The sequence below is a fragment of the Alicyclobacillus sp. CIJ1 genome (genome assembly GCF_057538885.1).
The window spans coordinates 115,343-229,918 of the sequence record NZ_BAAJPH010000063.1 but is presented as its reverse complement, the minus strand read 5'-3'; the positions used below and the strand labels follow the sequence as shown (position 1 = coordinate 229,918).

The window sequence follows — 114,576 nt, the reverse complement described above, 5'->3', positions numbered from 1 at the left end:
CTCGTCTCGGGTGATGCGCCGGTGCATACTCATCTATTCTACAATGTAGGACACTTTCCTCCTATCCGCAAAAAGTTGTCTCTTTCTCGACATGGTTCGACAACCAGGCTTCTCTCGAAGCTTGTGGCGTCCCCGGAAGCGAGCTTTGAGACATGCCTAGTATCGACGCTCCAAGTCAAATTTATCCTCTTCTCCATCCCCGAATCAGTTTATGGTTCCCGTATGGCGCTTATGTGTCGAGATTGCGCCCGTCGTCGGCAGGAGGGTGGGGCAGCGACGCCACAATCTCGTCAAGCACTTGACGCGCCCGCCCTCCCACGCCTGCAAATTCTTGAAGTTGATGTGCGAGAATGCGCGAGAGCGCATCCCGCATGGCGCCAGAAAGATCGACTCGATGAAGTTTTGCGATATCAGCCCGGGCCAACAGGTGGAGGACGGCCGAAATCTTGCGCGGCACGGGCCAGCCTCGAACCGCGGCTGAACCCGTTGCGCTCGCGCAATCGGCGCAGATGAGCCCGCCTTCGAACGGATCGTAGCGAGGCGCCTCGCGGGTTTCGGCCAGCGGCACGCCGCACCGGATGCACACGCGCCAGTCTGGCCCCACGCCGAGCCACGCGCATACCTTCAACTCAAACGCACGAGCCAGCACGTCCACAGGCACGCGGTCCGCCTCCAGCCCGTCCAACACGGCTACAAACTGCCGATAAGCCGCCGGGGGCGCGTCAGGTCGCTCAGGAACAGCACGGGCGGCGAGATCGCACAAATACGCGGCATACGCCGCCTTGACCACGTCCTCGTGCAGGGCGCGGCGCTGACGGGTCACCTCAGCCTGACGCACGTCGCCCATGCCTCGCCCCTGATACAGCACGTAGGTCCCTTGCACACACAGGCGCGCGGCCGCCGACAGCCGCCCGGTCGGCCTGGCCCCCCCGCGCGCCATGGCCGTCACGAGCCCCGTTTCCGTCAGGAGTGTCAGGATGGCGTCACGCTCTCCGTAGCGCACGACGCGCACCACGACGGCCTCTGTCGTCCATATCACCGTCACACTCAGCCCTTCAGCGATGCCTGGAAATGCGAATCCTCTTGGAGCTCCTCTTCCTCCGCCGGTTGTTCGTCGTCCGCGAGTTGTTCTGCCTGCTGACAGGCGCGATACAGGAGGTACGCGTACACATCTCCGGTGAGCTCGAATACCTTCCACGTGATATCACGCATCGGCATCGTCTCCCTTCCGCTCCGCGGACTGCATTTCCATGACTGTAGTCTGCCGTGCCACCCCGCCCGTATACCCGGAATCCCCTGGAGGCTTAGCCCTCGCGGTCAAAGCCGAATTGGTGCAAGAGCGCGGGCTTATTCCGCCAGTCTCGCTTCACCTTGACCCACAGCTCCAGGTAAATTCGGTTGCCCAACAGGGCCTCCAATTCGTGTCGCGCCATCTCGCCCACGCGCTTCAACATCTGGCCCTGTTTTCCAATGAGGATGGCCTTTTGACTCTCGCGCTCCGTGTAAATCACCGCGCTCACGTAAAGCGTGTCCGACGACCGCCGCTCCATGTGTTCCACCGCCACCATCACCGAGTGCGGCACTTCGTCGCGCGTCAACAGGAGCACCTTTTCCCGCACGATCTCGCTGATGATGAACGACTCCGGTTGGTCCGTGATCATGTCGTCCGGATAATACTTCGGCCCTTCGGGCAGCCGCTCTTCAATAATCTCGGCCAAAAGATCCACTTGCTCGCCTCTCAGCGCCGAGATGGGCACGTATTCGTCAAAGGGCCGAAGCGCCTGATACTCCTCGATGCGCTTCAGCACCAGCGCCCGATCCTCCAGCGCGTCCACCTTGTTCAGCGCGAGGATCACAGGCGTCCGCACGCGCTCGAGCTGCTTCGCGATTTCGTGTTCTGTGGGATGAACGGGCGAAGAGGCGTCCACGACCATGACGATCACGTCGACCTCGTTCAGCGTCTTGAGCGCGGCGTCGACCATGTACTCGCCGAGCCGATGCTTTGGTTTGTGAATGCCCGGCGTGTCGATGAAGATCATCTGCGACGTCTCGGTTGTGCGTACGCCGCGGATGCGGTTGCGCGTGGTCTGCGGCCGGTTCGACATAATGGCGACCTTGTGGCCAACGAGGGCGTTGAGAAGCGTCGACTTGCCGACGTTTGGTCGGCCGATGAGCGCCACAAAACCAGACTTGTATGTCATCCCGTTTCCCCCTCCTTTCGAGGCCGTTTGATCTCGATGTCTGCGCGGTAAGGCCACAACCTGAACGCCCAGACTATCGCCAGCCACACCGTGACGAGCGCCATCGCGCCCAGGTTGTGGCGGCTCCAGAGCCAGAAGTGCCAAGGCCAGTTGGAGGCGAGCAGCCACGTCGCGATGGCGAGCGCCCCCAAGGCGACGAATGTCACAGCGCCGCTGGCCACGTCCTTCGCCATGCCGGCAACCGGGTGTTCTCTCCAACCTGAAGCCACGTCCACGGCCAATTCGATGGCCGTATTGAACAACTCGGCTGCAAACACGCACATCGACACAAACACCGTGATGGCGGTCTGCGGCAAGCTGGGCCGCAGGCACCACTCGACGATGGCGAGGCAGGTGAACAGCCAGACGTCCCGCTTCAAATTTTTCTCGGTGTGGAAAGCGTAGACCACACCGCGCAGGCTATATGCCACCGCGCGGAGAAACGGCTGTGCCATCGGATCGGTCATCATCTGCCGGCCCTGCCCCGCGTCCTTCATGGGTTCACCGCCCCGCCGCCTACAATCTCGGAAGCCCGATGCCCTGTAAGATCTCCTCCTGCAGCCCGAACATCTCGCGCTCGCCCGCCTCGTCCTCGTGATCGTATCCATTCAGGTGCAAAAACCCGTGCACCAACAGGAACGCCATTTCCCTTTCCAGGGAATGACCGTAGGCCTCCGCCTGCTCACGGGCGCGATCCACGCTGACCACGATATCCCCTAACATCGGCTCCACTTCGTCGGGATCGGCGAGCGCCTCCCCCTCGTTCATCGGAAAGGATAGCACATCCGTAGGCCTGTCCACTTGCCGGTACGTCCGGTTGAGCTCGTGGATCGCGTCGTCGTCCACAAACAGCACGGAGACCTCGCCCTGCACGCCGATGCGCTCGGCCGCGGCCTCGAGCACGCGCTCCACGAACGCCTGGGCGTCGCCATACGGCGGGGCGAGGGGCCAGTCTACCTCGCAGGTCACGTCGACGGACAAACGGTTCACTTCGCCACTTCCTTCTTCAACTTGTCAATATCCGGATATTCAATGCGGGCGTGATAAATGCCCTTGAGCGTCTTCATGAACGCGCCGACCATGGCGTCGAGGTCCTGCAGCGTCAGGTCGCACTCATCCAGTTGGCCGTCCTGGAGGCGGTCCCGAATGATCTTGCGGATGACGCCCTCCACGCGGTTGGGCGTCGGCCGCGACATGCTGCGGACCGCAGCCTCGACCGCATCGCAAATCATGATGATGGCGCACTCGCGCGTCTTGGGCTTCGGACCCGGATATCGAAAGTCGTCCAAGCGCACGGTTCCGTTCTTATCCTGCTCCTTGGCCTTGTGATAAAAATACCACAGAATGGTCGTGCCGTGATGGGTAGCGCAGATATCCTGAATCGGCTTCGGGATCCCGGCCTTGCGCAGCATCTCGAGTCCGTCCGAGACATGGGACGTGATGATGAGGTGGCTGAGACTTGGCGCCACCTTGTCGTGCGGGTTTTCCTTCGTCATTTGATTCTCCACAAAGAACATGGGCCGCTTCGTCTTGCCAACATCGTGATAATACGCCCCGACGCGGCAAAGAAGCGGATCGGCCCCCACGAGTTCCGCCGCGGCCTCTGCGAGATTGCCGACGATGAGGCTGTGGTGGTACGTTCCAGGCGCCTCCAGTAACACCTTCCGCAGCAGCGGATGGTTGGGGTTCGAAAGCTCGAGAAGCCGGATGGGTGTGAGGAGCCCAAATGCCGCTTCGAAGAAGGGCAGGACACCCATCGTCAAGATGGCCGCGAAAATGCCGTTCAGCGCGGCCAGGCCCACGTGGAGCGACAAGGCGTGAAGATCCGAGCCACGGTTCTCCTCCAGGAGATACAGCGCGATCACAGTACCCATGTTCACCGCGGAGACGATGAACCCCGCGCGCATGAACGTGGCACGGCTCGTGACGCGCGCGACGCTGTACGCGCCGACGAGCGAACCCACGAAGCCGTAGAAAACGAAGTCGTAGTTCATGCCGAACGCCGCCCCGAGCAGAAACGAGAAGAAAAACGCGGCCACCACCGCGAGCGACGAGTCCATCATCACCGTGATGAGCATCGCGCCAAGCGAAATGGGCAGCAGATACGGCGTGGACGTGGGCCCCCCCGCTACCACAATCCACTTGGTCACCGCAATGAGGATGGCCATCAGGACGAACACGAGCCCCAAGATGCCCAGCATCAGATTGTCCAGCCGGCGCCTCGGCGCCCTCCGCTCCACGTAAGCCGCGAGCATCGCGACCGAGAGCGCGATGAATACGGCAAATCCGACCCCCACGCGGACGCTCGGATACGCCGAATACAGGCCCACGTCCTTCAGCTTGCTGATGACGTCCTGGGTGACGACCTGATTTTTCGCGACGATCACGTCGCCTTGGTGGATAAGAACCGGCTGTACGCTCTCCGCCGCCTGCTCGCGCGCCTCCTGAGTCGCCTGCGCCTGATACACCATATTCGGTCGGAGCACACTCACGGAGGTATTCTGGACAATCAAGGCCTCGTCGCGATCCAGCCCGAGATTCAGGTTGACAATCTGGCGATCCACGAGAAGCATCGACTGCTGCATCGAGTCCGCATAAAAGGGCTGGCTCAAGATGGCCTGCACGACTTTCGCGCTGTCTTTCTCCAACGCGTCGAGCCGCGCGGGCGGCTCGCGGAGCATCCGTTCCAACGTCGAGCTGGACAGTCCTTCAGGCGCCACCCGCCTCACCGCCGCCAGCCGCTCGGCGGGCGTCAGGTTTGGATTCGAGGCGGCCGTTTTCGCCGCCTCGAACAGCGTCGCCAGCTGCTGCAGCGCATCCGTGAGCACCTGCGGCGACTGCGCGTACTGCTTCGGGACCTTCGCTTCAGCCGCCCTCCGCTTGGCCGCCGTCGCGGCCGTGTCCACGGCCGTCACCGGTGCCACCACGGTGGTCGGACTTACCTCTCCGACCTTGAAATGGTAGCGAGGCGGCATCATGCTCGACGCGAGAATCGCGAACAAGAAAACGCCAAGACCCGCGTAGATGAATACGCGGATGCGCCGGTTGTGGCGAAAGGCGTCGTCGTCCAACCAGCGGCGAATGGCGTTTCCCCATCCTGTCCACTTCATGACCGACCTGCTCCTTGCGCTCGAGGCAGGGCCTCAGCCCTGCCTCGCCTGATCTTGTGCATATGCGTCGATGATTTTTTGAACCAGATGATGTCTTACGACGTCCGACGGGCTGAACGTGTGGAAGGCGATGCCCGGAATCCCTTTCAACACGCGCTGCGCATGGACTAAGCCGGATAGCCTACCCGCAGGAAGGTCAATCTGCGTCACATCGCCCGTGATCACCATCTTCGAATGGAATCCGAGGCGAGTTAAAAACATCTTCATCTGTTCAATCGTCGTATTCTGAGCCTCGTCGAGGATCACGTAACTGTCCTCGAGCGTGCGCCCGCGCATGTACGCGAGGGGCGCAATTTCGATATTGCCGCGCTCGAGCGCGCGGATGACCTGCTCCTGACCGTAAATGTCGTGCAGCGCGTCGTACAGCGGCCGCAGATACGGGTCCACCTTCTCCTGGAGATCTCCCGGAAGAAAGCCGAGTTTCTCCCCCGCTTCGACAGCCGGGCGCGTCAGCACAATCCGCTTCACTTCTCCGCGCTTCAGCGCCATGACCGCCATTGCAACGGCAAGATACGTTTTTCCCGTACCCGCCGGTCCGACGCCAAACACAATATCGTTGCGGCGGATGGCGTCGACGTACCGCCGCTGCCCCAGGGTCTTGACCCGGATAGCCTTCCCTTTGTACGTCGTGCCAATTTCGGTCGTGTAGACGTCGATGACGTCGTCGAGATCGCCCGCATGCGCCATTTCAATCATATATCGATAATCCGATTCACCGAGTTGCATCCCGCGGCGAACCAAGGTGGTGACCACGCTCAGCAGGTGCTGAAGGCGTGAGACCTCACTTTCGTCACCCACGAACTGGATCTCCGTGCCCCGCACAATCACTTTCGCGGAAAACGACTGACTGAGCAGGTGCAAAAGCAAGTCGTTCGGCCCGAGTGCCTGCACCGCTTCTTCATTCGTCGGAAACACCCACTTCTTCGTCGCCGTCTGCTCAGCCAACGATGCACCATCCCCGTCCTTACGATTGCGCCGCGCCTTGGGACTTGGGCAAGCCTCCAATCTCCGGGATGGGGGCTTTCGCGCCGATGTCCTGCTGGACGCGCGTAAGTATGGTCGCGTATAGAGTACCACGCTCGAGACGCTCCTGTAAAATTGACTGGCCCAAAATGACCATGTCTCCGCCGGCGAGGGACCGGACGTCGGAAGCTGCCATGATGAGGGCCTCGTTCCGGGCCGCGGCAGCGTCCACGTGCCAAACCGAGGGCTTGACCTCGTAGAGCGTGGCGTGCACCCACTGCACGGGCAATCTCCATGTTCCCAAGTGCCAGTCGGTCTCGCGATCACGCTCGTACACCGCCGCAGGTGCTTCTTGAAATCCCCACACGCGCAGCCGCGCGCCACCCACTGCGAGGTACTCGCGCGAGACCGAAGCGCCGGTCAATCCTTGTGACGAAATTTGAAGCGGGATGGACACCTCGGACGTGTACCAAACCTCGGCGAAGACGTGCCCGCTCGCGGGTACGCTGGGGCCGCGATCCGTCAACAGCCCCGAGATGAGCACCTGCCCGGGGTAGACGAGCTGATGAGGCTTGACCATCACGCGCCCCCGCGACGCCTGCACGTCGAGGATCACGCCCGGACGCGTGGCGACAATGTTACACGGCTGTTGGCTTGCCTGGGGCACGCCCGGAATCTTCGGAATCCCGCGCACGACGGCGACCGAGCCCTTGATTTCCACTCCCACCCACACGTAATTTGGCGCGCGGGCCACCATCCGTTCGGCGAGTTCGGCGGGCGGCGCGAGGTGCGACTTCCACTGGCCGACCTGAAGCCCTGCCTCTGCCGCAGCCTGCCTCAACTCTGCCTCTTGGTCCTCGCCTTCCGCGCCCACAATCTCGACGCGCCACACGATGGACGACAGCGCGTAGAGCACGGCCACGAAGGCCACCGCTCCAACCGCAAACGCCTTCCGCTTTGCGAGGCGCCTCCACAGAAAGGGCACACCGTGGCGCTCGACGACGCAAAACCTCACGCCATAAGCCCGCCTCGACGCCATGAGGTGGCGAAGCGCGTCCGTACTCACGCGAAGCATCACGCCGTCCGCCTTGAAACGGACGTCCCGCACCACGACACCCTGACGCTGCAGTCGCGCGACGAGCTGTCCCGCGCCCGGCCCCGTCACCCAGAGCGTCGCGGATCCCTTCAAGAACCACTCTAGCCGGGAGTCGCTCATCGCAGGCCACCTCCGAAGCTCAGGCGGCGAACGCGCCCCACGGCGTGAATTTCCCGCTCCGTCACGAGCTTGATGACAAACGACTCGCCCTCGATCTCGACGACGCGATCGCCGAGATCGCAGGAGATGCGATCCGGCGAAATCTCGAGCAACGCCTTCGCGCCCTCGATGGTGACGTCGTCGCCCACGATGGTTACGCGAGCCACGGATTCGACAGCGTCGGGCGGGAGGCGGAGCAGATCCCCCGCGCGCCGCTTGATTGAAGACGTCCATCCCGGCATGGCCGATTCCTCCCCCTGGATGACTATGCGAGACAGGCTCGCGTTAACACCCGTGGGGATGTGCCGGTGAAATGAACGGAGGAGCCGTCCTCAGCGAACGGCTCCTCGTATTTTCAGATCCTTCATCGACCCTTCAGGCATCGACCCTTCAGGCGAGCAGGCGCTCGACAATTTGCTGGACGCGCCGCCCATCTGCCCGCCCGCGCACCGCCGGCATTAGCTCGCGCATGACTTTGCCCATGTCGGCCTTTCCGGCAGCGCCGACCCGCGCCATCACGTCCTTGGCCAACTGTTCGATCTCGTCGTCACCGAGCTGGGCCGGCAGATAGGACTCGAGCACCGCGATCTCCTGCTCGGCCTGTTCGATGAGATCCGTCCGATTCGCATCCTGAAACGCCTGGAGGGAATCTCGGCGCTGCTTGATCTCCTTCTGAATGACGCCCAACACGTCTTCATCCGTCAGCGCTCGGCCCAATTCGATTTCGCGATTTTTGGCCGCCGATTTCACCATCCGGATGACCGAGAGCCGGACCTTGTCCTTGTCTCGCATCGCCTGTTTCAGGTCCTCATTCAGCTGATCAAGGATGGCCATGATGCTTCCTCCCGATTCGCCTCAGTAGCTGCGGCGGCGCTTGCGCTGGGCTGCCTGGGCCTTCTTCTTTCGCGCGACGCTCGGCTTTTCATAATGCTCGCGCTTGCGAACCTCCGCCAACACGCCATCGCGGGCCATCTGCTTCTTGAAGCGGCGCAGCGCGCTGTCGATGGACTCATTTTTGCGCAGACGGACTTCCGACATGAGATCCCCTCCCCCCGGACACATCAGTTGTGGCCATTATAGTACAGCAGGAAATGCTCGTCAAACACGAATGCGCCCGCGGTGGACAGCATAGGTTGTCCTAGAACGGGAGGGAGGCGTATGATCACCCACATCCTTGCGACGTGCCTATCCCTCGTCGCCTTCCTCGGTGGCTTACGCCTCATGCGGTCCGGCTTCGAGCGCATGGCAGAAGGGCGCCTGGCGCACCTCATTCGGATTGCGGCCTCGACGCCCACGCGCGGGATACTCACCGGGGCCGTGAGCACTGCGCTGCTTCAATCCTCGGGGGCGGTGACCGCCATCACGGTCGGACTGGTTGCGGCCGGAAGTCTGGACTTCGCGAGCGGCTTAGGACTCGTGCTAGGAGCCAACGTAGGCACCACCATCACGCCCCAGTTGCTCAACCTGAATCTCTGGGGCATCGTGCTTCCCGCCCTCGGGGCGGGCCTCATGCTCTCCCTCTCCCCCAGACTCGAGCGCCGGCCGCTCGGCGAAGGGCTGGTGGGATTTGCCTGCCTGTTCATCGCCCTGCAGGCGCTCGCCGCCGCGCTCCGTCCGCTCGCGACGGCGCCCTTCTTTCACGAGGCGCTGGCCACCGCCGGCCGCCACATCCTCTGGGCAGCCCTCGCGGGTTGCGCCCTGAGCGCGCTCGTCCAGTCGTCCACGGCCACCACGGTCATCGCCATGGCTCTGGTCGGCGGACACATGATCCCCCTGGAAGGCGGCATTGCCATCTCACTTGGCGCCAACATCGGCACCTGTCTCACGTCCGTCATCGCGGCCATCGGCACACCGCGCGCCGCCCAGCGCATCGCGCTCGCCCACGTGCTCCTGAACAGCATGGGCGTCGCCGCGTTTCTCCCGGTCCTGCATCCGTTTGCGAGCGCGGTAGCGGCCCTGTCCTTTTCACCGAGCCAGGCGGTGGCGAACGCCAACACCGCGTTCAATATCCTCTGCACGCTCGCGGTCTGGCCTTTCACGCGCCCCTTCGCGCGGTTCCTTACCTGGATGCTGCCCGACGCACGCACGACCTAACGTCCTCACGCCTCGTCCAACAGCTTAAGCGCGGACGATGTGCCGAGCCGATCCGCACCAAACCGCAGCAGGTGGCGCGCGGCAATCGGCGTGCGAATGCCGCCGCTCGCCTTCACCCCTGCGCTGCCCGCGACCGCGACGGCCATCATGGCGACGTCGGCTGGACGCGCGCCCGCCTTGTGGTAACCCGTCGACGTTTTCACAAAGTCGGCGCCCGCCGCCGCCGACACCAAGGCACCCTTAATCACCGCGTCCGGCCCGAGCGCGCTCGTCTCCAGAATGACCTTCAGCGCCACGGACGGAAACCTGAGTCGCGCCACCTCCGCCACCGCGCGCACGGCCTGCGCATACGTCCACACGTCCCCCTCGGCCAGCGCGCCGACAGGCCCCACCATGTCGATCTCGTCCGCCCCCGCGGCAACGGCCTCGAGCGCCTCCTGGCGCATGGCGTTGACCGCCTGCGTCCCGTGCGGAAATCCGATCACGGTGCACACCCGGACGCCGCTAGCCGCCATCGCTTGCTTCGCCAGAGGCACGTGGCGCGGAGAGATGCACACCATCGGAAGGTTGTGTTGGATGGCCTCCAGGCACAGGTTTTGCACGTCGATCTCGCTCGCCTCTGGCTTCAGCAGTGTCGACTCGATGGCCGCCCTCACGGCACCTTGCGTCACCTCGCGAGGCAGCTGAAGGCTCTGTGGTTTCGGCAGAGGCAACTCTGGGAAGGTCACGGCCAACTCCTCGCGGCACGCCTCCACCAGTTTCCGAACGACAGGCTCTGCCTCGCGCCACGCCGCGACCAGATCATCCCACGGCTCGTCCGGCCCGAGCGACCGCCACGCCTCCTCGAGCCGCCCATCTCGCCACGCGAGAAGCGCCTCCGCCTTCTGAAACGCAAACCGCCAGTTCGCGTAGCCGCACTCGTCATGGCGCCGCTTCGCCTCATCCCACGGCAAAAAGTACGCCCCGTTCACTTCCTCGGCCTGGTGCACCGGCTCGGAGCCGTCTTCGGCCACCATGAGAAAGAGCCGCACCTGCTTGCGCACCGGCTCGCCACCGCGCTCGATGCGGTACTCCACGCGACCGATGTCGCCCGCGATGCGCGCGATGACGCCCGTCTCCTCCTGCACCTCGCGCAGCGCCGCCTGCTCCCACGACTCGCCAGGCTCGAGGTGGCCCTTGGGAAAGGAGACCTTGCCGTACTGATCGTCAATGAGGAGCACCTCGCGCGCGCCGTTTCGCTCGCGCACCACGACGCCCCCAGCTGCCCGCTCCACGCGCATCGTCACGACGTCATCCGCCCCCATTCCATCGCCTGCTCTTCGTCGGGGAACGTCACCTGCTCGAGAAACACAGCCCGGTGCACGCCCGGCCCGACGCCCGTCATCCGGACGCGGATGACCTCGCCGACCATCGACTCCAGCGGCACGCCGGAAGGCGCCTCAAACGCCACGCGGAGGTAGTGCCCGTCGTATCCCACGAGCATGCGGGACGCCTCCGGCAGGTTGCTGTACGCGCGGCGCGCCTCGTCGTCCGCCGAGACAAGCGGCGACTCCGCGATGACCTCGAGATCCCGCCCCACGAACGATGCGGCGTACGCCTGGCGCAGCTCATCTCCGAGCGCGATCATCCGCGCGACGCGCGCGCGCTTCACGTCCTCCGGCACCTGATCCTTGAACTTGTACGCCGCAGTGCCCCGCCGCGGGGAGTACGGAAACACGTGCAACTGCGCGTACCCCTGCGCGCGCACAAACGCGTACGTCTCCTCGAACTGCTCGTCCGTCTCGCCCGGAAAGCCGACGATCACGTCCGTCGTCACGGCGAGATCGGGCAAACGGCGGCGAAGCTCCCGGAGCTTGTCGGCGTACTCGGCCGTCGTGTAATGCCGGTGCATCCGCCGAAGCACCGGATCGGAGCCCGCCTGAAGCGGGATGTGCAGATGGGGCACCACCTTCTTGGACGCCGCGAGCACATCCATCAGCCGATCGTCGATCTCGCTCGCCTCAATCGAGCTGATCCGGATGCGGAACGGCAGGTCGATGCGCTCGAGATCCATCAGCAGATCCGCCAGGCGATAATGCTCAAAGTCCTCGCCATAGCCACCCGTGTGGATGCCCGTGAGCACAATCTCGCGATAGCCGGCCCGCGCCAGCTTCGTCGCCTGAAGCACCACGTTCTCCGGCTTGCGGCTGCGGATGAGCCCCCGCGCGCGCGGGATGATGCAAAACGTGCAGAAGTTGTTGCAGCCGTCCTGGATCTTGAGGTTGGCCCGAGACCGCTCCTCGAAGTACGGCACGTCGAGTTCGTCGAACTCGTTCGCCTTCATGATGTTGCCGACCGCGAGATACGGCTTGCGCTCCGCGAGGACGGCCTCGACGTGATCGACAATTTTCGACTTCTGGTCGTTCCCCACGACCAGATCCACGCCCTGAATGCGCGCGATCTCGTCAGGCGCAATCTGCGCGTAACAGCCCGTAACCACCACGACCGCGTCCGGGTTCGTGCGCACGGCGCGCCGGATCATCTGGCGACTCTTCCGATCGCCCGTGTGCGTGACAGTGCACGTGTTGACCACGTACACGTCTGCCACGCTGTCAAACGGCACCTGCGTATAGCCGCGCCGCTTGAACGTCTGCCATATCCCTTCGGTGTCATAGAAGTTCACCTTGCAGCCCAAGGTGTGAAATGCCACCGTCGGCACGTTTTCAACCTCCCATGTCGCCGCATTCGGCGAGCGCAATCGCGAGCGCCACCGCGCCCGCGGTCTCCGTGCGCAGGATGCGCGGACCGAGCGTGACCGTCTGGCAACGCGCGTCCTGCTTTGCATGCCGCCTTTCGCCGCTGGCAAGCCCGCCCTCCGGCCCAACCACCACGGCCGTTCGATTTCCAGCCCCGTGGACCCGCATGGCTGAACGAATGCCGCATTCGCGCTCTTCCTCGTCGAGCACGAGGACGTGATCGACCTCGTGCTCCGCGAGCACGGCAAGGGACGCGGGAAAGTTCGGCGCCCAGACCACAAACGGCACCACGTCGCGCTGGGCCTGCATCGCCGCTTCGCGCACGACCTTGCGCCAGCGCGCGAGCTTCTGCTCCACCTTCGCGGCGCCCGAGAGCTTGACCACCGAACGCTCGGCTTCAAACACGACAAAGCCCCAGGCGCCGATTTCCGTGCACTTCTGCAGGATGGTGTCCATCTTCTCGCCTTTGGCCAGTCCTTGGACCAGGACAAAGCGCCGCTTCGGTTCACTCGAAGGCGCGCGCTCGCGCAAGTGCAGGCAGATCTCGCCCGGGCGCACATCCGCGATCTCGGCCCAGAACGGCCCGTTGACTGCGGACGCCACGAGCACCTCGCCGGGTCGGGCGCGCAGCACGCGCGAAAAGTGATGCCCGTCTTCGCCGCGCACCCACACGCGAGAGCCTTCATCCACGTGGACGTCCAAAAACAGGCGCGGCAACATCAGCGCTTCACCGCCAACACGCTGACCCAGTCGTCCTTGTGCGCCCTGCGCACCACTGAAAACCCGTGATCCGCGAGCGCCTGCTCCACCTGCTCGCGCTGGGACTCGATGTAGCCGGATGTCAACAGGAGTCCGCCAGAAACAAGGCGCGGGCGCACCTGCGGCAGGAGCGCAATGACCACGTCGCGCAGAATGTTGGCCACCGCGAGGTCAAACATCTCGTCGGGGCGAAGCGCGGCCAAAAGGTCGCCTTCGCGCACATCAACGCGATCCTCGACCCTGTTCTTGCGCGCGTTGTCTCTTGCGGCCGATACAGCGACGGGATCGAGGTCGATGGCCACCACACGGCCGGCGCCGACGAGCGCCGCGGCGATGGCGAGCACGCCTGTGCCCGTTCCGACGTCCACCACGCGCATCCCAGGGCGGACCACCTCGGCCAGGATCTCGGCACACATCTGCGTCGTCTGGTGATGGCCCGTGCCAAAAGCCATGCCGGGCTCGATGGCGATGACGCGCCGGTCGCGGTACGGTTCGAGATCCGCCGGCTCGGCCCAGACAGGGGCAATAACCAGCGAATTCCCGACCGGAATGGGATGATATTGTTCCTTCCAGGCGTCCTTCCAGTCGGATTCATCCACGAGTTCCACGCGAACCTCCGAAGCCCGCGGGCCCGGATCCAGCCCCGCCTCTCGGACCCGACGAACCGCATCGCGCACGCGTCGCTCAACCTCGCCTCGGTCATGCGCCTCTGGAACGTACACCGAGACCTCGACGTCCGGCGTCGGCGTCAGCTGCTCGTCAAACCACTCGCCGAACCGCGGCGGCCTCACTTCCGCCGGAGAAATGCCCTCCATTTGTATGCCCTGCACGTCCGGATAACTCTCCAGCACAGCGGACAACGCATCCGCCGCTTCGTGCGCCACGCGCACGCGCACGTGCCACCAACGCAATGCGACGCCTCCTCACGACACCATGTTCATCTCGCCTCGCAGCCATCAGCCGAGAAACGCGTCCTTGACGCGCTCCATAAAGGTCCGCTGCTGCTCGTGCGTCTGCTCGCCGAGCTCCTTGGCAAGCTGGCGGAACAATTCCTTTTGCCGCTCCGTCAGGTTCGTCGGCGTGACCACGTGGACGCGAATGTGCTGATCCCCGCGCACGAGGGGCGATCCGAGCTTCGGAATCCCCTTGCCGCGCAGGCGGAACGTCGTGCCCGTCTGGGTGCCTTCCGGAATCCGCAGCTTCACCTTGCCCTCGAGCGTCGGCACCTCAATCTCGTCTCCCAGCGCCGCCTGCACAAACGAGATTGGCACGTCGACGTAAATGTTCGTGCCTTCGCGCTCGAACACCTCGTGCGGTTGGACGCGGATGACCACAAACAGATCGCCCGGCGGCCCTCCGTTCGGGCTCGGCTCGCCGTAGCCCGCCATGCGCAGACGCGTCCCGGTGTCGACACCCGGCGGAACTTTCACGTCCACACTGCGCCGCACCCGCCGCCTGCCCTGACCGCGGCAGTCCGGACACGGCTGATCGATGACCTGACCTCGCCCGTGACACACGGGACACGGGCGCCGGTTGATCATGCGGCCGAACGGCGTGTTCGTGACGGTCTGCTGCTCACCGGTGCCGTTACACGCTTGACAGACGCGCGGCTTCGTTCCCGGCCTTGCGCCGGCCCCCCCGCACGTCGAGCAGGTCTCGGTGCGGGGCACCTGGATCTCGCGGTTGGTCCCGAAGGCGGCCTCCTCGAACGAGATCTCCATCTCGTACTCAAGATCGTGCCCGCGCACAGGTCCGCGCCGCGTGCCTCCGCCAAAAAACATATCGAAGATGTCGCCAAAGCCGCCCAGGTCGAAATCCGCAAATCCAGCTCCCGCGCCCCCAGCCTGGCCCTGGAACCCGCCGAAGCCCTGCGCGGGATCTTCGTGGCCAAACTGGTCATAGCGCGCCCGTTTCTCCGGATCCGAGAGGACGGCGTACGCCTCCGCGATCTCGGCGAACTTCTGCTGCGCATTCGGGTCGTTCTTGTTGACATCCGGGTGATACTGGCGCGCGAGCTTCCGATACGCTTTTTTGATTTCTTCCTGCGTGGCGGACCGGCTGACACCGAGAACCTCGTAGTAATCTCGCTTGCTCACCGGTATCCCTCCAAACGACCACCGTCACTCCACACCATCTTACAACGAGGGCAGGGCGACGTCACGCGCATCACCCTGCCTGATTCATCCGCTCTTGCATCCTATGCGCTTGCGTTACTTCTTGTCCGGGTCCACTTCGCGGAAGTCCGCGTCCACCACGGTATCGGAAGCCTGCCCCGTGGTGCCCGTGGCACCAGCAGCGCCGGCCTGCTGCCCTGCGCCCGCCGACTGAGCCGCCTGTTCGTAAAGCTTCGTCGACAACTTGTGCAGCGTCTCCTGCAGGGCCTGGGACTTCGACTTGATGGCCTCGATATCCGATCCGGCCATCGCGTCGCGCAGTTCCTTCTGCTTCGATTCCGCCTCGCTCTTGAGAGACGCGTCGACTTTATCGCCGAGATCGCGCAGCAGCTTGTCGGTCTGATACAAGAGTTGGTCTGCCTGGTTGCGCACCTCCGCCTGCTCGCGCCGCTTCTTGTCTTCCTCGGCGTACATCTGCGCTTCCTTCATCATCCGCTCGACCTCTTCCTTGGACAGGCCGCTCGACGCGGTGATGGTAATGCGCTGAGACTTGCCGGTGGCGAGATCCTTCGCCGAGACGTGCACAATGCCGTTCGCGTCGATGTCGAAGGTGACCTCGATCTGCGGGACGCCGCGCGGCGCGGGCGGGATGTCGTTCAGCGTGAAGCGGCCGAGCGTCTTGTTGTCCGCGGCCATCTCGCGCTCGCCCTGCAGCACGTGGATTTCGACCGACGTCTGGTTGTCGGCCGCCGTGGTGAAGATCTGGCTCTTCGACGTCGGAATCGTCGTATTGCGCGGGATGATCCTCGTGAACACGCCGCCCATCGTCTCGATGCCAAGCGAAAGCGGCGTGACGTCGAGCAACACGATGTCCTTGACCTCGCCCGTCAAGACACCCGCCTGAATCGCGGCGCCGATGGCGACGACCTCGTCCGGGTTGACGCCCTTCGACGGCTCCTTGCCAATAAGGCGCTTGACCGCCTCCTGAACGGCTGGAATGCGCGTCGAGCCGCCCACCAGAATGACCTTGTCAATGTCAGCCGGCGTGAGTCCCGCGTCCTGCAGCGCCTGGCGGGTCGGCCCCATCGTCGCCTCGACGAGATCCGCCGTCAACTCCTCGAACTTCGCCCGCGTGAGGTTGACCTCGAGGTGCTTCGGTCCCGTCGCGTCCGCCGAGATGAACGGCAGGGAGATGGTGGTCGTCAAGGTGGACGACAACTCCTTCTTCGCCTTTTCCGCCGCATCCTTCAGGCGCTGCATGGCCATCCGGTCGTTCGACAGATCGATGCCGGTGTCCTTCTTAAAGAGGTCAATCAAGTACTGAATGATGCGGTTATCGAAGTCGTCGCCGCCGAGGTGGTTGTTGCCGCTCGTCGCCTTGACTTCGAACACGCCATCGCCGAGCTCCAGGATGGACACGTCGAACGTGCCACCGCCGAGGTCGAACACCAGGATGGTCTGGTCTTCCTCCTTGTCCAACCCGTACGCGAGCGCGGCCGCCGTCGGCTCGTTGATGATGCGGAGCACCTCAAGGCCTGCGATCCGGCCCGCGTCGCGCGTTGCCTGGCGCTGGCTGTCGCTGAAATACGCAGGGACGGTGATGACCGCCTGTGTGACCGGCTCGCCGAGGAACGCCTCTGCATCTGCCTTCAGTTTCTGCAGAATCATGGCGGAGATCTCCGGCGGCGTGTACGACTTGCCGTCGATGGTCACCTTGTAGTCGGTGCCCATATGGCGCTTGATGGAGATGATGGTCCTGTCCGGGTTCGTGATGGCTTGGCGCTTCGCGACGTCGCCCACGAGGCGCTCTCCGTCTTTCGTGAACGCCACGACCGATGGTGTCGTGCGATTGCCTTCGGCGTTTGGGATGACGACGGGTTCGCCGCCTTCCAACACCGCGACACAAGAGTTGGTGGTACCGAGGTCAATGCCGATGACTTTCCCCACTTCGCGTCCCTCCCCAGATCATAGACGATATTTCGTCTTCCATTGCGGATTCTCGCGGCTCAGACGCTAACCTTCACCATGGCCGGGCGCAGCACCTTTCCGTGCAGCAAATACCCCTTCTGCAGCACCTCGATTACGCGCCCAGGCTCCTGGCCTTCGACCTGCTCCTGCATGACCGCTTCGTGCTGCGACGGATCGAACGGTGCGCCGATGGCGTCCATCTCGGTCACGCCGTATTGATGCATCACTTGAATGAGCTGACGGTGCACCATCTCGATCCCCTGCTTCATCTGAGGCTCATCCACGCCCTCGAGCGCCTGGAGCGCGCGGTCAAAGTTGTCGAGGACGGGCAGCAAGTCGGCGAGCAGCTTCTTGGTCGCAAACTGAACGAGTTCCTCGCGCTCCTGGCGGGTGCGCCGGCGAAAATTGTCAAAATCCGCCCGCGTCCGCAGAAGCTGCTGCGTCAATTCCTCGATCTGCGCATCGCGCGGATCGGGCTCCGGGGCGGACGCGCCCTCCTCCTCGGCTGAATCGCCGGCCTCGTACGAGAGATCTTCCTCCGCCATCTCGGCCGGATCGACGCCCTCCGAAGACCGGGCGTCCCCTTCGGCATCCGCCTCCGCCGACTTCGGCTCCGCCTCTTCTTCGTTTGCGTTCGGATCCTTTACGACATCCTCCGCCACGAGCAACATCCTTTCTCCACTCCATCACCCGCTCGACGCAAATCGAGTCAAAAAGTCCGTAAGCGCCTGCGAGGTGAACGAGAGAATTTGCATGACGCGATTGTAATCCATGCGCGTGGGGCCCAACACTCCAATATGGCCCACCGGCACGCTACCCAAACGGTACGTCGTGGTGATGACCGTGCAGTCCTTGAGCTCCACCACTGCGTTTTCTGCGCCGATGCGCACTTCAATCCCGTCGTCTGCCTTCGGGAACCAGTTGGGGATGGACTCGTTCTGCTCCAGCAGGCTGAGAATGGGCTGCGCCTTGCCGACGTCGTGAAACTCCGGCTGCGCCAGCATGTTCGAGGCGCCGCCGATATAGACGGCCTCTTCGCGCTCCGGCACTTGGCACACCTCATTCAGGACGGCGATGGCATCCTCGAACCGCTCGACGGTCCGGCGCAATTCCCCGGCCAACTCCGCGTACAGCGTGCGCCGAAGCTCGGAGATGGGCACGCCGACCACCTTGTCGTTCAGCACGCGGACGAGCGTCTCGACGTCGTCCGCCTCCATCTCGGACGAAAACCGCACGTGCACGGTCTCCACATGCCCGGAGTTGGTGACCAGGATGGCGATGGCGCGGCCGCCGCCAAGCGGAATGAGCTCAATCTTGCGCAATTTCTCAGTGTCCGTCTTCGGCCCGAGCACGATCACCGTCTGCTTCGTCAGCATGGAGAGCACGTTCGCCACCTCGCGGGCGACCTGCTCCACCTCATCGATGCGCTTGGTGAAGACGGACTTCAAAAACTCGCCCGTCTCGCGATCCATCTGTCCCAGGCGCAACAGGTTATCGACATAGAACCGATAGCCCTTCTGCGATGGAACGCGTCCGGCCGAGGCATGTGGCTGCGTCAAATAGCCCATTTCCTCGAGATCTGCCATCTCATTTCGGATGGTGGCAGGGCTATATTGAATCTCCTCATGTTTGGCGAGTGCCCGCGAACCGATGGGTTCCGCCATCCGGACGTAGTCCTCGATGATCGCGGACAATATCAGTTGCTGTCGGGGCGTCAACATGGTCTCGCCTCCTTGTTAGCACTCCAGGCGCTCGAGTGCTAAACCACTCTCCTTGACAATATCAATCTGGTCGCGCGTTGTCAATGGATGTCGGCCGCCCCAATCCACTGCTCAAAGATGGCGTTCGCGACGGGCCAATAAGCGTCTGGGATGCGGTAGGCCGATCCTCGCTGCTCCAGCAATCCGTCGGCCAACAGTCGCTCGACGACGCCCGGAAACACGTCCTCGATAGTCCGCCCAAATCGGCGCTCGAAGCGTTGCCTGTCCACGCCTTCCGCCAGGCGCAGCCCGAGGATCACCTGGTCTTCCGCGCGCTCGGCAACCGGCACGCGTTGCCGCGCGGACACGGGCCTTCGCCCCTCGCGCACGGCGGCCAGATAGGCGGAGAAGCGGCGGTCCATCGCGTACCGCTCGCCGCGGACGTATCCATGCGCCCCAATCCCACTCGCGCTATACGGCTCGTTTCGCCAATACACCAGGTTGTGCCGGGCCTCTCCGCCGGGCCGAGCGAAGTTCGAAATCTCGTAATGGACAAACCCGGCGTCGCGCAGGACGTCGCGCACGAGCCGGTACATCTCCGCCTCTGCGTCTTCCCCGGGCAGATTGAGCAGGCCCATCTCATGCCACTTGGCAAACGGCGTGCCGGGTTCGATCTTGAGCCAGTAGGCGGAGACGTGATCGACGGGAAGGCGCAGGACCGCTTCGACGCTTTCCGCCACGTCGTGGAGCGTCTGATCCGGAAGCCCAAACATCAGGTCGACATTCACGTGCGGAAAACCAGCGTCGTGTGCGGCCCAGACGGCTTCTTCAATCGCATCGCGCAGATGGGCGCGTCCGATGGCCTGCAGCAGATGGTCCTGGAACGCCTGTGCGCCGAACGAGATGCGGTTGACGCCGTGATGGCGCAGCACGCGGAGCTTTTCCCGGGTGATGGAGTCGGGATTCGATTCGAACGTGATTTCCGCATCGGCGCGGAACTCGAAGCGCCGATGCAGGGCGGTCAACAAACGATCGAGGAGCGAAGCGGAGAGCAGTGTCGGCGTCCCGCCGCCGAAGTACGCTGTGGCGAGCGGGGCCTCCATCGGTTCCATCAGGTCCCACTCTGCCACCAGCGCGTCCACATACGCCTCCATTGCGGAGGGCGACTTCACAAAGGTGGTGAAGTCGCAGTAGAAACAGCGGCTCTTACAAAAAGGAATGTGCACATACAAGGATTGAGGCGCGCGGTGCTCTTCTCGATCTTCCACAGACATCACTCCATTTTCAGCACGGCCATGAACGCCTCCTGAGGCACCTCGACGCGCCCGACCTGCTTCATCCGCTTCTTGCCTTCCTTCTGTTTCTCGAGGAGCTTCCTCTTGCGCGTGATGTCGCCGCCGTAACACTTCGCGAGCACGTTCTTGCGCATGGCGCGAATGGTCTCGCGCGCGATCACGCGGCTGCCGATGGCCGCTTGAATCGGCACCTCGAACAGCTGGCGCGGAATGATCTCCTTCAATTTTTCACAGACGATGCGTCCGCGCTCATAGGCCTTGTCCTTGTGGACGATGAAGGACAGCGCGTCGACCACCTCGCCGTTCAGAAGGATGTCGAGCTTGACAAGGTTTGACGGTCGATACCCAATGAACTCGTAGTCGAAGGACGCGTACCCCTTCGTGGACGATTTCAACCGGTCGAAGAAGTCGTACACGATCTCGGCCAGCGGCAGATCGTACACGATGGTCGTGCGCGTGTCGTCGAGATACTGCATGTCCTGGAACTGCCCGCGCTTTTCCTGGCACAGTTCCATGATGTTGCCCACGTACTCCTTCGGCGCGAAGATGGTGGCGCGCACGAATGGCTCCTCAATCCGCTCGATTCGATCCGGGCTCGGCATCTTGCTTGGATTGTCGATTTCCTCCATCGTTCCATCCGTCCGATACACGCGATACACCACGCTTGGCGCCGTTGTGATGAGCGCCAGTCCGTACTCGCGCTCCAGCCGTTCTTGCACAATCTCCATGTGCAGCATGCCGAGAAATCCGCAGCGAAAGCCGAATCCGAGTGCACTCGACGTCTCCGGCTCATAAGTCAACGCGGCGTCGTTCAGCTCCAGCTTCTCGAGCGCTTCGCGCAGATCCTCATAATCCGCAGAGTCCACAGGATACAAGCCGCAGAACACCATGGGGTTGATCTTGCGGTAACCGGGCAGTGGCTCGGCCGCCGGGCGCAGGGCATCGGTGACCGTGTCGCCGACGCGCGTGTCGCGCACGTTCTTGATGCTCGCCGCAAAGTACCCGACTTCGCCGGCCTCCAGCCGGTCGACCGGCGTCATCTTCGGGCGAAACACGCCCACCTCGTCGACCTCGAACTCCTTGTCCGTCGACATCATCTTGATCCGCATGCCCTTCTCGATGGCGCCATCGAACACGCGGATATACACGATCACGCCGCGATACGAGTCGTAATGGGAGTCGAAGATGAGCGCCTTCAAGGGCGCGTCGGGATCGCCCGACGGAGCCGGGATCCGGGTGACCACCCGCTCCAGCACTTCCTCGATGCCGATGCCCGCCTTCGCCGAAGCCAAGACCGCGTCCGACGCGTCGAGGCCAATGACGTCTTCAATCTGTTGCTTCACCCGCTCCGGGTCGGCGCTCGGCAGATCGATCTTGTTGATGACCGGGATGATTTCCAGGTTGTTGTCGATTGCGAGGTAGACGTTTGCGAGCGTCTGCGCCTCCACACCCTGCGAAGCATCGACGACAAGCAACGCCCCCTCGCACGCCGCGAGCGAACGAGAGACCTCATAGGTGAAGTCGACGTGGCCCGGCGTGTCGATCAGGTTCAGGACGTACTCCTGCCCGTCCTTTGCGCGGTAGTTCAGCCTCACGGCCTGCAGCTTGATGGTGATCCCCCGCTCCCGCTCGAGATCCAACTGGTCAAGCAGCTGATCCTGCATCTCACGCGGGCTGACCGCCCCCGTGAACTCCAAAATGCGATCCGCCAGTGTGGACTTGCCGTGATCGATATGCGCGATGATAGAAAAGTTCCGAATATGTTCCTGACGTTCGCCCTTTGCCACGTTCATCCTCCTCGGTGCGCCACGCGCCCGTCCGCACGATGCAGGCCGCCGTGCACAAAAGAAACCGCGCCCAGTGCGCGGCCTGCCGATATCATATAGATGAGTATAGCACGGGCCGCGGCGACTCGCCACGCCCACTCCGCTCAGGGAATTTCAATGAGAATGAGAGTGTGTGTGTCCGTCCCCGGAGACAAAGACACCGATGGACTCAAAGCCTTCCTTCACCACGAAGTAAAGGATGCCGCAAGCCGCGAGGGGATCGACCCACCACCAGTGAAGCAGGTCGTTCAAAGCCAGTCCTGCGAGGAGGGTCCAGGACATGTAACCGCAGGTGAACGAGCACATGGCGTCTCCGCACAGTGCGGGACTGTCGAGGAGTTGACCGTAGCGAAGCTTCTCGACCGCGAGCCAAGGGGTGACCAAGCTCGAAGCGAGGGCCACGGCGAGCCCCAGCCAGGTGGCGGAAGGACCTTGTTGCAGGCGAATGGCCTGGCCGGACTTCACGGCCACATACGCGGCGAGGGCGAATAGACACAGGGCGACAAATCCGCTTGTCCACCGCTCTACAGGATGTCGCCGATCCACGCTCGCGCCCGTGTGGATCTCCACGTACAATCGAACCACGAGGAGCATCGCGCTTACCAGTTCAATCGCGCTGTCGACGCTGAACGCGGACAGCGCCAAGCTGCCGGCGCGATAGGCCGCGATGGCGGAAAACACGGCTTCGCAGGTGATCCAGCCCACCGAGAACAATTCCAGTTCCAACGCGCCGCGCAGGCGCTTTTCGCGCAGAGATTGCATCGCGACCTCCGGTCAATTCGTATTGAGAAAGAGCGCGTTGAGCACACTCTTGAGCACGGAGCCAAACACATGGCTGACCTTTTCCCCGACGTACACACCCCCGGTGTCCATCGCGGCTGCGAGCGCGCTGTTCGCGGCGTCCTCGGGATCGGGTGACGGCCCATTGCCCGACGCCACCCCGGCAGGCGCGGGATTCGAGTACTCGAGCACGGGCGCCTGGGTCGAACCCACGTTGGGCGATGGGAATGCGCCCGAGTCGACCCCAGCGCCCACCCCGACCGTCCCGGGGGATGTCGAGCCACCCGTCACCTCCACCGAGGGGACACCTGTACCGAGATGGCTCATGAACGAGGACACGACGCTGAATACGGTGCCACTCGTGCCTAGAAGTAGAGTCAGGAAGATGGCGACGGCCAATCCCTGCTTCAGCCGCCGACGCGCGTGCTGCCATGTTGTCTTCATCTGCGCTTCCTTCCTTCGCGTAGAGTTTCTTTTCTCTACAGCCTACGCTCATTTGTCCAAACTTATGACTCGGATAGAGACTTGAGAGCGGCAGGAACCGGAGGCCGGAGTCGCGAATCGTAGGGGTGTGACAAGCAACCCGCGCTTACGCCGAAGCACATCGGCGCCGAAAACAAATTCATGAGGGAAGGGGGCATCTCTCGTGAGCGGAGACCTGGTCATGTGGCCGATGTCCGCAAGCGGCGTTGCCTATGCGGCTACACCCAACCCAGGATCAGGTGGCCCGCCAGACGCGGAAGAGTCGTTCGCCAGTGCCCTCGCGCTGTACACCTACGCGCTGAGCGCCGAATGGCCAAATGCGACCACCACCCAGGCACAGCCGCTGGAGGCAGCAACCCCGCCGGCCGAAGCGCTCGACGGCACATCGTGGCCTAACTGGGTGACGCCACTTTCTCCCGCGCCCATGGAGACCGAGCAGGATGGCTCGCTCGAGGCGCTCATTCGCCAGGCAGCAGACAAATACGGCCTGCCGGCGGCGTTGCTCCAAGCCGTGATCGAGCAGGAGTCGGGGGGTAACCCGAACGCCACGTCGGAGGCTGGCGCGATGGGCCTGATGCAGCTCATGCCCGCTACGGCGGCGGCGTATGGCGCCACGCAGCCCTACAATCCGGCTGAGAACATCGACGCGGGCGCCCACTACCTCGCGGACCTTTTGGCGCGGTACCAGGGCAATGTCGAGCTGGCGCTTGCCGCGTACAACGCGGGCCCGGGCGCGGTGGACGCGTATGGCGGCGTGCCTCCGTATCCCGAGACCCAGGCCTACGTGCGCGACGTCCTCGAGAAGGCCGGCCTGTGACGTCAGTGCGTCACCAGGTCGGCGTCTTCGAACGTCATCGCCGGATGAAGCGCCACGTTCAAGCTCTTGGCGATGAGGTAGGCGACGTTCTCCATGAACTCGTCGACTTCCTTCGGCGCGACGACGAGGTTCTGCTCGACGGGCTCCAGCACTTCTCGCACCAACTGCCACTTCTCCTGGCTTGTCAGCTGATCCAGCAACCGATTGGCGGCGTTGCCCGGCACCTGCCGACCCAGCTCACGAAACACCAGCTCGATCGCGTCACTCGCGATGGTGGCCGCGTCCACGACAGTCGGAACGCCGATGGCAATCACGGGCACGCCCAGCGTCTCCTTGTCGATGGCCTTCCGGTGATTGCCCACGCCGGCCCCAGGCTGAATCCCCACGTCGGAAAGCTGGATGGTGCGGTGCAGACGCTCGAGGGATCGTGCGGCGAGGGCGTCCACAGCCAGCACCACGTCGGGCTTGATGCGTTCCACCACGCCGAGAACGACCTCGCTCGTCTCAATGCCCGTCAGCCCAAGCACCCCGGGGGCGAGCGCTGCGATGGATCGGTAGCCCTCACCGCCGGCGAGCACCTCAGGCATGTAATGGAACAGGTGACGCGTGACAAACAGCCGGTTCACGACCATCGGCCCCAGTGCGTCGGCCGTGACATGCTCGTTCCCGAGGCCAATGACGAGCGCCGTCTTCGCCCGCTCAGGCAAAAGGCGCTTCAATTCGTCTGCCAGAATACGGGTTAGCCTGTCCTCCAGGTCAAAGTCCCGTCGGCGCATGCCGGGCGCTTCGATGGTGACATAGGTGCCCTTCCGCTTCCCGAGGCGCCTCGCGGCGACCTGCGTGGAGACGCGAACTCGCGTGATGACCACGCCTTCATGCTCTTCCCGCTCCTCTTCCACCCCTCGAATGTGACCTTCCCGAAGCGCCAGTTCTCGCGCCTCTACAGCGAGATCCGTGCGAGGAGAGGATCTCGAAATCGGCAAGTGGCACGGCTTCAGGCGCACCTTCCGCGCCGCGTTCCATGAAATGACCATTGGTCGCCCTCCCCGTGTATTGCGGTCGTCCCCCAGGATGTGTTACACTCTCTGTCGTCTGTAGATTGCCGCCCGGCCCGGTTCCCATGCCGATGCGTCGGCGAGTTGTGAGAAGTGAGGTGACATCATGGCCAATATCAAATCCGCGAAGAAGCGGGTGTTGATCACGAAGCGCAACACGTTGCGCAACCGCTCCATCAAGTCGGCGCTGCGCACGCATATCCGCAAGTTCGAAGCAGCATTCGCGGCGCAGGACGTGGAAGAGGCGCAGGCTCGACTCCGCACGGCGCTCCGCGCTTTGGACAAAGCGGTGACCAAGGGCGTGATCCACCGCAACACCGCCGCGCGCAAGAAGTCACGCCTCGCGAAACGCTTCAACACGTTGCTGAAGGAAAAGCAGGCGCAGCAGGCGTAATGATGCGCCCACCTCAAAGGCGACTCTCGGGAGTCGCTTTTTGTTTTTGCATCAGCCGTTCCACATGACCGTGGGCGAGATCGCGCTTTGCCAGCGCCACCAGCTTGGCGACCATGGGACCGCCGAGATGTCCCCCAATCTCCCCGGCCTCCTTGGCCGTGAGGGCGCCATTCTCCCCCTCGTCCGTATAGGACACCCCGAGCCGATCCGCCACGAGCTTGGCGGCGGATGGCTTTTCGGGCACCGTCCACGGCACCTGACGGAGCTTCCCGTCTGGGCCAATCACGTTCACGGTGGGCGCATCCCTGTCGTTCAACCGAATCGCCTCCCTGACTTGCATGCAGGTCTTTTCCGCTACTGTGCCCGGATTCGCGCTGCCGTACTCGCCGCACGCGCGAGTTCCATGAGCACCAGATTCAACGCCACCTCGGGCGCCAGACGCCCGCGTTTCACGTCCCACTCCGCATCCGCAAGCACGCGCACAAGTCTCGCAAGCTTCTGCTCCGGAAACCGCGCGGACTGGCGAGCGGCCATGCGCAGGGCGTACGGATGGACACCAAGCTCCTTCGCTCGCCGCTCCAGGTTGGCAGCTCCTTTCGCGAAGGCCATGAGCCGCACCTGACGGGCCAAGAGGGCGATGAGCGAGAACGCGTCGTATCCTTGGCGCGCAAGCCCATCCAATGCTTCGAAGACGGCGGCGACCTGGCCTTGAACCGCCCAATCGACCCAGGTGAACACGCTGTCTTCGGCTTGCATTGGCACGAGTTCCAAGACGTGATCGCGCGTAATCGCGTCTCCGCCGGCATATGCCCGGAGTTTGTCGAACTCGTTCATGGCGAGTGTCAGCGACCGCGTGCGGCGCCACAGTTCCGCCAGCGCGTCCTTTTCGATGGCAACCGCCTTCGATCGCGCCAAGCGCTCGAGCATGACCACCGCATCGCGATCTCGACTCGGCACAGGACACGCGATCACGGCGTGGCGCTTCGCCAGCTTTGTCACACGGCGCCGCTCGTCCAATTTGTCAGAGGCAACCGAAAGCACAAGCGTCCGACCCGGAACTGGCTGTTCGAGGTAGGTGGCCAACCGATCCGCGTCCGGGCCGGATCGGCCGTCGGGCGTAAACGCGATCGCGTTGCGAACGTAGACGAGGGGCGTGTCTCCGAGAAGAGAGAAGGAACACAACTCCATTTCGGCCGGCTCAAAGCCGTCCTCCTGGTAGTCGAACCGGAGAATGGATGGAAAATGCTGATTTCGAATCAATTCGTCGCAAAACCAGTCAAACAGCCCAATTTCGCTCCCGTACAGGAGGTAGACCGAGGCTGGACCTGCCTGTGTGACGTGATCGATGGCGTCAAAGATCTCCAAACGACATGCGCCTCCCGGATCGAGTATACCCGATCCGAGAGGCGCGACAGCGCGCGGTGATTTCAGATGCGCACGACTTCCTTCGCGTGATTGCCGGCAAGGCGCAAGCCTCCCAGTTCCCAAAGGTACTTGGCCTTGCTCCCTTCCTTCGCCAACGCGCCCATGACGCCCTTGATGGGCACGCCGAGGAAGCTGCCGACGCCCACCTCCGACCCGAGCGAGCAGAGGGTGCCCCAATCGCGCGGTTTGAAGGGCTGCATCTCGCGGCGACGCTCCCGCAACAAGATGTTCTTCGCCGCAAGCGGCCCCATCTGCTCCGCGTTCTGCGCGGTCGGCGCATAGGGCCTGCCGTTTTCGTCCTCCGCCCACGCGCTGTCCCCTGCCACGAAGATCTGTTCGTCGTCGACCGATTGCAGGTACGCGTTCACCTTGGCGCGGCCGCGGCGGTCCACCGTGAACCCGGCCTCGCTCAGGATGGGGTTGGCGCGCACGCCGCCGGTCCACACAATGGTGCCGGCCTCGACCTTTTCCCCTCCGTCCAGGTGAATGACGCCCTCCGTGACCTCGTTGATCTTGGCATTCGTGCGGAGTTTACCGCCGCGCTTTGTGATGGTTTCGACGACATACGGCCGCAGGTGCTCCGCGACCATGGGAAGAATGGTCGGCATCGCCTCAATGCACTGAACGTCGACTTTCTCCCACGGAATGTCCAATTCCCTGCAGAGCTTCGGAAGATATTCCAACAGCTCTCCCATCAGCTCGATGCCCGTAAGCCCCGCGCCGCCGAGCACAATCCGCAAGTGGCGCTCGTCGCCATCCTGTTTATACAGCCTGAACTGCTCATCGATGTGGCGGCGAATCTCCACCGCGGAATCGAGATTCGTGATGCTTAGGCTGTACTCTTTCAGCCCCTTGATCCCGAAGTACTCCGACACCCAACCCAGCGCGTAGATCAGGTAATCGTACCCAATTTCCCCCTCGGTCGTCTTCAGAACGCGCCGCTCCCGATCAATCCCGGTGACGGTCGCCACCACGAGCTCAGACGAGTCATTCCGCAGGACTTCCTTGATGGGGATCTTGTACTTGTCGCCGACGTCCCGCCCGCCAGCTACCTCGTGCAGCAGAATGGTAAGATAATGGTAATCATGGTTGTTCACGAGGGTAAACGGGATCCCCTGCCTGTCCAGATAGGCCGCCGCCATCATGCCTGCGTAACCCGCGCCAGCAATCACAATTTTGCTCATGTGCGTCCTCTCCAGTTCCCAGTTTGCTTCGTCTTTCTTTTCATGTCCGATCGCGCCATGCCGGACCGAACACTTCCATCGCACAATCATAGCACAACGGTGGTCGAAGTCCACTCATCCGCGCCTCTGCGGCAGCCGGACGTGTGCAACAGCGACCAAAGCCAGCACGAGTGCACACGCACCCGCGAACGATACGGGCTCAAGCGAACGCAGACTTCCGTGCCACGAGGCGACAACGTGCACAAACCACATGACGGCGGACATCGCGGCACAACCCAGGCGGCTCAGCCCTTCGGCACACCACAGCATGGGGGGCCACGGCCAAGCGTGCGCGACGCCCGCCATGACACCCCATAGGACGATGACGGGCATGAGCACCTCGACGGTCGGCTCGAGGATGGCGGTGGAAAGCGCCCCGTATGGGGTCCACTGCCGAAACATCCACCACAGGGCGGGCACCATGTAGGCGTCGACGACCGCCGTGACGAGGAACGCGCGGGCGAGCGAAGCACCTGTTCGCCTCACGCGGTGGGCCAGAGACGCGCGCGCTTCGTGCGCGAATGTCCACCGCCGCGAGCAGAGTTGATGCCACAGTGTGCCCGCCTCACAGACCGCGAAGGCGGCGTAGAACGACAGCAACATGCTCGGCGTCAAAAGGTCTCCCGGGTCCAACAGGCCCGCCATCCACGCAGAAGACCATAACACCGTGTAGCCGTGCACCCGGCGCCCGCACACCCCTGCCGCGATGGAATACGAGGCCCCGCACGCGGCGCGAAGGACCGCCAGTTGAAAGCCGCAGACGAGCGCGAATCCCCAGACCACCGAAAGGGCATACACGCCGTACACGAGGCGCCTTTGACGCGAACAAGCGCGTCCAAACCATCGTTGCCATGGAATGGCGGCCATGTCGAGCGCGAAACCGACGTTGGATCCGCTGGCAACGAGCAGGTGCGCCACCCCGGCGGCCAGGAAGTCCGAAGAGACGCCCTGCGGCAGACTGCCCTGCGCGTCTCCAAAGATCATGGACAACGCAACTTGGATGGGCGCGCGTTTGTCGCAAGAGGCCACATCTTGCATACCCGTAGCCATCCAGGAGGTTACGCGTTCGCCGAGGCTTGGCCCGCGAGGGAGCACCCGCACTCGCCCGTCAAACAGCTCCAACGGCGAGAGAATGTCCATCGCTGTTGGCGTCCGATCCGACGCGATGAACACGCCCTGCGCTTCCACCCATTGCCCCGCGTCGACACGCGGCCCGCGTTCGACGAACACGAGCGCCTGATAGTGACACGGGTGCGCGCCCACGCCCTCGCGGCGCACTGCCAGCATGATGGCTGTCCGGTGGTGCGTCACCTTGACGCTTTGCACTTCCCCTGCGATCACGTCTCTCGCACCCGGCGGCGCGGACGGGTGTGCGGGCCGCCACGCAACCCAGAGGGAGCCGACGGCGAGACCCAACGCGAGACTTGCGGCGGTGACCGCGGGCAGACGCCGATCCCGCTGCCAAGCCAAGCAGAATAGCGCCAAGGCCATCGCAACCCCGGCGGCGGTACCCGCGGCGCGCCACCCCCATACGTATCGCGACCACTCGCTGGTGAGAAACGCGATGATGGCGCACGCGTGGAGGCGAGTGCGGTTCACGGCGCCTGGCGGCTGACGCTCGAAGCGCTGTCAGGTGTCCCAAAGGTAATGAGGTCTTTCCACTTGGCCAACGTTTTTTCGCCGATCCCCCTCACGTGGCGAAGACTCGCGAGATCAGGAAAAGGACCATGCGCCTCGCGATAGGCGAGGATAGCCGCCGCGCGCTTGGGTCCGACACCGGGCAATGTCTCAAGCGTCTCCAGATCTGCGGTGTTGATATTGATCTTCTGCCCTGCCGTGAGCGCGTGCTTGCGAGCGCGCTCCCCCGCACCATCTCGGGACACCGGGCTCGCGTCGCGCCCCGAGGAGCTCGCGGCGGCAAGCGCCAGGCCCACGTTCTGCACGCCTGACTGACCGGATTGCGGCTGAGAGGCCGCGTCCCCCGCTGTCGCTGCGGGAATGTCGATTTCTTCGCCGTCCCAGACCAGCGCGGCCTGATTCACGTCCGCGGCATCTGCAGCGTGCAGAAATCCACCCGACGCGCGTATGGCGTCGCGGACTCGGGCGCCCTCTTGGAGCGTCACGAGGCCCGGGTGCCGCACGTCCCCATGGACATCCACCTGCAACGCCGTCGCGTTTGCGCCGTCGGCATCCATCGGTTGCACTACCGCGCTCTGCGTTTCCCCAGGCGTGGAGACCGAATGCGGCGCGGAGCTCGCCGTGGTCACATGCCGCGATGCAAACCACGCCGAGCCTGCGGCCAGGCCAACGAGCAGCACGACTCGCAGATACCCCGCCCAAGCACGCAGCCGAACGAACCACGACTCGCCCACCTCGTGACGCCCGATAGCCTCCGCGTCCATCCCTTCGTCTGTCCAGACGGGCAGAGCGCCGCCACGTTCCGCCATGTACCATCTCGCACCGTCCTCGAACCCAGGCGCTTCCTGAACCGGTTTTGCGCCATCTTGTGCGCGTTCCACACCTATCCTCTCACCCATGCAACTCGCCACAGTGCATCCCTCCAACCGGACCTTCATGCCCCAGAGATTCGATGCACGGGCGGCGAACGCCTGTTTGCCCAAGGATCAGTTTCTTTCGACTTCGGAGAGACCGGTGGAATTTGGGGCGAACGGTGAATATGTTGCCTGAGAAGAGGCGTTGCCGAGCCTTTTCGGGGTCGTGTACAATCGAGGAAACGGTATGGGGAGGTTGAACGCGTTGCTCACACCCAGCATGGAAGACTACCTGGAGAAGATTTATGAACTGATTCACGAGAAGGGGTATGCGCGCGTTTCGGACATCGCCAACTCCCTGGCCGTGCAGCCGAGTTCCGTCACAAAGATGCTGCAGAAGCTCGACGAAAACGAGTACGTGAGTTATGAGAAGTACCGGGGCATTGTGCTCACGGCGAGAGGACATAAAATGGGGCGGCTGATGAAAGAGCGGCACGCCATGTTGGCGGATTTCCTTCGCATGCTCGGCGTACAGGAGGACACGCTGCAGAAAGACGTCGAAGGCATCGAACACCACGTGAGCCCCGCAACCCTGGAGGCGCTGCAGTCGCTCGTGTTGTTCCTGCAGTCCCATCCCGACGTTTTGTCCTCGTTCCTCGCGTTTCGAGAACAGTCGAGCGAGCAATCCTCGCCGTGAATCCACGAGCGGGCGGACCGTCACCGCCGTTTGAGCACCCATACGACGCGATCCGCCTGGTCCACCGGGGATTCTCCGAAGTCCCCTTGGACCTCTACGACCTCCCACCCCGTCCGGTCCAACAGTTCGGCGAGTGTCGCCGCATCCCAGTACCGCTGCACGTGCTCCTCGTCAAACCGGCGATAGAGCGCTCCTTCTTCGTCGATCCCGACAAAACCGCACACGCGATGGACAATTCGTTCCCCTTCGACTTCCGTCTCGTGCACGATGACGAGATGGTCGCGCACGTCGTGCCAAGCGCCGTCGCAAAGCTGCTGCACCCGGCGCGGGCCGAGGGTGTCGAGGGCCCACCTTCCTCCCGGGCGCACGCATGCCCGAACGCGCTGGAGCACCCGCTCCAACTCGTCGCGTGTCAAGATGTAGTTCAACACGTCCGTCGAGGCGAGGGCGAAATCGGCGGCCTCGGGAAGGGCGAGATCGCCCAGATCCGATTCCAACCAATGTACGTTTGCCAGGTGGCCCCAGGTGTCAAACGCGACGGCCAGCATCTCCGGCGATCGGTCCACGGCGTAGACGCGCTCGGCGCGCTCCGCGAGCCATGCGGCCATCCTGCCCGTGCCGCAGCCGAGATCGACCGCCACGCGAACGGAAGAGAGATGGGGGGCGAGCGCCTTCTGCCACGCGTCGTAGAGCGCATTGCCCATCAACTCGTCGTAAAACGCCGCAAGATCTTCGTAAGCCATCGTCAGTTGGCCTCGATAGGTATCCACTCGGCGTCGCCCCACAGGCGCTCGAGGTGATAATACTCCCGCTCCTCAGGCCGAAACACGTGCACCACGACGTCGCCAAAGTCGAGCAAGACCCAGCGCGCCTCGTCCAGCCCTTCGATGCCGCGGCAGGTGACGCCGAGTTCGGCGAGATCGTCCCGCACCGCCCGGGCCACCGCCTCCACCTGCGGGCGCGAGCTCGCGGAACAAATCACAAAGTAGTCCGCCACGGGCGTGAGTTCCTGGACGTTCATCACTACGACGTCGGTGGCCTTCTTATCCAAGCAGGCCGTCGCAGCTCGGCGAGCGATGTGCTCGACGTTTGGATTCATGCACATGCCTCCCTCGGAAAGAGCGAATGTCACGCCTTCCGGCGCACTTCGTTCAACAAGTCGTTTCGCGCGTTCACGGTCGTGAGATCGATGGGGAAGCCGCGATCGAGCGCGTAGCGGACCGTGGATTCGAGGCTCGCCAAGGCAGCGGCCTTGAGATCCCGTTCGGCGAGCGCGCGAAGGTCATCCACCCCGGAATAGTCGCGCGACGGTTCAATGGCGTCCGCCACAAACAGCACCATTTCAAGCGCCCCCATGCCGGGCCTGCCGGTGGTGTGGTAATACACCGCGTTCAGCACGTCGGCATCCTCCACACCGTATTCTACGCGCGCGACGTCCGCGGCAATCGGACCGTGCAGCAGGATAGGTGCCTCGAGCCAAGCCGCGGGCACCTCGAGCTTCCGGTCACGTGCGTAGGCAAGGAGTCGGTCCTGAGGCCATTCCCGCGCGAGATCGTGGAGCCAGGCCGCGAGCTCCGCCGCAAGCACCGGCGCCCCAAACCGCCGGGCCAACGCCACGGACGTCTCCACGACGCCGAGCACGTGCTTGTAGCGCGCGGGCGTCAGCGACGCGGCGAGGCGCTGCCGAAGATGATGGATGACGTTCCCCCGCTCCATCCCGGTCCCATTCCTCCTTCCGGCCCCTGGCGCCAGATCTCGAGCACCGGATCCGGCACAAGGCCACACACGTCGAGACGCCGATCCAGCCGATCTCGCACCCACGTGGACGACACGTCGAGCATAGGCATGTCGATCACGTCCATCCGAATGTGCGGAAGGCGCGCGCGGGCGCTGGCCGCGGCCGTGTCGAAGTCGTAACCCGGTCGGCGCGCGACGACAAAGCGCACCATCTCGCAGAGTTCCTCCGCGCCGTGCCACTCCGGAAGGTGCTGCAGGCTGTCTGCGCCGAGGAGAAACAGAAACTCGACCTCCGGATGCCAACCGGTGAGCGCGCGCAGGGTATCGACGGTGTACGACGGCTTCGGCAGGCGATTCTCCACGTCCGTGACGCGCATGTGCCGCCTCGCCCCAATTAGCGCCTCCACCATGCGAAACCGCCACGCGAAGGTGTCCACGTCGATGCCGGCCTTATGGGGCGGCTTCGCGGCCGGCATCCACCACACCTCGTCGGCGCCCACCTGCTCGTAGGCAATCTGAGCCATCGTCAGGTGACCGACATGCGGCGGATCGAACGTGCCGCCGAACAGCAGAATGCGCCTCTGCGCCCCGTCCGATGTCCGTTCGCCGTTTGCCTCAGTATACCACACGGTCTCTTCACCCACGGCCGTTCGCCTCTTCCCGCTCGAGGGCCTCGTAGACCGCGCGCTGCATAACATCGACGGGCGCCTCGCGATCGAGCCACCACTCGTACGCCTTCACGCCCTGCCAGATGAGCATCGAGGCGCCATCCACCGTCTTCGCCCCGCGCGCCTGCGCTTGGCGAAGAAAGAGCGTGTGAAGCGGCCGATAGACGATGTCCTGCACCACCTGATGCGGCTGGAAACATTCCGGCGACTCGACCGGCGACTCGTCGCTCCGCGGCCACATGCCAATCGGCGTGCACTGGACCACTAAATCCGCCTTCGCGATGGCCTCGTGCCGATCCGGCCAGGCCACGCGATGAACGGAAAGCCCGTCGCCGTATCGCGACGCGAGCGCCTCGGCTTGCTCGGGCCTGCGGCAGCAGACAAGCACCTCGCTCCCCGGACGCTCCTTGGCGAGCGCCGTGAGGATGGCCTGCACGCTGCCGCCCGCGCCGAGAATGGTCACCTTGAGCGAGCCCTCGCCCAAAAACGGCGCCACAGACGCCCACCATCCGCTCACATCCGTGTTGTGCCCCACCGCACCCGTCGGGGTGAAGCGAACGACGTTGACCGCCCGGGCCATCTCGGCCTCGGCGGTGCGCGCCTCCACCCAGTCGTACACGCCGAGCTTGTGGGGAATGGTCACGTTGATCCCCACCGCGCCGATGGCGCGCAGGCCGCGCAGCGCATCGACGAGATCGCCCGGCTCCACCTGAAACGGCAGGTACACCGCATCCACGCCGTGCGCCTGAAACGCGGCGTTCATCATGGCAGGCGATAACGAATGCATGACCGGCTTGCCGATCACGCCAAACAGCTTCACGGCCCGTCACCCCCGCCCTGCGGGTGTTGCACGCGATGCGCGAGAACGCCGACGAGCCTCGGCCGCATGGAAAGGGTCAACCACGCAGGCGCCTCAATCCGCGCGAGCGTCCTCCGGCCCGTCCACGCAATCCAGCCGAGTCCTGGCAGGACGATGTCCCCGCCCCGTTTCCCAAGAGAAAAATCGGCGTCGCGCCTCGGCGGCGCCGCGACGAGCCACGAACGCCGATCCACAAACGCGTCCGCGCACGCCTCGCACGGGACCTTCAGGATGTCGTAGCGGTGCTCCGCAAAAAACGAATCCGCCCGTTCCCGCTTCGTCCGGTGCACCGGCAGCTCGTTGGAGACGTAGAGCACAATGCCCTGGCGCTCGCCCTCCAACGTCTCGAGGCGCACCAGTCCGCCGAGAAACAGCGCTTGCCCCGGGTTCAACTGGTACACGCGCGGGCGCACGCGGGACCGCGGCACCACCCACTTCAAACAGTCGCCGCACAGCCGCTCGATGACGCGCGACGTGTACATGAGCCCCGGCGTGTCGAACAGTTCCACGCGTCCGTAGGGCCCTTCAATCTCGAGCCGAGACATGGCGAGCGTCGTGCCCGGCCTGCGCGACACGGTGAAGGGCTGCTTCCGCTCCGACAGCCGCTCGACCATCGCGTTGAGAAGCGTCGACTTGCCCACATTGGTCATGCCCATCACGTACACCGGTCGCTTCGTTTCCCTCGCGACGCGATCCACGAGCCGGTCGACGCCGCGGCGCTTCTCGGCGCTGATGAACACCACATCGAGCGGCTCCACGCCCGTCGCGCGCACCTCGCCGCGGATCCAGTCCGCAAGCGCCTCGTAGCCCACATCGGCCGGCAGAAGATCCACCTTGTTCACGACGACGATCACGTCGCTCGACGCGACGAACCGCCGCGCGCTCGGAATGAGGCTGCCGGCGAGATCGAACACGTCCACGACGTACAGCACGAGCCCGGGGCGATCGAAGATGGCCGCGACCTGTCGCTGATACGTCTCTTCATCCACGGCGACGGGCGTGAAGTCGCCGTAGTGGCGAATGCGAAAACACCGCCGGCAAAGCACATCATCCCGCTCCAGATGGCTCTCCGGCACGTAGCCTGGCATCCGCTCGTCCGTCGATTGAAGCGGTGCCCCACATCCCACACACACTCGGGTGTCAGTCATCCAAACGCCTCCTGTCCGCGGCGGGCTCGGGGCGCCGGAGCCCTCGCCGTTCCAACCGCCTCAACACCAGCCGCTCGGCCATGCGCGAAATCTTAGTGCCCCACCACTCCACCGGATCCTGTGGAAGCACTAAAATGGCGTAGAGTCCAAGCCGCTTTGCGCCCTGGATATCCGTGAAAAGCTGATCGCCCACCATCGCAGTGGCCTCCGGCGGCATCTGGAAGCGGCGGAGCGCCTCCAAAAACCCGCGCGACTTGGGCTTGCCAGCCGCCGAGACCGCCGGCACGCCGCACAGCTTGGAGAACGATCCGACGCGATCCTCGCCGTTGTTCGAGATGATGCACACGTGAAAGCCTCGCGCATGCACGCCGCGCAACCACGCGGTGAGTTCGGACGGCACGTCGGGGTGGTTCCACGGCACCAGCGTGTTGTCGAGATCCGTCAAAATCAGGCGAATCCCCCGCCGCCAAAGGGCGTCGAGATCAATCTCGTAGATGGACGCCACGTACTCGTCCGGCATGAGCCGCGAGAGCCAGGCCAAGCTTCTCACCCAATTTCGTCGTTCGTTGTCCGCGCGCTTCGATAACAGTTGGATATGATACCATACGCGTAGATACCGACGCCAGGGATGCGCTCCCGCGCGGACCCAACGTTTTCAGGCGGCGGCTTGTCCGCTTCACTCGCGGAGGTGGAGAAGATGTCCACGTGGACCGTGACCTATGCGTTTCCCGCCAATCTGAATTTCATCCTGTATGTATGGCGGCTCCGCGCACATTCCCAGAGCCCTGAATCGAAAGATGCACGCGATGCCCATTCGGATGCGCAAGGGCGATTTGCGCGCGTTTGGCAACAGGAACTCGAGGAGATTCGCCGCCTGGGCGTGGCCGAGGTGGATGGCCGCTGTCTCGCGGGATTGGAAGGTCCGCTGCGCCTTCTGTTCACCGAGTCGCCGATGGGGCATGACGCCCTTGAATCCGCGTGGCCCCTGTTCGCGGAGTGGTGGCAACCGGCGCGCGTGGCGTATGAAGAAGCCATCCAGCCGTATCTAAGCCAATTGACCGAGCGATACCGTGCGGGTGATGAGCATCGCCAGGTGCTCCTCACCTACGCGCAGCACCCGAGTGAATGGGGGTCGCAATACGGTTCGGTCTTCGTCCTCCCGTTTGAGCGCATCTTCGCGGCGCGCGCATGAGGCCCGCCGAAGCTCGGCGGGCCTCCTCTACGCGTCCGCGCCAGAGCCGGCAGGTTTCCGCTGGCGCATGTTTTCGTACAATTTCACAATGGCCTTTTGCTCAATGCGCGAAACATAGCTGCGCGAAATGCCGAGTTCCTTCGCGATTTCCCGCTGCGTCCGCTCCTCCCCGTCCGGCAGCCCAAACCGCTTGCACAGCACCTCCCGCTCGCGCGGGGCGAGAAGCGGCAGGCACTCGAACATCTTCTGCTTCTCCCACGACATATCCACGGCGTCGATCACGTCGTCCGGATCGGACCCCAACAGGTCCGCGAGCGTCATCTCGTTGCCGTCCTTGTCGGTGCCGACGGGATCGGACAACAAGGCGTCGCGCCGATGCTTCTTGCTGCTGCGCAGGTACATGAGAATTTCGTTTTCGATGCAGCGGGCAGCGTAGGTCGCGAGCTTCGTGCCCTTGTCGGGCCGATAGCTCTCGACGGCCTTGATGAGCCCGATGGTGCCGATGGAGATGAGATCGTCCATCTCCTCGCCGGAGGATTCGTACTTCTTGGCCAGGTGCGCGACGAGGCGCAGGTTATGCTCGATGAGGCGATTGCGCGCATCGGCGTCGCCCGCGAGGTAGTCGCGAATCGCGCGCTCTTCCTCCTCGGGGCTCAGCGGGTGAGGAAAAGCGCCCTGCTTGACGTACGAGACGAACAGCGAGACGTCCTTGAACACGAGCGCCAGCAGCGTGAGCAAGCCGGGCACTTGGTCCACCTCCAGCCTGGATGCGTTGCATCTAAGCTTTATGCGGAGGGGACAGGAAAACTGCTATGGCACAGGAAAGGGACATCCGGATTTCCAACGGGGCATCCTGGCAAAGTATGCAGAAATCGCAGGAGAGACGGGATTGCTCAGCACATCTAAATTGTTCTATAATTTGTATAATCGTATCACAGCCTGGGCCAGACGTCCAAGGGAGAGCGCAGCGCAGGCGGAGGTGCGCAGATGCTGTTCAGACAGACCTACGAATATTTCGTGCTCTTTAACAAGGTGGCCTTCAGCAACCGCTTGGGATTCTTGTGGATGCTCGTATTGCCCGCCGCTGTGTTCATCGCGCAGCACGCCTCATGGTTTGCGCACAAGCCGACCATCCCAATGTATGATGCCTCTCTGGCCGGTTGGTGGGGATACGTGGTACTCGGCAGCTCGGTGAACGGCGTCGGATTATCGCTGTTACAGATGCGAGAGTCGGGATTTCTCAAGATGTTCCGCTTTGTCGGAGGGCACGCCTATACGGTCGCAGCAGGACAAATTGCGTCGATGTTGTTCTACACGCTCGTCAACGTCACACTGCTCACCGCGGCGACGTCCCCGATGTCCCCGGTTCCGTTTTTTGCGCTGTGGCCAATTGCCATGCTCGCCTGCACAATATCCTTCATCCCGGTCGCCATCTTTTTCTGCCTGATTCCGTCTCTGCCTGTGAGAGTTCAGTCCATTTCACCGCTGCTCAACGTGCTCATCGCGCCGTTGGTGTACCTGGCGTTTGTTGATGGCTACCGTTCCTTTCCAATCACCAGAGAGATTCTCGACACCTTGAACCCCATCGTGTTCGTCATGCGACTCACCAACGCTTTGTTCACTGTGACAGGGCTCGGCTCATCGAGGCACGCAGACACACTTCCAGTCATCGCGGTAGGCGTGTTCTATTTGATAATAGGTCTCATAGGTCTGCGCTCGATTCGCGTGATATCCACCGTGCTGAGAACATGACGAAGGCACGAACTGCCGTACAGGGAGGACGACGACGTGCGACTTCAGCTGGAGGAAGTCTCGTTTCGCTATCCTCGATCGAAGCGTTGGATTCTAAAGGATCTTTCCGCGACGTTTGAGCCCGGGAAGCTGAACGCAGTCATCGGGTTGAATGGCGCGGGAAAGACCACGCTCTTCGACATCATCGCCGGTGCCTTGCCGCGCCCGGATGGCGTCTTGGGAGCGCCTTCTCCAGAGCGCATTGTGTACCAGTTGCAGAGCGTTCCGCTGCTCAACACGTTGAAGGGGAAGGACCTCGTTCGCCTTCTCATGAACATCGACCACGGCGCCACGCCATCCGTCGGCGGATTTCCTCATCGCTTGGGACTCAACGAAAGAGAGAACGCGCTCTTCGAGCGCCTATGGTCCACTCGCCTTGGAGCCATGTCCGTGGGCGAACGCCGCTGGCTGGTGACGACATGCATTTCCTCGATGGATCGAGACTTGTATCTGTTTGACGAACCGACCGCGAACGTCGACCCTGAAGCGCGTGTCCGGATATTGTTCCGGCTCGGTAAACTTGCGCAGCGAGAAAACACAATCGTCATCATGTCCACTCACCACCTGCACGAGCTGCAGTACGTCGACTCCATGGTCTATCTGCTCTACGAGGGGCGGATTCGCTTCCAGGGGCCGTACGAGGCGTTCGTAAATCAGGTGGATGGCGAACCCCATCAGAATCCGGACCAAATCTTTCACCGGCTCATTGAGGACACGTGAACATCAAAAAGATAGATCCCTTCTCCCAGGCGTTTGGCCGTCCGCCCCCAGCGGCTTTCGGAAAGTCAAGCCGTACAGGTTGCCCCCATCGAGCTCCTGCACGCGAACATCCTCAGCCATCTTCGGCACCGCGTGGATCGGTATCTCCACGAGCGCGCCGCGGTCTCGGAACCAACGCCTCACGAATGGAACTCGCTCGTAAGTGCTTCTCACCTTCCGCTCCGTTTCGTCCACCACCACAACCTTCGTTCCCGGCTTGGCAATGCGCATCATCTCCTGCATGGCACGCGCGGGATCGGTGAAAAAGTTGATTCCCCCCACGTGGAACACGACATCGAAGGTGTTATCTCGGAATGGCAGAGCCTCCGCTAAGCCTTGAAACAACCGGATCTCCGCTCCCTCCCTCCGACACGCGCGCTGACAGACGCGCAACATGCCTAGCGAGAGGTCCAGTCCGTACAGTTCCAATCTTGAATACGAACGATTCAGAAAGAAAAGATTGCGACCCGTGCCACACGAAATTTCGATCACGCGGTCGCCGTCGCGCACCTCGAGCTCGCGCAGGATATCTGCCCGATACCGCTTCTCGCCGCCCGATCGGAGGGTGAAACTGAAGGAGTTGGCGAGATCGTAAACCGGAGCAATGCGATCGTACAGCTTCTGATAGCGGACGTTGGCACCAACGACCGCCGCCTGCGCGGCAAAGATCGGAATCCCGTGCACCAGGGGATACTCGGATCCACCCATGATGGCGCGCAGGGCAGGGTGGGGGCGCGCTACGAACTCGAGCGGCCCGCCGAGCACGGGATCGCGCAGGAGCGCGAGGATTTCTCGCTTCATGAAGCACCACCTTTCGCAGGACTCTCATGGTCCGCCTTCGACGGGATCGCGGCACGGGATACCCATGACCGCGCGCATCGCATCGTCCTCGCTCCCACATCGCAGGCGTTCGCCCCACAAGGTCAACCACTCAAACGCCTCGAGCAGCCGTTCGGGATCTGGGCCGCCACGTTCATAGACGAGGTGGAATTCAAGCCCGCCACCCACACCCCGGATTTCCGTTCGATCCGGCCTTGGCTCCATCGCCAGAGCCGAGCGGCACACGAAGCGCACCACGGCGCGCGTCCGGGCCCAGTCCCGCGCAGAAAGCGCGGGAACATCCCGCACGTGACAGGGGACGCCTGGAAGGATGGATTCCGCCTCTCGCCGCAGCGCGTCCGCGAGCGCGTCGCCGGGCCCCGCCTCTCCCGTATGCTCCGTGCTCTGCTCGAGCGCCTCGACCGCCTGTCGCCAGCTAAGCACCGCGAGCTGTTTCCACGCCTTTTCACGGCGTCGAGATTCGGCGAGCAGGCGCGCGGCGCGCACGCCGAAATACAGCATCACGATGGCGAACCCGGCGATGGCGCCTTCCATCGGCGTCAGCCGCGTGGTCAACACCAACGACAGCCCGAGGATCACGTACAGGACGGTGTTCGCCACGTCGTGCGGGCGCAGCACGGCGGCCACATAGCCCAGGATGGGCCACAACAGATCCGTCGCGTGGTTGGGCGGCGTGTCGCCGGCAAACAGGAGTCCGAGGCACGCCAGCATGGCGGCGATGCTCACGTACGGCGCGAGACGATGGCCCGCGCGCCCGCTGAGCACGAGCACCACCGCAGCCTCCGCGAGCACCATGGCCTCGTAGTACAGGCGAATGATGAAGGGACCGTGCGCAAGCGGTAGGTAGACCACCAAAATCGCCAGCGCCGCAATGGTTCGCGGCACCCAATGCGTCCAATCCGCCCACGTCCGGCGGATGTCCGCCCGGACCTGTCGATACATGCCCAGAAGTTTCTTCCTCTTCATGCGCCCATCATAGCAAACGCGAAAGAGGTCGACCACTGGAATCCCGCGAGCGAGGCGTGCGAAGCGCCACCTCACGCCCTCCGCGCTTCACTTGCTGCTCGACTGCTCCGCCCGCCGCTTCAGGTTCTCTTCGCGCAGCATCTCGTTGTGCAATTGCTGGCTGTACGTCTCGGCGAAGTAGTGTTCGCCGGTTCCGTTCCCCTTGGCCACGTAGTACAGATACTTCGTGTGCGCGGGGTGAAGCACTGCCTCAATGCTCGCAAGGCTCGGACTGCAAATCGGCCCAGGCGGCAATCCTCCGTACAAATAGGTGTTGTAGGGGTTTCGCGCGTCCAGGATGTCCGCGTCCGTGACGACCGTCAGGTGTCGGCCGATGGCATAGTCCACCGTGGCGTCGATCTGCAGGCGCATGTGGAGCTTCAATCGGTTGTCGATCACGCTCGCGATGATCGGCCGCTCGGACGCCACCTGCGCCTCGTTTTCCACCAGCGACGCTTCCGTGATGGCCTCGTTCAGCGTGAGCTTGTCCGCCCGCATCGCCGCTTCGTTCGCGGGCGTGAGCACACGCGCCGCAAAGTCGTTCAGCATTTCATTCACGACGTCCACCGGGTTTTCATTCCGGTAGAACTGATACGTGTCCGGGAACAGGTATCCCTCGAGCCGATAGCGAACATCGCGCCGCCCCGCAAGCTGCTTCAAAAACGCCTGATGGTAGTCGTCGGCTTGCACCGCTTTGAGAAACGCCGCTTCGCTGCACACCCCATCCTGTGCGAGCCGCGCCGCGATGTCCACAATGTCATAGCCCGGCGGGATGGTCACGTTGACGACATCGGGGACGATCTCGCCCGCGGTCATCTGCCGATAGATCTGTGGCGCCGACTCATCCGCGGACAGCGCGTACGTGCCGGCCAAAATCGGCCCGCCCCCGCTGAGACGCCCGTACAGCGCAAACGCGGTGGCGCTGCGGATGAGCCTCATCGCCTTCAATCGCTCGGCGACCGTGGCGACCGTGTCGCCGGCCTTGACCTCGAATCGCTCGAGCGGAGCCTTGGCCGACACGGGCCGCAGCGCCGCGCGAAACCACGCGCCGAAGACGAGTGCGACCACGACCACAAGCGCCAAGGCGACAAGGATCATCCATCGCGCGCGCCGCCTCGCGCTTGCTGGCTGGTTCGACATACATTCACCTTCCAACGTTCAACCTTCGAATTCCGCGCCCTCGCCGCCCGCCCGCTGACGCGATCGCAGGTAGTCTTCGAGCAGGACCTGCGCGGCGGCCGCGTCGACCGTCGCGCGGCGCTCTCTGCGCCGCACGTTCTGCTCGATGAGGAAGCGCTCCGCGCTCACGGTGGTCAACCGCTCATCGTACAGATGGACCGGCAGGCCCGTGCGCGCCGCGAGCATCCGGGCGAACTTCTCCGCGCGCGACGTCATCTCGGACGGCTGGCCCGACATGTGGAGCGGTCGCCCGACGACAATCCGCCCCACCTCTTCTCGCCGCGCCAACTCCGCGACTTCGTCCGCCGCCTGCCGGTCCGACTGGCGCTCGATCACGCCATACGGCTGCGCGATGAGCCCCATGGGATCCGACAAGGCGACACCAATCCGCCGCTCGCCGAAATCAATCGCCATCGTCCGCATCGCCATACAGTGCGGCGTAGGCCCGCACGAGCTCCTCGATGAGATCATCCCGCTCGATGCGCCGGATGGTGTTGCGCGCGTCCATGTGGCTTGTGATGTACGCCGGATCGCCCGAAATCAGGTACCCCGCAATCTGGTACACGGGATTGTACCCCTTTTCCTTCAGGGCGCGGTACGCGATCTGAAACGCGCGCCGAACCTCGGGATTGCCTGACTTCGACGCAAATCGCATCGTGCTGTCAAACTCTTGTCCCAATGCCCGCACCTCGCTCGGGCGTCTGCCGACGCCAAAAAGTCGCTCGTCCCCTTACTTTCGAGTCAGTGCGCGCGATTTCCTGCGGCCTGCTCGAGAATTTCCCCGACCTTTTGGATGGCCTCGGAGAGCTTCGCCGCGTCTCGGCCTCCTGCCTGGGCCAGATCCGGCCTGCCGCCGCCGCCACCGCCGGTCACCGCGGCCACCTGTTTGACAATCTCACCCGCATGGAGGCCCCGCGACTGCCAGTCCTTCGACACGTACGCGACAAACTGCACCTTGCCGCGGTGAGCGGATCCCAGCACCACCACGACGGAGTCCACCCGGGCCTTGATCTCGTCCACCAGCTGGCGCAGCCCGTCCATGTCGAGATCGGACAGCGCAGCGCGAATGACGGGGACACCCGCCACCGTCTCGACGTTTGCGACGAGCTCGTCCACGCGCGCATGCGCCAGACGCGCCTTCGCCGACTCCAGCTCGCGCTCCAGCTCGCGCATTTCCTGGACCACGCGATGCGCGCGCTCCACCACCGTGCTGACATTCGTCTTCAGCGCGTCCGCCACCTGGCGCAGCCGCTCTTCGCGCTCCCGGGCGACGCGATACGCGTGCCGGCCGGTGACCGCTTCAATGCGGCGCGTGCCGCTCGCGATGCCCGTCTCGGACGTGATGAGAAACTGCCCAATGACGCCCGTCCGCGGCACGTGGCAGCCGCCGCAAAGCTCGATGCTCTCGCCCGCCTGGACGACGCGCACCCGCTGGCCGTACTTCTCGCCGAAGAGCGCCATGGCGCCCATGGCCTTGGCCTCGTCCAAGTCCATCTCGCGGATGTGAACGGCGTGATCGCGCCAGATCTCGTCGTTCACGCGCCGCTCCACCTCGGCCAATTCCTCGTCCGTGAGTGGCCCGAAGTGAGAGAAATCAAACCGCAGGCGCTCCGGCTCGACAAGCGATCCCGCCTGCGCCACGTGCGTCCCAAGCACGTCCCGCAGCGCCTTGTGCAAGAGGTGCGTCGCCGTGTGGTTTTTCACGATGTCGCGCCGGAAGTCCTCGTCGACGTGCGCGCGCACGCTGTCGCCCTGAAGCAGCGAGCCGTCGACGACGCGCACTCGCATGACGTGCTGCCCGTGTGGCGCCTTCTGGACGTCGAGCACCTCCGCCTTGCCGTTTGTGCCGACGATTTCGCCGCGATCGCCCACCTGCCCGCCGCTCTCCGCGTAAAACGGCGTCACGTCGAGGATGACCTGGCCTTCCTCGCCGATGGCGAGCCCGTCGACGCGATCGCCATCCTTGAAGATGCCAAGGATGGTCGCGTCCACCGTGAGCTCGTCGTAGCCAACAAACCTCGACGGCTCCGTGAAGGTCTCCAGGGCGCCGCGCTGGCTCTGCATGCCCTCGGCCACCTGACGGGCCTCGCGCGCCCGCGCGCGCTGTTCCTCGAGCTCTCGCTCAAACCCTTCCCGGTCCACCGCGATCTCCTTCTCGCGCGCGATCTCGACGGTGAGATCGATGGGGAAGCCGTACGTGTCGTAGAGGCGAAACGCCGCTTCACCGGACAGGACGGTCTCGCCGCGCGCCTTGACCTCTTCAATGGTCCGATTCAAGAGCTCCTCGCCGGCGGCGAGCGTCTGCAGGAAGCGCTCCTCCTCCGTGCGAACCACGCGCTCGATGAGCGGTCGCTTCTCGCGCACCTCGGGATAGTCGTCGCCCATGATTCTATCCACCACGGCCACGAGTTCGTACAAGAACGGCCGCTCGACGCCGAGCTTCCGGCCGCTGCGCACCGCGCGCCGCAGCAGGCGGCGGATGACGTACCCGCGGCCCTCGTTGGACGGGAGCACGCCGTCGCCAATCGCAAACGTCACCGTGCGGACGTGATCGGCGATGATCTTGAGATGGACGTCGTCCTCAGCCGATTGACCATACGGGCGCCCCGAAAGTTCAGCGGCGCGATCGATGATGGGCCGGAACAGGTCCGTCTCGAAGTTGTTCGGCACGTCCTGCAGGATACTGGCCAGGCGCTCCAGGCCAGACCCCGTGTCGATGTTCTTCTTCGGCAGCGGCGAATACGATCCGTCCGCGTTCTTATTGAATTGCGTGAACACGAGGTTCCAGATCTCGAGGAACCGATCGCAGTCGCAGCCCGGTTTGCAGTCCGGCGAACCGCAGCCGTAGGCCTCGCCGCGATCGTAGAAGATCTCCGAACACGGACCGCAGGGTCCTTCGCCGATCTCCCAGAAGTTGTCTTCCTTGCCGCGGTAGATGCGCGACGCCGGCAGCCCGACTCGGTGATGCCACACCTCGAACGCCTCGTCGTCCTCCTCGTGAATGGTGACGGAGATGCGATCCGGGTCCAGTTCGAGGACCTGCGTCAAAAACTCCCACGCCCAGGTGATGGCCTCGAGCTTGAAGTAGTCGCCGAACGAGAAATTGCCGAGCATTTCAAAGAACGTCTGGTGTCGCGCGGTATGGCCGACTTCCTCGATGTCGTTGGTGCGAATGCACTTCTGCGCGTCCACGATGCGCGGCACTTCGGGGATCTCCCGGCCGTCGAAATACGGCTTCAGGGGCGCCATGCCCGCGTTGATCCAAAGCAGCGTCGGATCGTCCTTCGGCACGAGCGGAAAGCTCGGCAACACCATGTGACCGCGCTCGGCGAAAAATTGCTTGAACGCGCGGCGAATTTCTTGTCCAGTGAGCGATTTCATGCGCAACCTCCTCCTCCGACGCATCGCACTTCGGCTGTGTCCTCCTGCACGAAAAACCCCCGCCCCACATTCAGGGACGGGAGTTTCCCGCGGTACCACCCTGCTTACAGGCTCGTCCGAGCCTGTCGCCTCTGGCGCTGTAACGGGCACACCCGGCGTGCTTTGCCACACGCGCTTGGAAGGGGCTTCGAACCGGTTGCCTTGAGGCAGCTCGCAGCCGAAGGCCGCCCTCTCTGAGCAAGGCGCCCCGATTCTACTTGTCTTCCGCATCGCTTTGTCGTCGATTTTTGATTGTATCGGGCAGGACAGGCCCTGTCAATGCGAGGCATGGGAGCGCGCTTCTCGCCACTGCGTCCACACCACTTTGCACACCGCGAGCGCCGGGACCGCGAGAATGAGGCCCAGGACGCCAGCCGCCTCACCGCCGACAATCAGGGCCGCTACAATCGCCATCGGGTGCAGATGAAGCGTCCGGCCCATGATCTGCGGAGACAGGATGTTCCCCTCGATCTGCTGCACCGCGATGTTGACGATCACGACCTTGACGAGCATCGGCCAGCCGGAGGTGGTGAGCGCGATGATCACGGCCGGCGCGATGCCGATGATGGGCCCCAGATACGGAATGATGTCCGCGAAACCGAGGAAGGCACCCAAGAGGAGCGCATACGGAAGGCGGATGATGAGATAGCCGATGAACGACAACAGCCCGACCGCCAGCATAATAAGAAACTGACCGCGCACGTAGCCGCCGAGCGTATCATCGATGGCCCGGAGGACGAGTCGCACGCGATGCTTGTACTTCGCGGGAGCCATGCGCACCACGCCGCGCCCAATGGCCTTCGCATCTTTCAACATATAAAAGACGAGGAACGGCACGACAAATGCCATGAAGATCGCATTGATGGTGCTCGTCACCACCGAGAACAGCCCCGTCGGCGCCACCTCGACGCGGTGCTCCAGTTGGTTGAGCGCGTTCTCGATCCCCGTCCGCACCGCGTTCGGCAGGTACGTCTTCCGGCTGTTGATCATGTCGATCCAGCGGCTCAATTCCGCCGTGATGGCCGGCAGGCTGCTCGATAGCTGCGCGATTTGCCGTGAGATCACCGGGATGAGGTTCAACACCACCACGGCCAGGATGGCTGCGATCACGGCGTACACAATGAGGATGGCCGCCGAGCGAGGGACGCGCCGCCGATGCAAAACGTCCACCGCCGGCTGTAGGATGTAGGTGATGATGAGCGACGCCAGAAACGTGTAAAAGAGGCTCGACAGCACGCCCCAGATGTCCAGAAACAGGCTGCGCAGGAGCCCGACGAGATAGATACACGTCAGCGTCAGGGCGATGGACATCATGGTGCGGGCGTAACGCCCCATCGGCACGGCGATCTCCTCCCTCTGCGGCGGCGCCGGACAAGGGTCTACCGCAGAGTATATGCAGAATCGCATGCCATTATTTTCATCACACGCACCACAGACCTGCATCGCGCTGTTTCGACAAAAAAAGAGCGGGCCGAGCCGCTCCCGCTCGACAACCGCCCGTACTTTTTAGTGGACAACGCGCTATCTTTGAGCCTCGACCCTCAGGCCCCCGTGCCAAACTCGACGTCCGCGTGATTCGTCTGATCCACGACGATGAGCGATCCGTCCTCGGCCACTTCGTAGATCCGCACCTCATCGCCGGATACGTTGAACTCGGCGAAGCAATTCCAACAATAGTATTGGTTGGCACCAATTTTACCGACGTCTCGGCTTGTGCAACTCGGACACCGCATGACGTTGGTCCTCCCTTCTCGCCCTTGGAAGGCGCACTGCGGCACGCCCCATCTCTCTGGATGAACTTTCGAAACCTGCCAACAGTCTATCCACGGACAATAAAGCCAAAACCAAATTTCAGGTTCCGAAATATCCATCCACCGAGATTCCGTGACCCATGCTACGCCTATCCAACGCGCATTGCAATGCAGAAAAAGGAAAAGAAGCCTTGGCTGACGCGGCAAATGTCACGAATTTGTGAAACGTGATCGCAGGGACCCGACGACTTTCGACAGTACGGCAGCCGATTCACCAATCTCTTCCATGGTGTTTTGCCAGGCGAAACTGAGACGGATCGACTCCCGCGCTTCTCGCGCTCGCCCCATGGCCCTGAGCACGTGGCTTGGCTCCAGGCTTCCCGCGCTGCACGCCGCGCCGGCACTCGCCGCCACCCCCTCGAGGTCCAGCCGCATGAGGAGGATGTCGTTGCGAATCCCCCGAAAACCGACGTTGAGAATCGAAGGCACCGCGTCGGCCGGGCTGTTGCGATACGCGCCGTCGAGCGATTCGATGGCGCGCCACATCGCGTCCCGGAGCGCGGCCAAATGGGCCGCATGCGCGTCGAAGTGCTCCGCAATCTCGGCCATGGCGGCGTGAAAGCCCACGATGCCGGCGACCGGTTCAGTTCCCGCGCGAAGCCTGTGTTGCTGCTCACCCCCGGCGGCAAGCGCCACAAAGGGCGTGCCGGATCGGACGTACAGGAGGCCTACGCCTTTCGGCCCGTGCACCTTGTGCGCGGAGAACGAGGCGAGATCGACGCCCAAGTCCTTGAGGGACAGGCGCATGACGGGCAGCGCCTGCACCATGTCGCTGTGTACCAGAATCCCAGGATCCACGTCTTTGACGCGACGTGCGATCTCGGCGACCGGCTCGACGGTCCCGACCTCGTTGTTGACGAGCATGACGCTCACGAGCGCCGTGTCCGGGCGTAGGGCGCGCACTACATCGTCCGGATCGACGCGCCCTTCCGAGTCCACCGGGACGACCGTCACGTCTGCGCCGAAAAGGCGCAGCCTGTCCACGGCCTCGAGCACCGCGTGATGTTCCACCGCTGTCGTCACGACGTGCATTCGCTTGGAGCGCTGCGCGAGATACGCGCCGTAGAGGGCGAGATTGTTCGACTCGGTGCCGCCGCTTGTGAAGGCGAGATCGCGGGGAGAGACGCCCAGCCAGTCGGCGAAGAAGCGGCGCGCTTCCTCGACGGCTTGCCGGGCCTCGCGCCCCGGCCGGTGCAGACTCGACGGATTGCCGTACGCGTCACCGAGATAACGGTCCATGGCAGCGCGGGCCGCAGGCAGCAGAGGGGTCGTCGCGGCGTTGTCTAGGTAGATCATCGCTGACCCCCCACGGTTCAGATGTAGTACATGTAGCCCTGCGACGACCCCTGGCGCAGCTCGACGAGATCCTGCAGCGTCATGGACGACAACACGTCGTGGATGGCCTCCCTCAGCCTGTCCCACAGCACCTGCAGGCCGTCATCCATCTCCTCGTCCACAATGGTGATGGGCCCCTCGAGCGCGAGAAGCACGTCCTCAATGACAATCTCGCGCGGATGCCTCGCCAGCACGTACCCACCGTAGGCGCCCCGGATGCTCCGCACGAAGCCGCCGTTGCGAAGCGGCGCAATGAGCTGTTCGAGGTAGTGCTCCGATAGGTTGTTTCGCTCCGCAATGGACTTCAGGGAAATGGGCTGGTCACTCTGCTGTTCGGCGAGATCGACCAGGAGCATCAGGCCGTAGCGGCCCTTCGTCGAGATCTTCACGGTCATCGTCTCCTTCCCGGTAGTACACGCGCGGCTCGACGCCGATGGGCCAATAGTTTTGCTCGACGTAATGGCCAGGGTAGTCGTGCGGATACAGGTATCCTTCCCCATGCCCGAGGGCCTTGGCCCCTTTGTACGCCGTGCTCCGCAGATGGAGCGGCACCTCGAGCGGCAGGCCGGACCTGACGTCGTCCAGCGCGCGGTTGATGGCCATGTACGCGTGATTCGATTTCGGCGCTTTCGCGAGGTACGCGGTCACCTCCGCGAGCACAATCCGCGCCTCCGGCATGCCGATGGCCATGGCCGCCTGCCAGCCGCTCACGGCGATGGGCAGCGCGTTCGGATCCGCCATGCCCACATCCTCGGCCGCCAGGATCATCAGCCGGCGCGCGATGAACGCGGGATCTTCGCCGCCCTCGAGCATCTTCGCAAGCCACAGCATCGCCGCGTTCACGTCCGATCCGCGCACCGACTTGATGAACGCCGAGATGGTGTCGTAGTGATCGTCGCCTGCGCGATCGTAGCGAGGCCCACCGCTCGCCTCAAGCGCCGCCTCGACCTCGCGCATGCCAATCTCGGTGGCGCCGTCGGGCCCCACGCGCGCCGCGAAGGCGGCGAGTTCGAGCAAATTGAGCGCGCGCCGGGCGTCACCGCGCGCCTGCAGGGTAAGCACACGCCTTGCGTCCGGATGGAGCCTGACACGCATGCGGCCGAGCCCACGCTCCTCGTCCGCAATGGCCATGTTCACCAGGCGCCCGATGTCGTCCGGCGAAAGCGGCTCGAGGCGAAACACGTGCGATCGCGACAAAAGCGCCGCGTTCACATCGAAGTAGGGATTCTCCGTCGTCGCGCCGACGAGCGAGAGGAGCCCCGCCTCCACGTGCGGCAGCAGCGCGTCCTGTTGGTTCTTGTTGAAGCGGTGAATTTCATCGAGAAAGACCACGGTGCGCCGCCCGTACAGGTCCCGCTCCTCTCGCGCGGTCTCGACGGCCTTTCGCACATCGGCGATGCCCGACGTCACCGCGTTCAGCGGGATGAAGCGGGCCTTGGTCTGGCGCGCAATGACTTCGGCGATGGTCGTTTTGCCCGTGCCGGGCGGCCCATACAAAATGATGGACATCAGGCGATCCCGCTCGATCATCCGGCGCAGAATGCCATCTCGGCCCACGAGATTTTCGTGTCCCACCATCTCGTCGAGCGATCTCGGCCTCATCCGGTAGGCGAGCGGAGCCTCGCGCTCCGCTTCGTGTTCCGAAGCAAGTGAAAAGAGATCCATTCGCGTTCGCCTCACAAGGCTGCGCAATTCCTAGTCGTCCACTCAACTTTTAACGATTATACACGCTTTGCGGGTGGAGGAAAAGGAGGGGGGACCGTGTCACGTTCCCGTATGGGGATTTCACCGCGCTGACACGTCACAGAGCGCTGTCATCGAAGTCCTTCTCCAGCAGGCCTTATAAGCCGCATCACTGAACCACGAGGTTTGTTTGCGGCCAATTCGGCGCGTTTCCCTTTGTATCTTGAATTTTTCCGTGAGAACAAGCCCTGCCCAAACCCAATATGCACGTAGTTCCGCAAGGAACCTCGGCGAGCACGATTTGGGCAGAGCAATAATCCGCTGCATCAGAGGTGACCTCAGGAAGCTCGCTTGGAGTTCCATGGGTCTCGACATGTCCACGCGAAGCTATCACGTACTACACGAGCAACTTTTCCATCCACATGACATCGACCCACTGGCCATCCAATTTCCCTTGCCTTCGAAAGATCCCGACTTCTCGAAACCCCATCTTTCGATATAGACCCTGCCCTGCCTGATTGAAAGGAAACGTTGCCAACACCAGCTTGTGAAAGCCATGTTCCACTGCGTGGCTCTCCAACTGACGCAGCAGGGCCTGTCCCACGCCCTTGCCTCGCCAACTCCGCTCGACATAGACGGAAAGTTCACCTACGCCCGCATAAGCACATCGATGCGAGTACGGATGCAGATCCGCCCAACCGACGACGTTCGAACCCACGGTCGCCACAAAGACCGGATATCGGCTGTTGTGTTGAGAAAACCACGATTCAATGTACGCCATATCCTTGAGATCCTGCTCCAACGTCGCGATTCGATCTTCAATGCCCTGGTTGTAGATCGACAAAATCGCCGCCATATCTTCTCGTGTCGCGATTCGCACATCCACATTCATGACAGTTCCTCCTCGAGAAACTCCCGGATCCGCGCGCCGATGGCGTCGCGAACTTGGCGAAACTGGTTCAGAATCTCTTCCTCCGATCCCGTCGCCTTAGCTGGATCGGGAAATCCCCAGTGGAGGCGTTTCACGTGCGGCGGCGTCACGGGACAACGGTCGTTCGCGTCACCGCACAAGGTGATGACATAATCCGCTTGTTCGAGAAAGTCCGGATCGATGAGTTTCGACCGATGATGCGAAATGTCAATCCCCACCTCGCGCATCACCTGCACGGCGCGGGGATTCAAGCCGTGCGCCTCGACGCCTGCACTCTGAACTTCGATCCGCTCTCCTCCCAGATGGCGCGCCCATCCTTCAGCCATTTGACTTCTGCATGAATTACCAGTGCACAGGAAATAAATTCGCTTGCATGACATGCAGGATTCACTCCTCTCCCATAGTTGCGATGGCGAACACTAGTTCACGATCGCCAGCCACCCATATAACCCCATCAAAGTGAGCAACAACGTCGGAATGGTCAGGATGACACCGGTCCGAATATAGGTGCTCCATGTGATCGTGACACCCTTTTGGCGAAGGACGTGCAACCAAAGAAGCGTCGCCAACGAACCTATGGGTGTCAGTTTCGGACCCAAGTCACACCCTATGACATTGGCATACACCAACGACGTCTTCACGAGATGTGAAACATGGGCACCGTGAATGGCGAGCGCGTCAATCATCACGGTCGGCATATTGTTCATCACACTCGACAACACGGCCGCGAGAAAGCCCATCCCAAGCGTGCCGACTAGCAATCCGTGATCGGCAAGGACTTGAATGAGCCCCCCAAGGAGGCGGGTCAGGCCCACGTTGCGCAGCCCATACACCACGACATACATGCCGACGGAGAAAAACACAATCGCCCACGGCGCGCCCCGAATGACGGACCAGGGCCGAATCACCCGGACGCGACCGCCGTACACCAGTAAGGCAATGGCGATGGTCCCAGCCACAAACGACACAGGTACATGCGCGATCTCCGTCACCATGTAGCCTGCCATGAGCGCAATGAGCAAGACCCAAGAAGCGCGAAACAGTCCTCGGTGCACAATGGCTTCGGCCGGTCGAGGGAGGAAATCCGGATCGTAACGCTCCGGGATGTCCCTTCGGAAATATAGATAGAGTACCCCGGCGCTCGCGAGAAAGGAGACGAGATCGGGCACAATCATGTTTGCAAGATAGGTCAGAAAGCCAATGTGGAAATAGTCCGCCGACACGATATTCACAAGGTTGCTCACTACGAGCGGAAGCGACGTGGTGTCCGCGATGAAGCCGCTGGCGATGACGAATGGAAACATGCGACGGGCATCGAATTGGAGCAGCTTCATCTTCTCCAGAACGATGGGCGTGAGGATCAAGGCTGCGCCATCGTTGGCGCACACAGCAGCCACAAGGGCGCCGAGAAGGATCACGTACAAGAAGACCTTCTTCCCATCTCCACGCGCGGCTTTCGCCATCTTCAAAGCTGCCCACTCGAAAAATCCGACTTGGTCAAGCACCGTGGAAATCACAATGATGGCCACGAAGGCGAGGGTCGCGTCCCACACGATTCGAGTCACAGACCCTACATCGCGCCAAGTGACCACGTGGAACAGAAGGGCGAGCGCCGCCCCCGCCATCGCGCTCCAGCCAATCGACAAGCCTCTCGGTTGCCATATGACGAAGATGAGCGTGACCAAAAACAACGAAATTGCGACGTACGTCATGAGGTCTCTCCTTGTTGTGAACGTGACCAACCAAACCTGACCATGGATTTGGATACTTCATTCCATCGACGAGGAACCCGTCGGACAGGTCGTACAACATGTCTCTGTGGACTTTTCGACCAGAATCCTTGACCCAGCTACACGGTCGTCCTCTTGGTCAAGGATCGCAAAAACTTCCCACCGAACCCCATTTGGATCTGTTACCCAAATCTTGTCCTGCAACGCGTAACAACACGTAGTATTCATCTCATCGAAGGTCGCGAGCCCCGCTTCTTCCAATCGTGTCTTAGCAGCTAGGACTTCCTCCGTAGACGACACTTGCAATCCAAGGTGGTTCAGAGCTCCCACCTCGCCGAATGCACGCTCGTTTAAGGAAAAATTGAGAGGAGGTGTTTCCAGATCAAACTTAGCGTAACCTCGCCGAACGCGAACAGGTTCGACGCCAAATAAGATTTGATAGAACTTCAGCGATTCATGGAAGTTTCGCACGTTGATGGCGACATGGGGCTTCCATGCGAACATGGACAACACCCTCCTTTCTCATTTTGGTGAAAGTCAACCGCCGTGATCAGCTCGGTCGTGAGTGCGTGAACCACCTCCTGTAGCGCTTCAGGATTCGGAAAGTAACAAGTCCAAGGGCCGCGAGATTCTCTGCGAACCAACCCCACCTTCTCGAGAACTTTGAGATGGTGGGAGACAGTTGGTTGTGATAGTCCAGTCACAGCCACCACATCTGCGACGCAGCACCCGTTTTCATACGCCTCGATACGATCGCAGCACGTTGCGATCGCCCCTTTGGCCATCAGTTGAAGAATGTGAAATCGGCTCTTGTCTGCCAAGGCGTGAAGACGATCGAGGAGGTCATCATTTTTCATATCGATCACCATCTATATCGATGTCGGTAAATGTAATGTACAGCAGACTGCGACTCCAGTCAACCGTTCGCCATTTCGCAGCCTCATCGACAGATGCACGTCTCCTTCAATCAATCCACTACCGGTGCAACACCGCCCTGTGATGCCTGATATGAGCATCCTCAACATCATTGTCGCCGCGCTCGTGCCCCATTCGGGCATCGTGCGCGGCGACACGTGTAACAGCCGTTCTTTGGTTTCCACATGGTTATCTGTTACAGCATCGTCAATACCCGCTCCGAACGATGGCCATCGGGTTCGTCGCGCCTTTCGGCAGAACGAATAGCACCCTCCGACAAAATCGTGTAGGAAGCACCACTGTCACCTCGGTGCTCTCTGAGCATCCCCCATCAGGTCGCTTGTCTCCGCTTCGCCGCTTCCTCTTCCGCGAGCACGCGCCGAAGGACTTTCCCGGTGCCCGTGGCCGGCAGCGACTCGCGAAACTCGACGTGGCGAGGACACTTGTAATGCGCTATCTTTTCGCGACTCCACGCGATGATGTCCGCTTCCGTCACTCTGCCGACATACGACGGTTCCAGAACCACAAATGCCTTGACCACCTCGCCCTTCTGCGGGTCTGGCACCCCGATGACCGCCACCTGGCGGATGGCCTCGTGGCGAGACAACCAGTGCTCGACTTCTTCGGGAAAGACGCTGTACCCCGAGCACTTGATCATCTCTTTCTTGCGCCCTCGGAAGATGAGATATCCGTCGTCATCCATGAGCCCGATGTCGCCCGTGCGCAGCCATCCATCCTGAAGCGCCTCACGGGTCGCTTCCTCTCGGTGGAGATAGCCTTTCATGACGCCCGGACTCCGAATCCAAATCTCGCCCTCTTCACCCGGCCCTAGTTCCCCCGTGGGGTCGTCTAGCGGCGCAATGCGGATTTGCGTGCCCGGAATCGGCTTGCCGTGCGTCCCATAGCGGATGGCATCGAGCGGCATCTGCGTGTCCGCAGTGTGTGTCTCCGTAAGGCCATAAGCCGCTTCGTAGAGCGGCACCCCCGTAAGCGCTTTCCATTCGGCCGCGACGCGATCCGTCACGGGCACCCCGAAGCTCGTGCACGGATTCAGCCTCAGGCTGGAGAAATCGGTGTGACCGGATCTGGGGTGCTGCATGATTGCGAGATTCATCGGCGTCACCGTGTACATCACCGTCACGCGATGAAGTTGAATCGCGTCCATAGCTACTTCGGGATCGAACTTGGGGAGTAGCACGAGCGTCGCTCCGGCACGCACGGTCGCACAGGCACCCATCAGGAGGCCCGCGATGTGGCAAACCGGCATGACGCCGAGCACCACGTCGTCCTCAGTTAACCGGGACGCCGTGACGACCGCCTCGGCTTTGTACGCCGCGTTCGCGTACGTCAGCATGGCGCCTTTCGGCATCCCCGTCGATCCCGACGTGTACATGATGAGGCACGTGTCGTCCCCATCCACGGAGCCCTTCGCGGATCGCCCCAGCCGGTCGAGCAGACGAGGCATGAGGAGATCGCCGGGCGCGGGCAGCCCCGATTCCGCTTTCGCCGCAACCGATCTGACTGAAAAGTCAAACAAATAGGCGGACAAGAGATGCGAAATCCCTAATTTCTCGCATACCACGCGTGCGATGTCCAATCGGTCGTCATCACAGATGACGAGCTTCGCCCCAAGGTCCTGAAGCTGATACTCCACTTCCCATTCCTTCGCGAGGGGACTCATGGGCGAGACAGCGACGCCAAGTCGTTCCGCGCCCAACTTTGCGATCAAGAAATGAGGCATGTTCGGCATGTAAAGCGCGATGGCGTCCCCTTTCCGAAGCCCGAGCTCGGCGAGAAGCGCGCTCATGGCGAAGGCATAAGCGTCGAGTTCCCCATACGTGATCGCAGTTCCGAGAAAATACATCGCGGGATGCGCCGGGCGCGCGAGTGCATGAACGTGCAACCACTCATGCAGATAAGGCATACATCATCCACCCTCATTCCATCTCCTCAAAAAGAGGCGAAGGTCCTTTCCGACCCATCCATCCTCTACTCACGATGTATTCCATTCGCCATCCCGCCATCCCTGCCGTCGCGAAAAACAAAGGCGCGTCTCTATGCCGCGCCCTATCATCCTTTGTTCTCCGAACGCGCATGTCCAACACCTCGAGTTGCGCCTCCGAAACCTCGAACGGCGCACCCACCATGAGATCCGTCCCGCTCGCCATCTTCGGGGACGCGAGCACGTCACACATCCAGTTCGCGCCCGTAAGTAAGCAGCATGATGAACGAATCCAGCCCGATCTTGAGCTAAGAGACCTGACTCGGTCGGGCTTGTGTGGCAGGCGCAAGAGGGCGAAAGGGCTCCCTTTTGCATACAAGCCTCATTCACCTATTCCCCTCTCTTTACCGGCTTCGTGAAGAAAAAGGTAAATGTTGCGAGCAAAATCCCCATGAGGTAGACAGCACCAAGAGATGGAACGACCTTCACCCCATGGTTGAACGCGCGTTGTCCGTTTCTCGTCTCCACCGACTGCGCCATCATCCGGCGCCTCCTCCGTCAAAACGGGCGAATGACCGTGGTGACTAAACTGCTAAAGTCTCGCGCGAATTCCCGTGCCGTGGGTGTATATCCTGCCACAGCTTCTGAGCCAAACAGTGGGCCACTCACGACAATCGTAAACCGCCCAGCCGTGAGGTACGTACCAATAACCTGAAGTTCATTGACAATAAGCAAAAGCGCCGTCACAAAATCGATCGCGTCGAGCAGCCGCTTATCCACTTCATTCTTTCCGTCTGCACCCGACCCTGTAAAAAAACCAGACAGTGATAGTGAGATATTCCCGGGCGAAATGAACACCCCGCCAACAGTGATCTGGCGCATGAGAAGCAAAATAGCCGTTCCGATCCCGATAGCCCGATGAATTGGCTTCGCTACATCGAGCTTGGCCTCCTGTCTTCTCACGCCTCACCACCTCGGCATTTTGGCATAGCTATCATAAGCTAAGACCGTGTCACTCGAGTGGGCCATTCGGCAAGATGACCTCTGCACGCGTACACCCACATACCATGAAAGAGAGGATGGAGATCCTCGCGACCCTTGGTGTCCCAACCATCCAGGCTCTTCTCGATTCGCGGTGTCCACTGTTCGATCCTAAAGTCAAGCTACCGCCCATGCCGGGCGCACCCAAAGAAACGGGCGCGGCCCAAAGCCACGCCCATCCTTCAATCCTTCGTCTTTCGCACGCGGAGATGAAGCACTTCGAGCTGCGCCTCCGAAACCTCACTCGGGGCGCCCACCATGAGGTCCGTTCCGCTCGCCGTCTTCGGGAACGCAATGACGTCGCGCAGCGACTTTGCCCCGGTGAGCAACATGATAATGCGGTCCAGCCCGAAGGCAATGCCCCCGTGCGGCGGCGTTCCATACTCGAACGCGTTCAAGAGAAAACCGAACTTCTCCTGCGCCTCTTCCGGCGAAAAGCCGAGCGCCGCAAACATCTTCTCCTGCACGTCGCGGCGATAGATGCGCATCGACCCGCCGCCGATTTCGTACCCGTTCAGCACCATGTCATAGGCCTGCGCGCGCACCCGGCCGGGATCAGTGTCGAGAAGCGGGATATCCTCCTCCCGCGGCATGGTGAACGGATGGTGCTCCGCCACCCAGCGCTGTTCCTCCTCGTCCCACGAGAGGAGCGGGAAATCCGTCACCCACAGGAACCGATACTGCGACTCGTCGACGAGGCCCAGTTCCTGTCCGAGGTGCAAGCGGAGCGCGCCCATGGCCGGCAGCACCGTCTCTCGCGGCCCGGCGCCGATGAGCACCAGATCCCCCACTTTGGCGCCGGCGCGCTCGGCGATTCGACGAAAATCGTCGTCCGTGAAGAACTTCGCAATGGACGATTTGAACCCATTCTCCTGAACCGCGACGTACGCGAGGCCGCCCAGCCCGTACGGCTTGACGAACGCGACGAGATCGTCCGTCTGCTTGCGGCTGTACGAGGCGCAACCGGGCGCCACGAGCGCCTTGATCACGCCGCCTTTCTCCAGGACGTCGGCGAAGACGCGGAAGCTCGTGCCTTCGAAGAGATCGGCGAGATCGGCCATCTCCATGCCGAAGCGGAGATCCGGCTTGTCCGACCCGTACTTGTCCATCGCCTCCTGGTACGGCAGGCGCAGAAAAGGCCGCGGCACCTCGATGCCCGCCACTTCCTTGAAGACGGAGGCCATCATGTCCTCCATCATCGACATGAGCTCGTCCTTCGGGAGAAACGACGTCTCAATGTCGAGCTGCGTGAACTCCGGCTGCCGATCCGCCCGCAGGTCCTCGTCGCGGAAGCAGCGCGCCACCTGATAATACCGCTCAAAGCCCGCGACCATGAGCAACTGCTTGAAGATCTGCGGCGACTGTGGCAGGGCGTAGAACTCGCCGGGCTGCAGGCGGCTCGGCACCAGGTAATCGCGCGCCCCTTCCGGCGTGGACTTGGTCAACATGGGCGTCTCGATCTCGAGAAAGCCGTGATCGTCGAGATACCGGCGAAACGCCCGGATGGCCTGGTGGCGAAGCGCGAAGATGCGCTGCATCTCCGGGCGGCGGAGATCGAGGTATCGGTAGCGGAGCCGCACGGGTTCCTCGACCTGGATGCCGTCCTCGATGTAAAACGGCGGCGTCTTGGCCGCGCCCTCGATGCGCGCACGTTTCACCACGACCTCAATCTCGCCCGTCTCGATCTTCGGATTGACGGTATCGGGATCGCGCTTCTCCACGGTGCCATCCACGACGATCACGTACTCGCTTCGCAGCCGGTCCGCGACCTCCATCGCCTCATCGGACGTGCCGCGGGCGCGATCGAACACGAGCTGCACGATGCCGGTGCGATCGCGCAGATCGACGAACACGACGCTGCCGAGATCGCGCCGGCGCTGCACCCAGCCGGCGAGGCGCACCTCGGATTTGGGTTCTACGCGCACCGTGTCGGCCACCCAGTGGGTCCGCCAACGCGACGCCACGACTTGCTTCTCCTCCACCACTTATGTCCATCCTCCTTCGCGAATCCGATCCGCCAACTGCCCGAACGGCACGTCGCGCTGCTCACCGGTCGCCAGGTGCTTGACGGTGGCAGCCCCCTTGGCGAGCTCGCTCTCGCCGATCACGACGGCGAATTTCGCACCGAGGCGATCGGCCTGCTTGAACTGCGACTTGAGGCTGCGCCCTTGGTAGTCGCGATCGCAGCGAACGCCGAGCCGCCTGAGCGACGTGAGCACCGCCATGGCGGTGTGTTCGGCCGTCTCATCCGCCACGCAGATGAACGCGTCGAGCGGCTGTCTCTCGCCCAGCGACACGCCCTGCGCCTCGAGCACAGCAAGGACGCGGTCCATCCCCGCGGCGAAGCCGATGCCTGGCACGTCGGGTCCGCCGAGCTCCGCGACCAGCCGATTGTAGCGCCCCCCGCCGAGCACGGTCGAGAAGTTGGGAACGGTGATCTCCCACGCGGTCCGCGTGTAGTAATCCAGGCCGCGGACGAGCGACTTCTCGAGGCGATAGGGCACGTCCATCGCGCGGAGGTACCCTTCCACCGCGTCGAGGTGCTTGCGGCAGTCGTCGCAAAGTTCGTCGACGATGTACGGCACGTTCGCTTCGCGCAAGACCTGTTGGCACGACTCGTTCTTGCAGTCGAACAGGCGAAGCGGGTTCTTCTCGAGGCGCACCTGGCAATCCCCGCAGAGTTCCTCCTTGTGCGGTAACAGGCGCTCGATCATCTTTTCGCGGTGACGAGGCCGGCAGACGCTGCAGCCGACCGAATTGAGTTCCACGGTCATGTCGCGCATGCCGACCTTTTTCAGAAGCGAATACCCGAGTTCGATGACCTCGGCGTCGATGGCCGGCAGTTCGGAGCCGAGCACCTCCACACCCACCTGATGCAGCTGGCGAAGGCGTCCCCGCTGAGGCTTCTCGTAGCGGAACATGGGCCCGAGGTAGTACACCTTGGTCAGGCTGCCTTGGCCGTATAGCTTGTTTTCCACGTAAGCTCGCACGACGCCGGCCGTTCCTTCCGGGCGCAGGGTCACGCTCCGTCCGCCGCGATCCAAAAAGGTGTACATCTCCTTGGACACGATGTCCGTCGTCTCCCCCACGCCGCGCTCGAACAACTCCGTGTGCTCAAAGATGGGCGTGCGGATCTCCTCGTAGTTCGCCCGTTCGAACACGTCCCGCACGACTGCCTCAAGCGCCTGCCACGCCTCCACGGCGCCCGGCAAAATATCCTGCATGCCTCTCGGCCGCCGAATCTCCACGCGCGCTCCCTCCTTCTCTTCTCCGCCGCACCAAGGGGAACCGCGAACGCGGCTCCGCCTGTCTGCGCGAAAAAGCGCCCTTTCGTCGATGCCGATCCACATCGGCAGGGACGAAAGAGCGCTTCCGCGGTGCCACCCTGCTTGAACCTGTACAGGTTCCCCTCTTCGGCTTAACGCGCCGTCCACGCGCGCCCACCGCGTGAAACGGCAAGCGCGATATCCGAAGCCGTCTTTCCAAACGCAGGCTGGAGTCGCTTGCAGCCACGGCGCACTCTCTCTGGAACAGCCCAAACCGCTTGTACTCTGCTTCTTCATCTACGATGGCGATATCCAACGTGTCGCATGGTGCTATCGCGAATTATAAGGAAGGCGCAAAGCCTGTGTCAAATCGAACGGGGGCATCGAACCCAAGCATCCGTCAGCGATGATACGGCTTGTCTGGCGAGGATTTCCCTGTGGGGATGCCGCGTTCCAAACCGAGAATGCGCACCTCCTGCGCGTTGCCAACCGCCGAGTGCGTCTGCTGCATCGATCTTCGCGCCATGTCAAGGGGCGACATCCGCATGATCCATCTCCTCCGCACGCCTTTTCCCTACGATGCCCCGTGAGCGCCCCGATGATGCCATCGCCGTTTCCCTTGACTGCGCCTTGTGCAGTTGAAACAATGGTGCGCGAAGGAGGGGCATGGCATGGAACGACCGCAATCCGAAGTCTGGTTTCAACGAGCTCAACAGGTCATCTTGGGAGGCGTGAACAGCCCGTCGCGATCGTACAAGTCGGTCGGCGGGGGCACGCCCGTGGTCATGGTCCGCGGAGAAGGGCCTTACCTGTACGACGTGGACGGCAACCGGTACATCGACTACCTCGCCGGCTACGGCCCGTCCATCCTCGGCCACGCACATCCGGCCATCACGCGCGCGATTCAGAAGGCGGCGGAGGACGGTGTGCTCTACGGCACGCCCACGCCGTACGAGGTGGAGTTTGCGGAGATGCTGCGCGCCGCCATCCCGGACCTCGAGCGAATTCGATTTGTCAACTCCGGGACAGAAGCCGTGATGACCACGGTCCGCGTCGCGCGCGCCTACACGGGGCGCACGAAGGTGCTGAAGTTCGCCGGGTGTTACCACGGCCACTCGGACGCCATGCTTGTGGCGGCAGGCAGCGGCCCCTCGTCCATCGGCGTGCCGGACAGCGCGGGCGTCACGCGCAACGTCGCGAGCGAGATCGTCACCGTACCCTTCAACCATCGCGACGCCTTGAAGCAGGCGCTCGCCGCGCACGGACCGGAGCTCGCGGCCGTGTTGGTCGAACCCATCGTGGGCAATTTTGGCATCGTCCCGCCCGTCGACGATCGCTACTTGGCCGACGTGATCGATCTCGCCCATGAGGTCGGGGCGCTCGTCATCTTTGACGAGGTGATCACGGCGTTTCGCTTTCACTACGGAAGCGCGGCGCAGCTGTACGGCGTGCATCCAGACCTGTATGCGCTCGGCAAGATCATCGGCGGAGGATTGCCCATCGGCGCCTACGGCGGGCGGCGGGACATCATGGAGCAGGTGGCGCCGCTCGGGCCGGCGTATCAGGCCGGCACGATGGCCGGCAACCCGCTCTCGATGCGCACAGGCATGGCATGTCTGCGCGTGCTGTCCGATCCTCGGCTGTACGACGAGATGGCGCGCCGCGCGGCATTCCTCGTGGACGCGGCCGAGTCGGCGGCGCGGGCGAACGGGGTGGACATCGTCGTCAACCGCGTCGGCGGCGCGTTCACCATCTATTTTGGCCGCGAACCTGTGCGCGATTACGACGCGGCCACGAGAACGGACAGCCAGCGCTTCGCCCGCTTCTTTCACCTGCTGTCCGATCGCGGCATCCTCATCGCGCCGTCCAAGTACGAGGCCTGGTTCGTCTCGGCGGTGCACAGCGACGCCGACATCGAGGAGACAGCGGAAGCGCTCGAGGCGGTGTTTCGCGATCTCGCGCGGGAAGCGTAGGAGCTAGCGGCGAGTTGGCAGGGTGCGCCGCCGCACGAGCAGGAAGGCGCCGAGCGCCGACGCGGCCGAGATGGCCGCCGCAAGCGCGAAGCGCACAGACGGCGGCAGCGCGTTCGGCTGGAAAGCGGCGAGGGGAAACGCAAAGTACGCGATGGAGGCGAAGGCGAGCGCCCACGGTTCGACGCGCGACGTCAGGCGCACCACAACCAGCAGAAACAGGGCGGCGGCGACCGTGAGCCCGGCGGCCCACCAAGCGGCGCGCGTGAACGCCCAGTCCGTGAAGAGCATGCCGATGGCGGGCACGAGCGTCCCCTGAAACACCATGGCGCCCGTGATGTTGCCGACCGCGAGGCCGTCCTTTCGGCCTCGCATCCAGACGACGCTGTTCAGCGTCTCGGGCAATTCGGTCGCAATGGGAACGATGAGTGCGGAAAGCAGAAACGTGGGCATCTGCATCTGCGCCGCGAGGGCCTCGACGCCCTTCGTGAGAAGATGTGCGCCGCCCACCACGAGCGCGAGCGCGAAGGCGAGCTGCAGGAGGACGGTGGCCGCGGCCGGATGGCCGCCGCGAAGGTTCAGGTAAAGCGGCCGCAGGTCGGCCGCCGAGCCTGTCGTTGCGCGATCTCGCAAGTGCGCGCGGACGAACGCGGCGTACCAGCCGACGAGGAGGCACGCGACCGGCACTTTGAACGCCGGCGCCGGCCACGCCGCGGGCGCGAGGGAGAGCGAAAACCCGACCAGGAAAAAGGCGAGATCGCGCAGAAAGGCCCGGCTGGTGACCGCCATTCCGTACGGAGGATGCCCCGCGCGAAACAGCGTGGCGGCCAGCGCGAGGACCAGCCCACCCAGCGTGACCAAGAGAAAAGGCGCTCCCAGGATCCCCCCCATCCCAACCTGCTCCGCCTCGTGCCCGCCGCCGAGCACAATCGCCGTCATGGGAACCGCCGTCTCGGGCAGCGCCGTTCCGAGCGCCGCCAGCACGCTCCCCACTGCCCCCTCGCCAAGGCCGAGCTTCGCGCCGAGCCACTCCACGGCGTTGGTGAAGAGCTCCGCGCCAAACAGGACCATGCAGAGCCCGAAGGCCATCTGGACGGCCATCACCTCGTCCACCCCCACGCGCACAGGTCCTTACACCTGTACGCGCCGCTCGCCCTCGCTATGACAAGCGTCAGGCGACAAGCCCCGCCCTCACTGATATTGCTTCTCGGTGCCACTCACGAAGGGCAGCCACGAGAACCACTGCGGCCTGAGCCGCCAAAGGCTCGGGACCAACAGGATGGCGATCACGACCGCGTAAAACTCCACAAAAGGCACCCACACGTGCGGCCTGGCAGACACCACACCCAAGAACGCGGCCTCGACGTACAGCGGATCCAGCGCGTAGAAAAAGTGAGACCACACGAGCGCCGAGTAGTCGATGGGATTCTGCTCGTACAGCGATTTCAGCCCGTAGCCGAGCGCCCCGAAAATCACCGTCATGAGTCCCACGCTGCCGTACGCGAAGACCGTGCTCCACGTGGACCGCAGCGCGATGGTCGAAAACAGCACACAGACCGCTGAAATGACCACAATCGTCACCAGTTGAAACCCGAGCACGGACGCGACCTGCGCCGGGACAGCGCCGCCATACAGGAACACGAGGCTGTACACGGGCAGGGTCAGTACCACAAGCAGGACCAACAGCGCGCTTGAAGAGACGACCTTCCCGAACAGAATGCCAAAGGGGCCGACCGGTGTGGTCAGAAGGACCGCCAGCGTCTTTCGTTCGCGTTCGCCGCTCACCGAGCCGGACGCGAAAGCCGGCGCCAAAAACGCCACCACCACCATCTGCAAGAGGCTGACCAAGGCAAACACCTGCTGGCTCTTCGTGGGCTGGACCAAATACAACTGCCCCTGCACGTTTTCGTACAGAAGAAACACCGTGAGCGCGCTCATGGCAAACAGATACGCCGTGATGACGAGCGGCGCCCGAATGGTGCGCATGCGCTGGCGGAACTCCTTCAGGAGCAGGGGATTCAGGTGCAGGTTCACGAGATCACCCCCTCCTGAATCGCGGCGAGGCGCAGGAACAGCTGCTCGATGTCCGTGGGTTGCTCGCGGAACTGCGTGATGGAAAACCCTTCCGCGACGAGCCGGCTCAAAAGCTCGGCCTGCTGCGCCAGCGTGCCCGCGTAGAGCACCTCCCACCCAGGCGCGAGCGGGCGGACCTCGGCGACGTGCGGATCGGCAAAGAGCGCCTTGACGAAGCGATCGCCGAGATCCCGGCCGTCGATCACAATCGTGCGGTAGGCGCTCGAATGCTGGACCATCACCTGAACCGCGGCCACGGCCACGAGTTCGCCCCGCAGCAGGATGCCCACCTCGTCGGCCACCTCGGCGAGCTCGTTCAGAATGTGCGTGCTGATGATCACGGTCTTGCCCAACTCGCGAAGCCCTGCGAGCACCGACCGCATCTCGAGCCGCGACTTCGGATCGAGGCCGCTCGACGGTTCGTCCAAAATGAGCACGTCCGGATCGTGCATCAGGCAGCGCGCGACCTCGAGGCGCTGCTGCATGCCGCGCGACAGGTGGTTGACGTAGATGTCCCGCTTGTCCGCGAGGCGAACCCGTTCCAAGAGTTCCTCCGCGCGGCGCGAGATGGTCCGCCTATCCACGCCGTAGCACTGGGCGAAGAAACGCAGGTATTCCATCACGGTGAGGTCGTCGTAGACGCCGAACGAGTCCGGCATGTAGCCGATGGCCCGGCGGACCGCCTGCGGTTCCCTCGTCACCTCGTGGCCGCAGACGTAAGCCCGCCCAGACGACGGCAACGTCAGCGTCGCGAGCATCGACAGCGCCGTGGTTTTGCCAGCCCCGTTCTCGCCCACCAGCCCGAAGATGACCCCACGCTCGATGTTGAGGTTGAGGTTGTTCACCGCCAGCGTCTTTCCGTACCGCTTGGTGAGATTCTGCGTGAGAATCACGATCCCGCCTCCACCACCGGCATCACCGGTGCGTACTCGCGCACGAGCACCAGCGTCTTCTCGCTCGCCACGGCGCGTTGATTTGATGGCCCCGCCAACTCGGGAAGGCCGCGATCGGCCGTGGCGAGGACGAGCGCCGCCGCAGAGCCCTGGCGCCATCCCGCAGCCAGGCCGGACAAATACGCGCCAAGCGTTCGGCCAATTCCGTGCGTGAGCTGGCGATTGTAGACCCCATAATCGGAGATCCAGGACGAGGTCGGCACCTCCTGGCTCGCGTTGAGCGACCTCGTCTGGCCTGGCGCGAGCGTACCCACCTTGACCAGCGTCCCGTTGTACACCACGGCCACATCGGCTAGCGTCATCTGTGTCTCGTTCGTCACCGTGCCGAACAAAAGCCCATAGGCTTCCTTGAAATTGCACTGGATCCGTCCTGCACCTTCGTCGAATCCCGACGCAAACACGTAGCGCACGTGCCAGCGCGGCACGTCGGTCAGCGATACCAGGGTGGCGTCGCCGCCGTGCTCGATCCGGGCGTTTGCCACAGGCTGATTGTCGCTCTGCAGGGTCAAGACATTGTCCGCAGGAGGCAACCGAAGCACGTCGTTGCCGCTGTCCGGCGACATGATGGCGAGCGCGCCGTACTCAAACGCGCGCCCGTCCCCGAGCAGATCCATTACGCCGACGCCATTCATCAGGAGTCCCGCGGGCCGCGACGAGCCGCCAAGCGCAAAGATGCCCACCGTGGTGAGGCCGCTCAGGGCGGGCAGGATCACCCAGGCGAGCGCCGCCCGGCGAACGCGCCGGAGCACATAAAACGTCACCGGCCCCGCCGCCACAAGGTAGCCGAGTAGCACCAACGCGAACGTGGAGAGCCCCGGCATGCGCAGCGGCTCGAGCGCGTCGCCCACGCTCGTCAGGCTGAGGCCACCCGTTGGGCGAAGCATACCCGAGACAGCCGCATCCGCTGTCTGCGCAATGCCGGCGTCGTGAAACAGGGCCGTCCACATCTGCGCATTTCCCGGCCAAGCTAACAGATCCGGATCCAGCGGGGAAAAGGATGTCTGCCAGATCTGCCCCCGGCCGAACGATTCGCTGGCGACCAGCGGTTCCGCGTTCGATCCCGCCCAGAGCCGGGCCTCGGCCGCGACCTGCCCCGCGGTGGACTCGATTTGACCGGGCCCGCCGCTCGTGCCTGCGAAGCTCGCGAGCGGATCTCCGTCCACCACCTGGAACGCGCCAGGAGCAATCGGAAGCGTGCCGAGCGCTGAAGGTAAGGTGCCCGTGCCCGTCACGACGAGCAGCCCGCCTTCATCCACCCATGTGGCGAGCGATTCCGCCTGCGCCTTGGACAGCGCCTCCAGCTCGTCCACGTTGGCCACAAGCGCGCTCAGATCGCAGAGCGCCTGCGCGGACGTCGGCAGGTCCTGCGGTCTGAGCGCAACCGGCAACACGGGAGTGCCGTCTGCACTCGCGCCCGCGAGGAACTGCGTGGCCTGCGAACTGTCGCTCACGACGCCAACGAGATCGACATGAGAGACGCTGTTGCCTCCGAGCCACGAAGTGGAGACAACCCGTCCATCCAAGACAAGATTCAACTCGGCGCCCTGCGACAGCGCAAATCCCGGCACGTCGATAAAGGTGGACGTCGTCCCTCCCTTCGTGAGCCAAAGCGGCCACGTCAACGCGCCCGCAACGTGACGATCCCCGATGGATGGCCCGCTCACGCGAAGCACCAGCTTCGCCATGACGGCAGAGCCGTCGTTACGGACCCACACGTGCACAGGCACCCACTCGTCCGCCACGTAGTATCCGCCGTATCCCACAGCCGTCGCCATGGACACAGACGCGCTCGCGAAGGTTTTGGGCGCCGGAACGGTCCAAAATCCCAGACACACCGCGGCGATGGCGGCGAACGCCACCATCGGCTTGCAATCGAGTGCCCGAAGGCAGCGCGAGACGAACCTCATGCCACCGTCCCTTTCGAAAGGCATCCATATCACGCCTCGTGAGATGGCCATGCGGTTCCATTGTACCGCCATCCGAATCTCGCTGCGAATGTCACGCGCTGGCCTTGCGGGCGAGATCGTCGTATCCTCAAATGGTGAACTTGGCTTCGAGGAAGAGGGTTTGTCTCGTGCTCCCATCGCGTTCACCTGGAGATCATGGCTATATCGCGCGAGGCACGTCGGTCTATCGGCGCGTAAGCATCGCCTTTTTGGCTGCAGGACTTGTGATCTTCGCCAATCTGTACGCCGTGCAGCCGCTTATCCCTGCGTTCAGTTTGGCGTTCGCGCGCTCGCCGGCGGCCGCGAGTCTCGCGCTCTCCGCGTCGACCTTCACGCTCGCCCTTTCCCTGCCCATCTTTGCATCGTTGTCCGACCGATTCGGCCGCAAGCCCATCATGCTGTTCTCCCTGTTCTCGTCGTCCGTCCTTCAATTCGCGGTGGGTATGGTGCCGACGTTCTGGGAGATCGTCGCCGCGCGGGCCTTGGAGGGATTGACGCTGGCGGGACTGCCCGCCGTGGCCATGACGTACTTGAGCGAAGAAGTGGAGGCATCGAGCCTCGGCTTGGCCATGGGCCTCTACATCAGCGGGAACACGCTCGGAGGCCTACTGGGGCGCGTGCTCATGAGCGTCGCAGCCGGTCACGCCTCGTGGCGGATGGGCATGCTCATCTTCGGAGGCGTCAGCTTGGCACTCAGCGCCTACGTGGCGTGGTCGTTGCCCGCCTCGCGTCACTTTGTCCCAAGAAGGGACGGCGTCTCGGACATCGTGTCCCGCTTCGCGCACGCGGTGAAGCGTCCGGAACTGGACGCCTTGTATCTCCTAGGCGGGCTGCTCATGGGCGGATTCGTGTCCCTCTACACCTACATGGGGTTTCGCCTCGCTCGCGCGCCTTATCACCTCTCGACTTCCGTCATCGGCCTTCTCTTCTTTGCCTATCTAGCAGGCACGTTCAGCTCATCGTTCATGGGGAGCCTGGCGGATCGAATCGGACGTCATCGCGTGCTGCCGCTGAACATCGCGATCATGGCGGCAGGCGCGATCATCACGTGCGCGCGGGGTCTCGCCGAGGTGATCATCGGTATGGTGATTTTTACCTTCGGATTCTTTGGGGCGCACTCCATCGCCTCGTCGAGCGTCGGGAGGCTCGGCGGCGCGCAGCGAGCGCAGGCATCGGCTTTGTACCTCTTTTGCTATTACACCGGATCCAGCGTCATCGGTTCCTTGGGCGGCTTGTTCTGGACGGACATGGGCTGGCGCGGCGTGATTGGCATGATCCTGGGCGCCCAAGGATTCGCAAGCGCTGCTTTCCTTTTCGCAAGACGAAAATTGCGCGCGGCGTGATGGGCCAGGTGAGTGAATCACCTGGCCCGCCCTCTACGCGCGGGTTGCCACGGACGCAGCGGCGAGAAGATCCGACAGCGTGTATTCCACGCGCTCCTCGGGCAGAACGCGCGGGATGCCCTCCGCCACCACGCACTCCGGATGAAACGAGTGAATCGGCAGGTAGACGCGTGGTCGGATTTCCTCGACAGCCTGTTCGATCTCGGAGAGCGAAGCGTGGCCGCTCGTGCCCAGCGCACGGAAGCTCACGCCGAAGTGAGCCAACCACCGCTGGAGATTGTCCCAGGCCGGATCGAACGGGCCAAGGGGAGCGCCGTTGGAGTGGATGTACAGGCCGTTGGCGGCGGAGCCGAGATCGATCAGGCGCCACAGTTTGTCGTACGCGAGTTCCGCAGCGAACCCGCACGGCGCGTCTCGGAGGTCCTCCGGGCGAACGAGCGGAAGTTTCAAAGAGGCCAGCCATTCCCTTACAGGGTCTGTGAGTGAATCGTCCGCCCAGACATGCACGCTCTCTGGCACTCCGCCCGCGAAATGGGAGGCCACGTAGAGCGTTCTCGCCTCGAACACGGGCGTGCGTCCCGCCTCCTGGGCAGCACGAGCAAACGCGAGAACGCGCTCGGGGTGGCGCGGGTACGCGTTGAAGTACACCATTCGCTCCTCGCCCGCCATGGCTTCCACCATGTGACGGACGAGCTCCTGCTCCGTCACTTGCGGGCGCCCCTCGTCCCCGGCTCGCGTTCCCTCCACCAGCAGCACGTCTGGCTCGAACGTGCGCGCCTTTTCGACAAACGCGCGCGATACCTCGGGCCGCCATCCGTGAAACCTGAGATCCCCGCTGTATACGAGCCGCAGATCGGGCGCAGCGATGAAGATGGCAGCCGCGCCAGGCGTGTCGTGATCGACAGGAACGAACTGAAATCGCAGGTCGCCGACGCTGTGCCACGTCTCGGCGTCGACGCCGGTCAACTGGAGTGGAGGTTGATCTTCGATTCCGGCTTCCGAGATAAGCTTCAAGATCTTACAGGTCTCTTTCGTCGAAAAAACCGAGATTTCATTTGCCATATACGGCAAAAGCGCGGTATGATCCAAGTGGTTATGACTTATGCAGATCGCCATAGACTCCGGCTTCTCGATTTGATAAAGCTCAGGAATATCCGGAAGAATGCCGACGGCTCGCAGGTCAGCCGTCGAGCGCGGGCGCAACGAGCCGGAAAACATCGGCGATTCTGGGCGAACCACGTGCCCCATGTCGAACACGATTTGGCTGGAGGACGTCTTCACGCGACAGATGGTTCCACCGATCGTGCGCGTCCCCCCGAAGAATGTGATGCGCGTCGACTTGTCCACACTCATCGCTCCCTTATGTAAGCTCGGTCGCGGCCGAGCATTACAGAATACCACACGAAAGGAGCTGAGAACATACTTCGATTTTGAATTTATGTGAAGTTCCCTTTACTCAATCTTCACTTGATCTGTCTGACCGATGCTGTGACAATGTCGGTGGAGTGGAAGCCAAGGCACGACATGCTTCTTTTGAGAGGGATTCCGCAATGACGTTGAAGGCCCGAAGAACCATCACGGCCTATATGATGCTGCTGCCAACACTCATCCTCTTGGCCGTGTTCACCCTGTATCCCATCTTTGAGTCCTTCGTGATCAGCTTTTTTCATTGGGACATGATTAGCCCCCACAAGCAATTCGTAGGCTTGCAAAACTACGTCCAAATTTTTGAGGATCCCCTGTTTCACCGAGCAGTCATCAACACGCTCCTCTTCGTCGTCTTGTATGTGCCCATCGTGATGGCCTTGGGGCTGGCCGTGGCGCTTCTGCTGAACGCGAGGATTCGCTTCAGGGCGTTTTTCAGAACCGCCATCTTCCTTCCCTACGTGACGTCCATCGCAGCGACCGGGATTGTATGGCAGTGGATCTTTAACGGCCAATACGGCCTGTTGAACGATCTCCTGCGCCAAATCGGGATTCAAGGTCCGGACTGGCTCAACACGCCCCAGGACACCATGATCTGCCTGGTGACGCTCAGCGTGTGGCAAAGCTTGGGCTATATATCGGTCCTCTTTCTGGCAGGCTTGCAGAACATCAGCCGCGAATACTACGAAGCCGCACGCGTCGACGGTGCGCACGGCTGGCACCTCTTTCGTCACGTCACATGGCCACTTCTTTCCCCGACGACGTTCTTCGTCCTTCTGATGAGCACCATCGAGGCCTTCAAGGTGTTTCTACCCGTCTACGTCCTGTACGGCGCGACCGACGGGCCGAACGACAGCGGTCTAACCATGCTGTACTACATGTTTACCGAAGGCTTTAGTGACTATCGGATGGGCTACGCAAGCGCATCCGCCTACATTCTGTTTGTCATCATTCTCGCGTGCACGCTTCTGCAGATGACGCTGCAGCGACGCGTCCATTACGAGTCCTGATGGAGGAGCAAGCATGCGAAAGCTATTCATTTATGCGGCGCTGATTGTGGTCACGCTGTTCGTCCTTGGGCCGTTCATCTGGATGATATCGACGTCGCTCAAACCGGCCGGCGAAGTGCTCACGGCGACGCCTTCCCTGTGGCCACACCCGTTTGAGTGGAACAATTACTCGACCGCGTGGAAATCCGCGCCCTTCGGTCGCTATTTTTTGAACAGCCTCTTCATTTCTGGCGTGGAAACTGCGTTTGACCTGACGCTTGGGGCGATGGCTGCGTACGCATTTGCGCGGCTTGATTTTGCTGGTAAGCGGACGCTCTTCGTCGCGCTCCTGGCGACGTTGATGGTGCCTGGCGAGCTGCTGCTCATACCGAATTACATCACGGTGGCCAAGCTCCATTGGATGAGCACCTACCAGGGCATCATCGTGCCGTGGCTCGTGAGCGTGTTCACCATCTTTCTCATGCGCCAATTCTTTCTGTCCATGCCAAGCGAGATTTTCGAGGCAGCCGAGTTGGACGGTCTGCATCCCGTACGCACACTTTTTCAAATCGTCATGCCACTCACGAAGCCCGTCTGGATCACGGCAGGGCTCATTAAGTTCATTGGCAGTTGGAACTCGTTCCTCTGGGTGGTCGTCGTATCGAACTCCCAGTCCTTGGACACGGTACCCGTAGGTCTGATGAACTTCACGTCGGACGTCGGGACCGAGTACAACCAGCTAATGGCCGCTGCGACTTTCTGCATGGTTCCACTGGCCATCGTGTTCCTCGTAGGACAGCGGTACTTTGTGGAGGGCATTGCGCGCAGCGGCATTAGATAAAATTTTGTTCATCGAAAGGAGAGGTCAGTGTGAATTCCAAAAAGAGGGCTCTCATGGCGACGGCGACTGCGGTGGTGATGTGCACCTTCATGGCCACCGGCTGTGGCGATGAGGAGACAGGAGGCGGAGGAGGCATCCCCATGACGAAGTCCGCCAATTCCGCTGGACAAGCCCCAAGTACCGCGCAACCCGTGACCATCACCTTTGAGGAATCCATGCCAGGAAAGCTTGGTGTAGAGCTTCAGAAGCTGACCAATGCATTTGAGAAGCAAAATCCGAACATCCATGTCCAGCTCATCTTCAATGGCTCGTATAGCACATTGGAGCAGAAGTTGACGGCCGCCATTGCGTCCAACACCGAGCCGACTGTGGCCCAGGTCGAAGAGACGTGGGAGACGAACTACGTGCAGAATGGGCTGATTGAGCCCTTGGACTCCGTCATTCCCAAGTCCACGCAGAACGACCTGATCCCGATTTGGCGACAGGACTCCACGTACAACGGCAAGTTGATGTCCGTACCCTTCAACAAATCTGCCTACGTGCTTTACTACAACGTGGATGACTTGAAGAAAGCCGGAATCTCTTCGCCCCCAAAAACGTGGAGTGAACTCGAACAGGATGCCATCAAAATTCAAAAAAAGGAAGGTATCCCTGGCCTTGGCCTGCAGGGCAACTATTACACCTTTGAGATGCTTTTAAAACAGGCAGGAGGCCAGATCCTCAATGCTTCGAACACCAAGGCGGCCTTCAACAGCTCAGCGGGTCTCACAGCACTCAATTTCATGAAACGCCTGGTGGATGAACATGCGGCGAAGGTCATCGGCGCGAACGAATACCTCTCCGACGGCTTCAACACGAACGCGTACGCGATGGATCTCGATACCGTGGCCGCGATGTCGTTCATCAACAACCCGAACATCCATTGGAAGGTTGCGCCGCTTCCGAAGGGCGTGACCTACGCCGTCCCCACGGCTGGTTTGAATCTGGTGATCTTTAACGCAGCGACACCCGCTCAGAAAGCCGCGGCGGCGAAGTATTTGAACTTCCTCATTTCTGTGCCATCCACCATCGAGTGGGCAGAACAGACGGGCTATCTCCCGGTCCGGCAGAGCGCGCTCACCAACCCGGAATGGACGAGCTACATCAAGACACACCCGAATCAGGGAGTTGCTCCGAACGAGTTGAAGTACGCCTACTTCTCTCCGCGACTCGCTTCGCTCTACTCCGCGGAGCAAGAGATGACCACGCAGATTGGCAACATGCTTGCGGGTCGTCAGACGCCACAAGTCACCCTGCAGAATATGGCGAACATCACGAATAACGCTCTCGCGCAGGGAAACTCGGGCCAGTGACCCGACTTTCGAGAAGCAGGCGGCCGATTGTGGGCCGCCTGCTGTCCTATTGGGCACCTTGCGCCATGAGCGATGCGACCGGTGCTCTTCCGTGATTTGAATGAGGCTTGCATAATAAATCAACTGGTATATATAATTTGTATCATGCCCTTTACGGAGAAGTGGAGGTGCTGTCCAGTGGCAGACCGCATAAGTCCGGCTCCGAGCGAAGATGGCGTATTCCCTGCGACGTGGTACGCGGTCTGTTTCTCCGCCCAGATCACGCGCCGCAGACCGCTTGCCGCGCGCGTCGCCGGGCGCGATCTCGTCCTGTTTCGCGATGCATCCGGGCGTGTTCACGCGCTCAGCCGCTACTGCACGCACCGGGGCGCGGATCTCGCGCTCGGCCGCGTGGAAGGCGCGCACCTCGCGTGTGCCTACCACGGATGGCAGTTCTGCGGCGACGGCCGCTGCACCCGAATTCCCGCCCATCCGGATCGACCCATTCCCGACTTCGCCCACACGCGCGCCTATGCCACGTGCGAGTTGGCTGGCATGACCTGGGTCTACCTCGGCGGCGAAGCGCGTCCGCCGGAGCTGCGCGTGTTCTCGGAACTCACGGACGGGTTCTATCGGCTGGTGCCGTATGAAGATGTGTGGCAGGCACACCTCACCCGCGTCGTGGAGAGCGTGCTCGACGTCGCCCACCTGGCGTTCGTTCACCGCAAAACCATCGGGCGCCGCACGCCGGCCGCCATCCCACGCCTGTCGTTTGAAACGGACGGCGGTGATCGCATCCTCATTCGCAACGGCGGCGGCATGCTGGAATATTGGTTTCCGCAGATGTGGATTCTGCGGCCAACCGAAGGAAAGGGTGGTTTCCTCAACTTCGTCACCTTCACGCCCGTCGACGAGGAGACCACGCGCATCCTCGGTTACGCCGGCCGCACCTTCGCGCGATCCGTCCCTGGCATGGACGCCCTATTTCGGCGCTACAGCCTGCGCGTGCTCCGCGAGGATCAGCGCGTGGTCGAAAGCCAACACCCAAGACCTATTCCTGAAGCGCTTCGGATGGAGGCGCACGTACCGGCCGATGCGCCGCAGGTCCGCTTCCGCCACCGCTGGTATCGGTTTCTGACGGGGGATGAGCCCCGCGTCACGGTCGAGCATTCCGATTCCTAAGGCCGTCGTGTTCTGGACGGTGACTCGGGTTCGACCTCAGGGCGCCGGGCAGCCCCTCCCGCGCGTGCGCAATGCGATGGCCCGGCACCCACGCCGCCTATTCTCCGCGGAATTGTGGCTTGCGCTTTTCCGCGAACGCCGCGAGCGCCTCCAGGCGATCCGCCGTCGGCAGAACGCCCTCATACGCCGCATCCTCGATGGCAAGCCCCGTCGACAGATCGACGTCCAGGCCGCGATCGATGGCCCACTTCGCCTGGCGCACCGCGACCGGCCCGTTTTCGGCGATGGCGCGGGCCAGCGCTCGCGCGGCGTCCATCGCGGCCTCGCGCGTATCCGCCACCTCGAGCAGGATGCCAAGCTCTCTCGCGCGCTCCGCGTCGATGCGCGCGGCCGTGAAGATCATCCACTTGGCCCACGTCGGCCCGATGAGCCGCGCAAGCCGCTGCGTCCCGCCCGCCCCAGGGACGATGGCGAGCGACGTCTCCGTCAGACCGAGCCGAAGGTCGCGGCTGCCGATGCGAAAGTCGCACGCCAGCGCCAGCTCCAGCCCGCCTCCGAACGCGAATCCGTGCAGGACCGCGATGGTCGGCTGCGGCAGGCGCGCGACGCGATCGAACGCCTCGCGCGTCAGGCGCACGTTGCGCCGCACCTCGTCGGGCCCCAGGCCGCGCCGCTCCTTCAGGTCCGCTCCCGCGCAGAATCCCTTGCCTTCCCCGCGCACGATCACGACACGCACGCCGCGGTCGTCCGCGATTTCGCGCACGGCATCTTCCAGCGCGCGGAGCAGCGCATAATTGAGCGCGTTCATCGCGTCCGGCCGGTTCAGGACGAGCTCCGCGATCCCGTCCTCCGCCTTCTGCCACACAATCGGCTGTTCCACGCCCGTCTCCCCTCTCAAACCGGATATACCGGATGCTTCCGGTGCCCGAACGCGACCGACTTCCCTTCGTACATTGCAAATCGGCGGATGAGTTCGTCCCGGAGTTCGTCGGCGTCCACGATGTGGTCCACCACAAGCTCGGACGCCAGGCGGTAAAGGTCGATGTCGCGCCGGTACTCCTCCCGCTTCTCCTTCACGAACGCCGACCGCTCGGGCTCCTCCAGTTCCGCAATCTTGTTGGCGTAGACCGCGTTCACGGCCGCCTCCGGCCCCATCACGGCGATCTCGGCCGTGGGCAGCGCAATGCAGGCGTCCGGCTCAAACGCAGGCCCCGCCATCGCGTACAGCCCCGCGCCGTACGCCTTGCGCACGATCACGGAGATCTTCGGCACGGTGGCCTCCGACATCGCGGCGATGAGCTTCGCGCCGTGGCGAATGATGCCCTGGCGCTCCACCTTCGTCCCAATCATGAACCCGGGCACGTCCGCCAGGAAGAGGAGGGGGATATGGAAGGCGTCGCACAGCGCAATGAAACGCGCCGCTTTGTCCGCGGAGTCGACGAACAGCACGCCCCCCTTGACGCGCGGCTGATTCGCGATGATGCCGACGGGCCGCCCTGCGATGCGCGCGAGCCCTGTGATGATCTCCTGCGCGAACAGCGCCTTCACCTCAAACCACGAGCCCTCGTCGATCAGCCGATCGATGAGGTCGTACATGTTGAACGGCACGTTCGGGTTCTTCGGGACAATCTCCGAGGCCCTGCGCGTTGCCGGCGCCGGATCGCGCGGATCTTCCATGGGCGGGCGCCCGAGATACGAATCCGGCATGTAGCGCAGATACCGCCTGCAGGCCTCGATGGCGCTCGGCTCGTCTTGCACGAGCACGTCCCCGCAACCGCTCACGGTGCAGTGCATGCGCGCGCCGCCCATCTCTTCGAGCGTCACCTTTTCCCCGATGACCATCTCCGCCATGCGCGGCGAGCCCAGGTACATGCTCGCGTTGCCTTCGACCATGATGACGAGATCGCAGAAGGCGGGAATGTAGGCGCCACCAGCCGCAGACGGGCCGAAAAGCAGGCAGATCTGCGGGATGTGGCCGCTCAGGCGAACTTCGTTGTAAAAAATTCTCCCTGCGCCTCGCCTGCCGGGAAACATCTCGACCTGATCCGTGATCCGCGCGCCGGCCGAATCCACGAGATAGATCAAAGGGATGTGCAGCTTCTCCGCGGTCTCCTGGATGCGGAGGATCTTTTCCACCGTCCGCGCGCCCCAGCTTCCCGCCTTGACCGTGCTGTCGTTGGCCATGATCGCGACCTTCCGCCCGTGGATGCGCCCGATGCCGGTCACCACGCCGTCGGCCGGCAGATCGTCCGCCGCGCAGTTCGCATACAGGCCGTCCTCGACCTCCAGGCCGTCATCCAAGAGCAGCCTGAGTCGATCGCGGACAAACAGCTTGCCCTGCTCTCGGTTTTTCTCGTGATACTTCGCCGCGCCGCCAGCCATTGCGCGCGCTCGCATCTGTTCCAAACGCTCGTCCGCCACGGCGTCAACCCTCCCTCACGTTGCCTGACACGCGCTTCTCGCCACTTGGCGCGCGTGGCTCGACAGGGGCTTCCCAAGCTTCCCCTCCAACCAGGCGACGACGTCTAGATACCGCTCGGCGTCGACGCCCGTCTCCGCGCCCATGCCATGCAAGAGGTACAGCACGTCCTCCATGGCCACGTTTCCAGACGCGCCGGGCGCGTAGGGACAACCGCCGAGCCCCCCGATGGATCCGTCAAACCGCCGCACCCCGGCAACGAAGCCCGCGTAGAGGTTAGCGATGGCCATCCCGCGCGTGTCGTGGAAGTGGAGCGAAACGCGATCCAGAGGCACGATGCGCTCCACCTCGCGCACGACCTCCGCCACCTGCGTGGGTACCGCCACGCCAATGGTGTCGCCGAGCGCCACCTCATCGACGCCAAGCTCCAGCAGGCGCTCGACCACGGAGAGGACCTGCGACACCGGCACTTTGCCTTCGTACGGACAGCCGAAGACGGTGGACACGTACCCACGCACCACGAGCCCCTCCGCCTTGGCCCCCTCGATCACGGGGCGCAACACGGGATACGTCTCCGCGATGGTCTTGTTGATGTTCTTCAGATTGTGTGACTCGCTCGCCGACATGAACACGTGCACGGCGTCCACCTTCGCCGCGAGCGCCCTTGCGAGCCCGCGCTCGTTCGGCACGAGCGCCGACAACTCCACGCCGGGCCTGCGCCGAATCCGCGCGAACACCTCGTCGGCGTCCGCCAGCTGCGGGATCCACTTCGGATGCACGAACGAAGAGACTTCGATGGACTTGAGTCCTGCGTCCATGAGCCGCTCGACGAGCTCCACCTTGACCGCCGTGTCGATCACGCCCGGTTCGTTCTGCAGCCCGTCCCGCGGCCCGACCTCGCGCAGCCACACGCGCTCCCCCATGTGATCGCCCTCTTTTGCGTCAGCTTTCCAGCCGGACGAGATCGTCCCCTTCGTTGACGAAGTCGCCCTCGTTCACCAACACTTCGGCCACCACGCCGGCCTGTTCGGCCGGAATGGGGATCTCCATCTTCATCGACTCGAGCACGACGACGTCCTGCCCCGCCTCGACGCGTTGGCCCGGCTGAGCCAGCACGCGGAGCACGATGCCCGCCATCGTGGCCTGCACAGTTGCCATGACGCACCCTCCTCAGCGCTTCCCCCAGGATTCCAGAAAGTCGGTCGTGGTGTCCCCCGCGGCGAACCGCTCCGAGGCGATGATGGCCCGGAGCAGCGGCAGGTTCGTGCGAATGCCTTCGATGACATACGCGTCAAGCGCCTGCTTCATGCGCGCGATGGCCTCGGCCCGATCCCGGCCGTGGGCGATGAGTTTGCCAATCATCGGATCGTAAAACGGCGTGATGTCCGAGCCCGCTTCCACGCCGACATCGTTTCGGATGCCCTCGCCTTCGGGCAACACCATGCGCGCAATGGTGCCGGGCGACGGCAGCATCTTCTCGGGATCTTCGGCGTACACCCGGCACTCGATGGCGTGGCCGTCCCGCCGGATGTCGTCCTGCCCAAAACCGAGCGGCTCACCGGCGGCGATGCGCAGCTGCCATTCGACGAGATCGAGCCCGGTGATCATCTCCGTCACGGGGTGTTCGACCTGCAGGCGCGTGTTCATCTCGAGGAAATAGAAATGCTTCTCCTCATCGACGAGAAATTCGAGCGTGCCCGCATTCTCGTAGCCGATGGCCCGGCAGATGGCGAGCGCCGCCTCGCCCATCCTCCGCCGAAGCGCCTCGTCGACAAACGGGGACGGCGCTTCCTCGATGACCTTCTGATGGCGCCGCTGGATGGAGCACTCGCGCTCCCACAGATACACGCCGTGGCCCTGTCCGTCGCACAAGACCTGGATCTCCACGTGTCGCGGCCTTGGCACGCGCTTCTCCAAAAACATCTCGCCGTTGCCGAAATAGGCCTTGGCGCGCGCGGAGTTTGACGCGAACGCCTTGCGCAGCTCCTCCTCTGAGTTCACCACCTGCATGCCGATCCCGCCGCCACCGTACGACGCCTTGAGCATCACCGGATAGCCGATCTCGGCCGCAATGCGAGCCGCCTCGTCGGCGCTCGCCACCGCGCCCTCGCTCCCCGGCACGACGGGGGCTCCCGCCCGTTTCACCGTCTCCCGCGCCGCCACTTTGCTTCCCATGGCTGCGATGGCCTCGGGCGAAGGCCCGATGAAGCGGATGCCCCGCTCCATCGCGGCTCGCGCAAAGTCGGCGTTTTCACTCAGCAGCCCGTAGCCCGGGTGAATCGCCTCCGCGCCGGTCTGCTCGGCCGCCTGCAGGATGGCCTCGATGTTCAGGTAGCTCTTCGCCACCGGCGCCTCGCCGATGCGCACGGCCTCGTCTGCCTCGCGGACGTGAAGCGCTTTCTCGTCCGCGTCGGAATAGACGGCGACGGTCGCGATGCCGAGGCGCCTGCAGGTGCGAATGATGCGCCTTGCGATTTCGCCCCGGTTGGCAATCAACACCTTGGCGAACATGCCGCCCCCTCCTAACAGCCCAACTGGCGCGCGATGACCAGACGCTGAATCTCCGACGTGCCCTCGCCAATCTCAATCAGCTTCGCGTCGCGATAGTGGCGCTCCACCGGGTATTCGCGCATGTAGCCGTATCCACCCAGGATCTGAATCGCCTGCTCGCAGGTCCGCGTGCACATCTCGGACGCAAACAGCTTGGCGTACGACGCCTCCAGCGTGTACGGCCGGCCCTGATCCTTCAGCCACGCCGCCTTCATCACTGCGTTCCGGGCGAGATCGATGTGCATGGCCATGTCGGCAAGCTTGTGCTGAATCGCCTGGAACTTGCTGATGGCCTGCCCGAACTGCACCCGCGTCTTGGCGTACGCGAGCGCCGTCTCGAACGCCGCCCTCGCAATCCCGACCGCCAGCGCCGCGATGGCGACGCGCCCGCCGTCCAGCGTCGAGAGGAACTGCTTGAACCCGGCGTTCAGCGGGCCGAGCAGGTTCTCCTTCGGGACGCGGACGTGATCGAGAATCAGTTCCACCGTGTTGGACGCCCGCATGCCCAGTTTCTCATACGGCTTGCTCACGGAGAAGCCCTCGGCATCCGTCGGCACGATGAACGCGCTGATGCCGCGCGACGCCGGATCCGTCACCGCGGTGAGCACGACGTACTTCGCATAGCCGCCGTTCGTGTTGAAGATCTTGTTGCCCGTGATGACCCATTCGTCGCCTTCCAGGACAGCCGTCGTCCGCGTCCCTCCGGCGTCCGATCCGGCGCCAGGCTCCGTCAGGCCGAACGCGCCGAGCGCCTCGCCGCGCGCCATGGGGACGAGGTACTTCTGCTTCTGCTCCTCCGTCCCGTAGAGCAGAATGGGCGTGCACGCGAGCGACACGTGTGCCTCGTAGCTGAGCCCTGTTCCGCCGCACGCGCGCCCGATTTCCTCCACGGCCAGGCAGTACGAGATCATGTCGGCGCCCGCGCCGCCGTACTTCTCCGGGATGGGCAGGCCGAGGAAGCCCAGCTCGCCCATTTTCCGAAACACCTCGATGGGGAAGTGCTCGGTCTTATCCCACTCCGCGGCGTGCGGCGCGATCTCGGCCTCCGCAAACTCGCGCACCGTATCCCGAATCATCCTTTGTTCCGAGGTGAGATCAAAGTCCACGCGGTCCCTCTCCCTTCGCTCTCACCTTTCACTGTAGCCGAATAAGCAAGCGCTTGCAATCAATTTTGAAATGCACAGTTTGCCACAATCGCTAGGGATGCCGCCATTCGTTTCCTACCGATTCGGTCATTCACCGCCCGGCGCCCGCTCGCGCAGATCGTGCAAAAGCCGTTCCACGACCTCCCAGTCCTCCAGGCCGGTGACGTCTCCCTTCACTTCGCCGGTCTGCAAAATCTCGCGCAGCATCCGCCGCAGGATTTTGCCCGATCGCGTCTTCGGCATCGCTTCCACGAAATACACGCGCGCCGGCCGCGCAAACGAACCGATGTCCGCCACCACGCGCGCCTTCAGTTCCTCCTCCAGGTCGCTCTTTGGTTGCCACCCGCGCTCGAGGGTCACGAACGCCACCGGGACCTGTCCCTTCACGTCATCAGGCTCGCCCACGACCGCCGCCTCCACCACGGCCGGATGCTGGATGAGCGAACTCTCCATTTCCATGGTGCTGATGCGGTGGCCCGACACGTTGATCACGTCGTCGACCCGGCCGAGCACCCAGAAGTGGCCGTCTGCATCCCGCACCGCGCTGTCACCGGTGAAGTAAAGGCCTGGCATGCGCGAGAAGTACGCGTTCAGATAGAGGCTCCGATCGCCGTACACGTCGCGCGCGAGCGACGGGAACGGACGGCGGATGACAAGGTATCCAGGCACACCGTCCGGCACCTCTCGGCCCTGTTCGTCCACCACGGCGAGATCATGCCCAAAGAACGGCACGCCGCACGAACCGGGCTTCATCGGCACCGCGCCGGGCAACAGCGCGAGCGGCGTCCCGCCCGTCTCCGTCTGACCCCAGGTGTTGTTGATGACGGCGACGTCACCGCCGACGACGCGCCGCACCCAGTGCCACGCCTCCGGGTTGAACGGCTCGCCGACCGAGACCAAGAGTTCGAGCGACGACAGATCGTAGGGCCGCGCGACGTCCTCGCCGTGTTTCATCATCATGCGGTACGCGGTGGGTGCCGAGAACAGTTTGTTGACGCGGTATCGCTCGATCATCTCGTATAGCCTGCCCGGTTTCGGCCAATCGAGCGCGCCCTCGTACAGGAGGGTCGTGGTGCCTAAGGCGAGGCCGCCGACCAGGACGAAGATGTGGGATGTCAGCCAGCCGATGTCCGCCGTGTTCCAGTACACGTCTTCGGGCCGTAGGTCGAGCTGATACTTCGTGTACGCATACGTCCCGAGCAGAAATCCGCCGCCGGAGTGGACGATGCCTTTGGGGCGGCCTGTGGTCCCACTCGTGAAGATGAGGAAGGCGGGCTCGTTCGCCTCCAGCAGGGCCGGCGGGCAGTCCCGGGATGCGCGCTCGACGAGCGACTCAAAGTCGAGATCGCGCCCGGGCGTCATCGGCGTGTCGAGATCGGGCAGACGCCGGTAGACGATGACGTGCTCCACCGTCTCGACGCCTTCAAGCGCCCGGTCGACGGTTTCCTTCAGCCGCAGCACCTTGCCGCGCCTGAGGCTGCCGTTGGCGCAGATGACAGCCTTGGCGCCGCACCGCACAATCCGCTCGCGCAGCGCCTCGGCGGAGAACCCCGCAAACACCGTGTTGTAGAGCACGCCGATGCGCAAACACGCCAAGAGCGCGACGTAGGTCTCGATGAGATTCTGCATGTACACGCAGACCACGTCGCCCTGGCGCAGCCCGAGATCTTGGAGCGCGTTCGCAAACCGGGACACGGCGTCCTGCAACTGGAGGTAGGTGACGCTGCGGCGCTCGCCGTCCTCCCCTTCGAAGAAGAGCGCCACCTTGTTGCGGTACATCGGGTGCTTCGCGTGCCGATCCACGCAGTTCTCGCAGACGTTGATGTAGCTGCCGGGAAAGAACTGAAAATCGGGAAGCTCGCCCGCGATGACCGTCTTCCCGCGCTGCTGCCAGACCAACTCGTCGGCGATCTCGTCCCAGAATGCCGCCGGATCGTCGATGGACGCCTGATATCTCGCCCGGTACTCGTCGTAGCTCGAGAGATACGACCGAGCCGCGTAGGCCTCCGGTGGCGGGATGAGCCGTGCGCTCGCGATCATGCTCAACACTTCGTCTGCCACGAGGATCCCTCCTCAAAGGTGATGGCCGCGTCCGTGCGTCAATGCGAAAGGCGCTCCACGACCATGGCGACGCCCTGTCCGCCGCCGATGCACAGCGTGGCGAGGCCGAAACGGCCGCCTCGGCGCTCGAGCTCGTAAAGCAGCGTGACCAGGATGCGCGCCCCGCTCGCCCCGATGGGGTGGCCAAGCGCGATGGCGCCGCCGTTCACGTTCAACTTGTCGTCCGGGAGCGACAGCTCGCGAGCCACCGCGAGCGCCTGTGCCGCAAACGCCTCGTTCGCCTCGATGAGGTCGAGATCGTCCACGGCAAGCCCGGCCCGGTTGAGCGCCCGGCGCGTCGCCTCGATGGGGCCGAGGCCCATTACGCTTGGGTCAAGACCGACGCTCGCGTAGCTGACAATGCGCGCCATCGGCTTCACGCCAAGCTCCTCGGCGCGATCCCGGGCGAGCACCAGCATGGCCGCCGCGCCGTCGTTGATGCCGGAACTGTTGCCCGCTGTCACCGTGCCGTCTGCCTGAAACGCGGGCCGCAGTTTCGCCAACGCCTCATACGTCGTGTCGGGGCGCGGATGTTCGTCGCGGTCGACCAAGGCTGGATCGCCCTTCCGCCGCGGCACGGAGACGGGCACTATCTCTTCTTTGAAGCGGCCTTCCTCCATCGCTTCCTTGGCGCGCATCTGGCTCCTGAGGGCGAAACGGTCCTGATCCTCCCGGCTGATGCCGTGGCGGTTCGCCACGTTTTCGGCGGTGACGCCCATGTGGATGTCGCAAAACGCGCACCAGAGGCCGTCCCGGATCATGCTGTCGACGACTTCGCGATGGCCCATGCGGTAGCCGTCGCGCGCCCCTGGAAGCAGGTACGGCGCGTTCGACATCGACTCCATGCCGCCCGCCACCAGGACGCCCGCGTCCCCAGCGCGGATGGCTTGCGCCGCGAGCATGACCGACTTCAGGCCGGATCCGCACACCATGTTCACCGTCGTCGCCGGGATGTCTTCGGGGATCCCCGCCCGCATCGCGGCTTGCCGCGCGGGATTCTGGCCGACGCCCGCCTGGAGCACGTTGCCCATCACGACTTCGTCCACCGCTTTCGACTCAACCCCTGCGCGCCGCAGCGATTCCCGGATCACGGCCGCGCCGAGATCCGGCGCCGAAAGCGGCGAGAGACTGCCCTGGAACGTTCCGATGGGCGTCCGCACGGCCCCTGCAATCACTACGTCTTGCACATGCCATCCCTCCTGATGTAGCCAGTGGTCACTCGACGTCCATCACTCGAACACCCTCGGGCGGGATGTGGAGTTCGGGTTCGGTGATGCGCTGCACCTCTTCCACGGTGTGGCCGGGCGCCACCTCGCGCAAGAGAAGCCCTTGCTCCGTCACGTCGATCACGGCGTAGTCCGTGATGATTCGGTGCACCACCCTCCGGCCCGTGAGCGGCAGGCGACAGGTCTTCAGGATCTTCGGCTCGCCATTCTTGTTCACGTGCTCCATCGTGACCACGACGCGCTTCGCGCCGTGAACGAGATCCATCGCGCCGCCCATCCCTTTGACCATCTTGCCAGGGATCATCCAGTTGGCGAGATCGCCAAACTCCGAGACCTCCATGGCGCCGAGGATGGCGATGTCGATGTGGCCGCCGCGCACCATGGCGAACGACTCCGCGCTGTCCATAAACGCCGCGCCCGGCACGGCGGTGACCGTCTCCTTGCCGGCGTTGATGAGATCCGGATCTTCCTCGCCCTCGTAGGGATAGGGGCCGATGCCGAGCAGCCCGTTTTCGGAATGAAGCATCACTCCGCGGCTGGGATCGAGGTAGTTGGCCGCGAGGGTCGGCATGCCGATACCGAGGTTGACGTAGTCGCCGTCGCGAATTTCCTGGACGGCCCGCCGGACGATTTGATCGCGCGTGAGCGGCATTGACCTTCACCCTTTCTTTGGCGCACTCAAACCTGCGGACGCGGGCGCACCGTTCTCCGCTCAATCCGCTTGATGGGGTTCGAATTCACCACAATCCGGTCGACGTAGATGCTTGGGGTGTGAATGAAATTGGGATCCAGCTCACCGGGCTCCACAAGTTCCTCCACCTCGACGATGGTCACCTTGGCGGCCGTCGCCATCACCGGGTTGAAGTTGCGTTCCGTCTCGTGATAGATGACGTTGCCGAGCTTGTCGGCCTTCCAGCCCTTGACGAGCGCAAAATCCCCCGTGATGGCCCGTTCCAGCACGTACTCGCGCCCGTCGAACGCCCGCACCTCCTTGCCCTCGGCGACGGTCGTCCCAACGCCGGTGGCCGTGTAGAACGCCGGGATGCCCGCGCCGCCCGCGCGAATGCGCTCGGCGAGCGTCCCCTGCGGAACGAGTTCCACCTCGAGCTCGCCGTTCAAAAACTGGCGCTCGAACGTCTTGTTCTCGCCGACGTACGAGGAGATCATCTTGCGGATCTGCCGCGTCTGAAGCAAGATGCCAAGCCCCCAGTCGTCCACGCCGCAGTTGTTGCTGACACACACGAGATCGGACACGCCCCGATCTCGCAGGGCCTGAATGAGTGCCATCGGAATGCCACACAGCCCGAAGCCGCCGACAAGTAGCGTCGCGCCATTGGGAATGTCTGCGACTGCCGCCTCTGCCGACTCATACACCTTGTTGGAACCCATGAACCTCACTCCTCTTCGACCAAGGCGCGAGTGCCGTGGTGCCTCCAGAACGAGTAAGCGTTTTCATTCTAACAGAAGCGCGAGGAGGCGCGCTAGACCGAAGGAGGCAGCATTCCGCGCCCCGAAGTGACGTCCCGGCAAGCTCGAGTCCGCGGCGCGGCTCTCGCGGAGAGCCGCACCTGGCTTTGGCACCTCAGCGCCTCACACGAGCCGCACCGCATCGAGGAAGTTGCCGCGGAACAGCCTTTCGACCACGCCTTCGATCTCGTCGCGCGTCACGCGCCACCCTTCCTCGGCCAATTTCGTATACTTGTGTACCAATACGTCCACTGCGAGCGCTCGGGCGTTCTTCCACTTGTACACCAGGTGTTCCAAGACGCGCGCATCCGAGTGCTGCAGGACGAACGTGGGGCCCAGGAGTTCCAGGCGCATCGCGGAAATCTCGCGCGTCAGCGTGTCCGTGTTCACGAACCACCAGCAGCCGAACGGAATGACGTTCGCAAACTTGCGGGCCAACACGACCAGCTCGTGCTGATCCTCGCGCGACAACACCGTGACAAAGAAGCGCACATCGGGGTTCGAGGCGGCGAGGCGCTCGACGGCTGCGAGGTTCGCCCGTCCGCTGGCGTCGCCTGCCTCCCTGAGCCTTGGGTTCACCTGCCTGCGCACCCCTATCATGAGCGCAAGGGGCAGGCCATTCGCGCGACAAGCCGGCAGGATGCACGCGTCGAGCACGCGCCCGGAGGTCTCTTCGCTCGGGTAGGTGAATTCGGGCGGCGCCGAGAATGCCAGATACACAGGCCGCATTCGGCCAATCCAGTCCTCGAGAAAGCGGCGCACCTCGGCGAGATCGGGCGCGTCTGCGGCCGGAGACACGAAGACGCCCGCATTTGCGAGACGAGTCCGAAGGGCGCCCCAGTCCCCGAGAAAGGAGTCCAGGCGCAGCGCAGCAAGAAAGCGCGGATGAACGGGATCTCCCGCCAGCCAGTGCGCGCGTTCGGCGGGATCGAGTGGATCGTTCGTCATGACCACCTGATCCACTCCCGCGAGTTGAAACACGCGTTCGGCGTAAGGCTCGCTCGGCTCGTGCTGCAGCGCTTCCCGAAGCCCTTCGATCCCGTCCTGTTGCAGATCCACGCCGAACGCCTGGGCGATGGCCACCACGCCCATCGCCGCCTCAGACAGGGGACTCGTGCGGGCAAAGATCTGCTCGTACACCCACGCCGCCTGTTCCCGAAGGGGCAGTCCGTAGAACCACTCCGGTGAGCGGCCGCCCGCGCGGATGGCTTCCGCGATCAGGTAATGATAGGTCAGGACGTGATCGGCACCGGAGCGCCAGAGCGAGGAGAACGAGGGCGGAAACAGGTGCGTGTGCATGTCGACAACCCGGACTCGATCGACAGCTTCCCGCACCCAAGTCGAGATGGATGGTTCCATGGGCACACCTCCTGGCCCGATTGTATCACGCTGCCTTCGTGAGGGAGGTGGGCGCTTCCACATGAGTTTCAGCGCCGTGTCAGCCAGCGGGCAAAGCCCGCCTGGCAGGCGGCCAGCTTTTCCAACATCGGCCGATCCAGAAGCGAACGAGCGGGTTTGGGGTTCATCTCAATCATCCGGACGCTTCCGTCCTCCTCGACGGCCATGTCGAAGCCGACGAGACCGAGCGTCGGATACCGCCGGGACAGCGCTTCGGCAATCGTTTGGGCCGCGCGGACGAGTGACTCCACGGGTACTTCCTTGCCTTCCCGCTTGGCCGCGGATACAAGCCGTTCAAGCGTCCACCGCTCTCCGCCCGCGATGATGTTGGTCACCACGCCGTCCGGCGCGGCGAGCTTCGGCACGACGCCAATGAGCTGCCATTCGCCCTGGTGGTCCCTGTGCAGCACCACCCGAAAGTCGACCTTGCGCCCACCTACGCGCAGGAGGCGAAGCCCCCGCTGCACCAGATACCTGCCTCGGAGCGAGCGCACAAAGGTGGCGAGGTGCGACCGGTCCATCACGCGCTCCCAGTGCCGCACGCGGCCGCCTCGCCGGTCCGCGCGGGCACGGACGCCGCCGCTCGCGAGCAGTTCAAGGCGATGCACGTTGACGCCGCCATAGCCGCCACTCGGCTTGACGTACACGGTTCGCCAGCGCTCCAGCGCTCGCCACAGCGCCTCGGCTGTGGTCAACGCCTCCGTCTCGGGTACAAAGTGGTCCAACCGAGCCCGGCGTAAGAAGCGTATCATCTGCCACTTCCCAGGTAACATTGGGTTAAAGAGCGGCACGCCGCGGCGATGCGCCTCCGCCCTGAGCGGCGCGCTGTAACCCTTGACCGCGAGATGCACATAGACGTTTTCGTACACGACGTCGGGAAATCGCAGCGAGACGGGTTCCCACGCCCCGTCTGGCCGGTCGGGATCGACAGGAGCGAAGGCCGAGAGGCGCGACCAGTCCGCCTGCCGGCCGGGATCGAACACGCACACCCGCAGGCCGTGACGCCTGGCGGCACGCGCGATGCGCCGGTAATGGACGCCAGGACTCCACCTACGACGACCGCCGTGCGGAACGGCCGTCGTGGCGATGCCAAGCCATAATCCTTCATGATGATCCGCCACGCGAATCCCCTCGCATTCGATTCATGGTATGCGAGAGGTGCGGGTTCGCGCGAAAACGCGATCGCCCACCCGCGATCGCGTTTTCCCGTCATTTGCGGTATTCTACGGTCACCTTGGTGTGAATTCCGCCGCGAATCGTGAAGTCGCCCACGACCTTGGCGTAGTGCGGCTCTGCGGCGGCCACGAAGTCGTTCAGAATGCGGTTCACGCAGTCCTCGTGGTAGCTCGCCTCGTTGCGATAGCTCCACAGGTACAGTTTCAACGACTTGAGCTCCACCAGCTTCTGATCCGGCTCGTATTGAATGTAAATGGTCGCGAAGTCCGGCTGGCCCGTCATCGGGCACAGTGTCGTGAATTCCTGCGTCTCCATCTCCACCGTGTACCGGCGATCCGGATGGGGATTCGGCACGGTCACGAGCGTCTTCGACGGCTGGTTCAACATGGAGAATCTCACCCCTTTGGCATTCTAACGTTCGAGTTGCGCGCGGACAAGCGAGGAGGATCGACCGATGCGCAATCCACCCGACATTCCGACAGCCTTCGTGCAACGGATGGAGCATTGGCTGGGCGCCGAGGCCCGAGATCTCGTCGCCGCCCTCTCCGGGAAGCCCTGGCGCGGGCTTCGCTACGCGGCGGTCGCGCGGCCTGATGGAGGTCTGCCGAACAGCCTCGCGCCGTTCTTGGCAGACGTCGTCCCGTGGGCGCAAGACGGTTTCTACCTCGCCCCCGGCCCGTCGCTCGGCTACACGGTGCTGCACCAGGCGGGCGCCTTTTACCTTCAGGATCCGTCGGCGATGGCCGTCGCCGTGGCGCTCGATCCCCAGGCAGGCGAGCGAATCCTCGACCTGTGCGCCGCGCCAGGCGGCAAGACGACACACGCCGCACTTTTGGCGGCGCGGCGCGGCGGCGCGCAGCTCGTCGCCAACGACATCCATCGCGATCGCGTCCTCGTCCTCGCCGAAAACGTCGAGCGCGTGGGCGCCCCGTGCGCCATCACGAACGAACCGCCCGAAGCGCTTGCCGCGGCGTGGCCGCAGGCGTTTGACGCCATCGTGGTGGACGCCCCATGCTCTGGCGAAGGCATGTTTCGCAAGGATCCGGCCGTGCGCGCGGAATGGCGCCCCGATGCGCCAGAACGGTTCCAGGCGCTGCAAAAAGAGATTCTCCGCCACGCGCTCACGATGCTCAAGCCGGGCGGGCGGCTGGTGTATTCGACGTGCACGCTGAATCCGCTGGAAAACGAACAAGTGGTGCTGTGGCTGCTCGAGCACTATCCTGTGGAGTTGGAGCCGCTGCCGGACTGGCCCGAGTGGCGCCCTGCCCGGAGCGACTGGGCGGCCGACCGCGAGGAGGTTCGCCTCGCCAAGCGCCTCTGGCCTCACGTCGGGCGAGGCGAGGGGCACTTCGTGGCGCGCTTCCGCCTGTGCGAGCCGGTGGTTGACAAGCCCCGAAGGCGCTCCAGAACTACGGCGGCCTCAACCGACAAAACGTGGGACGCGTGGCTGGCGTCGCTGGTGACGGAGGTGCCTCCCGCGTGGCGGCGAACCTGCACCCACAAGACGGTCGTGTTCGCCGACCTGCTCGGCGATCTCGCCGTGCCCTCCCTCCGCGTCCTGCGGCCAGGGCCACCGCTCGCGGAGCGCAAGGGACAGGTGTTCGTCCCGCATCACGCGGCGTCGCGCCTCATTCCGCTCGGCGGCTTTCGGGAGACGGTCGAGATCGACGAGGAGACGGCCATCCGGTACCTTGCCGGCGAGCCGCTGGCGGCACCGGACGGGCGCCATCCCGAGGCCCCCTTCTGCGCTGTGGCCCACGAAGGATTCCCTCTGGGCTTTGCCAAGCGAGCGCCGGGACGCCTCAATAACCTCTATCCAAGAGGCCTGCGCTCCACGCGCATTGAATCGCTCGCCGCGCTCGCCGGAGCCGTCGCGTCGTCCTCGTAGACGTAAAACCCCTCTCCGCTCTTCCGCCCGAGCTTGCCCGCCCGCACCATCTGGCGCAACAGGCGCGGCGGAAGGTAGCGGCTGTCCCCGGTCTCCCGGGCGAGCTTCTCGCTGATGGCGAGGACGTGATCCAGCCCCATGCGATCCGCCAGTTGCAGGGGGCCTACGGGGTGCTGCAGCGCGAGCCGCATGGCTTCATCGATGTCGCTCGCGCTGGCGACGCCCTCTTGCAGCGCGCGGATGCCCTCGTGGATAAACGGAATGAGGAGGCGCTGCACCAGAAACGGCGGTACGTCGATGGTCTGAATGGGCGTGAGCCCCGCGCGCTTGCAGAATCGCAGCGCGAGATGATGCGCCTCCTCGCATGTGACATATCCGCGCACCACCTCGACCACGCGCGACGACGTAGGCGGCTGTGGAAAATGAAGACCCAGGAACCACTCCGGCCGGGAGGTGGCGCCGGAGAGCTCCGTGATGGAGAATGTCGAGGTGGTGGTGGCCAATACGGCCCGACCCGGGGCGAACCCATCAATCTCGCGCCACACGGCCAGCTTGGCCTCGAAGTCCTCCGGAATCGATTCGACGACGAGATCGGCCTCGCAGGCGGACTCGAGCCGAGTCACGGTGCGGATGCGCCGAAGGACTTCCTCCATCTCGCCGGGCGTCAGGCCGTAGTGGCGCGAACGCGCCGCCAACCGCTGCCCCATGTGAAGCAGCGAGCGCTCGAGCACGTCTTCATTGATGTCGTACAGATGCACCCGCATGCCGCCCAGCGCGGCCGCCATCGCAACGCCACGGCCGATGAAGCCCGCCCCGATGACTCCGACGGATTGAACGTCCACCGACCTTCCTCCTTCCGCCCAAGGCCCAGGCGGTTCCCTTTGGCCGAATTGATGGTATAGGAAGCTCGAATCCTTCGAAACCTGTGAAATGCTGACGCAGAATCCGTTCACCAGATGAGAGGAGGCCCCCGGGATGCGCGAAAGCACGGCGTATCTCATCGCCGCGGCCTGTTTCGCCGCGTACCTGATCTGGCGTCTTTCAGACGGCCTCAGGCGCTCGTTGAAACAGCGCGACGGCGGCGACGAGGAACCCAAGTCCTAGGGTTCGGGCCTGCGCGGGAAGGAGTCCTTCGCCACGATTTCGCGGGCGCCGGTGACCTCGAGTACGGTTCCATTCACTTCCTGGCTATCTTCGCGCAAGAACCACTCCACCGCGCGGGCTACGTCTTCTCCGACCGGCGGCCGCAATCCTTCTTCCGTCCGCACATCTTTCACGTCTTCAATCATCCGCATCTTGTCCTCGCCGCGGATGTCCCCCGGGCACACCATGTTGGCCGTGATGCCGTACATGCGCTCCTCCCGCGCGATGGAACGCGTGAGGGCCGCAAGTCCGGATTTCGCCGCTGCGTACGCGGCCCGATAACGCCATCCTCGGGCTTCGCCCGCGCCGTCATACCCGATCGTGACGAAGCGGCCAAACCGCCGAGCGCGCATGTCGTGCACGGTGGCTCGGTACAACCAGAAGAAATTCGTCAGATTGCCGTCCATCATCTGGCGCCACATGTCGTCGTCGTAGTCCGCGAGCGGCCTGCGCTCAAACACAAAAGGCCCAAAGTTGTGGACGACCGCGTCGATCCCGCCCAACGCACCCTTGGCAGCCGACACCGCGGCCTGAATCGAGTCGGAGCTGAACAGATCGCAGTGGAGGGGCAGGGCGCGGCGGCCCGCGTTCTCCACGCGTCTCGCGAGCGCCACCGCTTCCTGCTGGCTGTTCCCGTATGTAAACGCCACGTCCCAGCCGGACTTCGCCAGCGTGAGCACCATGCTGTGGCCGAGCCCCTTCGCGCCGGACGTGATGAACACCACTTTCGCCACAGCTTGTCCCCCTTTCGAGCGTGCGGTGGGAGGGGGCCCTCACCACCACCAGGGTCCCCACCACCAAGGTGCGAGTGCTAAAGCCACAGCCCATGGAATGAAGATGAGCGGCCAGAGCCACCACGCCGTCTCGGCGTCGAGCGATTGCGGCGCTTGATCGAGTGTGCGAATGTCGGGCTCGCCGTCGAAGCCCATCACGCGCGCGCCTGGACGGTACACGCGCAGGTACATGCCGCGATCGTCCACGTGGTGCAGGATGCCGCGGTGTACGCCGTTGTGCGTGTGCACAACAACGGGCCGGCCGATATAATTTCGCGCGACCGCGCGCAGATCCGCCACGATCCATCCCTCCTTTGCCGCGTTTGTTGTACGGTACGCAGCAAACGAGCGAAAGGGATGGACGGAACGGAAGGGTTGCCGCGCAGAAGGGCATAGGCCTCGACCCAATTTCCACTCATTGTACGGGTTTTACAGGTGCGAAGCCAGCCCCAAACGCGACGAGCGCGGGTCGGGCCGCCGCCCAGCCTACGACACCGCACCGCTTTGCACGCGGTGGTAGATCCGCATGCACAGGAACGCGCCTGCGAGAAACAGCGCCGGAACGAGGCCAAGCAAGAGGCGAAATCCTTCCACCGCGCTCGGCGGTTGCACGTTCGCGCCCGCGCGATACCCTGAGACGGCGAAAAAGATGGCCATGACGGCGTACTGCAGGGACAGGCCGAGGCGCACGATGCACCCGTTCACGCCCAAATACATCCCTTCTCGTCGGCGGCCTGTCCGGCTCGCGTCGAGATCGATCACTTCGGCCAAAAGCATGTTCAACAGGACCATGAACCCCGCCACGGGGACGCCGAGGCAAAGGCCGGTCGCGAGCACGGAAGCAGGCGATCGGTCAACGAGGAGAAGCGCCTCGATGCACGCGTACAGCGCAATGGCGACCATGGCCGAGCGCGCCGCGCCGTAACGGATGGCTGCCCGAGCCCACACAAAGGCGACCGGCATCGCAACGACGAAGATGCCGCCGAGAAAAAGCGAGTTCTGCAAGGGGCTCAGGCGCACCACGTACGATGTGTAGAACGAAGACGCCGTGGTGAAGAGCGTGGTGGTGAACTGAACGAGGAAGCTCGCGACGACATACCAGATGAACGCTCGATTTCGAAACGTCTCCCAGAGCGCCTCGCGCCAGCGAAAGGGTTCGACGGGATCGCCCGTTTCAAAGCTGCCCCAGAGCGACACGTACATGGAGGCGATGGCCACCGCGGCGAAGATCCACGCCATGCGAGACCAGCCCAGGGACTGACCGAGCGATTTGGACAAAGCGACGCCGGCGATGAGCCCGACGATGCCAAAGACCTGCTGGAGCGCCGACACGTACGCGCGGTCCCGAGGATCGGGATACATCTCCGGGTACAGCGCGTTCGCGTTGAGGGCGGCGAACGTAAAGGCGAGGTCGAACAAAAACGTCATGGCGAGAAAGTACACGACGAGACCTGTCTGCGTGAGGTGGGGCGGAGAGAACAAGAGCGCGAAGCACACGGCGTACGGGATGGATGCAATGGCGACATACGGAATGCGCCGCCCGAAGCGCGTCCTGGTGCGATCGCTCACGTGGCCCGCCACGAGATTGAACATGGCGTTCAGCACGCCATAGACGATGAGGCCGCTCGACAGTCGGACCGCAGACACGCCGTGATACGCCACGTAGTCATACACGGCCACGGCGTTGAACGCCTGCCACAGCATGTTGACGGCAATCTGATTGGCGGCGTACGCGGTCTTCTTCGCAACCGTCGGGCGCGGCCGGGCGGAAGGATGGAGGCCGACCTGGGCCATGATTTCGCCCCCGTTTCAGCTCGTCATGGCATCGGGAAAGAAGTGGAGCTGGCGAGGCGACAGGAGCTTGAACGTCTCCGCGAATCGCCCGTCTCCCGAGCCTTCAAGGAATCGCTGTGCCGCGACTCGCGCCTGAAACTCCAGGTAAGCCCTCAATGCGGGCCATTCAGGCGTGGCAAACTGACTCTCGTGCGCCTCAATAGCCTGGATCTTCCTCTCCCAGAAATCCGTCACATCCACAGCGGCATTCGGATACGCGCTCGCGTAGAACGCAAACATCGGCGGAACGTACGCGGGCGAGGTTTGCGACACCGTGAGACTCGCGAGTCGGATGGCGCACTCCGCCACGGCCCGCCCGGTCTTGACGTGATCGGGATGCGCCTCGTACGGCGTCCAAGGGTCCACGGTGACCACGACCTCCGGCCGGATGTCGAGGAGCACCGGCACGAGCTTGTTGACGACGTCCCTCTCGGTGTACGAACCGAGATCTTCGAAACCGAATTCGATATGCTCCTGAATGCCGAGCGCCGTGCAGGCCGCCACGAGTTCCTCCTGCCTGCGGCGGGCGAGCTGGGCTGGATGAACCTCGCCCACGGCGCCGTAGCGCCCATCGGTGACGGTCACGGCGACCACTCGACAGCCTTTTGCGGCGAGCTTCGCCATCGTGCCGCCGGCGCCCACCTCGTTGTCATCGGGATGGGGCTGGACAAACAGCGCTGACTGCACGTCGTCAAGCGCTTTCAAACCAAGCAACGCGCGTACATCCATAAGGCGTCCTCCCTGCCGACGCGGTGGTATCGTACCAAGGATTCGACGCCCATTGGCAAAGTCCTGTGTACTCGTGAAATCGTGTGCGGCAGAAAGCGGTTTGGCCTCCGCAGAAAAAGCCAGTACAATGGGAGCGGAGGTGTCCGCGCCATGAAATACCGCAGACTCGGAAAGAGCGGACTCAAGGTGTCTGAGATTGCGCTCGGCAGCTGGTTGACATATGGGACCGTGACCGAGCGGGAGCAGGCCATTGCCTGCGTGCGCAGGGCGTACGAGCTTGGGATCAACCACTTTGACTGCGCAAACGTGTACGGTGCGAAGCCCCACGCCGCGGAGGAGGTCATGCGCGAGGCACTCGCCCCCTTCCCGCGCGAAAGCTACGTCATCACGACGAAAGCGTTTTGGCCGGTGGGACAGGGGCCGAATGACCGCGGGCTGAGCCGGAAACACATCGTCGAACAGGTCCACCAGAGCCTCAAGGCGCTCGGCGTCGAGTACATCGACATCTTTTACTTCCACCGCTACGACGCGGAGACGGATCTCGAGGAGAGCCTGCGCGCGGTGGACGACCTCATCACGCAGGGGAAGATCCTATACGCGGGCTTCAGCGAGTGGCCTGCGGACAAGATTGCGGAAGGTGTGCGCCTGCAGCGGGAACTTGGGCTGCATAAGTTCGTGGCAAGCCAGCCCATCTACAACATGTTCGAACGGTATATCGAAGCCGCCGTCGTGCCCATCTGCGAGACGGCCGGCATTGGCCAGGTGGTGTTCTCTCCGCTCGCGCAAGGCGTGCTGACGGGCAAGTACCGCAAGGGCCAACCCGCTCCGGTGGGATCGCGCCTCGCGACGCCGGGCGTCAACCAGTTCATGAAGGTGACCGACGAGATCCTCGACAAGGTCGAGCGGCTCGAAGTCGTGGCAAAGGAGGCGGGCCTCTCCCTGGCGCAACTGGCCCTCGCCTGGACGCTGCGCCTGCCCAACGTAGCAAGCGCGCTCGTCGGGGCGAGCCGACCCGAACAAGTTGAGGAGAACGCCAAGGCTTCGGGCGTGGCGCTGAGCGAAGACGTCCTGGCGCGCATCGAGCAGGTGCTGAAAAGCTGAGGGCGAGTCCGATGGAACTTGTCACATTCGATGAAGCGTGGACGCGCCTCGAGCGACATCTGCCGGTGCGCCCCACCGTCTCCGTCAGCTCATGGGTTCACGCCGAGCCGCGCTGGCTGGCTCAGGATGTGGCGGCGGCAGTTGATCTGCCGCCGTTTTCTCGCTCGATGATGGACGGATACGCCATCCACGCCGAAGACCTTGGTGCCGACGACACCTGGCTCCGAGTGGTGGCCGACGTGCGTGCGGGCGATGCGGCCGCGGGTGTCGCCGTGGCACCAGGACAAGCTGTGCGCGTGCGCACGGGGGCGCCCGTCCCACCCGGGACGGCCGCGGTGGTCCGGGAGGAATGGGTCGACGTCGAAGGCGACGCCATTCGGTTGCTTAGGTCCGTGCCTGCGGGCGAGTCCGTGCAGCCTCAGGGCGATGACGCACGGCGCGGCGACGTGATCGCCCGAGCCGGCCAGGTATGGGATGGGCAGACACAGGCCGTCCTCCGCGCAGCGGGCGTTCACGAATGCAGATGCTTCCGTCCGCTCACCGCGGCGATTCTGTCGACGGGATCCGAGTTAGTGATGGGGCCTCACCTCGAGGGGGGCCCGCTGCCCGGACAGGTGTTTGCTGCGACGGACGCCTTCCTTCAATCGGCGCTGGACCAGCTCGGCGTCTCGGTCATCGCGACGGAGCATGTGGCGGACCATCGCGACGTTATCACGTGCGCGGCGCAGCGCCTCGCCCAAGCGGCGGATCTGCTGATTCTGACGGGCGGCGCTTCCGTGGGAGACGCGGATTACGCCCGGGACGCCCTCCATTCCATCGAGGGAGATGGCCCGCTTCTCTTTGAACGCATCTGGATGCGGCCGGGCGCGCCCTTCCTTGCGCGCCCCACGCCGAACGGATTCGCGTTTGGCTTATCGGGAAATCCGGCGGCCGCCTACGTGCAGTTCCACGCCCTCGTGGTGCCGTTCGTGTTGCGATGGCTAGGTGCAGAAGAGGCGCGCCCGTTTCCCCTCACGGCGCTCGTCGAAGGCGAGGTGCGCGCGAAGCCGGTCAAGCATACGCGCGTGCTCCGCGGTCACCTGCGCCTCCGCGGCGCCACGCTCGTGTTTCGCGCGGAGGACAGGCAGTCTTCAGGAAGCCTGACGGGCCTCGTGTCCACGAACGCCATTGCGCGGATGGACGGCGACCGCCTTTCCGAAGGCGAGACGGTTTCCGTCGCCTGGACGCGAGGATGGCTGCCGTCGCTCGGCTTGACCGGATTTCCAGATACAGGCGTGGCGCGCGCGTTGCAGGATGGCTAAAATATGGAGGACAGGCCGATTTGTGCGAAACATCGCAGAGGTGAAGCATATGAAGGTCAGAAAGGCGGTCATCCCGGCCGCGGGATTTGGCACGCGGATGCTTCCGGCCACCAAGGCCGTGCCCAAAGAAATGCTGCCCATCCTCAACAAGCCTTGCATTCAATACATCGTGGAAGAAGCGGTGTACTCGGGCATTGAGGAGATTCTCATCATCACCGGCCGCGCGAAAAAGGCCATCGAGGACCATTTCGACCGGTCGCCGGAGTTGGAATTGCACCTGGAGCAAAGCCGCAAGTCCAACATGCTCACCGAAGTGCAGGCCATTTCCGATCTCGTCAACATCCACTACGTGCGCCAGAAGACGCCGCTTGGGCTCGGGCACGCGATTCTGTGCGCGCGATCCTTCGTGGGTGGAGAGCCGTTCGCCGTGCTGCTCGGTGACGATATCATTCAGTCGGATGAGCCCGTGGTGCGCCAGCTCATGAAGCAATACACGGATCCAGAGCGCGCCCTGCTCGGGGTGCAGCCCGTCCCGGCGGCCGACGTGTCGAAGTACGGGATCATTGAGCCCGCTCGCCTTGTCGTCGGATCGGAACCATTCCCCGTGAAACGGCTCATTGAGAAACCGAACGAAGCCGAGGCGCCTTCGAATTTCGCCGTGCTTGGACGATACATACTGCCTCCATCCATCTTTGATGCGCTGGAGCAGACGCCCATTGGGCACGGCGGCGAACTGCAGCTGACCGATGCCCTTCAAAAGCTCGCCGCGATGGGCCTCGTCGACGCGTACCAATTCGAGGGCGTGCGACACGACATTGGCAACCTCGAGGGCTGGCTCAAGGCGAACCTGGCTTTCGGTTTGGAAGATCCGAAGCTGGCCGCGTCCATGCGCAAGTGGCTCATGGACGATCGCGTCCAGAGCCGCCTGGCGAACTACTGAGTTCTGGATACCTGGCGCCGGGATCACGAGAGACCGGCGCATGGGTTCTGGGATAAATTGCGATGGATGCTTTTTCTCTGGTTTGATTTACATAAAGGAGTCTTCGCGTCCGCCTCGAAATCGAAATTTGTCTAAAACCTTCGATTTCGAGAGGATGGAGAGACCGAATGAGACGACCGAGCGCCTGGATGTTCACCACCCTGACGCTCAGCTTCACCGCGCTTGGCTACGCCACAGTTTTCGCGGCCACCGAAAGCCAGCCCGCCACGTACACGGTTCGCCAAGGTGATACGCTGTATCGTATCGCTGAAGCCCACCACCTACCGCTCACGGCTTTGGAACTCGCCAATCCCCAGTTGTCCAATCCGAACGAGATTGCCGCAGGGCAGAAAGTTGCGCTGCCCACAACCTACACGGTCCAGCCTGGCGACACCGTCTATCTCATCGCCAAGGCGCACCACCTCACGCCATCGGCCATCCTCAAAGCGAACCCGGGGATTCAGCCGTTGGATCTCCTCGTCGGCCAGACGCTGTATCTGCCCATTTCCGCGACCAGCAGCACCGCACCACCTCCTCCGGCGAGCGGCACCGTGACTGCAGGCGGAACCTCAGCCAGTGCAGGTCAACCCGCCTCCACACAGACCCAAGGTAACCGAGCACAGCTTCGCCAGGAGATTCTGACGTATGCGAAATCGTTCCTTGGCACGCCGTACTGCTGGGGCGGTGACTCGCCGAAGACAGGCTTTGACTGCTCCGGTTTCGTCGAATATGTCTTCGGACACTTCGGAATCCAACTGCCGAGAGAGTCGCACGATCAGGCGACGGTCGGGACGCCCGTCAGCCCATCCAACCTCCAGCCTGGTGATCTCCTCTTCTTCACCGACACAGACAGTTACGCCACGCTGTATCCCAACCACGTGACGCACGTGGGCATTTACATGGGTAACGGTGCGATGATTGAGTCCTCGTCTGCCCACAACGGCGAAGGCGTCGTCATTGTGCAAAACGTGTTTCAAAATCCGTACTATGCCGCCCACTACTACGGGGCGCGAGACGTGATTGGCCCCTGAAGCCAACCGGGCGGCCGGGGCACTTGGCCTCAGCCGCCCTTCGCGTCCCCGCATGCGAGGAAAGGGCGCTGGCACCCTTTCGTCACCGCACGCCCCACCACACCACGTCCTTCCGGAAAGCGATGAGGGAAAGGCCCACAAAGACGACGATGATGCAGAGGATGTTCAGGACGGGAATGCCGACGCCCGCGTAAAAGTACGCGTAGACGGGGCTCATCCCAAATCCGCGAAACAGCTTGGCGAACCACACCGCCAAAATGACGCCCGAAAGGGTCGACGCGATGATGGTCACCCACGTGAACGTGTGGCCTGGCCCCGGACGTGAGACGGCCAATCCGACGAGCGAGATGGCAGTCGGAAGCAAGATCCACCACCCGCGCATGCCGATGGCGTTCAGCATCTTGATGCTGTTGTAGAACGGTATCCAGGCCGCCCAAGGCTTGCTGACGCCCGTCTTCTTCAACACCCGATAAAAGACGATGGACGCGTAGACGTAGATTGGCACGCCGACGACAACCAAGGAAATCAGGATGATGCCGAGAGCCAAAGCCATCGTCTGGGGCGAAGCCGCCATGCATATCCCCCTATCCCCGACTGGATTGAGAGCTGTTGCTCTCTCCTGACTATATCGGAGGCAGGAAAAAGGATCAATGTGTGGTGCTACACCCTCTTCATGCCTAAGTCAGGTGAAAGAGGGAATCCGCTCGCCGTGCGCTGCGCCCATTGCTCCAACCTGGTCCCCAGCGGACTTGGCACGGTCGCACGAGCTTCTCTCGCGTGAACGAAGTACAGATACACCTCCGGCTCCGCCCCAACCGCCTCCCGGACCGCCGCCGCGTATGTCGCGACCTGCGGCTCATATGCCCGCACCAACCGGTCGAGATCGGACGCATCCCGCACCTGATCCGTCTTGTAGTCGATCACAGCATATCCACCCGCATCCCGAATCAAGCAGTCGATCACGCCCTGGACGACCACCGGCGACTGCGTTGCGCCTACGCGCACGTCCAGGCGGTAGAAGAACGGCTGCTCGCGGTACACCTCACCCGCCGCGAGGACGCGTCGCCCCAATGGAGAGGCGAAAAAGGCAAGGACGTCGTCAGGATCAAGTGCGGACGCCGTGCGCTCGTCCAGAAGCCCCTGCTCCAGAAGCGCCTGCGCGGCGCGCCTCACGTCCCCCGGATTCGCATAAGGCTCAATAGGTGCTCGCTGCATGAACGCGTGAAACGCTACGCCTCGCTCGCGGGGCGACGCGCCGTTCTGACGGATGAAAGCCGGATCTTCCAACACTGCCCCCGCGTGGTGGCCGCGCGCGCGAAGCTCTCGCTCAGCAAACAACCGCCGAATGTCGGTGGCGGTGAGCTTGCTCGGCAGCGAGACGCGAGACACCTGCTTCTCCGATGTAATCCGCACGGCGCGATACCGCCACGCTGGGCCTTGCCACAGGCGGCGAAGCTCGCGCTCCACTTCCTCTACAGGCGGAAGCGGCCCTTTCAACGCGGACGAGCGCGGTTCGCCGCTGTCCGGTTCCTGCGGCCTGCCGTCCACCTCGACCTCGAGCTCGAAGCGAACGCCGGTCGCATCCAACAGGCCGGCGCGCGCGTCTCCCGCCTCTTTCCTGAGCCACGCGCCATCTGGATGGCGCATGAGCGCAGGCAGGAGCCAGGAGGCATAGGAGTTCCCTTTGAGGAAGGCCTCCGGGGTCAGGCGTCCCTCATCGTCATGGCTTTCGGCCACATCCGCGAGCTTTGCTACTTTGCCCGCGTGACCCACGAGCACGAGGCGCTCCTTCGCCCGCGTGAGCGCGACGTACAGGACCCTGGCCTCCTCCGCGCGCGAAGCCTCGAGATTGGCCTGGTCCACGGCAATGGAAGGAACGGTTCGCCAATGAACGCCCGTCTGAACGTCGCACATCATCGCACCGATGCCCAGGCGGCGATGCAGTGCGAGCGTGCGCTTGTTGTTCGGAAACTGGCGGCCGAGGCAGAGCATGTACACGTGCGGGAACTCGAGCCCTTTGGAGCCGTGAATCGTCATGACCGCTACGCTGTCCGCACTGGCCCCGTGCGCGTGGCCGAGATCGACGTCCGCTTCTTCGAGCCCCCGGACCAGGGCGAGAAAACGGTAGAGATCGCCCGCGTGAGGCGCATGCGTGTGCGCTAGGCGAATCAGTTGCTCAAGGTTCGCCGCGCGGATCCGTCCCCGGGGCATGGCGCGGAGATACAAGTCGATCTCCACCTCGCGGGCGATCTCGCGCAGGAGATCCCCCGGCGAGAGCGTGTGCGCGAGGGCCCGCCACCGCTCCATCCGCTCCACGGCCCGGCGCAATGTGTCGCGTGCGCCCTCCGATTCGCGCGCAGCATGACGCACTGCATGCCACAAGGGTCCACTCGGGCGCTCGATCCTCGCGGCGGCGAGGTCCTCGTCGCTCAAGCCCACAAATGGCGACTTGAGCGCCGTGGCGAGCGCCAGGCTGTCCAGCGGGTTGTCGAGCGCCGCCAGCAGGGACATGGCCCAGCGGATCTCCATCGCGCGAAAAAATCCGCTCGACGAGCGCGCCACTGCGGGGATTCCGCGGGAAGCAAGCACCTGCACCACGGTGTTGAGATGCTCGCCGCCCGCGCGAAGCAGAATGGCCACGTCCTGGTACCGCAGCGGTCGATACGCGTTCGCCGCGCGATCGTACACCTTCTCTTGGCGCTCCATCGCTTGGGCAATCTGTTGGGCGACCCACAGGGCCTCGACCTCGAGTTTTTCGCGGGCCGCCTGTTCGTCCTCCTCCTCACTCTTCCCTTCGGAGCGTTCACGCTCCTCGGCCTCTTCCTTCCTCTCTTCGTCCCCAGAAAAGAACAGCTTGACTCTGACGGGACACGGACCGCTATCATCGTCTGGATAGGCCGCCTCGGGTTTCATCTCATGCCCGTCCGCGTAGTCGAACCCCGCGACGTCCGCGCGAAACAGTTGGGCAAACAGATAGTTGACAAAGCGGACGATGCCGGATCGACTTCGGTAGTTAGCCGAAAGGTCGATGGCCTCGCCGCCGTCCTTCGCGGCGTACCTGCGGTATCGGGCCAGAAACAGCGCAGGCTCCGCCATGCGAAAACCGTAGATGCTCTGCTTCACATCGCCCACGAGGAACAGTCCGCCAGAGGTCGCGACGGCGTCGACGATGGCGTCCTGAATCGGGCTGGTATCCTGGTACTCGTCCACGAACACGTACCGGTATCTCGCGTGAAGCGCGGCGCGAACACCTTGGTCTTTGGTCAGAAGCTCGTGCGTCAGATGCTCGAGGTCTGAAAACGACAGGCGGTTTTCCTCGAATCTTCGCGACTTGGCGCGATCCAGCGCGTCCCGCGCGACCGCTGTCAACACCTCGATGTGCGGCTGCATGGCCCGCACGTCGGCCTCAAGCGCAGATCGACCGCGTCCGAGCACCTTGCGCACGAGCTTCACGGCATCCTTTGCCTTTTCTCTCCATTTCTTAAATGACTCGTACTCCTTCGACAGCCGCGCCGATTCCCAGTGGACGAGGGGCGCGAGGCGGTCGGGATCGAGCGGAGCACCAGGCGTCGAAAGGAGTACAAGCGCTTCTTTCAGTTGGCTGAGGATGGAGAGCGCGCCCGCCACGACCTTCTCCGGCGCCCGCATGCGCTCGAGCTCCCCCAGTCCTTTCCGCATGTGCTCGAACGCCTGTGCAATCTGGATGCGCGTCCAGCGGGCGAACACCTCGCCGAATGGTCCCGCCCACAGCTGGTCCGCATCGTAGTGCCGGGCGATCTCGGCGAGCCATCCGCCGGGATCGACCTGGCTCAGCGCCACGCGGCACAGTTCGAGCACCGCGTTCACAGCCTGCTGCTGCCGGTGAAGCCGGAGGGCCGCGAGCGCGGTGCCGAGTTGCAGCCCGCGCTCAGGATGGTGCGCCCACTCGTCAAGCGCCGCTTGGGCCTCATCTCGAAGCAACACGGCGTCTTCCTCGCCCGACAGCACGCGGAAGCCTGGAACGAGCCCTGCCTCCACGGCGTGATTCCGCAAGAGAGCGAGGCAGAAGCTATGAATCGTCGAGATTTGGGCATCATTCGCGCGATGCGCCAATCTGCGGAATCGGCGCGCCTTCGCGGATTCGCCCGCCTGCTCCGCCTCGGCGGCGCGTTCGGCCAGCCTTCGCACGATGCGCGCGCGCATCTCTTCCGCCGCCGCCTCCGTGAACGTCATCACGAGCAGTTGGTCCATCCGGAACTTCGGGTCCTCCTCCGCGAGGCTCGCGACGCGCTCCGCAAGCACCGCCGTCTTGCCCGATCCGGCCCCCGCCGACACCACGAGATTCGTTCCCCGGGCCCGGATGGCTCGCGCTTGTTCCTTCGACCAATGCACGCTCATCAGTTCGCATCCCCTCCGGCGATCACGTCGTCGAATTTCAGCTTCGGCACAGGGCGGTACAGGTCGAAGTGATCCGCGCGCTCGAAGTGGCACAAGGCGTTGTAGGGGCAATTCGTACAGCCGCTGTCCACGTGGCTCAGATGGTACGGCGAAACGCGCACCTCACCCTCCGCTATGGCTTTGGCAGCTTCCTCGGCCCGCCGTTCAACGTGACGGAGCACCACCTGCCACTCGTCGTCGCGCCAGGCGGTCGCATCCGCCGCCCAGGCTCCGTCTGCGCGAAACTGCCTGCCGTACAACGCGGAACCTCGGCCAGGCGCGAGGTCCTCGTTCACGCGCAAAACCGCTGCCTCCTCCCGCAAGAAGAACCCCTTCGCCCGATACGCGCCGAGGTGCGCAGAGCCCTCGCGCTCTTCAGGCGGGACATCAAGCGCGTCCCGCTTCGCCACGAGTGGCATGTAAAACGCGCCATACAGTCTCACAGGCGCGCCTTCGACAGCCTCCGCCTCTCGCATGGCCATGGCTGCGTAAATCAGGAGTTGCAGTTGCAGCCCCTGATACACCTTGGACGGATGAAGCGCTGTCTCCGACGACTTGTAGTCATACACGCATAGCGCCACCTCGCCCGCCTGGAGCCGATCGACGCGGTCAATCCGTCCATCGAGCACCACGCGCGCCCCATTCCACTCGCCCACGTCGACATCGCGAAATTCTTTCTCGAGCCAGAAGGGACGCATTTGGCCCCGCGAGAGCTGCATCCAGATGGCCCGCACGACGAATTCGAAGTGGCGCCGCCGCTCCCCTACGTAGACGGCCAGATCCGGCCGTTCGAGCGTAGCTTGCAACTTCGTCGCTTGCGCAGCCTGTTCCAGCGCCTGGCGAGCTATCTCGAGAAGGGCAGCCTCCAACTCCGCGTGGCCAAGTTCGGAAAGGCGCGGGTAGTCCTCCGCCAATCGCTGCGTCGCCAGCTGAACCGCGGCGTGGATCCAGGTGCCGGCGCTCCGCTCCGCTTCCGGCTGAAGCGCGAGCGGCTCGAGCCGGAGCGCATACTGAGCGAAATGCCGATAGGAACACTTGGCGTACGTCTCCAGTCGACTCACGCTCACGCGGATGGGGTCGCCGTACAGATCCCGAATCCATTCGGCAGGCAGTCGCCACGGCCGCGGGCGATGGCAGAGCCCCGCGAGAACGCGCTGAAACCGGTCGACGTCAGCCGCGCCGGTCCACACGTGCGTCAGCACGTCTTGCACGACCGGATCCTGCATCACCTGCTCGAACGGCGCCCCAGCATGCACCCGGCTCAGCGCATCGGCGAGAAGCCGCATCGCTTGTACCGGATGAACCGGAACCGCTCCTTCCCCACACGCCGCGTCGACCGCCAGATGGCCGCGCTCGACGAGCGAGGCCAAAGTCGGCGTCAGGTGGCGCTCGATCCCGTCGTCGGTCCCCGCGTACGTCACCACAAGCGCCTCGGACGCGCGCGTCATCACCCGGTACGGCAGGCACTCGAGGGCGCGCCGCTCATCCTCCGAAGTGCGCCCGAGGGGGCGGAGAAAGACCTCCGCAAAAGCGAGGCGTTCGTCGTCGCGCAGGATGCCCCCTTCATCCGGGCGCGGGGGCAGCGAGGCGTCGTCCGCGGACACGACGAACACCCGCGGGCGGGACCAGTTGTCGGCGCGCGCGAAATCGCACACGAACACCGCGTCTGCATCGCTCGGGATGCGCGTGAGGCGCAGACTGGCCATGGACTCGAGGACGAGATCGGCCACCTCATAGGTCGGGAGCGCGACCTCGGGCTGGAGAGTGGCGAGATCGTCGAGGAGCGCCGTGATCCCGGTCCACGCCTGCTCGTGGATCACGCCAGCCATGGGGTCCTCCCCCACCTGGACTACGGATTGCGCGAGGGTGTCCTTGACGTGAAACGCCTCAAGCAACTCCCAGAGCGCTCGCGCCGCTTCCACGGGGCGAAGCACCGGCTCTGCAAACACCTGGATGATGGGCCGGAGCGCGTCGGCCACGTGTCGCCTGATCTCGTCGGCCTCCTCGTCGCAAAGACCGGATGCCGTGCGCGGGGCGCGAGCGGCAAAGTCCCATCGCTCTGGTGCCAGCCATGCCGAGAAGCCGCTGACGTCGTGCTCGCGGAGATACAGATCGAACGCTTCCCGCCGCTTCACGGGCACGAGTGGGCAGCGGAGCAGTGCGGCGATGGCGTCGAGACTGAACCCGGTGCGCACCACGGCGATGGCGGCGCGCAGCAGTTGACCGACAGGGTGGTCCGCCAGGGTTGAGAACGAGTCGATGGCGACCGGAACCCCGCGCAGCTCCAGCTCGTCGGCGAGACGGCGCCCGATGCCGTCGAGCGTCGGGACGCACACCGCGATGTCGCGCGGTCTCACCCGCTCGTGCTGCACGAGGTGCGCAATCTCGTCGGCAACCGCACACAGTTCCTCCTCGCGATGGCCAAACGCGCTCACACGGATGCCCGTCAAGGGCTGAACCGTCGGGTATCCCGCGAGCGCCCGCTCGAGGTGAATGAGCGGCGAGGTGCCGAACCGGCCCTCGGCGGCACCGAGGGGCATGCGGCAAAACACCTGATCCAGCGAATCTCGCGCGAAATCGCGTGCGCACGCGAGGAGGTGGTACGCGGCGACGGCCTGCACTTCGCCGACGAATCGATCTTCGTGTTTGTCGAGCCAAACGGAAAGATGCGGCCACGCGGGAAGCGACGACGCCTCCTCGAGAAGCGCCTCCCACCGCTCTCCCTCAAGGCCGGTGTCCTCCCAGGTGATGACCAGCCGCTTCACGCGCCGCGCAAGCGCAGAGATGAACTGCCGCTCTGCAGGCGAAAAGGCGTGAAAACCGTCGAGATACAGCGACGCGCCTTCAAGCCACGAGACGTGTGGCGCCGCGTAGACCGCATCGAGGAACAGGAGGGCCGGATCCGCGAAGCCCGCGGCTTCGGCGCGTTGTCGGTACCTCACGTACAGCTTCAGCACGTCGCCCAGCTTGCCGACGAGAGAGCGATGCACCGCCCTCTGCTCCTTCTCCACTTCATCGCAGCGGGCCGCGGACATCTCCAACAAGGCCGCGAGCTGTTCCGGGGACACCCCATGCGCGGTAAGCTCGTCGAATGCGGACAAAAGGTGATGATACAGGGACGAATTGCGCACGGCACGGCGCAGTGGGCCAAGTGAAGGCTCGAGTTCATCGTACGCCGCGCGCAAGAGAAGCTGCCGCCCCACTTGCGTCAGGCGGGGTCGCGCCATCCCGCCGTGCGCGCACACGCGGTCGGCAAGTCGTTTCATCGTCACGACTTCGACGCGAAAGGCCGCGCGAACGCGTTCCATCAGCAGCGTCTCGGCCGCAAACGCCGTCGACTCGGGCACCACCCAAAACACGGGCGGCCCAAATGGCTGGGCTTCCGCGGCGCGGCGCATCTCCTCCGCCACACGGGACGATTTGCCACTCCCCGCAGCTCCAATCCACCATTCCACCCGGTTGCCCATGGGCTTTCATCCCTTCCGTCGTTCTTGAGCCCACAGCGACGCCGGCTTGGGCGGCTGTCACCGTTCGCACATGCGGCACATATACCGTGGGTAAACGCACATGTGAGGTGAGCGCAGTGGTCGATCCCGTGTCTATCCCAGTCAAGCGCGTATCCGCGGCTCGAATCCTTGTCTCTTCCGGCCTTGGCCTCCTGTTTGATGCGTTTGACGTGGGCATTCTGTCGTACGTCCTTGTGGTCCTTGCCAAACAGTGGCACCTGACGCACACGGTGACCGGCCTCGTCGGAAGCGTGAGTTCCCTCGGCATGGCCGTGGGCTCTGCCCTCGCGGGCCTTTGCGCCGATCGATTCGGCAGGCGTTCGCTGTTTATGGTGACCATCCTGATTTACAGCCTCGCGACGGGCCTTTCCGCGTTCGCGGCTGGTATCGTCATCTTCTTCGTGTTGCGCTTTTTCGTCGGCCTCGGGCTTGGGGGCGAGTTGCCTGTGGCGACGACGTACGTGCTCGAATCCTCGCCAGACGAGGTTCGCGCGCGCCGCGTGGTGTTCCTCGAATCGTTCTGGGCCGTGGGATCCCTCGCCGCCGCGCTCGTATCGTACTTCGTCATCCCCTCCGCCGGCTGGCGCGTGGTCTTCCTTATCGGTGCCATCCCAGCCTTGTACACCCTCGTGCTGCGATTTGCGCTGCCAGAGGCCGCGCGCTACGCTCGGCTCCAGCGCCGAAGCACGTTTGGCGAGTCCGTGCGCAATATCTGGTCGCGAAAGCTGGGCCGCCGATCGCTCGTGGCATCCGTCGTCTGGTTCGTGATGAACTATAGTTACTATGGCATGTTTCTCTGGCTTCCGTCTGTCTTGTACGACAAAGGATACTCGCTGGTACACAGCCTGGGCTACTCGCTCATCATGACACTCGCTCAAATTCCAGGATACATGACGGCCGCGTGGCTTGTCGAACGTTGGGGACGCAAGCGCACGCTGGTTACCGCGATGATCTTGACGGCGCTATCCGCGCTCGCGTTCGGATTTGCCTGGAACACGGCTTCGCTCATCGTGTTTGGGCTTTTGCTTTCGTTCTTCACACTCGCGGCCTTCGCGGCGACGTACGCATTCACCGTGGAGCAGTTCCCGACGATGTTTCGGGCGACTGGCATGGGATGGGCGGCCGGATTTGGCCGCTTCGGCAGCGCCATCGCCCCGTTTGCCACGGGCTGGCTGCTTGGAGCGCACCTCGGGTACGAGTGGGTGTTCGGCGTCTTCTTCGCCGTGTTGTTCGTGGGGTTCGTCATTGTGACGGCGCTTGGAAAGGAGACCAAGGGGATCGCACTGGAGTAAACCGTTCGAGGGCCCCATACGACGTGTGGCCGCCGATCGTCGGACATAGACGAACGGCGGCCTTCCATGGTCCTCGTCCTCGAACAACACGAGCATGATAATCAAGCCGTCTTTCGGCGCAGCACCCATTCGCAGTAGTCGCGCAACACGGCCTCCATGCCCGCCATCGTCGTCTGCTGATTGATGAGCGTCCGCACCTCCGCGGCACCGGGCAGGCCCTTCACATACCAGGCCGCGTGCTTGCGCATCTCCCGCACGCCGATGTCCTCGCCTTTGAACTCCACCAGCATGCGCATGTGCCGCAAGGTCACCTCGAGCCGCTCCTCCACAGAAGGCGGAGGAAGGAGTTCGCCCGTGTCCAGATAATGCGCGATCTCGCGAAAGATCCATGGGTTTCCGAGCGCCGCCCGGCCGACCATGACTGCGTCACACCCGGTTTCCTCCATGAGCCGCTTGGCGGATATTGGATCGACCACGTCCCCATTGCCGATGACGGGAATGCGCACGGCCTCCTTTACCCGGCGGATGATATCCCAATCGGCCTTCCCGCTGTACATCTGCTTCGCCGTCCGCCCGTGAACCGCCACCGCCTGCGCCCCCGCCTCTTGGACCGCAAGCGCCACCTCGACCGCGTTGACGTGATCGTCGTCCCAGCCTTTTCGGAACTTCACGGTCACCGGCTTGTTCACGCGGCTCACGACCGCCCGCACGATTTTCGCCGCGTAATTGGGATCCCGCGCGAGCGCCGCGCCGCTTCCGGTCTTGCAGATTTTCAACACGGGACAACCCATGTTGATGTCGATGAGATCCGCGTTGGTCTCACCCACCATCTCGGCGGCCTGTTCCATGGAGGCGAGATCATACCCGACGAGCTGGAGGCTCACGGGATGCTCGTCCGGCAAAATGGTCGTCATCTTTTTCGACTTCTCGTTTCCGCTCACAAGCCCTTTGTCACTGACCATCTCCGCGCAGACCATGCCCGCGCCGAGCTCCTTCGCGAGCCGGCGGAACGGGGGATTGCACACGCCCGCCATCGGCGCGAGGATGACCGGGTTGTCGAGCGTCACGCCAGCGATGGTGACCTTCACACGAACCTCTCCTTCGACCGTTCCGGATTGCATGTCCGATATTATAAAGCGAGCCGCGGCTGGGGTTCAACCGCGGTAGCCCGCCATGCGAGCCGTCAGGACGAGATCGAAGAGCCACCAGATGCCGACCGCAAAGAGAAGGATATGGCCAATGACAGTGGACGCCACGAGTCCGCCGACCACGGTGCACGCGGCCATCAGGAGCCCTGTGCCGACGTGGCCGAGATACACGCGATGCACGCCGAGGTACCCGAGAAAGAACCACAGTACGTACGCGAGCGCGACACTTCTGCGCATGCCGTACCCCCCATAACCCGACGTAGTAAAGGTTATGAGGTGCCCGCTTGTCAACTTGCTGGGTCTTCCGGAGACGTGAGGCGGTTGGCCCAGGTGAGCAGGCGAACCGTCTCGCGGTACATGAGGCTCTTGCGCGGCGCACCGAAGACCACGCTCACCAAGATGTGGCCGTCGGACGGACGCCGCACCGCGGTCGCGAGGCAGTACATCGCGCGCGACGTGAATCCCGTCTTGCCGCCGATGAACTCGCCAATCGAAGCGGGAGGGCTGTACAACAGGCGGTTTCCGTTTCGAATGGTCTTCCCCGCGATGGTCGCCTGCGGGGTCTGCATCGCGCGAACGATGCGCGGATACGTGATAGCCTTGGCCGTGATGAGGGCAATGTCCTTCGCGGACGTGGTGTGGGCGTCTGCATGAAGTCCATTGGGCGTCACGAACTGCGTGTGGGTACAGCCGATGAGGCGCGCCTCGACATTCATCATCCGCGCGAAACCTTCCTGCGATCCGCCGACGGTCTCCGCGATCCCGTACGCGACGTCGTTCGCACTTTTCATGATGAGGGCGAGCAGAGCCTGTTCCGCCGTGAGCTCGGTTCCAGGCCGCAGGCCCAGGCGCACGCGCGGCTGACGGCTCGCGGTCTCGCTGATGTACACCGGATCGTCCGGCTGAAGGTGTTGCACGAGGAGGATGGCCGTCATCAGCTTCGTCGTGCTGGCCGGGTACATCGGCTCGTCCCCGCGCTTGTTGTAGAGGACCTTTCGATCGGTGGCGTCGTACACCACCGCCGCCTTCGCGTTGACCACGGGAGGGCGCGCGACTTCCGCCTGGGCACTCGGAACGGCAAGGGCACCTACCGCCCATGCCACGGCGATCGCGGCCGCAAATATTGCTCGCCACCACACGCGATGCTGTCGAGCAGAAAACAAAACGACCACCTCTCTCGCGTGTCGTCGCGGTTTAAGGTGGACGTTTTTCACTCGTTCTATGCCTTCCTGCCGCCTGTCACCGAGGAACAAGCGTCAGGCCGTCTGACTCATCGGTTTCGGGCGCACCTGTACGCGATGGGCGACGGCGGGATCGAGCGACAAGGTCTGCCCTCGCACGGTCACGGTCACCCCGGCAGCATACGGCTCCGGCTCGTGAACCTGGACGGTCTCCCCCGGAACCAGGCCCGTTCGATGGAAAAACCGCAGCAGTTCGAGATCCTCCTCAGCCACTTCGACGATGCGTATCACTTCGAGCGGTGTGTTGGGTGGCGCCTCGTCCAGCCCCACGCCCTTGGGCACCGCGTGGCCATTTCCCGGGATGACGTTCCCGTGCGGGCATGTGGCCGGGTGGTTCAGCATCTCGTTCAACTTCGATTCCACGAGTGGAGAAATGCTGCCTTCCAGCCGCGCGGCTTCCACGTGCGCGTCCGCCCAGTCCAGACCCAGAACATCAGTAAGCCAACGCTCGAGCAGCCGGTGTTTTCGAATAATGGCCTCGGCGCGCTTCCGGCCCTCTTCCGTCAGGACCAACTCGCGGGTATCGCTCACCTCGACGTAGCCCTGTCCGACCAACCGCTGCAGCGTCTGTGAAACGGTGGGTCTGGACACACCCAGATAATCCGCGACGCGCGAAGACAGAACCTGTTCGCCTTCCGAATGAAGCACGTAGATGGCTTCGAGGTAGGTGTCGAGGGCACTTCCGCTCACGGCGATCCCCCCTCGTGTGCGGAGAATCGAAACGTTGCCCATGGCTCGCCGTTCATGAAGAGCGTGAGCTCATCCCCGGGACGCACAGGTCCGACGCCGCTCGGCGTTCCGGTGAACAGGATGTCGCCTGCGGCAAGGCCATACACGTCCAAGCAGTGGAGCATGAGATCCGAGAATGAAAATACCATCTCGGAGGGCACACCCTCCTGAACCACGCGCCCGTTCTTCTGCAGGGCAAACCGCGCGTTCTCGACGTCCGCGGCGAAGTCGTCAAATTCGTAGAGATCCGTCACAATGGCGGAATGGCGAAAGCTCTTTGCGGCCTCCCATGGGTATCCCTTCTGCTTGAGCGCTGACTGGAGTTCGCGATCCGTCAAATCGATGCCAAGCGCAACCGCGCCCACGGCCTCGAGCGGCCTCTCTCGGCTCGGGGTGTCCTTGAGAACCAGCACGATCTCGAGCTCGTGATGGACGTCTGACCTGCCACTTGGATAGGGCACCTCGCCAGATGCCGGAACGAGCGCGTGCGTGAATTTACCGAAGATCATCGGAGAATCGGGCACCTGATTGCCCAATTCGGAAGCGTGATCGCGAAAATTCCGTCCCACGCAAAAAATGTTTCGAACCTCTGGTATCCAAGCCTCGGCATGCTTCTGTTTGCGAAACCCCATCGCGCCGCCCAACCTCCGATCGTTCGATTGCACTTAGCATACCACAGTCGCGCAGAGGGGCACACGGCGCTGCCGCGACGACCGAGCCGCGCAGGCGGCGCAGCACCAGTTGACGCAACCCTTTCAGCTTGTCCATCCGCGAAACGGGCGGCGGAACCGGAGTCCCGCCGCCCGCTCGCGCGCAGTCGAAGCGCGTGCAGTCCCATCAGTTTGTCTTCGGCTCGCAGTATTCGTTGAACAGCGCAACCAACTTCTCCGCGACGCGCTCGGGCGTCGAGCCCTCGATGTCGCTGCGGTGAAGCACGCCGACAAGCTTGCCGTCTTTGAACAGGAAGAACGACGGCGACGAAGGCGGTTGGCCGACGAAATATTCGCGGGCGCGCGCCGTGGCTTCCTTGTCCTGGCCCGCGAACACCGTCACGAGCCGATCCGGCCTGCGGTCATTCCTGAGCGCCATGGCGACGGCCGGACGGGCGATGCCACCCGCACAACCGCACACCGAGTTGACCACAACGAACGTGGTCCCGGTCTTCTCGGCCATCACGGCGTCCACGTCTTCCGGCGTGCGCAGTTCCTGAAACCCGATGCTCGTGAGTTCGTCGCGCATCGGTTGGATCATCATCTGATAAAAGTCGAGCTCGAGGCTCACTCGGCCCACCTCCTGACTGTGCAAATCCAAACCTTATTATACTCTTTCGGCAGCGCCAATGACAGTTTTGTAAACCCGCACACGGGCGACCCGAACGCCCGGCCGCGTCGGTTTGCAACCGCAGACGCGCGTTGGGTATAACAAGGGAGGTACAAATGTTCGAAGGACAGGCATGAGGAATGGGGACTTTGCCGTGAACAATCGCTTTCTTCGCGCTTGCCGCCGCGAACCGGTGGATCGCGTACCCGTGTGGTTCATGCGCCAGGCAGGTCGATACGATCCCGAGTACCGCCACATTCGCGAGACGTACACGTTGCTCGACATCTGCCGAGAGCCGGAGCTGTGTGCCCGCGTGACGCGCATGCCGGTGGACAAGCTCGGCGTCGATGCCGCCATTCTGTTCTCCGACATCATGGTCCCCGTGGGCGCAATGGGGATGTCGTTTTCGTTACAGGAGCATGTGGGACCTGTGATGGAACGCCCGTTGCGCACCGAGGAAGACATCGCAAGCCTGCGCGTGTTTGAGCCGGAAGAAGAACTCCCTTTTGTGCTTGAGAGCATCCGTCACCTCGCGAACACCCTTCCGGTTCCGCTCATCGGCTTTGCAGGCGGCCCATTTACGCTCGCCAGCTACATGGTGGAGGGCGGACCCTCCCGCGACTACGTCCACACCAAGACCTTGATGCTCGCGCGCCCGGACCTCTGGGACAGGCTCATGAGCAAGCTGTCGCAGGCCATGGCGCGCTACCTGCGCGCCCAGGTTCAGGCTGGCGCGAGCGCCGTGCAGATCTTCGATTCTTGGGTGGGCAGCCTGTCCGTTCACGCGTTCCGCGCGCACGTGAAACCGTATATCCAGGCGATGCTTGCGGATCTCGCCCGACTCGGCGTTCCGCTGATCTATTTCGGTGTTCACACCGGTGAACTGCTCGCCGATTTCGCCGAGGCAGGCGCCTCCGTCGTCGGCGTCGACTGGCGCACGCCGCTCGACCGCGCGCGCCAGCGCGTCGGGACGTCGGTCGCGCTGCAGGGCAACCTCGATCCCGTGAGCCTCTTCGCCCCTCCCGACGTCCTCCGGCGCGAAGTCGAGACCGTGCTCTGGCTCGGCACGGCGAGCCCCGGCTACATTTTCAACCTCGGCCACGGTGTCAAACCCACCACGGATCTCGCCCAGCTCCAGCGCGTTGTCGAATGGGTGCACACGTTCGAGCCAAAGGCACAAGCCGCGCACTGCACAAAGGAGGAACGCGCATGACGACCCTCGGTGTTCTCATGATGGCCTACGGAACGCCTCGAAGCCTGGACGAAGTGGAGGCGTACTATACGGACATCCGGCGCGGCCGCAAACCCTCTCCGACCGAACTCGCCGATCTCGTCCACCGATATGAAGCCATCGGCGGAACCTCACCGCTTCGGGAGATCACCGAGCGGCAGGCGAAGGCAGTCGAACACGCGTTGAACGCGCAAGGCGAAACCGCTTTTCGCGTGTACCTGGGGATGAAACACGCCGAGCCGCGCATCGCGGGCGCGGTGGCGGACATGCGCAGGGACGGGATCGAGCGGGCCATCGCCGTCGTGCTCGCGCCCCACTATTCGGCGATGAGCGTCGAGACCTATCACGAGCAGGCGCGGGAGGCCGCGCGCGACGGAGGGCCAACGCTTTACTGTGTGAACCAGTGGCACCTCGAGCCTCGCTTCCTCGACGCGCTTGCCGCGCGCGTCGCGGAGGCGCTTCACCAGTGCCGTCACCCCGAGGAGGCCATGGTCATCTTCACGGCTCACTCCCTCCCCGCGCGCATCCTGGACATGGGCGATCCGTACGTCAACCAGTTGCGCGAATCCGGCGAAGCGGTGGCCAAGCGCCTCGGCCTTGCACACTATACCTTCGGCTGGCAGAGCGCCGGCCGCACGCAAGAA

Annotated in this window: 113 protein-coding genes and 1 other annotated feature (1 of these 114 running past the window's edge); of the genes, 22 read left to right on the top strand and 91 right to left on the bottom strand. The window is 63.4% G+C overall.

What is annotated here, in order from left to right:
* Positions 1-229: 229 nt before the first annotated feature.
* The 11 genes from recO to rpsU form a co-directional block, all read right to left on the bottom strand.
* Positions 230-1,045 carry a DNA repair protein RecO gene (gene recO, locus AC27E8_RS02550; RefSeq protein ID WP_487099391.1) on the bottom strand — a complete coding sequence of 272 codons (816 nt, stop codon included), beginning with the start codon at positions 1,043-1,045 and terminating at the stop codon, positions 230-232.
* 2 nt (positions 1,046-1,047) lie between these two features.
* The gene (locus AC27E8_RS02545; RefSeq protein WP_487099392.1) at positions 1,048-1,212 is read right to left on the bottom strand and encodes a YqzL family protein; all 165 of its coding nucleotides are present in this window, start codon (positions 1,210-1,212) and stop codon (positions 1,048-1,050) included.
* A gap of 92 nt (positions 1,213-1,304) precedes the next feature.
* Positions 1,305-2,201, bottom strand: a complete 897-nt coding sequence (gene era / locus AC27E8_RS02540; RefSeq protein ID WP_487099393.1) for a GTPase Era — start codon at positions 2,199-2,201, stop codon at positions 1,305-1,307.
* Positions 2,198-2,737 carry a diacylglycerol kinase gene (locus AC27E8_RS02535; protein WP_487099394.1) on the bottom strand — a complete coding sequence of 180 codons (540 nt, stop codon included), beginning with the start codon at positions 2,735-2,737 and terminating at the stop codon, positions 2,198-2,200. Before AC27E8_RS02535 ends, era begins: the two co-directional genes overlap by 4 nt.
* 19 nt (positions 2,738-2,756) lie before the next feature.
* Positions 2,757-3,230: an rRNA maturation RNase YbeY gene (gene ybeY / locus AC27E8_RS02530; RefSeq protein WP_487099395.1), complete on the bottom strand. Its 474-nt coding sequence runs from the start codon at positions 3,228-3,230 to the stop codon at positions 2,757-2,759.
* On the bottom strand, positions 3,227-5,350 hold the full coding sequence (locus tag AC27E8_RS02525) for an HD family phosphohydrolase (protein ID WP_487099396.1): 2,124 nt from the start codon (positions 5,348-5,350) through the stop codon (positions 3,227-3,229). Before AC27E8_RS02525 ends, ybeY begins: the two co-directional genes overlap by 4 nt.
* 33 nt (positions 5,351-5,383) lie before the next feature.
* Positions 5,384-6,355, bottom strand: coding sequence for a PhoH family protein (locus AC27E8_RS02520; protein WP_014464853.1), 972 nt, complete (start codon positions 6,353-6,355; stop codon positions 5,384-5,386).
* Positions 6,356-6,374: 19 nt separating this feature from the next.
* Positions 6,375-7,589: a sporulation protein YqfD gene (locus AC27E8_RS02515; RefSeq protein WP_487099397.1), complete on the bottom strand. Its 1,215-nt coding sequence runs from the start codon at positions 7,587-7,589 to the stop codon at positions 6,375-6,377.
* A complete protein-coding gene (locus AC27E8_RS02510; RefSeq protein WP_014464855.1) occupies positions 7,586-7,870 on the bottom strand; it encodes a YabP/YqfC family sporulation protein in 285 nt (94 codons plus the stop codon). The genes AC27E8_RS02515 and AC27E8_RS02510 overlap by 4 nt, the downstream gene beginning before the upstream one ends.
* 148 nt (positions 7,871-8,018) lie before the next feature.
* The gene (locus tag AC27E8_RS02505) at positions 8,019-8,462 is read right to left on the bottom strand and encodes a GatB/YqeY domain-containing protein (protein ID WP_014464856.1); all 444 of its coding nucleotides are present in this window, start codon (positions 8,460-8,462) and stop codon (positions 8,019-8,021) included.
* A 21-nt stretch (positions 8,463-8,483) separates the two neighbouring features.
* Positions 8,484-8,666: a 30S ribosomal protein S21 gene (rpsU, locus tag AC27E8_RS02500; protein WP_008337132.1), complete on the bottom strand. Its 183-nt coding sequence runs from the start codon at positions 8,664-8,666 to the stop codon at positions 8,484-8,486.
* 120 nt (positions 8,667-8,786) lie between these two features.
* Between rpsU and AC27E8_RS02495 the strand changes: the two genes are divergently transcribed.
* A complete protein-coding gene (locus AC27E8_RS02495) occupies positions 8,787-9,722 on the top strand; it encodes a Na/Pi cotransporter family protein (RefSeq protein WP_487099398.1) in 936 nt (311 codons plus the stop codon).
* A gap of 5 nt (positions 9,723-9,727) precedes the next feature.
* On the opposite strand, the gene deoC is transcribed toward AC27E8_RS02495, so the two are convergent.
* The 12 genes from deoC to AC27E8_RS02435 form a co-directional block, all read right to left on the bottom strand.
* On the bottom strand, positions 9,728-11,026 hold the full coding sequence (deoC, locus tag AC27E8_RS02490; RefSeq protein WP_487099399.1) for a deoxyribose-phosphate aldolase: 1,299 nt from the start codon (positions 11,024-11,026) through the stop codon (positions 9,728-9,730).
* Entirely contained in the window at positions 11,005-12,420 is a 1,416-nt protein-coding gene (gene mtaB, locus AC27E8_RS02485) for a tRNA (N(6)-L-threonylcarbamoyladenosine(37)-C(2))-methylthiotransferase MtaB (RefSeq protein WP_487099400.1), read from the bottom strand. Before mtaB ends, deoC begins: the two co-directional genes overlap by 22 nt.
* Before the next feature lie 4 nt (positions 12,421-12,424).
* A complete protein-coding gene (locus AC27E8_RS02480) occupies positions 12,425-13,177 on the bottom strand; it encodes an RsmE family RNA methyltransferase (RefSeq protein WP_487099401.1) in 753 nt (250 codons plus the stop codon).
* A complete protein-coding gene (prmA, locus tag AC27E8_RS02475; RefSeq protein ID WP_487099402.1) occupies positions 13,177-14,127 on the bottom strand; it encodes a 50S ribosomal protein L11 methyltransferase in 951 nt (316 codons plus the stop codon). Before prmA ends, AC27E8_RS02480 begins: the two co-directional genes overlap by 1 nt.
* A gap of 45 nt (positions 14,128-14,172) precedes the next feature.
* Positions 14,173-15,312, bottom strand: coding sequence for a molecular chaperone DnaJ (dnaJ, locus tag AC27E8_RS02470; RefSeq protein WP_487099403.1), 1,140 nt, complete (start codon positions 15,310-15,312; stop codon positions 14,173-14,175).
* Positions 15,313-15,426: 114 nt separating this feature from the next.
* Complete coding sequence (gene dnaK / locus AC27E8_RS02465) at positions 15,427-17,277, bottom strand: molecular chaperone DnaK (protein WP_487099404.1); 1,851 nt, start codon at positions 17,275-17,277, stop codon at positions 15,427-15,429.
* A 59-nt stretch (positions 17,278-17,336) separates the two neighbouring features.
* Positions 17,337-17,969: a nucleotide exchange factor GrpE gene (grpE, locus tag AC27E8_RS02460; RefSeq protein WP_487099405.1), complete on the bottom strand. Its 633-nt coding sequence runs from the start codon at positions 17,967-17,969 to the stop codon at positions 17,337-17,339.
* A gap of 15 nt (positions 17,970-17,984) precedes the next feature.
* Positions 17,985-19,019 (bottom strand): heat-inducible transcriptional repressor HrcA, encoded by a 1,035-nt coding sequence (gene hrcA / locus AC27E8_RS02455; RefSeq protein WP_487099406.1) that lies wholly within the window; start codon positions 19,017-19,019, stop codon positions 17,985-17,987.
* A gap of 80 nt (positions 19,020-19,099) precedes the next feature.
* On the bottom strand, positions 19,100-20,272 hold the full coding sequence (hemW, locus tag AC27E8_RS02450) for a radical SAM family heme chaperone HemW (RefSeq protein ID WP_487099407.1): 1,173 nt from the start codon (positions 20,270-20,272) through the stop codon (positions 19,100-19,102).
* The gene (gene lepA / locus AC27E8_RS02445) at positions 20,272-22,086 is read right to left on the bottom strand and encodes a translation elongation factor 4 (RefSeq protein ID WP_487099408.1); all 1,815 of its coding nucleotides are present in this window, start codon (positions 22,084-22,086) and stop codon (positions 20,272-20,274) included. The genes hemW and lepA overlap by 1 nt, the downstream gene beginning before the upstream one ends.
* 147 nt (positions 22,087-22,233) lie before the next feature.
* The gene (locus AC27E8_RS02440; RefSeq protein ID WP_487099409.1) at positions 22,234-22,881 is read right to left on the bottom strand and encodes a cation efflux transmembrane domain-containing protein; all 648 of its coding nucleotides are present in this window, start codon (positions 22,879-22,881) and stop codon (positions 22,234-22,236) included.
* 12 nt (positions 22,882-22,893) lie between these two features.
* Entirely contained in the window at positions 22,894-23,343 is a 450-nt protein-coding gene (locus AC27E8_RS02435; RefSeq protein ID WP_487099410.1) for a hypothetical protein, read from the bottom strand.
* A gap of 202 nt (positions 23,344-23,545) precedes the next feature.
* Between AC27E8_RS02435 and AC27E8_RS02430 the strand changes: the two genes are divergently transcribed.
* The gene (locus AC27E8_RS02430) at positions 23,546-24,199 is read left to right on the top strand and encodes a lytic transglycosylase domain-containing protein (RefSeq protein WP_487099411.1); all 654 of its coding nucleotides are present in this window, start codon (positions 23,546-23,548) and stop codon (positions 24,197-24,199) included.
* Positions 24,200-24,201: 2 nt separating this feature from the next.
* Here AC27E8_RS02430 and gpr read toward each other — a convergent pair whose 3' ends face one another.
* Positions 24,202-25,233 (bottom strand): GPR endopeptidase, encoded by a 1,032-nt coding sequence (gene gpr / locus AC27E8_RS02425; protein WP_487099412.1) that lies wholly within the window; start codon positions 25,231-25,233, stop codon positions 24,202-24,204.
* Between the two features lie 127 nt (positions 25,234-25,360).
* On the opposite strand from gpr, the gene rpsT reads away from it, so the two are divergent.
* Entirely contained in the window at positions 25,361-25,648 is a 288-nt protein-coding gene (rpsT, locus tag AC27E8_RS02420) for a 30S ribosomal protein S20 (RefSeq protein WP_014464873.1), read from the top strand.
* 13 nt (positions 25,649-25,661) lie between these two features.
* On the opposite strand, the gene AC27E8_RS02415 is transcribed toward rpsT, so the two are convergent.
* The 5 genes from AC27E8_RS02415 to AC27E8_RS02395 all read right to left on the bottom strand — a co-directional run bounded on the left by AC27E8_RS02415 (position 25,662) and on the right by AC27E8_RS02395 (position 30,815).
* Positions 25,662-25,964, bottom strand: coding sequence for a small, acid-soluble spore protein, alpha/beta type (locus tag AC27E8_RS02415; RefSeq protein ID WP_041695298.1), 303 nt, complete (start codon positions 25,962-25,964; stop codon positions 25,662-25,664).
* 38 nt (positions 25,965-26,002) lie between these two features.
* Positions 26,003-27,013: a DNA polymerase III subunit delta gene (gene holA / locus AC27E8_RS02410; protein ID WP_487099413.1), complete on the bottom strand. Its 1,011-nt coding sequence runs from the start codon at positions 27,011-27,013 to the stop codon at positions 26,003-26,005.
* Positions 27,014-27,075: 62 nt separating this feature from the next.
* Positions 27,076-28,257, bottom strand: coding sequence for an NAD(P)/FAD-dependent oxidoreductase (locus AC27E8_RS02405; protein ID WP_487099414.1), 1,182 nt, complete (start codon positions 28,255-28,257; stop codon positions 27,076-27,078).
* Between the two features lie 114 nt (positions 28,258-28,371).
* Entirely contained in the window at positions 28,372-29,895 is a 1,524-nt protein-coding gene (locus AC27E8_RS02400; protein ID WP_487099415.1) for a ComEC/Rec2 family competence protein, read from the bottom strand.
* Positions 29,892-30,815 carry a ComEA family DNA-binding protein gene (locus tag AC27E8_RS02395; protein WP_487099416.1) on the bottom strand — a complete coding sequence of 308 codons (924 nt, stop codon included), beginning with the start codon at positions 30,813-30,815 and terminating at the stop codon, positions 29,892-29,894. The genes AC27E8_RS02400 and AC27E8_RS02395 overlap by 4 nt, the downstream gene beginning before the upstream one ends.
* A gap of 220 nt (positions 30,816-31,035) precedes the next feature.
* Here AC27E8_RS02395 and mntR point away from each other — a divergent pair, with 220 nt between their 5' ends.
* Positions 31,036-31,485 carry a transcriptional regulator MntR gene (gene mntR, locus AC27E8_RS02390; protein ID WP_148260175.1) on the top strand — a complete coding sequence of 150 codons (450 nt, stop codon included), beginning with the start codon at positions 31,036-31,038 and terminating at the stop codon, positions 31,483-31,485.
* 20 nt (positions 31,486-31,505) lie between these two features.
* Here the strand turns inward: mntR and AC27E8_RS02385 are convergent, their stop codons facing one another.
* The 7 genes from AC27E8_RS02385 to AC27E8_RS02355 are packed head-to-tail and all read right to left on the bottom strand — an operon-like array spanning position 31,506 to position 36,447.
* Positions 31,506-32,228 carry a class I SAM-dependent DNA methyltransferase gene (locus AC27E8_RS02385; RefSeq protein ID WP_487099417.1) on the bottom strand — a complete coding sequence of 241 codons (723 nt, stop codon included), beginning with the start codon at positions 32,226-32,228 and terminating at the stop codon, positions 31,506-31,508.
* A gap of 2 nt (positions 32,229-32,230) precedes the next feature.
* Positions 32,231-32,584: a ribosome silencing factor gene (gene rsfS, locus AC27E8_RS02380; protein ID WP_014464881.1), complete on the bottom strand. Its 354-nt coding sequence runs from the start codon at positions 32,582-32,584 to the stop codon at positions 32,231-32,233.
* Positions 32,585-32,613: 29 nt separating this feature from the next.
* Positions 32,614-33,201, bottom strand: a complete 588-nt coding sequence (gene yqeK / locus AC27E8_RS02375) for a bis(5'-nucleosyl)-tetraphosphatase (symmetrical) YqeK (RefSeq protein ID WP_487099418.1) — start codon at positions 33,199-33,201, stop codon at positions 32,614-32,616.
* Positions 33,147-33,866 (bottom strand): nicotinate (nicotinamide) nucleotide adenylyltransferase, encoded by a 720-nt coding sequence (gene nadD, locus AC27E8_RS02370; protein ID WP_487099419.1) that lies wholly within the window; start codon positions 33,864-33,866, stop codon positions 33,147-33,149. Before nadD ends, yqeK begins: the two co-directional genes overlap by 55 nt.
* A complete protein-coding gene (gene aroE, locus AC27E8_RS02365; protein ID WP_487099420.1) occupies positions 33,859-34,710 on the bottom strand; it encodes a shikimate dehydrogenase in 852 nt (283 codons plus the stop codon). Before aroE ends, nadD begins: the two co-directional genes overlap by 8 nt.
* Complete coding sequence (yqeH, locus tag AC27E8_RS02360; RefSeq protein WP_487099421.1) at positions 34,707-35,897, bottom strand: ribosome biogenesis GTPase YqeH; 1,191 nt, start codon at positions 35,895-35,897, stop codon at positions 34,707-34,709. The genes aroE and yqeH overlap by 4 nt, the downstream gene beginning before the upstream one ends.
* Positions 35,890-36,447, bottom strand: coding sequence for a YqeG family HAD IIIA-type phosphatase (locus AC27E8_RS02355; RefSeq protein WP_487099422.1), 558 nt, complete (start codon positions 36,445-36,447; stop codon positions 35,890-35,892). The genes yqeH and AC27E8_RS02355 overlap by 8 nt, the downstream gene beginning before the upstream one ends.
* A 147-nt stretch (positions 36,448-36,594) precedes the next feature.
* On the opposite strand from AC27E8_RS02355, the gene AC27E8_RS02350 reads away from it, so the two are divergent.
* Complete coding sequence (locus AC27E8_RS02350) at positions 36,595-37,089, top strand: hypothetical protein (RefSeq protein ID WP_487099423.1); 495 nt, start codon at positions 36,595-36,597, stop codon at positions 37,087-37,089.
* A gap of 27 nt (positions 37,090-37,116) precedes the next feature.
* Here the strand turns inward: AC27E8_RS02350 and sigK are convergent, their stop codons facing one another.
* Positions 37,117-37,836 (bottom strand): RNA polymerase sporulation sigma factor SigK, encoded by a 720-nt coding sequence (gene sigK / locus AC27E8_RS02345; protein ID WP_041695304.1) that lies wholly within the window; start codon positions 37,834-37,836, stop codon positions 37,117-37,119.
* A gap of 240 nt (positions 37,837-38,076) precedes the next feature.
* Between sigK and AC27E8_RS02340 the strand changes: the two genes are divergently transcribed.
* Positions 38,077-38,841, top strand: a complete 765-nt coding sequence (locus tag AC27E8_RS02340) for a hypothetical protein (RefSeq protein ID WP_487099424.1) — start codon at positions 38,077-38,079, stop codon at positions 38,839-38,841.
* Positions 38,842-38,877: 36 nt separating this feature from the next.
* On the top strand, positions 38,878-39,600 hold the full coding sequence (locus AC27E8_RS02335; RefSeq protein ID WP_487099425.1) for an AAA family ATPase: 723 nt from the start codon (positions 38,878-38,880) through the stop codon (positions 39,598-39,600).
* Between the two features lie 3 nt (positions 39,601-39,603).
* On the opposite strand, the gene AC27E8_RS02330 is transcribed toward AC27E8_RS02335, so the two are convergent.
* The 22 genes from AC27E8_RS02330 to AC27E8_RS02225 form a co-directional block, all read right to left on the bottom strand.
* Positions 39,604-40,440 (bottom strand): class I SAM-dependent methyltransferase, encoded by an 837-nt coding sequence (locus tag AC27E8_RS02330; RefSeq protein ID WP_487099426.1) that lies wholly within the window; start codon positions 40,438-40,440, stop codon positions 39,604-39,606.
* A gap of 24 nt (positions 40,441-40,464) precedes the next feature.
* A complete protein-coding gene (locus AC27E8_RS02325; protein ID WP_487099427.1) occupies positions 40,465-41,445 on the bottom strand; it encodes a hypothetical protein in 981 nt (326 codons plus the stop codon).
* An 87-nt stretch (positions 41,446-41,532) separates the two neighbouring features.
* The gene (gene mltG / locus AC27E8_RS02320) at positions 41,533-42,624 is read right to left on the bottom strand and encodes an endolytic transglycosylase MltG (RefSeq protein WP_487099428.1); all 1,092 of its coding nucleotides are present in this window, start codon (positions 42,622-42,624) and stop codon (positions 41,533-41,535) included.
* An 18-nt stretch (positions 42,625-42,642) separates the two neighbouring features.
* Positions 42,643-43,077, bottom strand: a complete 435-nt coding sequence (ruvX, locus tag AC27E8_RS02315; RefSeq protein WP_487099429.1) for a Holliday junction resolvase RuvX — start codon at positions 43,075-43,077, stop codon at positions 42,643-42,645.
* Positions 43,067-43,351, bottom strand: a complete 285-nt coding sequence (locus tag AC27E8_RS02310; protein ID WP_394295637.1) for an IreB family regulatory phosphoprotein — start codon at positions 43,349-43,351, stop codon at positions 43,067-43,069. The genes ruvX and AC27E8_RS02310 overlap by 11 nt, the downstream gene beginning before the upstream one ends.
* 53 nt (positions 43,352-43,404) lie before the next feature.
* Positions 43,405-46,044 carry an alanine--tRNA ligase gene (gene alaS / locus AC27E8_RS02305; RefSeq protein WP_487099430.1) on the bottom strand — a complete coding sequence of 880 codons (2,640 nt, stop codon included), beginning with the start codon at positions 46,042-46,044 and terminating at the stop codon, positions 43,405-43,407.
* 69 nt (positions 46,045-46,113) lie between these two features.
* Positions 46,114-46,323 (bottom strand) — a binding site (T-box leader).
* A gap of 36 nt (positions 46,324-46,359) precedes the next feature.
* Positions 46,360-47,418: an AI-2E family transporter gene (locus AC27E8_RS02300; RefSeq protein WP_487099580.1), complete on the bottom strand. Its 1,059-nt coding sequence runs from the start codon at positions 47,416-47,418 to the stop codon at positions 46,360-46,362.
* Positions 47,419-47,624: 206 nt separating this feature from the next.
* Positions 47,625-47,816: a hypothetical protein gene (locus AC27E8_RS02295; RefSeq protein WP_008341386.1), complete on the bottom strand. Its 192-nt coding sequence runs from the start codon at positions 47,814-47,816 to the stop codon at positions 47,625-47,627.
* Between the two features lie 228 nt (positions 47,817-48,044).
* Entirely contained in the window at positions 48,045-49,190 is a 1,146-nt protein-coding gene (locus AC27E8_RS02290) for a cysteine desulfurase family protein (protein ID WP_487099431.1), read from the bottom strand.
* 17 nt (positions 49,191-49,207) lie between these two features.
* Positions 49,208-49,618 carry a cysteine metabolism transcriptional regulator CymR gene (cymR, locus tag AC27E8_RS02285; protein ID WP_041695306.1) on the bottom strand — a complete coding sequence of 137 codons (411 nt, stop codon included), beginning with the start codon at positions 49,616-49,618 and terminating at the stop codon, positions 49,208-49,210.
* A complete protein-coding gene (locus AC27E8_RS02280; protein ID WP_487099432.1) occupies positions 49,551-50,894 on the bottom strand; it encodes a replication-associated recombination protein A in 1,344 nt (447 codons plus the stop codon). The genes cymR and AC27E8_RS02280 overlap by 68 nt, the downstream gene beginning before the upstream one ends.
* Positions 50,895-51,309: 415 nt before the next feature.
* Positions 51,310-51,804, bottom strand: a complete 495-nt coding sequence (locus AC27E8_RS02275; protein ID WP_487099433.1) for an arsinothricin resistance N-acetyltransferase ArsN1 family A — start codon at positions 51,802-51,804, stop codon at positions 51,310-51,312.
* Positions 51,801-52,223, bottom strand: coding sequence for an arsenate reductase (thioredoxin) (arsC, locus tag AC27E8_RS02270; RefSeq protein WP_487099434.1), 423 nt, complete (start codon positions 52,221-52,223; stop codon positions 51,801-51,803). Before arsC ends, AC27E8_RS02275 begins: the two co-directional genes overlap by 4 nt.
* Positions 52,224-52,262: 39 nt before the next feature.
* Positions 52,263-53,555, bottom strand: coding sequence for an arsenic transporter (locus AC27E8_RS02265; RefSeq protein WP_487099435.1), 1,293 nt, complete (start codon positions 53,553-53,555; stop codon positions 52,263-52,265).
* Positions 53,556-53,612: 57 nt separating this feature from the next.
* Positions 53,613-54,077 carry an ArsI/CadI family heavy metal resistance metalloenzyme gene (locus AC27E8_RS02260; protein WP_487099436.1) on the bottom strand — a complete coding sequence of 155 codons (465 nt, stop codon included), beginning with the start codon at positions 54,075-54,077 and terminating at the stop codon, positions 53,613-53,615.
* Complete coding sequence (locus tag AC27E8_RS02255) at positions 54,020-54,430, bottom strand: ArsR/SmtB family transcription factor (RefSeq protein ID WP_487111325.1); 411 nt, start codon at positions 54,428-54,430, stop codon at positions 54,020-54,022. Before AC27E8_RS02255 ends, AC27E8_RS02260 begins: the two co-directional genes overlap by 58 nt.
* A 389-nt stretch (positions 54,431-54,819) precedes the next feature.
* Positions 54,820-56,412, bottom strand: coding sequence for a class I adenylate-forming enzyme family protein (locus AC27E8_RS02250; RefSeq protein WP_487099438.1), 1,593 nt, complete (start codon positions 56,410-56,412; stop codon positions 54,820-54,822).
* 408 nt (positions 56,413-56,820) lie between these two features.
* The gene (locus AC27E8_RS02245; RefSeq protein ID WP_487111324.1) at positions 56,821-56,970 is read right to left on the bottom strand and encodes a hypothetical protein; all 150 of its coding nucleotides are present in this window, start codon (positions 56,968-56,970) and stop codon (positions 56,821-56,823) included.
* 18 nt (positions 56,971-56,988) lie between these two features.
* Positions 56,989-57,393, bottom strand: coding sequence for a hypothetical protein (locus AC27E8_RS02240; protein WP_487099440.1), 405 nt, complete (start codon positions 57,391-57,393; stop codon positions 56,989-56,991).
* Positions 57,394-57,653: 260 nt separating this feature from the next.
* Entirely contained in the window at positions 57,654-59,456 is a 1,803-nt protein-coding gene (gene aspS, locus AC27E8_RS02235; protein WP_487099441.1) for an aspartate--tRNA ligase, read from the bottom strand.
* A complete protein-coding gene (hisS, locus tag AC27E8_RS02230) occupies positions 59,457-60,719 on the bottom strand; it encodes a histidine--tRNA ligase (protein WP_487099442.1) in 1,263 nt (420 codons plus the stop codon).
* 418 nt (positions 60,720-61,137) lie between these two features.
* A complete protein-coding gene (locus tag AC27E8_RS02225) occupies positions 61,138-61,284 on the bottom strand; it encodes a hypothetical protein (RefSeq protein ID WP_367306969.1) in 147 nt (48 codons plus the stop codon).
* A 124-nt stretch (positions 61,285-61,408) separates the two neighbouring features.
* Between AC27E8_RS02225 and AC27E8_RS02220 the strand changes: the two genes are divergently transcribed.
* A complete protein-coding gene (locus AC27E8_RS02220; protein ID WP_487099443.1) occupies positions 61,409-62,710 on the top strand; it encodes a glutamate-1-semialdehyde 2,1-aminomutase in 1,302 nt (433 codons plus the stop codon).
* Between the two features lie 3 nt (positions 62,711-62,713).
* Here the strand turns inward: AC27E8_RS02220 and AC27E8_RS02215 are convergent, their stop codons facing one another.
* From AC27E8_RS02215 to AC27E8_RS02200, 4 genes are all read right to left on the bottom strand, one after another.
* Positions 62,714-63,832, bottom strand: a complete 1,119-nt coding sequence (locus AC27E8_RS02215; protein ID WP_487099444.1) for a sodium:calcium antiporter — start codon at positions 63,830-63,832, stop codon at positions 62,714-62,716.
* A gap of 66 nt (positions 63,833-63,898) precedes the next feature.
* Entirely contained in the window at positions 63,899-64,741 is an 843-nt protein-coding gene (locus AC27E8_RS02210; RefSeq protein ID WP_487099445.1) for an ABC transporter permease, read from the bottom strand.
* Positions 64,738-65,673 (bottom strand): ABC transporter ATP-binding protein, encoded by a 936-nt coding sequence (locus AC27E8_RS02205; RefSeq protein ID WP_487099446.1) that lies wholly within the window; start codon positions 65,671-65,673, stop codon positions 64,738-64,740. Before AC27E8_RS02205 ends, AC27E8_RS02210 begins: the two co-directional genes overlap by 4 nt.
* Positions 65,670-67,640 (bottom strand): hypothetical protein, encoded by a 1,971-nt coding sequence (locus tag AC27E8_RS02200; RefSeq protein ID WP_487099447.1) that lies wholly within the window; start codon positions 67,638-67,640, stop codon positions 65,670-65,672. Before AC27E8_RS02200 ends, AC27E8_RS02205 begins: the two co-directional genes overlap by 4 nt.
* Before the next feature lie 167 nt (positions 67,641-67,807).
* Between AC27E8_RS02200 and AC27E8_RS02195 the strand changes: the two genes are divergently transcribed.
* A complete protein-coding gene (locus AC27E8_RS02195; protein WP_487099448.1) occupies positions 67,808-69,022 on the top strand; it encodes an MFS transporter in 1,215 nt (404 codons plus the stop codon).
* 33 nt (positions 69,023-69,055) lie between these two features.
* Here AC27E8_RS02195 and AC27E8_RS02190 read toward each other — a convergent pair whose 3' ends face one another.
* Positions 69,056-70,375, bottom strand: coding sequence for an MBL fold metallo-hydrolase (locus AC27E8_RS02190; protein WP_487099449.1), 1,320 nt, complete (start codon positions 70,373-70,375; stop codon positions 69,056-69,058).
* A gap of 197 nt (positions 70,376-70,572) precedes the next feature.
* Here AC27E8_RS02190 and AC27E8_RS02185 point away from each other — a divergent pair, with 197 nt between their 5' ends.
* The 4 genes from AC27E8_RS02185 to AC27E8_RS02170 all read left to right on the top strand — a co-directional run bounded on the left by AC27E8_RS02185 (position 70,573) and on the right by AC27E8_RS02170 (position 74,790).
* The gene (locus AC27E8_RS02185; RefSeq protein WP_487099450.1) at positions 70,573-71,457 is read left to right on the top strand and encodes a carbohydrate ABC transporter permease; all 885 of its coding nucleotides are present in this window, start codon (positions 70,573-70,575) and stop codon (positions 71,455-71,457) included.
* A 13-nt stretch (positions 71,458-71,470) separates the two neighbouring features.
* Positions 71,471-72,277, top strand: coding sequence for a carbohydrate ABC transporter permease (locus AC27E8_RS02180; protein WP_487099451.1), 807 nt, complete (start codon positions 71,471-71,473; stop codon positions 72,275-72,277).
* Between the two features lie 53 nt (positions 72,278-72,330).
* Positions 72,331-73,629 (top strand): ABC transporter substrate-binding protein, encoded by a 1,299-nt coding sequence (locus tag AC27E8_RS02175; RefSeq protein WP_487099452.1) that lies wholly within the window; start codon positions 72,331-72,333, stop codon positions 73,627-73,629.
* A 177-nt stretch (positions 73,630-73,806) separates the two neighbouring features.
* Positions 73,807-74,790: a Rieske 2Fe-2S domain-containing protein gene (locus AC27E8_RS02170; RefSeq protein WP_487099453.1), complete on the top strand. Its 984-nt coding sequence runs from the start codon at positions 73,807-73,809 to the stop codon at positions 74,788-74,790.
* Positions 74,791-74,887: 97 nt separating this feature from the next.
* Here AC27E8_RS02170 and AC27E8_RS02165 read toward each other — a convergent pair whose 3' ends face one another.
* From AC27E8_RS02165 to queF, 13 genes are all read right to left on the bottom strand, one after another.
* Positions 74,888-75,670 carry an enoyl-CoA hydratase-related protein gene (locus AC27E8_RS02165; RefSeq protein WP_487099454.1) on the bottom strand — a complete coding sequence of 261 codons (783 nt, stop codon included), beginning with the start codon at positions 75,668-75,670 and terminating at the stop codon, positions 74,888-74,890.
* Positions 75,671-75,684: 14 nt separating this feature from the next.
* A complete protein-coding gene (locus AC27E8_RS02160) occupies positions 75,685-77,187 on the bottom strand; it encodes an acyl-CoA carboxylase subunit beta (RefSeq protein ID WP_487099581.1) in 1,503 nt (500 codons plus the stop codon).
* A 39-nt stretch (positions 77,188-77,226) separates the two neighbouring features.
* Entirely contained in the window at positions 77,227-78,132 is a 906-nt protein-coding gene (locus AC27E8_RS02155; RefSeq protein ID WP_487099455.1) for a hydroxymethylglutaryl-CoA lyase, read from the bottom strand.
* Between the two features lie 19 nt (positions 78,133-78,151).
* The gene (locus AC27E8_RS02150; protein WP_067846035.1) at positions 78,152-78,367 is read right to left on the bottom strand and encodes an acetyl-CoA carboxylase biotin carboxyl carrier protein subunit; all 216 of its coding nucleotides are present in this window, start codon (positions 78,365-78,367) and stop codon (positions 78,152-78,154) included.
* 12 nt (positions 78,368-78,379) lie between these two features.
* Entirely contained in the window at positions 78,380-79,720 is a 1,341-nt protein-coding gene (locus tag AC27E8_RS02145; protein ID WP_487099456.1) for an acetyl-CoA carboxylase biotin carboxylase subunit, read from the bottom strand.
* Positions 79,721-79,731: 11 nt separating this feature from the next.
* A complete protein-coding gene (locus tag AC27E8_RS02140; RefSeq protein ID WP_487099457.1) occupies positions 79,732-80,865 on the bottom strand; it encodes an acyl-CoA dehydrogenase in 1,134 nt (377 codons plus the stop codon).
* A 126-nt stretch (positions 80,866-80,991) separates the two neighbouring features.
* A complete protein-coding gene (gene acs / locus AC27E8_RS02135) occupies positions 80,992-82,965 on the bottom strand; it encodes an acetate--CoA ligase (RefSeq protein ID WP_487099458.1) in 1,974 nt (657 codons plus the stop codon).
* A gap of 38 nt (positions 82,966-83,003) precedes the next feature.
* On the bottom strand, positions 83,004-84,191 hold the full coding sequence (locus tag AC27E8_RS02130; RefSeq protein ID WP_487099459.1) for an acetyl-CoA C-acetyltransferase: 1,188 nt from the start codon (positions 84,189-84,191) through the stop codon (positions 83,004-83,006).
* 28 nt (positions 84,192-84,219) lie between these two features.
* Positions 84,220-84,882 (bottom strand): CoA transferase subunit B, encoded by a 663-nt coding sequence (locus tag AC27E8_RS02125; RefSeq protein WP_487099460.1) that lies wholly within the window; start codon positions 84,880-84,882, stop codon positions 84,220-84,222.
* 26 nt (positions 84,883-84,908) lie between these two features.
* Complete coding sequence (locus AC27E8_RS02120) at positions 84,909-85,619, bottom strand: CoA transferase subunit A (RefSeq protein WP_487099461.1); 711 nt, start codon at positions 85,617-85,619, stop codon at positions 84,909-84,911.
* 201 nt (positions 85,620-85,820) lie between these two features.
* The gene (locus AC27E8_RS02115) at positions 85,821-87,056 is read right to left on the bottom strand and encodes a glucuronate isomerase (RefSeq protein ID WP_487099462.1); all 1,236 of its coding nucleotides are present in this window, start codon (positions 87,054-87,056) and stop codon (positions 85,821-85,823) included.
* A gap of 68 nt (positions 87,057-87,124) precedes the next feature.
* Positions 87,125-88,216, bottom strand: coding sequence for a YheC/YheD family endospore coat-associated protein (locus tag AC27E8_RS02110; protein ID WP_487099463.1), 1,092 nt, complete (start codon positions 88,214-88,216; stop codon positions 87,125-87,127).
* 88 nt (positions 88,217-88,304) lie between these two features.
* Positions 88,305-88,658, bottom strand: coding sequence for a preQ(1) synthase (gene queF, locus AC27E8_RS02105; protein WP_008341475.1), 354 nt, complete (start codon positions 88,656-88,658; stop codon positions 88,305-88,307).
* Positions 88,659-88,725: 67 nt separating this feature from the next.
* Between queF and AC27E8_RS02100 the strand changes: the two genes are divergently transcribed.
* Positions 88,726-90,159 carry a methyltransferase RsmF C-terminal domain-like protein gene (locus AC27E8_RS02100; protein ID WP_487099464.1) on the top strand — a complete coding sequence of 478 codons (1,434 nt, stop codon included), beginning with the start codon at positions 88,726-88,728 and terminating at the stop codon, positions 90,157-90,159.
* Here the strand turns inward: AC27E8_RS02100 and AC27E8_RS02095 are convergent.
* Entirely contained in the window at positions 90,084-91,001 is a 918-nt protein-coding gene (locus AC27E8_RS02095) for a 3-hydroxyacyl-CoA dehydrogenase family protein (protein WP_487099465.1), read from the bottom strand. The genes AC27E8_RS02100 and AC27E8_RS02095 overlap by 76 nt on opposite strands.
* A 133-nt stretch (positions 91,002-91,134) precedes the next feature.
* Here AC27E8_RS02095 and AC27E8_RS02090 point away from each other — a divergent pair, with 133 nt between their 5' ends.
* Positions 91,135-91,263, top strand: coding sequence for a hypothetical protein (locus AC27E8_RS02090; protein WP_487099466.1), 129 nt, complete (start codon positions 91,135-91,137; stop codon positions 91,261-91,263).
* Here the strand turns inward: AC27E8_RS02090 and AC27E8_RS02085 are convergent.
* From AC27E8_RS02085 to AC27E8_RS02070, 4 genes are all read right to left on the bottom strand, one after another.
* Positions 91,260-92,036: an SDR family oxidoreductase gene (locus tag AC27E8_RS02085; protein WP_014464937.1), complete on the bottom strand. Its 777-nt coding sequence runs from the start codon at positions 92,034-92,036 to the stop codon at positions 91,260-91,262. The genes AC27E8_RS02090 and AC27E8_RS02085 overlap by 4 nt on opposite strands.
* 39 nt (positions 92,037-92,075) lie before the next feature.
* Positions 92,076-92,375 carry a hypothetical protein gene (locus tag AC27E8_RS02080; protein ID WP_487099467.1) on the bottom strand — a complete coding sequence of 100 codons (300 nt, stop codon included), beginning with the start codon at positions 92,373-92,375 and terminating at the stop codon, positions 92,076-92,078.
* A 186-nt stretch (positions 92,376-92,561) separates the two neighbouring features.
* Positions 92,562-93,869, bottom strand: a complete 1,308-nt coding sequence (locus AC27E8_RS02075; protein ID WP_487099468.1) for an MFS transporter — start codon at positions 93,867-93,869, stop codon at positions 92,562-92,564.
* Positions 93,870-93,884: 15 nt separating this feature from the next.
* Entirely contained in the window at positions 93,885-94,637 is a 753-nt protein-coding gene (locus AC27E8_RS02070; protein ID WP_487099469.1) for a PIG-L deacetylase family protein, read from the bottom strand.
* Positions 94,638-94,787: 150 nt separating this feature from the next.
* Here AC27E8_RS02070 and AC27E8_RS02065 point away from each other — a divergent pair, with 150 nt between their 5' ends.
* From AC27E8_RS02065 to AC27E8_RS02050, 4 genes are all read left to right on the top strand, one after another.
* Positions 94,788-95,738, top strand: a complete 951-nt coding sequence (locus AC27E8_RS02065; RefSeq protein ID WP_487099470.1) for an aldo/keto reductase family protein — start codon at positions 94,788-94,790, stop codon at positions 95,736-95,738.
* An 11-nt stretch (positions 95,739-95,749) separates the two neighbouring features.
* The gene (locus AC27E8_RS02060) at positions 95,750-97,039 is read left to right on the top strand and encodes a molybdopterin molybdotransferase MoeA (protein ID WP_487099471.1); all 1,290 of its coding nucleotides are present in this window, start codon (positions 95,750-95,752) and stop codon (positions 97,037-97,039) included.
* 49 nt (positions 97,040-97,088) lie between these two features.
* Positions 97,089-97,979 (top strand): UTP--glucose-1-phosphate uridylyltransferase GalU, encoded by an 891-nt coding sequence (galU, locus tag AC27E8_RS02055; RefSeq protein ID WP_041695836.1) that lies wholly within the window; start codon positions 97,089-97,091, stop codon positions 97,977-97,979.
* A 167-nt stretch (positions 97,980-98,146) separates the two neighbouring features.
* Positions 98,147-99,049 (top strand): C40 family peptidase, encoded by a 903-nt coding sequence (locus AC27E8_RS02050; RefSeq protein ID WP_487099472.1) that lies wholly within the window; start codon positions 98,147-98,149, stop codon positions 99,047-99,049.
* An 82-nt stretch (positions 99,050-99,131) separates the two neighbouring features.
* On the opposite strand, the gene AC27E8_RS02045 is transcribed toward AC27E8_RS02050, so the two are convergent.
* The 3 genes from AC27E8_RS02045 to AC27E8_RS02035 all read right to left on the bottom strand — a co-directional run bounded on the left by AC27E8_RS02045 (position 99,132) and on the right by AC27E8_RS02035 (position 106,932).
* Complete coding sequence (locus tag AC27E8_RS02045) at positions 99,132-99,623, bottom strand: hypothetical protein (protein WP_487099473.1); 492 nt, start codon at positions 99,621-99,623, stop codon at positions 99,132-99,134.
* A gap of 86 nt (positions 99,624-99,709) precedes the next feature.
* Complete coding sequence (gene addA, locus AC27E8_RS02040; protein ID WP_487099475.1) at positions 99,710-103,426, bottom strand: helicase-exonuclease AddAB subunit AddA; 3,717 nt, start codon at positions 103,424-103,426, stop codon at positions 99,710-99,712.
* Positions 103,426-106,932 carry a PD-(D/E)XK nuclease family protein gene (locus tag AC27E8_RS02035; RefSeq protein ID WP_487099476.1) on the bottom strand — a complete coding sequence of 1,169 codons (3,507 nt, stop codon included), beginning with the start codon at positions 106,930-106,932 and terminating at the stop codon, positions 103,426-103,428. The genes addA and AC27E8_RS02035 overlap by 1 nt, the downstream gene beginning before the upstream one ends.
* 116 nt (positions 106,933-107,048) lie before the next feature.
* On the opposite strand from AC27E8_RS02035, the gene AC27E8_RS02030 reads away from it, so the two are divergent.
* On the top strand, positions 107,049-108,263 hold the full coding sequence (locus tag AC27E8_RS02030; protein ID WP_487099477.1) for an MFS transporter: 1,215 nt from the start codon (positions 107,049-107,051) through the stop codon (positions 108,261-108,263).
* Between the two features lie 101 nt (positions 108,264-108,364).
* Here AC27E8_RS02030 and dusB read toward each other — a convergent pair whose 3' ends face one another.
* From dusB to AC27E8_RS02000, 6 genes are all read right to left on the bottom strand, one after another.
* Positions 108,365-109,351, bottom strand: a complete 987-nt coding sequence (gene dusB, locus AC27E8_RS02025) for a tRNA dihydrouridine synthase DusB (protein WP_487099479.1) — start codon at positions 109,349-109,351, stop codon at positions 108,365-108,367.
* 66 nt (positions 109,352-109,417) lie between these two features.
* The gene (locus tag AC27E8_RS02020) at positions 109,418-109,648 is read right to left on the bottom strand and encodes a TM2 domain-containing protein (RefSeq protein ID WP_067845964.1); all 231 of its coding nucleotides are present in this window, start codon (positions 109,646-109,648) and stop codon (positions 109,418-109,420) included.
* A gap of 50 nt (positions 109,649-109,698) precedes the next feature.
* A complete protein-coding gene (locus tag AC27E8_RS02015; RefSeq protein ID WP_487099480.1) occupies positions 109,699-110,583 on the bottom strand; it encodes a D-alanyl-D-alanine carboxypeptidase family protein in 885 nt (294 codons plus the stop codon).
* An 84-nt stretch (positions 110,584-110,667) separates the two neighbouring features.
* On the bottom strand, positions 110,668-111,342 hold the full coding sequence (locus AC27E8_RS02010; RefSeq protein WP_487099481.1) for a metal-dependent transcriptional regulator: 675 nt from the start codon (positions 111,340-111,342) through the stop codon (positions 110,668-110,670).
* Positions 111,339-112,013, bottom strand: a complete 675-nt coding sequence (locus AC27E8_RS02005) for a fumarylacetoacetate hydrolase family protein (protein WP_487099482.1) — start codon at positions 112,011-112,013, stop codon at positions 111,339-111,341. The genes AC27E8_RS02010 and AC27E8_RS02005 overlap by 4 nt, the downstream gene beginning before the upstream one ends.
* Before the next feature lie 205 nt (positions 112,014-112,218).
* Positions 112,219-112,635 (bottom strand): BrxA/BrxB family bacilliredoxin, encoded by a 417-nt coding sequence (locus AC27E8_RS02000; RefSeq protein ID WP_041695838.1) that lies wholly within the window; start codon positions 112,633-112,635, stop codon positions 112,219-112,221.
* Positions 112,636-112,834: 199 nt separating this feature from the next.
* Between AC27E8_RS02000 and hemE the strand changes: the two genes are divergently transcribed.
* Positions 112,835-113,914, top strand: a complete 1,080-nt coding sequence (hemE, locus tag AC27E8_RS01995; protein ID WP_487099484.1) for a uroporphyrinogen decarboxylase — start codon at positions 112,835-112,837, stop codon at positions 113,912-113,914.
* Positions 113,911-114,576, top strand: partial view of a ferrochelatase gene (hemH, locus tag AC27E8_RS01990; RefSeq protein WP_487099485.1) — the 5' portion only. The gene runs 255 nt beyond the window's last position; 666 of the gene's 921 nt are visible here — the first part of the coding sequence; the start codon lies at positions 113,911-113,913; its stop codon lies beyond the right edge, outside the window. Before hemE ends, hemH begins: the two co-directional genes overlap by 4 nt.

Excerpts from the sequence above, each read along its gene's own strand:
- AC27E8_RS02545 (WP_487099392.1), bottom strand. The coding sequence starts at position 1,212 with ATGCGTGATATCACGTGGAAGGTATTCGAGCTCACCGGAGATGTGTAC.
- era (WP_487099393.1), bottom strand. The coding sequence starts at position 2,201 with ATGACATACAAGTCTGGTTTTGTGGCGCTCATCGGCCGACCAAACGTC.
- AC27E8_RS02535 (WP_487099394.1), bottom strand. The coding sequence starts at position 2,737 with ATGAAGGACGCGGGGCAGGGCCGGCAGATGATGACCGATCCGATGGCA.
- AC27E8_RS02525 (WP_487099396.1), bottom strand. The coding sequence starts at position 5,350 with ATGAAGTGGACAGGATGGGGAAACGCCATTCGCCGCTGGTTGGACGAC.
- AC27E8_RS02515 (WP_487099397.1), bottom strand. The coding sequence starts at position 7,589 with ATGAGCGACTCCCGGCTAGAGTGGTTCTTGAAGGGATCCGCGACGCTC.
- AC27E8_RS02510 (WP_014464855.1), bottom strand. The coding sequence starts at position 7,870 with ATGCCGGGATGGACGTCTTCAATCAAGCGGCGCGCGGGGGATCTGCTC.
- AC27E8_RS02505 (WP_014464856.1), bottom strand. The coding sequence starts at position 8,462 with ATGGCCATCCTTGATCAGCTGAATGAGGACCTGAAACAGGCGATGCGA.
- rpsU (WP_008337132.1), bottom strand. The coding sequence starts at position 8,666 with ATGTCGGAAGTCCGTCTGCGCAAAAATGAGTCCATCGACAGCGCGCTG.
- AC27E8_RS02495 (WP_487099398.1), top strand. The coding sequence starts at position 8,787 with ATGATCACCCACATCCTTGCGACGTGCCTATCCCTCGTCGCCTTCCTC.
- deoC (WP_487099399.1), bottom strand. The coding sequence starts at position 11,026 with ATGGGGGCGGATGACGTCGTGACGATGCGCGTGGAGCGGGCAGCTGGG.
- AC27E8_RS02480 (WP_487099401.1), bottom strand. The coding sequence starts at position 13,177 with ATGTTGCCGCGCCTGTTTTTGGACGTCCACGTGGATGAAGGCTCTCGC.
- grpE (WP_487099405.1), bottom strand. The coding sequence starts at position 17,969 with ATGTTGCTCGTGGCGGAGGATGTCGTAAAGGATCCGAACGCAAACGAA.
- hrcA (WP_487099406.1), bottom strand. The coding sequence starts at position 19,019 with ATGTTGACGCCCCGACAGCAACTGATATTGTCCGCGATCATCGAGGAC.
- hemW (WP_487099407.1), bottom strand. The coding sequence starts at position 20,272 with ATGTCTGTGGAAGATCGAGAAGAGCACCGCGCGCCTCAATCCTTGTAT.
- lepA (WP_487099408.1), bottom strand. The coding sequence starts at position 22,086 with ATGAACGTGGCAAAGGGCGAACGTCAGGAACATATTCGGAACTTTTCT.
- AC27E8_RS02440 (WP_487099409.1), bottom strand. The coding sequence starts at position 22,881 with ATGCAATCTCTGCGCGAAAAGCGCCTGCGCGGCGCGTTGGAACTGGAA.
- AC27E8_RS02435 (WP_487099410.1), bottom strand. The coding sequence starts at position 23,343 with ATGAAGACAACATGGCAGCACGCGCGTCGGCGGCTGAAGCAGGGATTG.
- gpr (WP_487099412.1), bottom strand. The coding sequence starts at position 25,233 with ATGGTCATTTCATGGAACGCGGCGCGGAAGGTGCGCCTGAAGCCGTGC.
- rpsT (WP_014464873.1), top strand. The coding sequence starts at position 25,361 with ATGGCCAATATCAAATCCGCGAAGAAGCGGGTGTTGATCACGAAGCGC.
- AC27E8_RS02405 (WP_487099414.1), bottom strand. The coding sequence starts at position 28,257 with ATGAGCAAAATTGTGATTGCTGGCGCGGGTTACGCAGGCATGATGGCG.
- mntR (WP_148260175.1), top strand. The coding sequence starts at position 31,036 with ATGGGGAGGTTGAACGCGTTGCTCACACCCAGCATGGAAGACTACCTG.
- AC27E8_RS02385 (WP_487099417.1), bottom strand. The coding sequence starts at position 32,228 with ATGGCTTACGAAGATCTTGCGGCGTTTTACGACGAGTTGATGGGCAAT.
- rsfS (WP_014464881.1), bottom strand. The coding sequence starts at position 32,584 with ATGAATCCAAACGTCGAGCACATCGCTCGCCGAGCTGCGACGGCCTGC.
- yqeK (WP_487099418.1), bottom strand. The coding sequence starts at position 33,201 with ATGGAGCGGGGGAACGTCATCCATCATCTTCGGCAGCGCCTCGCCGCG.
- yqeH (WP_487099421.1), bottom strand. The coding sequence starts at position 35,897 with ATGACTGACACCCGAGTGTGTGTGGGATGTGGGGCACCGCTTCAATCG.
- AC27E8_RS02350 (WP_487099423.1), top strand. The coding sequence starts at position 36,595 with ATGTCCACGTGGACCGTGACCTATGCGTTTCCCGCCAATCTGAATTTC.
- AC27E8_RS02340 (WP_487099424.1), top strand. The coding sequence starts at position 38,077 with ATGCTGTTCAGACAGACCTACGAATATTTCGTGCTCTTTAACAAGGTG.
- AC27E8_RS02330 (WP_487099426.1), bottom strand. The coding sequence starts at position 40,440 with ATGAAGCGAGAAATCCTCGCGCTCCTGCGCGATCCCGTGCTCGGCGGG.
- AC27E8_RS02325 (WP_487099427.1), bottom strand. The coding sequence starts at position 41,445 with ATGAAGAGGAAGAAACTTCTGGGCATGTATCGACAGGTCCGGGCGGAC.
- mltG (WP_487099428.1), bottom strand. The coding sequence starts at position 42,624 with ATGTCGAACCAGCCAGCAAGCGCGAGGCGGCGCGCGCGATGGATGATC.
- ruvX (WP_487099429.1), bottom strand. The coding sequence starts at position 43,077 with ATGGCGATTGATTTCGGCGAGCGGCGGATTGGTGTCGCCTTGTCGGAT.
- alaS (WP_487099430.1), bottom strand. The coding sequence starts at position 46,044 with ATGAAATCGCTCACTGGACAAGAAATTCGCCGCGCGTTCAAGCAATTT.
- AC27E8_RS02300 (WP_487099580.1), bottom strand. The coding sequence starts at position 47,418 with ATGGGGCGTTACGCCCGCACCATGATGTCCATCGCCCTGACGCTGACG.
- AC27E8_RS02295 (WP_008341386.1), bottom strand. The coding sequence starts at position 47,816 with ATGCGGTGTCCGAGTTGCACAAGCCGAGACGTCGGTAAAATTGGTGCC.
- AC27E8_RS02290 (WP_487099431.1), bottom strand. The coding sequence starts at position 49,190 with ATGATCTACCTAGACAACGCCGCGACGACCCCTCTGCTGCCTGCGGCC.
- AC27E8_RS02280 (WP_487099432.1), bottom strand. The coding sequence starts at position 50,894 with ATGGATCTCTTTTCACTTGCTTCGGAACACGAAGCGGAGCGCGAGGCT.
- AC27E8_RS02275 (WP_487099433.1), bottom strand. The coding sequence starts at position 51,804 with ATGAATGTGGATGTGCGAATCGCGACACGAGAAGATATGGCGGCGATT.
- arsC (WP_487099434.1), bottom strand. The coding sequence starts at position 52,223 with ATGTCATGCAAGCGAATTTATTTCCTGTGCACTGGTAATTCATGCAGA.
- AC27E8_RS02265 (WP_487099435.1), bottom strand. The coding sequence starts at position 53,555 with ATGACGTACGTCGCAATTTCGTTGTTTTTGGTCACGCTCATCTTCGTC.
- AC27E8_RS02260 (WP_487099436.1), bottom strand. The coding sequence starts at position 54,077 with ATGTTCGCATGGAAGCCCCATGTCGCCATCAACGTGCGAAACTTCCAT.
- AC27E8_RS02255 (WP_487111325.1), bottom strand. The coding sequence starts at position 54,430 with ATGAAAAATGATGACCTCCTCGATCGTCTTCACGCCTTGGCAGACAAG.
- AC27E8_RS02250 (WP_487099438.1), bottom strand. The coding sequence starts at position 56,412 with ATGCCTTATCTGCATGAGTGGTTGCACGTTCATGCACTCGCGCGCCCG.
- AC27E8_RS02245 (WP_487111324.1), bottom strand. The coding sequence starts at position 56,970 with ATGGCGCAGTCGGTGGAGACGAGAAACGGACAACGCGCGTTCAACCAT.
- AC27E8_RS02225 (WP_367306969.1), bottom strand. The coding sequence starts at position 61,284 with ATGCGGATGTCGCCCCTTGACATGGCGCGAAGATCGATGCAGCAGACG.
- AC27E8_RS02220 (WP_487099443.1), top strand. The coding sequence starts at position 61,409 with ATGGAACGACCGCAATCCGAAGTCTGGTTTCAACGAGCTCAACAGGTC.
- AC27E8_RS02200 (WP_487099447.1), bottom strand. The coding sequence starts at position 67,640 with ATGAGGTTCGTCTCGCGCTGCCTTCGGGCACTCGATTGCAAGCCGATG.
- AC27E8_RS02190 (WP_487099449.1), bottom strand. The coding sequence starts at position 70,375 with ATGAGTGTGGACAAGTCGACGCGCATCACATTCTTCGGGGGGACGCGC.
- AC27E8_RS02185 (WP_487099450.1), top strand. The coding sequence starts at position 70,573 with ATGACGTTGAAGGCCCGAAGAACCATCACGGCCTATATGATGCTGCTG.
- AC27E8_RS02180 (WP_487099451.1), top strand. The coding sequence starts at position 71,471 with ATGCGAAAGCTATTCATTTATGCGGCGCTGATTGTGGTCACGCTGTTC.
- AC27E8_RS02175 (WP_487099452.1), top strand. The coding sequence starts at position 72,331 with ATGGCGACGGCGACTGCGGTGGTGATGTGCACCTTCATGGCCACCGGC.
- AC27E8_RS02160 (WP_487099581.1), bottom strand. The coding sequence starts at position 77,187 with ATGCGAGCGCGCGCAATGGCTGGCGGCGCGGCGAAGTATCACGAGAAA.
- AC27E8_RS02155 (WP_487099455.1), bottom strand. The coding sequence starts at position 78,132 with ATGGGGGAGCGCGTGTGGCTGCGCGAGGTCGGGCCGCGGGACGGGCTG.
- AC27E8_RS02150 (WP_067846035.1), bottom strand. The coding sequence starts at position 78,367 with ATGGCAACTGTGCAGGCCACGATGGCGGGCATCGTGCTCCGCGTGCTG.
- AC27E8_RS02145 (WP_487099456.1), bottom strand. The coding sequence starts at position 79,720 with ATGTTCGCCAAGGTGTTGATTGCCAACCGGGGCGAAATCGCAAGGCGC.
- AC27E8_RS02125 (WP_487099460.1), bottom strand. The coding sequence starts at position 84,882 with ATGCCGCTCACGCGCGATCAAATCGTCCGGCGGGCCGTCCAGGAAATT.
- AC27E8_RS02120 (WP_487099461.1), bottom strand. The coding sequence starts at position 85,619 with ATGGGTTCCAACAAGGTGTATGAGTCGGCAGAGGCGGCAGTCGCAGAC.
- AC27E8_RS02115 (WP_487099462.1), bottom strand. The coding sequence starts at position 87,056 with ATGGAACCATCCATCTCGACTTGGGTGCGGGAAGCTGTCGATCGAGTC.
- queF (WP_008341475.1), bottom strand. The coding sequence starts at position 88,658 with ATGTTGAACCAGCCGTCGAAGACGCTCGTGACCGTGCCGAATCCCCAT.
- AC27E8_RS02100 (WP_487099464.1), top strand. The coding sequence starts at position 88,726 with ATGCGCAATCCACCCGACATTCCGACAGCCTTCGTGCAACGGATGGAG.
- AC27E8_RS02090 (WP_487099466.1), top strand. The coding sequence starts at position 91,135 with ATGCGCGAAAGCACGGCGTATCTCATCGCCGCGGCCTGTTTCGCCGCG.
- AC27E8_RS02075 (WP_487099468.1), bottom strand. The coding sequence starts at position 93,869 with ATGGCCCAGGTCGGCCTCCATCCTTCCGCCCGGCCGCGCCCGACGGTT.
- AC27E8_RS02070 (WP_487099469.1), bottom strand. The coding sequence starts at position 94,637 with ATGGATGTACGCGCGTTGCTTGGTTTGAAAGCGCTTGACGACGTGCAG.
- AC27E8_RS02065 (WP_487099470.1), top strand. The coding sequence starts at position 94,788 with ATGAAATACCGCAGACTCGGAAAGAGCGGACTCAAGGTGTCTGAGATT.
- AC27E8_RS02060 (WP_487099471.1), top strand. The coding sequence starts at position 95,750 with ATGGAACTTGTCACATTCGATGAAGCGTGGACGCGCCTCGAGCGACAT.
- galU (WP_041695836.1), top strand. The coding sequence starts at position 97,089 with ATGAAGGTCAGAAAGGCGGTCATCCCGGCCGCGGGATTTGGCACGCGG.
- AC27E8_RS02050 (WP_487099472.1), top strand. The coding sequence starts at position 98,147 with ATGAGACGACCGAGCGCCTGGATGTTCACCACCCTGACGCTCAGCTTC.
- AC27E8_RS02045 (WP_487099473.1), bottom strand. The coding sequence starts at position 99,623 with ATGGCGGCTTCGCCCCAGACGATGGCTTTGGCTCTCGGCATCATCCTG.
- addA (WP_487099475.1), bottom strand. The coding sequence starts at position 103,426 with ATGAGCGTGCATTGGTCGAAGGAACAAGCGCGAGCCATCCGGGCCCGG.
- AC27E8_RS02035 (WP_487099476.1), bottom strand. The coding sequence starts at position 106,932 with ATGGGCAACCGGGTGGAATGGTGGATTGGAGCTGCGGGGAGTGGCAAA.
- AC27E8_RS02020 (WP_067845964.1), bottom strand. The coding sequence starts at position 109,648 with ATGCGCAGAAGTGTCGCGCTCGCGTACGTACTGTGGTTCTTTCTCGGG.
- AC27E8_RS02005 (WP_487099482.1), bottom strand. The coding sequence starts at position 112,013 with ATGGGGTTTCGCAAACAGAAGCATGCCGAGGCTTGGATACCAGAGGTT.
- AC27E8_RS02000 (WP_041695838.1), bottom strand. The coding sequence starts at position 112,635 with ATGATGATCCAACCGATGCGCGACGAACTCACGAGCATCGGGTTTCAG.
- hemE (WP_487099484.1), top strand. The coding sequence starts at position 112,835 with ATGAGGAATGGGGACTTTGCCGTGAACAATCGCTTTCTTCGCGCTTGC.